This window comes from Bradyrhizobium sp. S3.3.6 (genome assembly GCF_040546905.1).
Lineage (GTDB): Bacteria > Pseudomonadota > Alphaproteobacteria > Rhizobiales > Xanthobacteraceae > Bradyrhizobium > Bradyrhizobium cytisi.
On the sequence record NZ_JBEPOT010000016.1, the window covers coordinates 113,581 to 204,802 of the forward strand.

Annotated in this window: 86 protein-coding genes and 1 pseudogene (1 of these 87 cut by a window edge); 56 read left to right on the top strand and 31 right to left on the bottom strand. The window is 64.1% G+C overall.

Translation table 11 applies throughout. The features are described 5' to 3' along the window. From pqqE to pqqA, 5 genes are all read right to left on the bottom strand, one after another. Positions 1–535, bottom strand: the 5' portion of a protein-coding gene (gene pqqE / locus ABID59_RS33355; RefSeq protein ID WP_354086175.1) for a pyrroloquinoline quinone biosynthesis protein PqqE. It extends 659 nt beyond the left edge of the window; the window shows 535 of its 1,194 coding nt (coding positions 1–535); the start codon lies at positions 533–535; its stop codon lies off the left edge, out of view. Next, positions 532–843, bottom strand: coding sequence for a pyrroloquinoline quinone biosynthesis peptide chaperone PqqD (gene pqqD / locus ABID59_RS33360; RefSeq protein ID WP_148754730.1), 312 nt, complete (start codon positions 841–843; stop codon positions 532–534). Before pqqD ends, pqqE begins: the two co-directional genes overlap by 4 nt. Positions 844–855: 12 nt before the next feature. Next, a complete protein-coding gene (gene pqqC / locus ABID59_RS33365) occupies positions 856–1,647 on the bottom strand; it encodes a pyrroloquinoline-quinone synthase PqqC (RefSeq protein ID WP_354086176.1) in 792 nt (263 codons plus the stop codon). Next, on the bottom strand, positions 1,644–2,573 hold the full coding sequence (gene pqqB, locus ABID59_RS33370; protein WP_354086177.1) for a pyrroloquinoline quinone biosynthesis protein PqqB: 930 nt from the start codon (positions 2,571–2,573) through the stop codon (positions 1,644–1,646). Before pqqB ends, pqqC begins: the two co-directional genes overlap by 4 nt. A 119-nt stretch (positions 2,574–2,692) precedes the next feature. After that, positions 2,693–2,773, bottom strand: coding sequence for a pyrroloquinoline quinone precursor peptide PqqA (gene pqqA / locus ABID59_RS33375; protein ID WP_007595659.1), 81 nt, complete (start codon positions 2,771–2,773; stop codon positions 2,693–2,695). A 263-nt stretch (positions 2,774–3,036) separates the two neighbouring features. Here pqqA and ABID59_RS33380 point away from each other — a divergent pair, with 263 nt between their 5' ends. From ABID59_RS33380 to ABID59_RS33400, 5 genes are all read left to right on the top strand, one after another. Beyond that, positions 3,037–3,294, top strand: a complete 258-nt coding sequence (locus ABID59_RS33380) for a DUF6894 family protein (RefSeq protein ID WP_187435261.1) — start codon at positions 3,037–3,039, stop codon at positions 3,292–3,294. Positions 3,295–3,518: 224 nt separating this feature from the next. Continuing rightward, a complete protein-coding gene (locus ABID59_RS33385) occupies positions 3,519–4,919 on the top strand; it encodes an amidase family protein (RefSeq protein WP_354086178.1) in 1,401 nt (466 codons plus the stop codon). A 2-nt stretch (positions 4,920–4,921) separates the two neighbouring features. After that, the gene (locus tag ABID59_RS33390) at positions 4,922–5,398 is read left to right on the top strand and encodes a glutathione peroxidase (RefSeq protein ID WP_148754637.1); all 477 of its coding nucleotides are present in this window, start codon (positions 4,922–4,924) and stop codon (positions 5,396–5,398) included. Beyond that, on the top strand, positions 5,395–5,652 hold the full coding sequence (locus tag ABID59_RS33395) for a DUF3297 family protein (RefSeq protein WP_014492823.1): 258 nt from the start codon (positions 5,395–5,397) through the stop codon (positions 5,650–5,652). Before ABID59_RS33390 ends, ABID59_RS33395 begins: the two co-directional genes overlap by 4 nt. A gap of 557 nt (positions 5,653–6,209) precedes the next feature. Further along, complete coding sequence (locus tag ABID59_RS33400) at positions 6,210–6,497, top strand: GIY-YIG nuclease family protein (RefSeq protein WP_354086179.1); 288 nt, start codon at positions 6,210–6,212, stop codon at positions 6,495–6,497. Between the two features lie 393 nt (positions 6,498–6,890). Here the strand turns inward: ABID59_RS33400 and ABID59_RS33405 are convergent, their stop codons facing one another. Together ABID59_RS33405 and ABID59_RS33410 are read right to left on the bottom strand one after the other, a co-directional pair. Continuing rightward, complete coding sequence (locus ABID59_RS33405) at positions 6,891–8,240, bottom strand: malonyl-CoA decarboxylase (RefSeq protein WP_354086180.1); 1,350 nt, start codon at positions 8,238–8,240, stop codon at positions 6,891–6,893. A gap of 276 nt (positions 8,241–8,516) precedes the next feature. Further along, positions 8,517–9,317 (bottom strand): AraC family transcriptional regulator, encoded by an 801-nt coding sequence (locus ABID59_RS33410; protein WP_354086181.1) that lies wholly within the window; start codon positions 9,315–9,317, stop codon positions 8,517–8,519. Between the two features lie 59 nt (positions 9,318–9,376). Between ABID59_RS33410 and ABID59_RS33415 the strand changes: the two genes are divergently transcribed. Both ABID59_RS33415 and ABID59_RS33420 read left to right on the top strand, forming a co-directional pair. Next, a complete protein-coding gene (locus ABID59_RS33415) occupies positions 9,377–10,549 on the top strand; it encodes an MFS transporter (RefSeq protein ID WP_354086182.1) in 1,173 nt (390 codons plus the stop codon). 509 nt (positions 10,550–11,058) lie between these two features. Continuing rightward, positions 11,059–13,317, top strand: coding sequence for a cation:proton antiporter domain-containing protein (locus ABID59_RS33420; RefSeq protein WP_354086183.1), 2,259 nt, complete (start codon positions 11,059–11,061; stop codon positions 13,315–13,317). Here the strand turns inward: ABID59_RS33420 and ABID59_RS33425 are convergent. Further along, positions 13,314–16,472, bottom strand: a complete 3,159-nt coding sequence (locus tag ABID59_RS33425) for an efflux RND transporter permease subunit (RefSeq protein WP_354086184.1) — start codon at positions 16,470–16,472, stop codon at positions 13,314–13,316. The two genes, ABID59_RS33420 and ABID59_RS33425, sit on opposite strands and share 4 nt — an antisense overlap. 10 nt (positions 16,473–16,482) lie before the next feature. Further along, a complete protein-coding gene (locus ABID59_RS33430) occupies positions 16,483–17,676 on the bottom strand; it encodes an efflux RND transporter periplasmic adaptor subunit (protein WP_187435246.1) in 1,194 nt (397 codons plus the stop codon). A gap of 244 nt (positions 17,677–17,920) precedes the next feature. Here ABID59_RS33430 and ABID59_RS33435 point away from each other — a divergent pair, with 244 nt between their 5' ends. The 4 genes from ABID59_RS33435 to ABID59_RS33450 all read left to right on the top strand — a co-directional run bounded on the left by ABID59_RS33435 (position 17,921) and on the right by ABID59_RS33450 (position 23,363). Continuing rightward, positions 17,921–18,712 (top strand): ABC transporter substrate-binding protein, encoded by a 792-nt coding sequence (locus tag ABID59_RS33435; RefSeq protein WP_354086185.1) that lies wholly within the window; start codon positions 17,921–17,923, stop codon positions 18,710–18,712. Between the two features lie 40 nt (positions 18,713–18,752). Further along, entirely contained in the window at positions 18,753–20,012 is a 1,260-nt protein-coding gene (locus tag ABID59_RS33440) for an alpha/beta hydrolase family protein (protein ID WP_354086186.1), read from the top strand. A 328-nt stretch (positions 20,013–20,340) separates the two neighbouring features. Further along, on the top strand, positions 20,341–21,990 hold the full coding sequence (locus ABID59_RS33445) for an alkaline phosphatase family protein (protein ID WP_502916844.1): 1,650 nt from the start codon (positions 20,341–20,343) through the stop codon (positions 21,988–21,990). 17 nt (positions 21,991–22,007) lie between these two features. Then, positions 22,008–23,363: a cytochrome-c peroxidase gene (locus tag ABID59_RS33450; protein ID WP_354086188.1), complete on the top strand. Its 1,356-nt coding sequence runs from the start codon at positions 22,008–22,010 to the stop codon at positions 23,361–23,363. A 16-nt stretch (positions 23,364–23,379) separates the two neighbouring features. On the opposite strand, the gene ABID59_RS33455 is transcribed toward ABID59_RS33450, so the two are convergent. From ABID59_RS33455 to ABID59_RS33470, 4 genes are all read right to left on the bottom strand, one after another. Further along, positions 23,380–24,453, bottom strand: coding sequence for a hypothetical protein (locus ABID59_RS33455; RefSeq protein ID WP_354086189.1), 1,074 nt, complete (start codon positions 24,451–24,453; stop codon positions 23,380–23,382). Positions 24,454–24,537: 84 nt separating this feature from the next. Beyond that, a complete protein-coding gene (locus ABID59_RS33460; RefSeq protein WP_354086190.1) occupies positions 24,538–24,987 on the bottom strand; it encodes a cupin domain-containing protein in 450 nt (149 codons plus the stop codon). 69 nt (positions 24,988–25,056) lie between these two features. After that, positions 25,057–26,898, bottom strand: a complete 1,842-nt coding sequence (locus ABID59_RS33465) for an ATP-binding protein (protein ID WP_354086191.1) — start codon at positions 26,896–26,898, stop codon at positions 25,057–25,059. A 139-nt stretch (positions 26,899–27,037) separates the two neighbouring features. Beyond that, positions 27,038–27,673 (bottom strand): cupin domain-containing protein, encoded by a 636-nt coding sequence (locus ABID59_RS33470; protein WP_354086192.1) that lies wholly within the window; start codon positions 27,671–27,673, stop codon positions 27,038–27,040. Between the two features lie 204 nt (positions 27,674–27,877). Here ABID59_RS33470 and ABID59_RS33475 point away from each other — a divergent pair, with 204 nt between their 5' ends. The 8 genes from ABID59_RS33475 (at position 27,878) to ABID59_RS33510 (ending at position 40,256) form a co-directional block, all read left to right on the top strand. Beyond that, complete coding sequence (locus ABID59_RS33475) at positions 27,878–29,569, top strand: peptide ABC transporter substrate-binding protein (protein WP_354086193.1); 1,692 nt, start codon at positions 27,878–27,880, stop codon at positions 29,567–29,569. A 27-nt stretch (positions 29,570–29,596) separates the two neighbouring features. Continuing rightward, on the top strand, positions 29,597–30,547 hold the full coding sequence (locus ABID59_RS33480) for an ABC transporter permease (RefSeq protein ID WP_148754619.1): 951 nt from the start codon (positions 29,597–29,599) through the stop codon (positions 30,545–30,547). A 3-nt stretch (positions 30,548–30,550) separates the two neighbouring features. Next, on the top strand, positions 30,551–31,426 hold the full coding sequence (locus ABID59_RS33485) for an ABC transporter permease (RefSeq protein ID WP_354086194.1): 876 nt from the start codon (positions 30,551–30,553) through the stop codon (positions 31,424–31,426). Positions 31,427–31,469: 43 nt separating this feature from the next. After that, positions 31,470–32,798, top strand: coding sequence for an NAD(P)/FAD-dependent oxidoreductase (locus tag ABID59_RS33490; RefSeq protein ID WP_354086195.1), 1,329 nt, complete (start codon positions 31,470–31,472; stop codon positions 32,796–32,798). Between the two features lie 7 nt (positions 32,799–32,805). Further along, positions 32,806–33,732, top strand: coding sequence for a 2-hydroxyacid dehydrogenase (locus ABID59_RS33495; protein WP_354086196.1), 927 nt, complete (start codon positions 32,806–32,808; stop codon positions 33,730–33,732). Between the two features lie 9 nt (positions 33,733–33,741). Continuing rightward, a complete protein-coding gene (locus ABID59_RS33500; RefSeq protein ID WP_354086197.1) occupies positions 33,742–35,610 on the top strand; it encodes an ABC transporter ATP-binding protein in 1,869 nt (622 codons plus the stop codon). Between the two features lie 503 nt (positions 35,611–36,113). Continuing rightward, positions 36,114–36,629: a hypothetical protein gene (locus ABID59_RS33505; protein WP_148754614.1), complete on the top strand. Its 516-nt coding sequence runs from the start codon at positions 36,114–36,116 to the stop codon at positions 36,627–36,629. 258 nt (positions 36,630–36,887) lie between these two features. Beyond that, positions 36,888–40,256, top strand: coding sequence for an adenylate/guanylate cyclase domain-containing protein (locus ABID59_RS33510; RefSeq protein WP_354086231.1), 3,369 nt, complete (start codon positions 36,888–36,890; stop codon positions 40,254–40,256). Positions 40,257–40,384: 128 nt separating this feature from the next. On the opposite strand, the gene ABID59_RS33515 is transcribed toward ABID59_RS33510, so the two are convergent. Then, positions 40,385–41,608 (bottom strand): polyhydroxyalkanoate depolymerase, encoded by a 1,224-nt coding sequence (locus tag ABID59_RS33515; RefSeq protein WP_354086198.1) that lies wholly within the window; start codon positions 41,606–41,608, stop codon positions 40,385–40,387. Positions 41,609–41,786: 178 nt separating this feature from the next. Between ABID59_RS33515 and ABID59_RS33520 the strand changes: the two genes are divergently transcribed. Next, complete coding sequence (locus ABID59_RS33520) at positions 41,787–42,443, top strand: glutathione S-transferase family protein (protein WP_354086199.1); 657 nt, start codon at positions 41,787–41,789, stop codon at positions 42,441–42,443. Positions 42,444–42,724: 281 nt separating this feature from the next. On the opposite strand, the gene ABID59_RS33525 is transcribed toward ABID59_RS33520, so the two are convergent. Then, positions 42,725–42,949 carry a hypothetical protein gene (locus tag ABID59_RS33525; protein ID WP_148754610.1) on the bottom strand — a complete coding sequence of 75 codons (225 nt, stop codon included), beginning with the start codon at positions 42,947–42,949 and terminating at the stop codon, positions 42,725–42,727. Between the two features lie 182 nt (positions 42,950–43,131). On the opposite strand from ABID59_RS33525, the gene ABID59_RS33530 reads away from it, so the two are divergent. The 9 genes from ABID59_RS33530 (at position 43,132) to ABID59_RS33570 (ending at position 51,432) form a co-directional block, all read left to right on the top strand. Then, entirely contained in the window at positions 43,132–43,479 is a 348-nt protein-coding gene (locus ABID59_RS33530) for a hypothetical protein (RefSeq protein WP_148754609.1), read from the top strand. A 220-nt stretch (positions 43,480–43,699) separates the two neighbouring features. Continuing rightward, on the top strand, positions 43,700–44,533 hold the full coding sequence (locus ABID59_RS33535) for a GyrI-like domain-containing protein (protein ID WP_354086200.1): 834 nt from the start codon (positions 43,700–43,702) through the stop codon (positions 44,531–44,533). Between the two features lie 137 nt (positions 44,534–44,670). Continuing rightward, a complete protein-coding gene (locus ABID59_RS33540; RefSeq protein WP_354086201.1) occupies positions 44,671–45,597 on the top strand; it encodes an SMP-30/gluconolactonase/LRE family protein in 927 nt (308 codons plus the stop codon). Positions 45,598–45,706: 109 nt separating this feature from the next. After that, positions 45,707–46,300, top strand: coding sequence for a GNAT family N-acetyltransferase (locus tag ABID59_RS33545; RefSeq protein WP_148754607.1), 594 nt, complete (start codon positions 45,707–45,709; stop codon positions 46,298–46,300). A 14-nt stretch (positions 46,301–46,314) separates the two neighbouring features. Next, positions 46,315–47,961 (top strand): GMC family oxidoreductase, encoded by a 1,647-nt coding sequence (locus ABID59_RS33550; protein WP_354086202.1) that lies wholly within the window; start codon positions 46,315–46,317, stop codon positions 47,959–47,961. Between the two features lie 747 nt (positions 47,962–48,708). Continuing rightward, the gene (locus tag ABID59_RS33555) at positions 48,709–49,263 is read left to right on the top strand and encodes a TetR/AcrR family transcriptional regulator (protein ID WP_354086203.1); all 555 of its coding nucleotides are present in this window, start codon (positions 48,709–48,711) and stop codon (positions 49,261–49,263) included. A 67-nt stretch (positions 49,264–49,330) separates the two neighbouring features. Further along, positions 49,331–50,524, top strand: coding sequence for an MFS transporter (locus tag ABID59_RS33560; RefSeq protein WP_354086204.1), 1,194 nt, complete (start codon positions 49,331–49,333; stop codon positions 50,522–50,524). 139 nt (positions 50,525–50,663) lie between these two features. Continuing rightward, positions 50,664–51,083 (top strand): DUF4118 domain-containing protein, encoded by a 420-nt coding sequence (locus ABID59_RS33565; protein WP_148754603.1) that lies wholly within the window; start codon positions 50,664–50,666, stop codon positions 51,081–51,083. Between the two features lie 139 nt (positions 51,084–51,222). Next, the gene (locus ABID59_RS33570) at positions 51,223–51,432 is read left to right on the top strand and encodes a hypothetical protein (RefSeq protein ID WP_354086205.1); all 210 of its coding nucleotides are present in this window, start codon (positions 51,223–51,225) and stop codon (positions 51,430–51,432) included. Between the two features lie 104 nt (positions 51,433–51,536). Here ABID59_RS33570 and ABID59_RS33575 read toward each other — a convergent pair whose 3' ends face one another. After that, positions 51,537–52,514 (bottom strand): LysR family transcriptional regulator, encoded by a 978-nt coding sequence (locus ABID59_RS33575; RefSeq protein ID WP_354035152.1) that lies wholly within the window; start codon positions 52,512–52,514, stop codon positions 51,537–51,539. A gap of 116 nt (positions 52,515–52,630) precedes the next feature. Here ABID59_RS33575 and ABID59_RS33580 point away from each other — a divergent pair, with 116 nt between their 5' ends. The 11 genes from ABID59_RS33580 to ABID59_RS33630 all read left to right on the top strand — a co-directional run bounded on the left by ABID59_RS33580 (position 52,631) and on the right by ABID59_RS33630 (position 64,419). Next, a complete protein-coding gene (locus tag ABID59_RS33580) occupies positions 52,631–53,668 on the top strand; it encodes a class 1 fructose-bisphosphatase (RefSeq protein WP_354086206.1) in 1,038 nt (345 codons plus the stop codon). Positions 53,669–53,681: 13 nt separating this feature from the next. After that, positions 53,682–54,557, top strand: coding sequence for a phosphoribulokinase (locus tag ABID59_RS33585; protein ID WP_354086207.1), 876 nt, complete (start codon positions 53,682–53,684; stop codon positions 54,555–54,557). Between the two features lie 16 nt (positions 54,558–54,573). Continuing rightward, positions 54,574–56,595 carry a transketolase gene (gene tkt, locus ABID59_RS33590; RefSeq protein ID WP_354086208.1) on the top strand — a complete coding sequence of 674 codons (2,022 nt, stop codon included), beginning with the start codon at positions 54,574–54,576 and terminating at the stop codon, positions 56,593–56,595. Positions 56,596–56,609: 14 nt separating this feature from the next. Beyond that, complete coding sequence (fba, locus tag ABID59_RS33595) at positions 56,610–57,695, top strand: class II fructose-bisphosphate aldolase (protein WP_354086209.1); 1,086 nt, start codon at positions 56,610–56,612, stop codon at positions 57,693–57,695. 29 nt (positions 57,696–57,724) lie between these two features. Beyond that, complete coding sequence (locus tag ABID59_RS33600) at positions 57,725–59,185, top strand: form I ribulose bisphosphate carboxylase large subunit (protein WP_148754596.1); 1,461 nt, start codon at positions 57,725–57,727, stop codon at positions 59,183–59,185. 11 nt (positions 59,186–59,196) lie between these two features. After that, positions 59,197–59,604, top strand: coding sequence for a ribulose bisphosphate carboxylase small subunit (locus tag ABID59_RS33605; RefSeq protein WP_148754595.1), 408 nt, complete (start codon positions 59,197–59,199; stop codon positions 59,602–59,604). Positions 59,605–59,702: 98 nt separating this feature from the next. Next, complete coding sequence (gene cbbX, locus ABID59_RS33610) at positions 59,703–60,635, top strand: CbbX protein (RefSeq protein WP_354086210.1); 933 nt, start codon at positions 59,703–59,705, stop codon at positions 60,633–60,635. After that, on the top strand, positions 60,632–61,369 hold the full coding sequence (gene rpe, locus ABID59_RS33615; protein WP_354086211.1) for a ribulose-phosphate 3-epimerase: 738 nt from the start codon (positions 60,632–60,634) through the stop codon (positions 61,367–61,369). The genes cbbX and rpe overlap by 4 nt, the downstream gene beginning before the upstream one ends. A 451-nt stretch (positions 61,370–61,820) precedes the next feature. Continuing rightward, positions 61,821–62,033 carry a hypothetical protein gene (locus tag ABID59_RS33620; protein ID WP_354086212.1) on the top strand — a complete coding sequence of 71 codons (213 nt, stop codon included), beginning with the start codon at positions 61,821–61,823 and terminating at the stop codon, positions 62,031–62,033. A 195-nt stretch (positions 62,034–62,228) separates the two neighbouring features. After that, positions 62,229–63,770, top strand: coding sequence for a Do family serine endopeptidase (locus ABID59_RS33625; protein ID WP_354086213.1), 1,542 nt, complete (start codon positions 62,229–62,231; stop codon positions 63,768–63,770). A gap of 286 nt (positions 63,771–64,056) precedes the next feature. Continuing rightward, positions 64,057–64,419 carry a hypothetical protein gene (locus ABID59_RS33630; protein ID WP_354086214.1) on the top strand — a complete coding sequence of 121 codons (363 nt, stop codon included), beginning with the start codon at positions 64,057–64,059 and terminating at the stop codon, positions 64,417–64,419. Between the two features lie 12 nt (positions 64,420–64,431). Here ABID59_RS33630 and ABID59_RS33635 read toward each other — a convergent pair whose 3' ends face one another. Both ABID59_RS33635 and ABID59_RS33640 read right to left on the bottom strand, forming a co-directional pair. Continuing rightward, positions 64,432–64,701, bottom strand: a complete 270-nt coding sequence (locus ABID59_RS33635; RefSeq protein ID WP_354086215.1) for a DUF6496 domain-containing protein — start codon at positions 64,699–64,701, stop codon at positions 64,432–64,434. Between the two features lie 83 nt (positions 64,702–64,784). Next, positions 64,785–64,979, bottom strand: coding sequence for a DUF3072 domain-containing protein (locus tag ABID59_RS33640; protein WP_354086216.1), 195 nt, complete (start codon positions 64,977–64,979; stop codon positions 64,785–64,787). Between the two features lie 126 nt (positions 64,980–65,105). Between ABID59_RS33640 and ABID59_RS33645 the strand changes: the two genes are divergently transcribed. Continuing rightward, positions 65,106–65,255 (top strand): hypothetical protein, encoded by a 150-nt coding sequence (locus ABID59_RS33645; protein WP_354086233.1) that lies wholly within the window; start codon positions 65,106–65,108, stop codon positions 65,253–65,255. 110 nt (positions 65,256–65,365) lie between these two features. Here ABID59_RS33645 and ABID59_RS33650 read toward each other — a convergent pair whose 3' ends face one another. Both ABID59_RS33650 and ABID59_RS33655 read right to left on the bottom strand, forming a co-directional pair. After that, positions 65,366–65,596 (bottom strand): hypothetical protein, encoded by a 231-nt coding sequence (locus tag ABID59_RS33650; RefSeq protein WP_148754586.1) that lies wholly within the window; start codon positions 65,594–65,596, stop codon positions 65,366–65,368. 96 nt (positions 65,597–65,692) lie between these two features. Beyond that, positions 65,693–65,962, bottom strand: coding sequence for a hypothetical protein (locus ABID59_RS33655; protein ID WP_148754640.1), 270 nt, complete (start codon positions 65,960–65,962; stop codon positions 65,693–65,695). A gap of 58 nt (positions 65,963–66,020) precedes the next feature. On the opposite strand from ABID59_RS33655, the gene ABID59_RS33660 reads away from it, so the two are divergent. After that, a complete protein-coding gene (locus tag ABID59_RS33660; RefSeq protein WP_354035137.1) occupies positions 66,021–66,326 on the top strand; it encodes a hypothetical protein in 306 nt (101 codons plus the stop codon). On the opposite strand, the gene ABID59_RS33665 is transcribed toward ABID59_RS33660, so the two are convergent. Together ABID59_RS33665 and ABID59_RS33670 are read right to left on the bottom strand one after the other, a co-directional pair. Continuing rightward, entirely contained in the window at positions 66,323–67,816 is a 1,494-nt protein-coding gene (locus ABID59_RS33665) for a sensor histidine kinase (RefSeq protein ID WP_354035135.1), read from the bottom strand. The two genes, ABID59_RS33660 and ABID59_RS33665, sit on opposite strands and share 4 nt — an antisense overlap. Positions 67,817–67,829: 13 nt before the next feature. Further along, positions 67,830–74,126 carry a HAMP domain-containing protein gene (locus ABID59_RS33670; protein ID WP_354035134.1) on the bottom strand — a complete coding sequence of 2,099 codons (6,297 nt, stop codon included), beginning with the start codon at positions 74,124–74,126 and terminating at the stop codon, positions 67,830–67,832. A gap of 281 nt (positions 74,127–74,407) precedes the next feature. Here ABID59_RS33670 and ABID59_RS33675 point away from each other — a divergent pair, with 281 nt between their 5' ends. Continuing rightward, entirely contained in the window at positions 74,408–74,704 is a 297-nt protein-coding gene (locus tag ABID59_RS33675) for a hypothetical protein (RefSeq protein WP_354086217.1), read from the top strand. A 7-nt stretch (positions 74,705–74,711) separates the two neighbouring features. Here ABID59_RS33675 and ABID59_RS33680 read toward each other — a convergent pair whose 3' ends face one another. Next, the gene (locus ABID59_RS33680; protein ID WP_148754582.1) at positions 74,712–75,218 is read right to left on the bottom strand and encodes a DUF4142 domain-containing protein; all 507 of its coding nucleotides are present in this window, start codon (positions 75,216–75,218) and stop codon (positions 74,712–74,714) included. A 96-nt stretch (positions 75,219–75,314) separates the two neighbouring features. Between ABID59_RS33680 and ABID59_RS33685 the strand changes: the two genes are divergently transcribed. The 4 genes from ABID59_RS33685 to ABID59_RS33700 all read left to right on the top strand — a co-directional run bounded on the left by ABID59_RS33685 (position 75,315) and on the right by ABID59_RS33700 (position 76,559). Continuing rightward, positions 75,315–75,509, top strand: coding sequence for a hypothetical protein (locus tag ABID59_RS33685; RefSeq protein ID WP_148754581.1), 195 nt, complete (start codon positions 75,315–75,317; stop codon positions 75,507–75,509). Positions 75,510–75,642: 133 nt separating this feature from the next. Then, positions 75,643–75,774 (top strand): hypothetical protein, encoded by a 132-nt coding sequence (locus ABID59_RS33690; RefSeq protein ID WP_283812778.1) that lies wholly within the window; start codon positions 75,643–75,645, stop codon positions 75,772–75,774. An 85-nt stretch (positions 75,775–75,859) separates the two neighbouring features. Then, complete coding sequence (locus ABID59_RS33695; RefSeq protein WP_148754580.1) at positions 75,860–76,066, top strand: hypothetical protein; 207 nt, start codon at positions 75,860–75,862, stop codon at positions 76,064–76,066. Positions 76,067–76,409: 343 nt separating this feature from the next. Further along, positions 76,410–76,559, top strand: coding sequence for a hypothetical protein (locus tag ABID59_RS33700; protein WP_187435242.1), 150 nt, complete (start codon positions 76,410–76,412; stop codon positions 76,557–76,559). Between the two features lie 63 nt (positions 76,560–76,622). Here ABID59_RS33700 and ABID59_RS33705 read toward each other — a convergent pair whose 3' ends face one another. The 7 genes from ABID59_RS33705 to ABID59_RS33735 form a co-directional block, all read right to left on the bottom strand. Next, complete coding sequence (locus ABID59_RS33705; RefSeq protein ID WP_354086218.1) at positions 76,623–77,072, bottom strand: DUF3147 family protein; 450 nt, start codon at positions 77,070–77,072, stop codon at positions 76,623–76,625. Beyond that, positions 77,072–77,419, bottom strand: coding sequence for a DUF3147 family protein (locus tag ABID59_RS33710; protein WP_354086219.1), 348 nt, complete (start codon positions 77,417–77,419; stop codon positions 77,072–77,074). The genes ABID59_RS33705 and ABID59_RS33710 overlap by 1 nt, the downstream gene beginning before the upstream one ends. Then, entirely contained in the window at positions 77,416–78,000 is a 585-nt protein-coding gene (locus ABID59_RS33715) for a phosphatase PAP2 family protein (RefSeq protein ID WP_354086232.1), read from the bottom strand. The genes ABID59_RS33710 and ABID59_RS33715 overlap by 4 nt, the downstream gene beginning before the upstream one ends. A gap of 78 nt (positions 78,001–78,078) precedes the next feature. After that, positions 78,079–78,969: an SDR family oxidoreductase gene (locus tag ABID59_RS33720; protein WP_354086220.1), complete on the bottom strand. Its 891-nt coding sequence runs from the start codon at positions 78,967–78,969 to the stop codon at positions 78,079–78,081. 47 nt (positions 78,970–79,016) lie between these two features. Then, positions 79,017–79,568: a DUF4142 domain-containing protein gene (locus ABID59_RS33725; protein WP_354086221.1), complete on the bottom strand. Its 552-nt coding sequence runs from the start codon at positions 79,566–79,568 to the stop codon at positions 79,017–79,019. Positions 79,569–79,650: 82 nt separating this feature from the next. Then, complete coding sequence (locus ABID59_RS33730; RefSeq protein ID WP_128953211.1) at positions 79,651–79,878, bottom strand: hypothetical protein; 228 nt, start codon at positions 79,876–79,878, stop codon at positions 79,651–79,653. Positions 79,879–79,886: 8 nt separating this feature from the next. Next, entirely contained in the window at positions 79,887–81,674 is a 1,788-nt protein-coding gene (locus ABID59_RS33735; protein ID WP_354086222.1) for a thiamine pyrophosphate-requiring protein, read from the bottom strand. 139 nt (positions 81,675–81,813) lie between these two features. On the opposite strand from ABID59_RS33735, the gene ABID59_RS33740 reads away from it, so the two are divergent. From ABID59_RS33740 to ABID59_RS33755, 4 genes are all read left to right on the top strand, one after another. Continuing rightward, positions 81,814–82,188: a PRC-barrel domain-containing protein gene (locus tag ABID59_RS33740; protein WP_148754573.1), complete on the top strand. Its 375-nt coding sequence runs from the start codon at positions 81,814–81,816 to the stop codon at positions 82,186–82,188. A 30-nt stretch (positions 82,189–82,218) separates the two neighbouring features. Further along, positions 82,219–82,377: a hypothetical protein gene (locus ABID59_RS33745; RefSeq protein WP_187435241.1), complete on the top strand. Its 159-nt coding sequence runs from the start codon at positions 82,219–82,221 to the stop codon at positions 82,375–82,377. A gap of 213 nt (positions 82,378–82,590) precedes the next feature. Next, the gene (locus tag ABID59_RS33750) at positions 82,591–83,748 is read left to right on the top strand and encodes an HlyD family secretion protein (protein ID WP_148754572.1); all 1,158 of its coding nucleotides are present in this window, start codon (positions 82,591–82,593) and stop codon (positions 83,746–83,748) included. Next, positions 83,745–85,364 (top strand): DHA2 family efflux MFS transporter permease subunit, encoded by a 1,620-nt coding sequence (locus ABID59_RS33755; RefSeq protein ID WP_354086223.1) that lies wholly within the window; start codon positions 83,745–83,747, stop codon positions 85,362–85,364. The genes ABID59_RS33750 and ABID59_RS33755 overlap by 4 nt, the downstream gene beginning before the upstream one ends. Here ABID59_RS33755 and ABID59_RS33760 read toward each other — a convergent pair. Beyond that, positions 85,361–85,828: a winged helix-turn-helix transcriptional regulator gene (locus ABID59_RS33760; protein ID WP_354086224.1), complete on the bottom strand. Its 468-nt coding sequence runs from the start codon at positions 85,826–85,828 to the stop codon at positions 85,361–85,363. The genes ABID59_RS33755 and ABID59_RS33760 overlap by 4 nt on opposite strands. Before the next feature lie 164 nt (positions 85,829–85,992). On the opposite strand from ABID59_RS33760, the gene ABID59_RS33765 reads away from it, so the two are divergent. The 5 genes and pseudogenes from ABID59_RS33765 (at position 85,993) to ABID59_RS33785 (ending at position 91,090) form a co-directional block, all read left to right on the top strand. After that, positions 85,993–86,730 (top strand): SDR family oxidoreductase, encoded by a 738-nt coding sequence (locus tag ABID59_RS33765; RefSeq protein WP_354086225.1) that lies wholly within the window; start codon positions 85,993–85,995, stop codon positions 86,728–86,730. Positions 86,731–86,799: 69 nt separating this feature from the next. Continuing rightward, positions 86,800–87,802, top strand: a pseudogene (locus ABID59_RS33770) (NAD(P)H-dependent flavin oxidoreductase). 108 nt (positions 87,803–87,910) lie between these two features. Further along, positions 87,911–88,330 (top strand): hypothetical protein, encoded by a 420-nt coding sequence (locus ABID59_RS33775; RefSeq protein ID WP_148754567.1) that lies wholly within the window; start codon positions 87,911–87,913, stop codon positions 88,328–88,330. Between the two features lie 118 nt (positions 88,331–88,448). Further along, on the top strand, positions 88,449–90,008 hold the full coding sequence (locus ABID59_RS33780; protein ID WP_354086226.1) for an alkaline phosphatase D family protein: 1,560 nt from the start codon (positions 88,449–88,451) through the stop codon (positions 90,006–90,008). A gap of 263 nt (positions 90,009–90,271) precedes the next feature. Continuing rightward, positions 90,272–91,090, top strand: a complete 819-nt coding sequence (locus ABID59_RS33785; protein WP_354086227.1) for an aldo/keto reductase — start codon at positions 90,272–90,274, stop codon at positions 91,088–91,090. The last annotated feature ends 132 nt before the right edge of the window (positions 91,091–91,222 follow it).

The following is a 91,222-nucleotide window of genomic DNA, read 5'->3' on the forward strand; positions in this document are numbered from 1 at the left end:
CCGCGTTCACGGTGAGCGGCAAATCGAGCTCGCGCGTCCACTTTGCGACCTCGATCTTTTTATGATGTGCGCCCTTGTAGCCGGCGACGCGGTCGGAGAGGCCCTCTTCGACGCCCTGGAAAGAGATCTGCACGTGGCACAGCCCGGCGTCGGCAAGCGCGCTCAGCCGCTCGCGCGTCAGCAGCACGGCCGAGGTGATGAGGTTGGTATAGAGGCCGACGTCGCTGGCATGCTTGACCAGCTCGACCAGGTCTTTCCGCGCCGTCGGCTCGCCGCCGGAGAAATGCACCTGGAGCACGCCGATCTCGGCGAGCTCGCTCAGCACCTTCTTCCACTCATCCGTCGTCAGCTCCTTGCCGGAGCGGTCGAGCTCGACGGGGTTGGAGCAATAGGGGCATTGCAGCGGGCAGCGATGGGTGATCTCGAGCAGCACGGCGAGCGGAATGCCAAATGTCTCCGCAGTCGAGCGGCTCTTCTCTAGCACCGCGAGGCTGTCGCTGGCATCAGGCGGGATGGTTGGGAGCACATCGCTCATGGCGTCTTCTCCCGGGCTTCGGTCAGAAAGCCCTTGTCGGCGAGATCCTGCAGCATGACGATGACGTCGGCGAGGATCGCCTCGCGGGGTGCGGCGTATTTTTCCGCCAGCAGGTCGGATACGTCGCCGACACTGCGCTTGCCGTCGCAAAGCTGCAAGACCTCGACCGCGATCTCATCAGGCGCCAGCACGCGTTCCGGCGCCAGGATCACCCAGACTTTTCGCGTCTCGTCATACTTCAGCCTGGCATGCCGCGGCAGCACGGGGCGGCTTGCCTCGCTGACGCTGATGTTCCGCGGCCCGGCCATTGCTCTCGTCCCTCAACTCGCTTTTTTAGTTTCCTGGGGCACGAACGCGCCCGGCGGAATGTTGCCCTCGACATAGGCGTGCTGGAGCGCATCGAGCTGCACCCACAAGACGTTGGTCTTGAAGATCAGTGCGTTGCACACCTGCGCGCGCTGCTCCGGGGTCATCGCATGCGCCTTGACGTAGTCGAGCGCGAAGCCGGCATCGCGCGGCGCCTGTGCGAGGCGGCGCTTGAAATAGCTCATGATGTCAGGATTGACGAAGTCGTAATGCTCCAGCATGCCGGAGATGCGCTCCTCGTGCAGGTTCGGCGCGAACAATTCGGTCAGCGAGGACGCAATCGCCTCCAGCGGGCTCTTCTCGCGGCAGTAGTGGACGTAAGCCTCCACGGCGAAGCGCGTCGCTGGCAGGATGCCTTCGGTGGATTCCACGTAAGATGTGTCGAGCCCGAGGCCTTCGGTCAGCTTCAGCCAGCGCTCGATGCCGCCCTCGCTGCCGACATCGCCGTCATGGTCCTCGATGCGGTGGCGCCATTCCAGCCGCGTGGCGCGGTCGCGGAAGCGCGAGATCACCACCGCGTCCTTGATCGGGATCGTGCTCTGGTAATAGTAGCGGTTCAGCGCCCAGGCCTGCACCTGGCCCTTGTTCAGCTTGCCGCCATGCAAGAGCTTATGGAACGGATGCAGGCTGTGGTAGCGCGTAGCGCCAATGTGGCGCAGCGTCGCCTCCAGCTCCGCGGCGCTAGTGAGCCTGATGTCCTTGCCGACCGAGAGCGCAGTCATTCCAGTCATGGACGCGGCATTCACAGCACGATCTCCGTTCCGTCGGCGGGGATCTGCCATCCCGCTTGTTCAGCGGCCTTGCGCTCGGGAGAGGAGGGCAGCAGCGCCGGGTTCGAGTTGTTGATATGGAGAAACATCTTCCTGTCGATAGTGAGATCGGCCAGCCGGGCGATCGCGCCATCGTCACCGGACATCGCGACATGGCCCATGCTCTTGCCGGTCTTGTGGCCGAGCCCGGCTTTGATCATCTCGTCATCCTGCCAGACCGTGCCGTCGAAGAACACCAGCGCGGCGCCGTCGATCTCGGCCTTGAGCGCGTCGGTGATTTCGGCGCAGGCGGCGATGAAGTAGAAGCATTTTCCGGTCGACTTGTCGGTGATCTTCAGGCCCAGCGTATCGCCGTCGCCGCTCTCGCCGCCCGGATGCGCCTTGCCTTCGAGATACCAGGCCGATTTGCCCGGCACCGCGAAGGGCCGCACCTCTAACCCCGAGCGCGCACCATCGGTGAGACGCGGCTCGAACGGCTCACCGATACCGATCGGCTGCCGCCGCACGTTCTTTTCGTTGAGCACATTGAAGATGGTGTTGCTGTTCAGGATCGCCAGCACCTTCTCATGCGCATAGACCGTGAACGGCGAGCCCTCGCGCATCGAGAGCAGGCCCGCGACCGCATCCACTTCGCTGTTGGTCAGGATCACGCCTGCGATCGGCGTGTGGCGCAGCGCGCCTGCCTTGGGATGCAGCTGCGGCGTGGCATTCAATTGCTGGCGCAGATCAGGGGAGGCGTTGATCAGGAACCAGTGCTCGCCGTCGCCGCTGAAGGCAACCGAGGCCTGGGTCCGATAAAGCTCATGGCCGTGGTGACGCGCCGCCCGGCAGCCCTCGCAACCGCAATTCCATTGCGGGACTCCGCCGCCGGCCCCGGCGCCCAGGACGACGACGCGAAGCATGATCCGTCTCCTGGAAGCAACGTCGCCAGGTGGATCCTAGGCCAACACAGTTTCCATCGTCCGGAAACCGATCGTGACCGGCAAGACCCACCTGCGCAGAACGCCTACTCACCAACCGCTTACTTGCGGGTGGCGCTCACATACATGTTGATTTCCATGCCGCAGGGCACTTCAACGATCTTGGGGGCTTTCCAGGCCATTTTGGCGCTCCATTCTTGAGATTTCGGACGTATCCGCCCGGGGGCTAAGTTACTGCGGGCGCAAAAGTTCGCCAGTGAAATTTTCCCGAGAACGGCATGTTGCGCCGCGAAAAATGATGGTGGAACATCACTTCTGACGATGCTGCCTTGCGGCAGGCGCATTCGGTCGCGAACCCTGCCCTGATAAAGCAGTTGTGAGTGCAGTGCAGCTTTCAATCCGGTACAGGCGCCCCAAGTGGAATCGCCCCAAGTGGAATTCGGTGATGCCCAGATATTTCTTCAACACCCGTATCGGCGATGAGTTGATCGTGGATCCCGATGGCGAGGATCTGCGCAATCCCGATCGCGCCTGGGAGGTCGCCCGCCAGATGATCCTGGAGGTGCTGAAATCCGAGGGGACCCAGCCGGCGCTCATGGAGGCGGTGATCGAGGTCACCGACGTCGAAGGCGAGATCGTGCTGGAATTTCCCTTCACCGAGGCCCTGCTGGACATCCCGGACCAGTCCGCGACGCGGCATTAGGGCTTCCGTCATTGCGAGGACCGGACGCCGCAGCTCTTTCCGCCGTCATTGCGAGCGAAGCGAAGCAATCCAGAATCTCTCTGTGGAGGCGGTCTGGAATGCTTCGTCGCAAGGGCTCCTCGCAATGACGGAGAATGAGGCAAACCCGTCCTCCCTCCCCGCGAAATCCGCATGGCTTTGCCGCGTTCCCGGCGCTAAAAGACGCCGGTTAAACGGAGCACGTCATGCAAGATCTCTGGCGCCTGTCGGCCGCCGACCTCGCCACCCTCGTCAAATCTAAAAAGGTGTCCGCCCGGGAGGCGGCCAAGGCCGGGCTCGCCCGCCTCGACGCCGTCAACCCCCAGCTCAACGCCGTGATCGACCACCGGCCCGAGGACGTGCTTAAGCAGGCCGACGCCGTCGATGCCGCCATTGCCCGGGGCGAGGACCCCGGTGTGCTGGCCGGCGTGCCCGTTACCATCAAGGCCAATGTCGACCAGGAAGGCTTTGCCACCACCAACGGCCTCAAGCTCCAGCGCGACCTGATCGCGCGCGAGGACAATCCGGTGGTCGCCAATTTCCGCAAAGCTGGCGCCATTCTCCTGGGGCGCACCAATTGCCCGGCCTTCTCCTACCGTTGGTTCACCACCAACCTGGTCCATGGCGACACCAAGAACCCCCGTGACGCCTCGCTGACACCGGGCGGCTCCTCCGGCGGCGCCGGCTCGGCGGTCGCGGCGGGTATCGGCCATATCGCCCACGGCACCGACATCGCCGGCTCGATCCGCTATCCCGCCTATGCCTGCGGCGTGCACGGCCTGCGCCCGACCTTGGGCCGTATCCCCGCCTTCAACCCGGCGCTGCCGGAGCGGCCGATCGGGCCGCAGATCATGGCGGTGTCGGGCCCGCTGGCACGCACCGTGAATGACCTCCGCATTTCGCTCGCGGCGATGTCGGCCCGCGATGCGCGCGATCCCTGGTATGTGCCGGCGCCGCTCGATGGCCCGGCCGTGCCGAAGCGCGCCGCGCTCTGCCTCAATCCGGACGGTCTTGCGACCACGCCTGAGGTGAAGGCGGCCGTGACCGACGCCGGCAAGCGCCTCGAGCGGGCGGGGTGGACCGTCGATGTGATCGAGAACACCCCGCCGATGCGCGAAGCCGTCGCATGGCAGCGCAAGCTCTGGCTTGGCGATGGCTACGAGGCGCAGCTGGAAATGGCCGAGCGCGAGGGCGATCCCGGCGCGCTGGCGTGCCTGCGCGGCATCCGCGCCAAGGTCACGCCGATGGATCAGGCCAACTACGCCCAGGCGCTGACCCGCCGCGCCACGCTGACCCGCGACTGGATGCTGTTCTTCGAGAAATACGCCGTCGTGCTGACGCCGGTCTCCGGCGAGCTGCCATTCGCCGATCATCTCGACCGCAAGGACGCCGCCTCCTTCGAGCGCGTCTGGGAAGCGCAGCTGCCGCAGATCGCGATCCCGTTCATGGGACTGCCGGGCCTCGTGGTCTCGACCGGCCTCGTCGGCAAGTCCCCGGTCGGCGTGCACATCGTCTCCGGCCGCTATCGCGAGGATCTGTGCCTGCTCGCCGGCGAAGCGATTGAGGCGGGCGGCGTGCCGCCATCGCCGATCGACCCCGTGGGTTAGCGATGGCTGCGATCTACGAGTTCAAGGCCAATTCGCTTGCCGGCGAGGAGGTCGCGCTGCGACAGTTCGAGGGCCAGGTGCTCTTGATCGTCAACACCGCGAGCAAATGCGGCTTCACGCCGCAATATCGCGGACTCGAGGATCTGCATCGCGATCTCGCGCCGCGCGGCTTCTCGGTGCTGGGCTTTCCCTGCAACCAGTTCGGCGCGCAGGAGCCGGGGCAGGCCGCCGAGATCCAGGCGTTCTGCTCGACCAATTACGACGTCACGTTTCCGCTGTTCGAGAAGATCGACGTCAACGGCGCCCACGCGCATCCCTTGTATGAGTATCTGAAACACCAGCAATCCGGCCTGCTGGGCGCCTCCATCAAATGGAATTTCACCAAATTCCTGGTGGACCGTGCCGGCCACGTGATCGCGCGCTATGCGCCGACCGCGCGGCCGGAAGGATTGCGGCAGAAGATCGAGACCCTGTTATGAGCGAGACAATCATGAGCGACGAATTTCCGGACCGCCTGTCGGTCGACCCCAACAGCCCCTATTACAACGCCGACATCCTGTCGCGCGACGTCGGCATCCGCTTCAAGGGCGTCGAGAAGACCAATGTCGAGGAGTACTGCATCAGCGAAGGCTGGGTCCGCGTCACCGCGGGCAATGCCAAGGACCGCTACGGCAATCCGCTGACCATCAAGGTGCATGGTCCGGTCGAGCCGTATTTCCGGGACAAGAAGTAAGCGCGACGCGCTCTCTCCTCGTCAGCGCACTCTCTTTCCTCGTCATTGCGAGGGACGCATTCTCCCTCCTCGTCATTGCGAGGAGCCCTTGCGACGAAGCCATCCAGAGTCTTTCCGCGAGTAGCAGACTGAAAGGCGCTGGCGGAGTAGCCTCCGCTGGCGCAACCAACTCCGTCATTGCGAGCGCAGCGAAGCAATCCAGAATCTCTCCGCGTAGGCAGTCTGGATTGCTTCGTCGCAAGAGCTCCTCGCAATGACGGTGGAGAGGGCGGTGTCGGTTACCGGCGGCCCCCGTCTGCGATGCACGGTGGTACGGAATTGCGCGAGGTGCTGCCACACACTCCGTCATTGCGAGCGCAGCGAAGCAATCCAGAATCTTTCCGCGAAGGCAGTCTGGATTGCTTCGTCGCATCAGTGCAAATTGCTTCGCAATCTTGTCGCGGGCTCCTCGCAATGACGGTGTGGCGACGTCACGTTTTTTTGCTCCTGTCTCAAGCGTCGCTCGCAATTTCCTTCAGGTTGTGTTATCGTAAAGGCTCTCCTGGCCGAGCACAATCATGAAGCAGCCCTGCGTGTACATGTTCGCCAATCGTCGTAACGGGACGATCTACACGGGCGTCACGTCCAATCCGCCGCGCCGCGCGTTCGAGCATCGCGAGGGCCTCGTGAAGGGCTTCTCGTCGCAGTACGGCTGCAAGCTCCCCGTCTGGTTCGAGCTGCACGCGACCATGACCGACGCGATTACGCGCGAGAAACAGATCAAGGGCGGCAGCCGGGCGAAGAAACTTGCGCTGATCGAGAGTGTCAATCCGGACTGGACGGATCTGTACGAGACGCTGATTTGAGCGTCTTAGGACGGTGAGACCGAGACGCAAGCTATCTCCTCATCCTCCGTCATTGCGAGCGCAGCGAAGCAATCCAGAGTCTCTCCGCAGAGGCGGTCTGGATTGCTTCGTCGCAAGAGCTCCTCGCAATGACGGCGGAGGGAGCTGGGTCGTCTGCTGGTGCCTTCGTCTGCGATGCGCGGTGGTGCCGAATTGCGAGGTGTCGCCACATTCTCCGTCATTGCGAGCGAAGCGAAGCAATCCAGAATCTTTCCCCGGAGGCAGTCTGGATTGCTTCGTCGCAAGAGCTCCTCGCAATGACGGTGGACGGAGCGGTGCAGCCGTAAAGTTTCATTCAGCGCGCGTCGGCTCCTCAAGCCGATCCCAACTCGCAATGAGACGCGAGCGTCTCCGCTACGACAGCCGCATATCCAGCAGCCGCCGCCCCTCACCCTTGAGCAGCTTCTTCACCGCGCCGGACGCCACGACTTCGCCGTCGTTGGCATACGCTTCGTGGTTCTTCTCGATGTCGTCGAGGCGGTAGAGGTAGTTCACCATCACGCCGGCGGATTCGCGCACGCCCTTCGGCGAGAGGTCGCCGAGCCAGTTGATGCGCTCGAGGCGCGCGCCGTTGCCGAGATGGAAGCGGGCGACGGAATCGATCAGCTTCCCCTTCGGCGTGCGCGCCTTCAGGAAGTAATGGGCGGCGAGCGGCTCGATCAAGGCACGCAGTTGCGCAGCCGTCTCGGGGTTCTCGAACCATTTGGGATCGTCGAGGCGCTTCAGGATCTCGCGATCCTCGTCCGACAGCGGCAAATCCTTGTCCTGCTTCAGCCACGGCATGAAGCCCGGCACCGGCGACAGCGTCACGAAGGTGTCGAGCTTCGGCGTCTCGCGGCGCAGCTCCTCGACCACCTGCTTGATCAGGAAGCTGCCGAAGGAAATGCCGCCAAGACCGCGCTGGGTGTTGGAGATCGAGTAGAACACGGCGGTGCGCGCCTTCTCGATCGGAAGGTGCTGCCGGTCGACGGCCAGCAGCGGCGCGATCGCACCGGGAATGGTCTCGGTCAGTGCGACCTCGACGAAGATCAATGGCTCGTCGACCATCGCGGGATGGAAGAAGGCGTAGCAGCGGCGATCGACCGGGTCGATGCGGCGGCGCAGATCGTCCCAGTCGGAGATCTCGTGGACGGCTTCATAGCGAATGATCTTTTCGAGGATGTTGGCCGGGGTCGACCAGTCAATCCGGCGCAGCACGAGAAACCCCCTGTTGAACCACGAGGAGAGAAGATGCGAGACGTCGCGGTCGAGCGCGGCGAGATCGGTATGTCCGTTCATCATGCCGAGCAGGTCGGCGCGCATGGCGACGAGATCGCCGGTGCCGCCCGGCGCGCGGTTGAGACGGCGGATCAGCTCCTGCCGCCGCGGTTCGGAGGCGAAATGCAACGCGCTTGCGTCCTCGTCTGCCGGCTTGGCGCGCCATTTCTCGATTGCCTGTGCCAGCCGTTCCCGGTCCGGGCCGAAGTCGCGCACCAGCGCCTCGAAGAAGGCGCGGCGTCCTGCCGCATCCAACTCCTGGTAGATGTCGAGCACTTCACGCGCCATGGCGGTGCCGGAGGCTTCACCCCGGCCCGACAGCAGCGCGTCGCAGAGCTCGATCAGCCCGTCGGCGTCCTGTTTGGTGTCGGCAGAATCGCGGCGCAACAGCGTGCGGCCGCGCTCGGAGATGGTGGCGAGCAGGTCGGAGAAGAAGGCGTTAGCCATCTGGGCCTTTCGAAACCGGGTTTGTGCGGTGCGGAAGCTTACACGGGATTTAGGCGGAAGCCGATCACAATCAAGCAGGCGAATTTGCCAACTTTAGCTGGGCCGTGCGTTTCGAGAAGGCTGTCATGCCCGACGAGGGCGGAGGCATCAGGCGGCATTTAGGCAGCGAGGGGGCGGCCTCACACGCCGTCATTGCGAGCGCAGCGAAGCAATCCAGACTGCCGCCGCGGAAGGATTCTGGATTGCTTCGCTGCGCTCGCAATGACGAGGTTGGGGCTAACTCTTCCCCGCAAACTCCGTCGGCGTACGCCCGGTCACCTGACGGAACGCGGCCGAGAACGCCGGCACGCTGGCATAACCAAGTTGCGTCGCGAGCTGCTTCACCGAGACACTCGCATCCATCGACAGCCGCTGGATTGCCGCCGCAATCCTCGCGCGCTGGCACCAGCTCTTGAAGCTCAGTTGCGTCTCGCTCGAGAACAGCCGCGACAGCGTGCGCGCGGAGGTTCCGACCTCGCGCGCCAGGGTGTCGATGTCGTGCAAGCCGGTTGGATCGTCGAGCACGATCATCGCGGCGCGCCGACAGCGCGGCTCGTGCGGCAGCGGCACGAAGGTTGCGGAATCCTCGGCCTGGTGCAATTCCAGCATCACCAGACGCACCAGCAGCTCGGTGCGCTCCTCGGTGTTGCGCGCGTCGAACAGCGCGAGGATCGCCTGATTGAGCAGCGGCGACACCCGCACCACGAATTCCCTGGTCAATCCGTCGTAGCGCTTCTCGCGCTTCAGCCAGGCGAGGTCGAAATACAGCGTACGCATCTCGATGTCGGCGAGCACGTCGATGGCGTGCTCGAGCCCGGCCGGCACCCAGACCGCGCGATCCGGCGGCACCAGCCAGCGTCCCCCGGGTGTCGTCACCTGCATGGTGCCGCGTGCCGCATAGACCAGCTGCGCCTCGCGGTGCATGTGCGGGTCGAGCCGCAAGCCCTTGGGATAATCGCGCGCGACCAGGTGCACGCCCGCGGTGGAGCGGTGGTTGCCCCGAACCTCCCTGAGGATTGGCGTTTCGACGACACTCATTGGCAGCATCCCGTCATGGCTCCGACATATAACTCATTTCGGAGCAGGAGAGGATTCGCATGAACAGCCCCAGCCGGGTCATCAGTTTCGTCAATGCCGGCCATTTCATCGACCATTATGCGATGCTGATCTTTGCCGCCGCCGTGATCATCATGGGGCCGGCGCTCGGCATGGCCTATTCGGAACTGTTGCCCTACGCGACCCCCGGCTTCATCGCCTTCGGCGCCGGCTCGCTGCTCACCGGCTGGCTAGGGGACCGCTGGAGCCGCCGCCACATGATGCTGATCTTCTTCATCGGAATCGGCCTTGCCATGATCTCGGTCGGCTTCGTGCAGACGCCTGTGCAACTCGGCGCCGCGCTGTTTGCGATCGGCGTGTTCGCCTCGATCTATCATCCCGTCGGCACCGCGATGATCGTGTCCTATGCCGACAGGCTCGGCCGCGAGATGGGGATCAACGGCGTCTGGGGCAATCTCGGCGTCGCCTCGTCCGCGCTGGTGACAGGCGTGATCGGCCAGTATCTCGGCTGGCGCTTTGCCTTCATCGTGCCCGGCATCGTCACCATCCTGATCGGCATCGCCTTTGCGATGCTGGTCGTGCATGAGGATCGCAAGGGCTCGAAGCAGGCGGCCGCGCAGGCGCGTGTCGCCAAGCAGGACATGTGGCGCGTGGTGCTGTCGCTGCTCATCGTGGTGATTGCAATCTCCACCACCTTCAATGCCGTCACGGTGGCGCTGCCAAAGCTGTTCGCGGAGCGGCTCGCCGATCTCACCAAGAGCCCGGCGCTGCTCGGGGTCATCGCGGCCTGCGTCTATGTGTTCGGCGCGATGACGCAGTACACGATCGGCCGGCTGCTCGACCGCTACTCGCTGAAGACGGTGGCGCTGCCGCTGTCCTTCATGCTGGCGCCGTTCCTGTATCTTGCCGCGAGCCTGTCCAACCTGCCGCTGATCCTGGTGTCGATCGGCATCGTCATGGGCGCCTTCGGGCAGGTCACGGTGAACGACGCCATGGTCGGCAAATACACCAGCGAGGAATGGCGCTCGCGCGCCTACGCCGTGCGCTATTTCATCGGCTTCACCGCGGCGGGTGCCTCGGTCGGCCTGGTTGCCTGGCTGTACGAGCAGGGCGGCTTCGTCACCATGCTGCACGCGTTTGCCGCCCTCTGCCTGCTTGCGATTGCAGCGGCGATCATCCTCCCGCGCGAGATCCGGACGCCGGCTGCGGCGTGAGGTCTCGTGTCCCGGACAAGCTGCAACGCGTGAGCGTTGCGGCGCAGAGCCGGGACCCAGGGGCTACGATTTCCCGTGTCGCATGGGCCCCGGCTCTGCAGCGCACCGCCGAAGTGGCGCTGCGCTGCGTCCGGGGCACGAGCGGGGCGTGAGGCCGGGACTCTTTCCACTCGTCATTGCGAGCGCAGCGAAGCAATCCAGAATCTTTCCGCGGAGGGACTCTGGATTGCTTCGCTGCGCTCGCAATGACGGGGAGGCGGGGTCGCACCGCGTCGTGCACACCACCCATGATGCCATCATGCCGGTGTTTTGCCCGACGGAGCAAGCGATTTCGGCAAGGCCGAAATTTCTCGGGCCTTTTCAACCTCATATCTACTGTGCATGGGGTTGTTTTCGACTTTCGCCTCTAGCTGACCGTGAATGCCGCGGGAACCCGCTCCACCTCCTGCGGGTTCTATCCCCGTGGCTCCGGCACCTTGCCGGGGCGGGTGAAGGGGGAAGACACCTGCATGCAGTGGAGCCTGCTCCGACCGGTCGGCCTTGTCCCCGCGGCGCTTGTCCTCACCACCATTTCGGCCAGCGCCGAGGGCGGCAAATCGGCCGGTCCGTCCGAATTCCTGCTGGTGGCGCAGATCGTGCTGCTGATCGCGGTGGGGCGCGGCCTCGGCGAGATCATGCAGCGGATCGGCCAGCCCTCGGTGATCGGCGAATTGCTCGCCGGCATTCTGCTCGGGCCGTCGCTGTTCGGCTGGATCTGGCCCGAAGCGCAGCACGCGATCTTCCCTGCGACGTCCGAACAGAAGGCGATGATCGACGGCATCGCCCAGTTCGGCATTTTGCTGCTGCTCCTGCTCACCGGCATAGAGACCGACCTCAAGCTGGTCAGGAAGGTCGGCAAGGCCGCGATCGCGATCTCGATCGCCGGCATCCTCGTGCCCTTCGCCTGCGGCTTTGCGCTCGGTGAGTTCCTGCCCGATGCGCTGTTGCCCAAACCGGAGCAGCGCCTGGTGGCCGCGCTGTTCATGGGCACGGCGCTGTCGATCTCCTCGGTGAAGATCGTCGCGGTGGTCGTGCGCGAGATGAATTTCATGCGCCGCAATGTCGGCCAGATCATCGTCGCGACCGCCGTAATCGACGACACCATCGGCTGGATCATTATCGCCGTCATCTTCAGCCTGGCCTCGCAAGGCACGCTGGATATCGCCTCGGTGGCGAAGGCCGTGCTGGGCACGCTCACCTTCCTCGCCATCAGCTTCACCGTCGGCCGGCGGCTGGTGTTTCAGCTTATCCGCTGGGCCAACGACAACCTCGTCAGCGCCGCGGCGGTCGTCACCGTGATCCTGCTGTTGATGGGCGCGATGGCGCTGATCACCCATGCGATCGGCGTTCACACCGTGCTCGGCGCCTTCGTCGCCGGCATCCTGGTCGGGGAGTCGCCGATCCTGACGCGGCAGATCGACGAGCGCCTGCGCGGGCTGATCTCGAGCTTCTTCATGCCGGTGTTCTTTGGTCTCGCCGGCCTGAGCGCCGACCTCTCGGTGCTGCGCGATCCGAACCTTTTGATGCTCACAGCCCTCCTCGTCGTGATCGCCAGCGTCGGCAAGTTCGGCGGCGCCTTTGTCGGCGGCACATTGGGCGGCCTGCGCACGCGGGAATCGCTGGCGCTCGCGAGCGGCATGAACGCGCGCGGCTCGACCGAAGTGATCATTGCAACCATCGGCCTGTCCATCGGCGTGCTCAGCCAGAACCTGTTCACGATGATCGTGACCATGGCAATCGTGACCACGATGGCGATGCCCCCGATGCTGCGCGCGGCGCTCGCGAAGCTGCCGATGAACCGGGAGGAGCAGGAGCGCCTGGAGCGCGAGGAATTCGAGAAGCGCGGCTTTGTCGCCAACCTCGAACGTCCGCTGCTGGCGGTCGACGAGAGCGTCAACGCCACCTTCGCGTCGCACATCATGGGCCTGATGGCCGGCATGCGCGGCCTGCCCATCACAGTGCTGCATATCGGCACGCACGCCAGGGAGCAGGAGAAGGTCCGCGATGAGGAGGAGAGCCACGAGGCCGTGGTGAGGAAGGCAGCCGTCTCCGCCAATGGTGAAGGCGACGCCGGCAGGGTCGATGTCGTCACCCGTGCCAGGCGCGCAGAGCTCGGCGAGACCATCGCCGATGAGGCGCGCAAGGGTTTTGATCTCCTGATCGTCGGGGTCGACAAGGTCACTGCGGCCAACGATCGGTTCGATCGGAAGATCGAGGACATCGCCGCAAGGTTCGACGGACCGCTCGCGATCGTGGCCGCCAGGGGCAAGCACCTCAAGCAGCCGATACCGGATGCGCTCAACATCCTCGTTCCCGTCTCCGGCAGCGGCGTCGCCAAGCGCGGCGCGGAGGTCGCGGTCGCGCTGACGCAGGCCGGATCGGGCTCGCTGCGCGTGATCTATGTCGCGACGACGCGGGACAAGGGCGCGCAGCGCGGTGCCTCCCGCGGCCTGAGCCAGGAGGCCGGCATCCTCAAGGACGCCGGCGATCTCGCTGCCCGCTACGACGTCGACATCACCACCACGCTGCGTGTGAACCGGGCGCCGGAAGCTGCGATCCTGCGCGAGATCGACACCACCGATGTCGATCTCGTCGTCATGGGCGTCGACCGCATCCAGGCCGATCACCTCTCCTTTGGCGGCGTTGCGGACGCCGTGCTCAGGCAGTCGAAGGTCTCGGTGCTGCTGGTCTCGAGCGGCGAGGCGCGGCAGGCACCAAGCGAGGCCTAGGACTTCGCCTCCGCGACCGGCTGCGCCTTCGGCGCCTTCTTCGACGCGCGCCAGTTCTCGAACCGCTGCACCACCACGAAGAACGCCGGCACAAACAGCACCGCGAGGCAGGTCGAGGCCAGCATGCCCGAGAACACCGTGATGCCGATCGACTTGCGGGCGCTGGCACCGGCGCCGGTCGCGATCACCAGCGGCACCACGCCGAGGATGAAGGCGAACGACGTCATCAGGATCGGGCGGAAACGGGCGCGCGCCGCCTCGATAGCACTTTCCAGCACCGGCTTGCCGTCGCGCCCGTGCAGCTCGAGCCCGACCTCGACGATCAGGATCGCGTTCTTGGCCGACAGCGCGATCAAGAGGATCAGGCCGATCTGGCAATAGAGGTTGTTATCGATCTTCAAGCCGTTGAGGACCAGCATGGGCCCGATCAGCGACAGCGGCACGGCGAGGATCACCGAGATCGGCGCGTACCAGCTCTCGTACTGGCCGGCGAGCACGAGATAGACCAGCAGCATGGCGAGGCCGAACACCCAGTAGATCTGGTTCGAGACCGCCTTCTCCTGATACGACATCGCAGTCCATTCGAATCCGGTGCCCGGCGGCAGCGTCTTGTCGCCGATCTCCTCCATCAGCTTCAGCGACTGGCCGGACGAATAGCCCTGTGCCGGTAGGCCGACGATGGTCGAGGACGGATAGAGATTGTAGAGGCTGATCAGCGACGGGCCGGTGACCGGCGTGATCGTGGCGACGGTGCCGATCGGGATCATGTCGCCATTCTGGTTGCGCACCTGCATGTTGGCGATGTCGCGCTCGGTGACGCGGAACGCCGGATCGGCCTGGGTGTAGACCTGGAACACGCGGCCGAACTTGTTGAACTGGTTGACGTAGGACGAGCCGAGATAGGTCGACAGCGCCGAGAACACGGCGTCCGTGGTCACGTGCAGCGTCTGGGTCTTGACGCGGTCGATCTCGACGTTGAATTGCGGCACCGCCGAACGAAACGAGGACGAGACGCGCTGCAGCGCGCTCTGGCTCTGGGCGTTCGAGACCATCGCGCCGGTGATGGCCTGCAGCTTGGCGAAATCGCTGTTGCCGTCGCGCAGCTCGACCTGCATCGAGAAGCCGGCGGCGTTGCCGATGCCTTGAATGGGCGGCGGCGGCAGCACTAGCGTGCGCGCCTCCATGATGGTCGCGACCTTGTCGTTCAGGCCGTAGACCAGCGAGCGCAAATCCTCGCCGGGGCCTTTGCGCGCGTCCCAGTCCTTCAGGATGATGTAGGCGACGCCGGCATTGGCAAGGCTCGCGCTGTTGTCGAGCGCGGAGATGCCGGCAATCGTGATGACCTGCTGAACGCCGGGCGTGTCCTTGATCATATCGGCGGCCCTGTCGAGCACCTTCTGGGTTCGCTCCAGCGAGGCGCCGTCGGGCAGCTGAACCGCGGCGATCAGATAGCCCTGGTCCTCAATCGGGAGGAAGCCGGTCGGCACCCGCGACAGGCCGTAGCCGCCGATCCCGATCAGGACCAGTGCGATGGCAACCGAAATCGTACTGTTCCTGCACAGCACGCCAATCAGCCGGATGTAGCCGCGCTCGACGCGGTTATAGACGGCGTTGAAGCCACGGTAGAAGAAGTTGCGCTGCTCCGGCGGCACCGTCGGCCGCAGCCAGAGTGCGCACTGGGTCGGCTTCAGCGTCGCTGCGTTGATGGCGGACAAGAGCGCGGTCGCCGCGATCACCAGCGCGAATTGCGAGTAGATGCGGCCCGTCAGGCCGGCGAGGAACGACGCCGGCAAGAACACCGAGATCAGCACCAGCGTGATGCCGACGATCGGCGCGAACAGCTGGTCCATCGCCTTGATCGCGGCGTCGTGGCCGTTCATGCCCTGCTCGATATTGTGGGCGGCACCTTCCACCACGACGATGGCGTCGTCGACCACGATGCCGATCGCGAGCACGATTGCAAACAGCGTCGACATGTTGATGGTGAAGCCGAGCGCCGCCATCGCGGCGAAGGCGCCGATGATGGTGACAGGCACGGTCGTTGCCGGCACCAGCATCGCGCGCCAGTCTTGCAAAAATACCAGGATCACGACCAGCACCAGCAGGCCGGCCTCGATCAGCGTCATGTAGACCTCGTGCACCGAGGCCTGCACGAACTTGGTGGTGTCGAACGGCGTGTCGTATTTCATGCCTTCTGGGAAGCGCCTGGCGAGCTCCGTCATTTTCTTCTCGACGGCCTGCTCGACCTCGAGCGCGTTGGCGCCGGGCGACTGGAATACGCCGATGCCGACGGCGGGCTGCTTGTTGAGCGAGAAGATCTGGCTATAGGTCTGCGCACCCAGCTCGACCCAGCCGACGTCGCGCACACGCGTGACGTCGCCGCTGGTGCCGGTCTTGACGATGATGTTCTCGAACTGCGTGGTGTCGTCGAGCCTTCCGTTGACGTTGAGCGTGTACTGGAACGCTTGCCCCGGCGGCGTCGGCGGCGCGCCGACCTGGCCGGCCGAGACCTGCTGGCTCTGCTGCTGGATCGCCTGGATCACGTCCTGCGGCACCAATCCGCGCGCTTGCAGCTTGTTTGGATCGAGCCAGATCCGCATCGAATACTGGCCGGCGCCGAACACCGTGACGTTGCCGACGCCGGGCAGTCGCGAGAGCTCGTCGCGTAGGTTGATCGTCGCGTAGTTGCTCAAGTAAAGGCTGTCGAACCGGGAGTCAGGCGAGGTCAGCGTCACGAACAGCAGGATCGAGGTCGATCTCTTCTGGACGGTGACGCCCTGGTTCTGCACGGACGACGGCAGCTGCGACAACGCACTGGAGACGCGGTTCTGCACCAGCACCTGCGCGAAGTTGAGGTCGGTGCCGATCTTGAACGTCACCGTCAGCGTATAGGTGCCGTCGGAGCCGCTGTAGGACTGCATGTAGAGCATGTCCTCGACGCCGTTGACCTGCTGCTCGATCGGCAGCGCGACGGTGTCGATCACGGTCTTGGCGCTGGCGCCGGGATAGCGCGTCGTCACCTGCACCGTCGGCGGCACCACATCAGGATATTGCGCGATCGCGAGGTTGAACAGCGCGACGCCGCCGATCAGGATCATCAGGAGCGCAATGACGTTGGAGAGGACAGGCCGCTCGATGAAGAATTTTGAGATCATGACCGGCGCCTCATTTGTTCGAGGCCTGTGGCTGCTCGATCTTGGTCATCTGCGGGTCGATCTTCTGGCCCGGGATCACGCGCAGCAGCCCTGCGATCACGACGCGGTCGTCCGGCTTTAGGCCGCTCTCGATCACGCGCAGGCCGTTGTCGACGGCGCCGATCTGCACTTTGCGCTGCTCGACCACATTGTCCTTGTTGGCGACCAGGAGATAGCGCCCGCCCTGGTCGCTGCCGAGCGCGGTGTCGGGGACGAGGAGGGCGTTCTTGTCCTGGTCGAACGGCACGCGGACGCGGACGAAATAGCCGGGCAGCAGCACCCGCTTGTCGTTGGGCACGAGCCCGCGCACGGCAAGCGTGCCGGTTGATGAATTGATGGTCGGCGCGACGTAGTCGAGGTGGCCTTCATGCGGATAGCCGGTCTCGGTCTGGAGGCCGACTTCGATCGGGAATTGCTTGAGGTCGGCGGCGGTCAGTCCGCGGCGCTGAGCCTCTGCCCGGATCCGCAGCACGTCCTGCTCGTTGACGGTGAAATTCACCCAGATCGGGTCCATCGCGACGATGGTGGCGAGCTGGGTCGGGGAGGAGACGCCGACGAGCTCGCCGATCGAGACCATATGCGCGCTGACGATGCCGTCGAACGGCGCGCTCACCTTGGTGTAGCCGTAGTTGACCTCGGCGAGCCTCGTATTGACCTGGGCCTGCTGGAGGCTGGCCTGGGCGTTGTCGCGGGTCGATGTCGAGGTGTCGAGTGTCGCCTGCGAGACCGCCTGGCGCTGCACCAGATCGGCCTGCCGCTTGAAGTCGGCTTCGGCCTGCTTGAGCGTGGCCTGCGCGCCGGTCTCGGCAGCTTGCGCCTGTTCGAGCTTGAGCTTGTAGGTCTCGGGCTCGATCGTGAACAGCTGGGTGCCTTGCTTGACGAAGGTGCCGTCCGTGTAGTCGATCGATTGCAGGAAGCCCTGGACGCGCGCCACGAGATCGACGCTCTTGACCGGCGCGGTGTTGCCGGTGGCCTCGACATAGCGCGTCACCGACCGTTGTACGGGTGTGGCGACGTCCACCTTGGGCGGCGGCGGCGCGACGAAGGCGTTCTTGTCCTCGCAGCCGGCGAGCGCAATCACGACCGCCGTGGCGGCCAGGGCCCGCCCGACATGCCTCCATGCGCCACGAGATTGTGCGGAATGGACGGGATACGCTGAGGTCATTCGGTGGCCCCCGATGGCTAGCTGTCGGTGCGGCAGGCTAGCAACAAATGACCGGCCGTGAAACACCATAGCCATGGCAGGCGCAGCCCTTGCACTGCAAACAGCGGCGTGTCTTCGACATTTTGGTCGTGACAAATCGCTTTTCACCGGGCGCACGATCGACCAGAATTGTGTCAAAGGCAGCGCGATCGGCGCGAGGCTGGCGGAAGGAAGCGGACAAGAAGAAACGTGAGGAGAACATGACATGTCTACGCCATTCTGGTCAGCCTGCGCCGGCCTCGTCCTCGCAGCGGCGGTCGCCATGCCCGCACTAGCTGATGGCCTGAAGGACGAGATCGCACCGACCGGCAAGCTGCGGGTCGCGATCGCGATCAGCCCGGCGGGCGGGGCGTTCTGGTCGACCAAGACCGAAGCCGGCTACGCCGGCGTCCCCGTCGATCTCGGCAAGGACATGGCGGCGCAAATCGGCATCCCCGTCGAGTATGTCGTGTACCAGAATTCCGGACAGATCACCGACGCGGCCGGCAAGGGCAGCTGGGACGTCAGCTGGTTGCCGAAAGATCCCGAACGCGAGACCAGGATGATGTTCGGCCCGATCTACGAGGTCGCGGACGCCACCTATATCGTCAAGGCGGGTTCGACCGTCACCAATTTCGCCACGCTCGACCAACCCGGCATCAAGGTCGCGGCAGTCAACGCCACGACCACGATGCGCGGCGCCGTTGCGCATCTGAAGAATGCGAAGGTCACGGGCTATCAGACCTACGATGAGATCTTTGGCCTCCTGAAGAGCGGCGAGATCGACGCCTTCGCGCTGTCGCGCGACCAGCTCAACAAGATGGCGCAGAAGATTCCGGGCACGAAGGTGCTGGACGAGACGTTCAAGAAGACGGTGACCGCCGTTGCGGTCCCGCTCGGCCATGGCCAGTCGCTGGCGTTCGTCACCAGGTTCATGACCGAGGCCGTGACCAACGGCACCTTGCGCAAGGCTTATGATAATAACGGGCTGAAGGACACGCCGATCCGCACCGAATAGGTTTATCCTTCCGGCCACATTGGATTTCGACTGGGGGCACATGCTTGGACGTTGGATCGCAGCCGCGATGGTGTCGCTGGTCTCGATGATGCAGAGCGCTCAGGCCCAACCGCTGACGGTCGATCCCGAGACCATCGTCCCGCTGCCGCCCGGGTTCGACATGGAGCCGCCGGCCTCCGACGTGCCGCCCGAGATCGCGCGCTTCCAGGGCGCATGGATCGGGACCTGGAGCGACGACAGGCACATCCTCGTGGTCGAGCGCGTCAGGGCTGACGGACATGCAGACCTCGTCTTCGCCCGGTCGGACTCGGCCTTCAACGGCATGAATCGCGAATGGTGGCGGGACCAGGCGACGGTCGTGGACGGCGTGCTGACCATGACGGGGTTTCGCATCTTCCGTTATGCCTTTGATGGCCCCGACCGATTGTACATGACGGCCACGCTCAAGAATGGCGTCGTCACCTCCGGAGCGCTGGTCCGCGCCGATCCTGCGCGTCTTGCTGCGGGCGATCGGCCGAACGACTGGCCGTGGCCCGGCGCGCGCGTCCGGATTCCGCATCTTGCGGTTCGCACGCCTGATGGCACGCGGCCGATCACGCTCGAGGGCACTTTCTACCCGCCGTCGGGGCCGGAGCCGGCACCGCTCGCGATCGTCACCCATGGATCCGACGTCGGTCGGAATCAGCTGAGATCCTGGTCGTTCTCGACCGAAGCGCATTGGCTGCGCGACAACGGATTTGCAGTGCTGGTGCTGATGCGCCGCGGACGCGGCAGCTCCGAGGGCATCAACGGTGAAGAGACTTTCGGCCGCGATCACGACGGCAGCCTGATCGACGTCTCGGCCGGTGTCGCTGAAGCCGTCGAGGATATCGAGTCCGCGATCGCCTATGGCCGGACGCTGCCCGGCGTCAAGCCGGGCAAGGTGCTGCTCGCCGGCCAGTCGCGTGGTGGCTTCCTCGCCATGCACTATGCCGGCCTCAAGCCCGGCGAGGTCTTGGGCGTGGTGAATTTCAGCGGCGGCTGGTACCCGTATGGACCGGTGACCACGCCGTACTACGCCAATGCGGGCCGCGGCGCAGCCGCCAAGGTCCCGCAGCTCTGGCTCTATGCCGACAACGACCGCCTCTACAAGGAGGATCTTATTCGCGAATATCACGAGGCGTTCGCAGCCGCCGGCGGCAGCGCGCGCTTTGAGATTCTACACGGCGTCCCCGGCGATGGCCATCTGCTGCGGCTTTATCCCGAACGCTGGCGAGCGATCGCCGACAAATTCCTGGCTTCGCTCGATCGCGAGCATTAGTCGCCGCGGACAGCCGCGGCAATCTTGCCATGCAGGATTCGTTCTTGTTCCGCAAAGCCAAATGCAGGGCTGCGATTTTTTATCTCCACGCGTGGAATAATTGCCGATGGCGCATTCCGGCAGAAGACCCGCCTTTGTCGCCAGCAGGAGCACGTAAAAATCTCTTTCTGATTGGCTGCGCGAAGTGTCTCACGCGTCAAACTGACACAGCTCTGTCAAATGTGAACGCTAGGGTCGCGGCGTCATTCCTTCGGGGCAAACAGAGATGAAATCCAAATTTTTGACGACGGCTGCGATTTTCGCGGCCGCGACTGCACTTGCGTGCGCCATGCCGGTTCTCGCAGACGATTTCGGCCGGGACCGGGATCATGACCACGATCGTGATCATGATCGTCATCCGCATGAGATCCATACGGAAACGCCGATCAAGCATCTCGTCATCATCTTCAACGAGAACCGCTCGTTCGACCATTATTTCGCGACCTATCCGAACGCGGCCAATCCCTCGGGCTCGATCCCCTTCGTGCCGAAGCCGCATACGCCCCGGGTCAACAACCTCGCCAACGCCAGTTTGCTGGTGAACAACCCGAACAACAATCCGGCCAACGGCACCGGCGCAACGGACCCGTTCCGCCTTGACCGCACCCAGGCCAACACGCGTTCGCAGAACCACGCTTATACGCCCGAGCAGCAGGCCGTCGACAACGGCAAGGAAGACCTGTTCCCGAAATTCACCGGTCGCGGCACCGCCGGCGGCGCCGGCGCGTTCGGCACCAATGGTCAGGTGATGGGCTATTTCGACGGCAACACCGTCACCGGATTCTGGAACTACGCCCAGCATTTCGCCATGACCGACAACAACTGGACCGACACGTTCGGTCCGTCGACGCCGGGCATGCTGGAAGTGGTCGGCGGCCAGACCAACGGCGTGCAGCCGGTCATCGGCACCACGGCGTCGATCGCGGACGGGCAGGGCGGCCTGACGCTGACCGGCGACACCGATCCAGGCAACGATGCCTGCTCCAGCAAGACCAGCACCATGCTGATGGGCGGCAAGAACATCGGCGACCTGCTCACCGCCGAGCGTATCAGCTGGGGCAGCTTCATGGGTGGCTTCGATCTGACCCTCAAGAACGCCAACGGCACCACCGGTTGCGCCCGCAGCACGTTCTCGACCAACGTCAACGGCACCATCGTCGACTACATCCCGCACCACGCCTTCTTCCAGTATCACGCGTCGACGGCGAACCCGACCCACGCGCGGCCGAGCTCGGTGCACGCGATCGGCCATACCCATGACTTCAACGGCAAGGTCGATCCGGCCAACCACAATTACGACCTCGAAGACCTCTATGCGGCGATCAAGGCCGGCAATTTCCCGGCCGTGTCCTACGTCAAGATGCCGGCCTTTCAGGACGGTCACGCCGGCAACTCCGACCCGCTCGACGAGCAGGCCGGCAATGTCGAGCTGATCAACTTCCTCCAGAAGCAGCCGGAGTGGCGCGAGACCGCCGTCATCATCACCTATGACGACTCCGACGGCTGGTACGATCACCAATACGTTGCACCGAAGAACGCCTCGTATGACGCGACCGCCGATCAGGTCAACGGTCCCGGCCTGTGCGGCCTCGGCCCGACCAAGCAGCCGGCGCCGAACGGTCTCAGCGGCAAGCCGGTCAACGGCCGCTGTGGTCCGGGCACCCGCGTGCCCCTGATCGTGGTCTCGCCTTACGCCAAGACCAACTATGTCAGCCACACCTATACGACCCAGGCTTCGGTGGTTCGCTTCATCGAGGACAACTGGCTGCATGGCCAGCGCCTCGGCGGCGGCTCGTTCGACGCCACCACCGGATCGATCATGGACCTGTTCGATTTCGACCATGATCATAGCCATGACTTCCGCACCGACGCGCTGTTCCTCGATCCGACCACCGGCACGGTGATGGTCAGCCCGCCGGACGAGCACCACCACCACTAGTCCAACGGGACGTCATAATGAACAGCCGCACTTTGTGGCTCCTCGGCGCCGGCCTGCTCGCCCTGGCCGGCGCCGTCTTTGCAGCCGAGACGCAAGGACTCGCGCAAGGACTTGCAGAGGCGAATACGGCGGGCACCAACCCGAACCCGGTTCGCCTCATGCGTCCGTCCGTTGCCCCGTTGTCCGCGATGGCGCAGCTCGGCAAGGAGATTTTCTACGACGCCTCGCTGTCGTCGTCCGGCTCGCTGTCTTGCGCATCCTGTCACAGCCCGGATCACGCCTACGGCCCGCCCAACGATGGGCCGGTGATGCTCGGCGGCGCCAGTCTGTCGCGTCAAGGCGCACGCGCGGTGCCGTCGCTGACCTATCTCGATCGCCAGCCGAATTTCAGCATCGGCCCTGACAAGGGCGACGACGACAACATCATCGACCTCGCGCAGATGGCTGCGCTCGGCCAGCAGGCCGCGCGCACGACCAAGACCGCGGGCGGCACCGGTGCCTCGGCCAACATCGTGCCGCAGGGCGGCCTGTTCTGGGACGGTCGTGCCGACACGCTTCAGGACCAGGCGCTGTTTCCGCTGCTCGACGCCAACGAGATGGACGGCGGCAGCGCAGAGATCGTGGCCGACAAGCTGCGCCGCGCACCTTATGTCAACCGCTTCGTCGAGCTGTTCGGCGCCGGCGTGCTGAGAAACCAGCGGCTGCTGATCGCGGAGGCGATGTTTGCGGTTGCGCGCTACCAGGTCGAAGAGCCGAGCTTCCATCCCTACACCAGCAAGTACGATTACTGGCTCGAGGGTAAGGCGCGGTTGTCGGAGAGCGAATTGCACGGCCTGCAATTGTTCAACGATCCCGACAAGGCGAACTGCGCCGGTTGCCACACCTCGGCGCCGACCCGCGACGGCTTGCCGCCGATGTTTACCGATCATCAATATGAAGCGCTCGGCGCGCCACGGAATGCCGCGCTCGCGGGCAACAAGGATTCCGGCTATTTCGATCTCGGCGTGTGCGGTCCGCATCGGACCGATATTCCCGAGCAGACCCAGTATTGCGGCATGTTCCTGACGCCGACGCTGCGCAACACCGCGACGCGTCGCGCCTTCTTCCACAACGGCGGCTTCAGAACCCTCGAGCAGGTGCTCGACTTCTACAATTTCCGCGACACCAATCCGGAAAAGGTGTTTCCGCGCGCAGCCGACGGCACGGTGCGGAAATACGACGACCTGCCTGAAAAATATCACGCCAATGTCGACGTCACCGATCCCCCGTTCGATCGTCACTCCGGCGACAAGCCGGCGATGACCGATCAGGACGAGGCTGACATCATCGCCTTCCTGAAGACGCTGACGGACGGCTACAAGGCGGAGAACTAGGGCGCGTCCAACAGGGCTAGTGCGGTTTGATCTCCGCGTATTTCACCATCGCCTTCTCGAACTTCCGCTTGAACAGCCACATCGCGCCGAGAATCTCACGGAAGCTGGCCGAGCTTCGCGCCCGGTCGGCCTTGCCGAAGGCGAAGATGCTGTTGTTGCGCAGGTGCTTCATGATGGTGGGATCGGATACCCGGTAGTTCAGCAGGTCGCCCGACTTGAGCGCCGAGCGTGTCGGTGTCGGGATGATCTGGATCAGCTCGAACAGCTTCATCTGGTCGATCGGATCGGGAAGCGTCTTCACGATCGCCGGGATCTCGGCGAACAGCTCGGCATGCGCGTTCATCAGGCCGTCGCGCACATTGGTCCAGTGATTGAAACGGCGATCGGTGCCGCGGGATCGTGCCTCTTCCTTGTCGTCACGCGCGTTCAGCGCGGGATCGGTCGCCGCGATCGCACCCTTGATCGCCTCCCATTTGCGCTGGCCGTTGCGGTCCTCGGACGGGCCGGTCTGCAGGCTGCCCATATAGGTGTTCGAGCGCGCATTCCGGACGTTCTGCTTGCCGTTGGTCTCGGCAAAGAACAGCCCGAGGCTGATGCGGCCCGCCGCGTCGGCATGAACAGGCGCAAGCCCCTTGGCGCGCGCAATCGCTGCGGCGAGATCGACGACATCCTTGAACGGCGTCGCCGAATTCTGCGCGCTCGGCGGCGGCGCCTCCATGATCTCGAACAGATCGGCATATTCGTCGACCAGCGGCTCGATTGCGGCATCGAAATAGGCCGGGGGAATTTCGAACTTGTTCGGTTTGCCGATCCGCGACGGTACGGCGTCGGTGAGATCCTTGTACGCGCTGATCACCGCGACGCGCGCAAGATAAAGCGCCTGGCCGGGCAGGTTGGGCAGCGGCTGCTTCGCCTCGATCTGGCGGCGACGCTCGCTAAGGATCGATTTGAAATCGCCGAGTGCGCGATCGTAGGCGGCTTGCGCGTCCGATTGTGTTGGCGGGAGCGATTGCGCCTGGCTCGCGGTGAGCGTCGCCAGGATCAGCCCGAGCCCCGCGATGGCTGCGATGGCATGACGTCGTGCACGCATGGCTGGTTCCCCCAACGATTCGTCGGTCAAGGGATCGTAAGCATCAGATGTGAGGGCTGGCGAGATGAAATCCGGTCCGCCCGCCTAGTCGTTGGCCTCGGGCGGCAGGAAGTCGACCTCGTGCTGGGCCGAGATACGCACGACCTCGGCGGGGTCAGTCAGATTGTGGAGCTGGTTGAACAGCGCCTCCAGCTTTTGCATCGGCGAGACCCAGAACAGCGCGCGGGCCGGCTTGTCGGATTTGTTGAAATAGCCGTGCGGAATGCCGCGCGGCAGGCGCACGAGGTCGCCGGCATGGGCCTTCACCCATTTGCCGTCGAGCTTGAGGTCGAGCGTGCCTTCCTGCACCAGGATGAACTCGTCCTGAGTCGGATGGATGTGCACCGGCACGAACTGGCCGGGCTCGCTGTTGGTCTCGAACGCGAAGGTGGACTCAGTGACGGCCTTGGGGAAATAGACCTGGCCCAGGATGTTCCAGGTCTTGCCGCCAAAACCCGTGCCGTTCGCGGTGATGCCTTTTTCAAGTGACGCCATGGCTCGCCTCCATTGGGAATTCCGGCCGTATCGGAGTGTTGCCCAGGTGCGGAGCGGAGTCCATCCGCCCTAGCCGTCGCGGTCGGACGCATTTTTCCGCAAGAACCCTTCGACCTCGGCCTGCACCGAATAGGGCGTCGGGATCGGGTCGCCTGCCGCATCGACGGCGGTGTCGAGCGAGCGGCGCAGCATGCGTGCGAGCTCGGCCTTGCGGTAGGGTTTTGTCAGAAGTGGCGCACCCCTGGTGGCGTGTCCCGGCCCATGCGGGGCGTCGTGGGCATAGCCCGACGTGAACAGCACCCGTAAGGAGGGCCGCGCGGCCACCATCTCGTCGGCGAGCTCCCGTCCGTTCAAGGCGCCGGCCATCACGATATCGGTGAAGAGCAGATCGAAGGGCGTGCCCTGGGCCGCGATGGCGAGCGCGTCGCTCGCGTTGGCGGCGGGGATGACCTTGTAGCCGAGGCTTTCGAGCTGGACCGTGACGTAGTGACGGACATCGCGGTCGTCCTCGACGCAAAGGATGGTTTCCGTCCCGCCCACGATCTTGCGCGCGTCATAGCCGGTCGGGCGAAGCACGCTGGTCTCGGCCTTCGGCAGGTAGATCGTGAATGTCGTGCCGCTACCTTCGGCGGATTCGACCTTGATGCCGCCGCCCGACTGCTTGACGAAGCCGAACACCATGCTGAGCCCGAGGCCCGTGCCCTTGCCGACCTCCTTGGTCGAGAAGAACGGATCGAAGATGCGTTCGAGGATCGCCCGCGGAATGCCCGTGCCGGTGTCGGCAATCTGGATCTCGACATAGTCGCCGGCATAGCCAGCGCCGACCGCGACGGACTCGCGCACGCCGAAGACCACATTGCGCGTCGTCAGCGTCAGCCTGCCGCCCTCAGGCATTGCGTCGCGGGCGTTGATCGCGAGGTTGAGCAACGCCGAGGAGAGCTGCCCGCGGTCGGCGAAGGCGAGCCAGATGGTGCCGTCGAGCCTCCTCACGATCTCGATCTTCTTATCGAAGGTCGCCAGCATCAGCTTTGCGAGCTCTTCGAGCAGGTCGTTGACGTCGATATCGGCCGGCTGCAGCGCCTGCTTGCGCGCAAAGGACAGCAGGCTCGAGGTCAGTGCCGCGCCGCGATCGGCGGCCTCGCTGATCAGCTTGGTGATGGTGGCGAGCGGCGTGTTATCCTTCACGGCCTCGGCGAGGATCTCGATCGTGCCCGTGATCACCGTGAGCATGTTGTTGAATTCATGCGCGATGCCGCCGGTGAGCTGGCCGACCGCTTCCATCTTCTGCGCCTGGATCAGCTGCTCCTCGGCGGCGCGCTTCTGGGTGACGTCCTTGACGAAATTGTTGATGACGGTGCGCCCGCCGAGCTGGAGCGTGGTGCTCGACGCCTCGATCAAGATCTCGTCGCCTTCCCGGTGCAGCAGGGTCGCCTCAAACCGGATGCCGATCGGCGCATTCGAGAGCTCGGGCAGAAGGCGCATCATGCGTTGCCTGAAACCGTCGCGGAGCGGCTCGGCGATGAGAAGGCTGACGACGTCAGCGCCGAGCGCCTCCTTGCGCGTCCATCCGGTCAGCGCTTCCGCCTGAACGCTCCACTCCAGGATGATCCCGTTCGCGTCGGTCTGGACGAAAGCATCCAGCGCGGTCTTGATAACGGCCTGGGTCATCTGGGCACTCGACTGCGCCTGCTCGGCCAGTTGCGCGGCGGTGCGCTTGTCTTGAGCCGCCTCGATCATGCGCGTGCAGAGCCGCGCGATCAGCACCGCGACGGCGCCGCTTGCGAGCAGGGCAATGATCTGGGCAATACCGAACCAGGGTTGTCCGGTCACGGCAGACGAGACGAGGAGAGCCGCGGCGGTCACGACGACCTGCGCGGCCATCGCGAGTGTCAGAAGCCCCCTGAGTTTCATGCTTTCGCACCAACGACGTCAGTCGCGAACCCCCAAAGTCCGCTTTGTCAAATGAGTCCGGCTCCATGTGAGCTACAGACTCCCTGCGGCGGCGTCGAGGGCAATTTCCGGCGGTATCGGGGCGAGGCGTTCCTTTGGGTCAACCTGCGGGCGAATCGGTCTGGCGCAGCGTTGTGACCCAGATCGCGCGCGCGGCCTGCTGGGTTGGGTTGTCGAACATGTGCGGCACGATGCTCGGAAAACGAAAACTGTCGCCGGCTTCCAGCACATGGGCCTCGTTGTCGAGCCACAGGCGCAGGCTGCCAGAGAGGATGTACCCGGCCTTCTCGCCGGTGTGCTGCAGGAAGTCGGTGCCTGACGAGGCGCCGGGATTGAGCGTGAGCTCGTAGAGCTCGAGCTGGCCCGTGCCTTCCGGCGTCAGCGCTTCCTTGACGACGCCGCTGGCGGTGAGCCGCAGCAGGCGCCGGTTGTTCTTGCGCACGATGTAGCGCTGCACGTCGGCGGCGGGATCGCTGGTCTCGAAGAAATAGGAGATGGGCACGTCGAGCGCGATGCTGAGCAGGCGCAGCGTGCGGATCGACGGCATCGCGCGTGCCCGTTCGAGCTGGCTGATCATGCCGTTGGAGAGGCCGGTCTTGGTGGCGACGTCCTGGATCGAGAGGCCGGCGCGCTGGCGCAGCAGCCGCACGGTCTCGCCGAGCCGCTGGTCGACCGCATCGTCGGTTTCGGTCGTCGGCGCGTCCTTCGGACCGTTCGTGTTGCCGCGACCATCCATGTCGCTCTCCCGTGCATGACCTCACCGCCGGAATTGGCCGGCGGTGTGAAAAGGTCGCGCATCCTAGCAATCCGATTGACAGCTGTATTTAGTCATGATGAACTTTTGATCGAAAAATTTAGAAGCACTAAAGCCCACTCCTGTCCCTTTGCCGGGGTCTGGGGGCGCGGGAGACGGTGCCGGGTGCGACAACGGAGAGTGGTCATGGCAGACGACACCGGCAAGTTCGGCGTTGGGGCACTGCATCTCGGCATTCCGAATCGCCGTCAGTTCTTCCAGCTCGGCGCGGGCGCGGCGGCGGGATGGAGCCTTGCCGGTAACGCCTTCGCCCAGACCGAGCGCTCGGGCAATCCGCCGGACAAGCCGCGCGGGCAGGTGATTGCGGCGCTGTCGCAGGAGCCGACCGTCTTCCATCCGCTGATGCCCAGCATCGAGGTCGACCAGGGCGTCTGGTGGCAGGTGTTCTCGCCGCTCTGGTTCATCGATCCCGATGGCAAGTTCATTCCCGACCTCGCGCGCGAAGTCCCGACCATCGAGAATGGCGGCCTGTCGGCCGACGGCCTGACCTGGAAGATCAAGCTGCGCAGCGACGTGAAGTGGCACGACGGCACGCCGTTCACGGCGGACGACGTGAAATTCTCGCTCGAGCTGAACAACAATCCCGACTTTCGTGCGCGCAGCCGCGTCGGCCATAGCCTCGTGAAGGATATCAAGATCGTCGCGCCCGACGAGATCCATTGGCGGATGGAGGCTGCCTATTCGCCCTACATGTCGATTCTGGGGGCGCTGACCTTCATCGTGCCCAAGCACATCCTGGAGAAGGTATCCGATCCGAATGCCTCGCCGTTCCACAACGCGCCGGTCGGGACCGGACCGTTCCGCTGGGGCGAGCGCGTGCCCGGCGACCATATTCAGTTGAATGCCTACACCGGCTATCACGGCAAAGGACCTTACGTCGAACGCGTGGTCTTCAAATATATCCCTGATCTCACCGTCCTCTACACCCAGTTCCGCACCGGTCAGGTCGACTACACCGGCCTGCAAGGCATCTTGCCGAACTTCGTGCAGGAGGCAAAGACGCTGAAGGGCCGCAAGATCTTCGTCTCCGCGACGTCCTCGGTCGAGCACATCGCGCCCAATCTGGAGTTCGGGCCGCTCGCCGACCGCACGGTGCGCGAAGCGCTGTATCTTGCGATCAACAAGCAGGCGATCATCGATGCGCTGAATTACGGCCTGCCGACGCCGACCGAAAGCTTCGTGCCGCAGCAGGCCTGGTCGTTCCAGCAGGGACTGCCGCAGCACAAATATGATCCGACGAAAGCGAATGCGCTGCTCGATGCGGCCGGCTGGATGCGCGGCTCCGGAGGCGTGCGCGAAAAAGGTGGCGTGAAGCTCGAATTCACCAATTCGACCACGTCAGGCAATGCCGTTCGCGAGCAGACCCAGCAACTCCTGATCCAGGACTGGCGCGCGATCGGCGCGACGATGCGCGTCAACAACATGCCGGCGGCCGTGATCTGGGGTGATTTCTGGCAGCAGTCGAAATTCAACTCGGTGATCGTGGGGGTGAACTTCATGCTGGGCAGCGACCCCGACGTGACGCCGCGCTTCGGCTCCGGCGCCATTCTCGCCAAGGGCGGCCGCGGCTACAACACCTATCAATACCAGAGCGCGGAAGCCGACCGGCTGCTTGCCGAAGGCGCCAGGCAGTTCGATCTCGCCCAGCGCAAGATCACCTATGGCGATCTGCAAAAGCTCGTCCGCAACGACCTCGCCATCCTGCCGCTGTTCCAGGGCTTCATCGCCGAAGGCGTGAAGGAAGGGCTGCAAGGGTTCCGCCCCAACATCAACATGTCGATCAACTGCTGGAACATCCGCGAGTGGTACTGGGCCTGATGCATTCGATCCGCGGGATCGCCTGAGATGGCCCGTTACGTCGCCAATCGCCTGGCGCAGGCGATGATGCTGCTGGTGATCGTCTCGGCGATCGGCTTTGCGATTCTGCATCTTGCGCCTGGCGGCCCGCTGTCGCAGTTTGCCGTCTCCGGGCAGATGACGCAGGAGGATCTCGCCCGCGTCACCAGGCAGCTCGGGCTCGATCGTCCGCTGCCGATCCAGTATCTCGACTGGTTCGGCCGCATGCTCAAGGGTGATTGGGGCAGGTCGTATCGCGACGGCGAGACGGTGCTGTCGGTGATCTCCTCGCATCTCGGCGCCACGCTGGAGTTGATGACGACGGCGACCATCATCGCGGTGCTGCTCGGCTGCTGGATCGGCATATCAGGCGCGCTCCGGCGATATTCGCTGTTCGATTCGCTTGCCACCGTCGGCGCCATGATCGCTCTGTCGATCCCGACCTTCTGGTTCGGCCTCATCACCATCTACGTTTTTTCGGTGACGCTGGGCTGGCTGCCGGCCGGAAACCGCGAGACCGTTGGCGACGGCTCCTTCTTCGACCTGCTGCATCATCTGATCGCGCCGGCCTTGGTGCTGGCGCTGGTCGAGACCGCGATGTGGGGCCGCTTCATGCGCTCCTCCATGCTGGAGGTCATCAACCAGGACTACATCCGCACTGCGCGCGCCAAGGGCATGCCGGAATGGCGGATCCTCACCGTGCATGCCTTGCGCAACGCGCTGCTGCCGATGATCACGGTGGCCGGTCTTCAATTTCCGACGCTGCTCGGCGGCGCGCTGGTCGCCGAGACCGTTTTCACCTGGCCCGGCATGGGCCGGCTGTTCCTCGATTCCATCGGCTATCGCGACTATCCCGTGGTGATGGGCATTCTGATGTTTTCGGCAATCATGGTGCTGATCGGCTCGCTGCTGGCCGACATCTTCTATGCCGTCGTCGATCCGCGCATCAGGGTGGGCTAGGCGATGACGATCGCGACCCTTTCCACGGACCAGCCCGCGCCCGGCCAGGCGGCGTGGCGGAGATTCCGCCGACATCGGCTCGCGCTCGCCGGAGCTGTGATCATTCTGGTTCTCGTGCTCGGTTCGGCATTCGGTCCTTATCTGCTGCCTTTCGACGACACTTATATCGACATCATGAAGCGGTTCGCGCCGCCGTTCTCGGGCGCGCACATCCTCGGCACCGACGAGCTCGGCCGCGACGTGCTGGCGCGGCTGATGATGGGCGGTCGGGTGTCGCTTTCGATCGGCATCGTCGCGATGGTGATGGCGATGGCGGTCGGCATCGTCGTCGGCGCCTTCGCCGGCTTCTATGGCGGCGTGGTCGGCGCGGTGCTGATGCGGCTCGTCGATGCCGTGCTGTGCTTCCCGACGATCTTCCTGCTGCTTGCACTCGCCGCGCTCACCGAGCCCGGCCCCGTCACCACCACCGTGCTGATTGCTGCTACCGCATGGATGAGCGTTGCCCGCATCGTCGAGGCGCAGGTCCGTTCACTGCGGGAGCGCGAATTCGCGGTCGCAGCTCTCGCGTTCGGTTCGTCGAACCTGCGGATCATGTTCCGCGAGCTCGTGCCCAACGCGATTGCGCCGATCGTGGTTGCGGCAACGCTGAACGTTGCCCAGGCGATCCTGCTCGAATCCTATGTCAGCTATCTCGGCTATGGCATCCAGCCGCCGGCCGCGAGCTGGGGCAATATGCTCAACAACGCGCAGATCTATCTCACCAGCGCGCCCTGGCTTGCGATTGCGCCGGGCCTCGCGATCACGCTGGCGGTGACGAGCTTCAACTTCCTTGGCGATGGCCTGCGCGATGCGCTCGATCCGCGGATGAACATACCATGACGAGCCGACCTGCTTCGATCGAACTGAATTCCAGGAGTGTCCGATGTCCCCGCCGCTCAACCGTATAAATAGCGACGAACGCCTGCCCGCGCAGGTGGACGTCGTCGTCATTGGCGGCGGCGTCATCGGCGTCTCGGCGGCCTATCATCTGGCGAAGAAGGGGCTTTCCGTTGCGGTGGTCGAGAAAGGGCATGTCGGCGGCGAGCAGTCGAGCCGCAATTGGGGCTGGTGTCGTCAGCAGGGCCGCGCCCGTGAGGAGATTCCGCTCGCACGCGAAGCGTTGCTTCTGTGGGAAGACATGCAGAACGACGCCGGCGTCGATGCCGGCTTCCGCCGCACCGGCGTGCTGTTCCTGACCAAGAGCAAGGACGAGCTTGCGAGCTGGGAGCGCTGGGCGGCGGTCGCGCGCGAGATGCAGGTTCACTCGACCGTGCTGACGCCGGCCGAGGTCGCCGAGCGCATGCCGGGCAATACCGACAAATGGGTCGGCGGCCTGCACACGCCGAGCGACGGCCGCGCCGAGCCGTCGATGGCCGTGCCGGCGCTGGCGACGGCGGCGCGAAAACATGGCGTCACCATTCACCAGGGCTGCGCTGCGCGCGGGCTGGAGACACAAGGAGGAAGGGTCAGCGCCGTCGTCACCGAGAAGGGCACCATCCGCACGCAAGCCGTGCTGCTGTCGGGCGGCGCATGGTCGTCGCTGTTCTGCCGTCGTCATGGCATCGAGCTGCCGATCGGCCTCGTCAACGCCACCGCATGCCGGACCACGCCAGCGCCGGAGATCACCTCGGGCGCGCTCGGTACCGATCTCTATTGCATCCGCCGACGTCTCGATGGCGGCTTCACGCTGGCGCTGCGCAACCGCGGCACGGTGGAGCTGTCGCCCGACCTGTTCCGCTACGCCCGCACGTTCTGGCCGACCTATCTGCATCGCAAGAACGGACTGAAGCTCTCGTTCGGCAAGTCGTTCTTCGACCAGGTCATGCGCGGCACCAGCTGGAGCCTTGACAAGCCGTCGCCGTTCGAGACCGAGCGCGTGCGCGATCCCGAGCCCGACATGTCGCTGGTCAATGCCGCGCTGGCGTCGTTGATCAAGGCGAATCCGGAATTGAAGGACATCGAGATCGCGGAGGCCTGGGGCGGGACCATCGACTGCACACCCGACACGATCCCCGTGATCTCGCCGGTCGATGCGCTGCCCGGCTTCTTCCTCGCGACCGGCTTCTCCGGTCATGGTTTCGGCATCGGCCCTGCGGCCGGCAAGCTTGCCGCCGACATCGTGACCGGCGCGACGCCGCTGGTCGATCCCGCCGCCTACAGCCACAAGCGCATGATCGACGGCCGGCGGCTCGCGCCGGTCAGCCCGTTCTGAGGGCGGCATGACGGTTCTCTACAAGGCCAACATGGTACGCGGTGCAGAGTGGGCGACGTTCTTCGCCGAGCGCGCGCCTGACATGCCGTTCCGGCTGTGGCCCGACATCGGTGATCCCGCAACGGTGCGCTATCTCGTGGCTTGGCAGCCGCCGGACGATATCGCGGCGGCGTTCCCCAATCTCGAGCTGGTGTTCTCGGTCGGCGCCGGCGTCGATCAGTTCGACATCACAAAACTTCCGCCGCATGTTCCGCTGGTCCGCATGATGGAGCCCGGTATCACCGAGCGCATGGTCGAATATGCCTGCATGTCGGTGCTCGCGCTGCATCGCGATCTCGTGCAGTTCATCGGCCAGCAGCGCGATCAGGTCTGGCGCGAGCTCTCCGTGACGCACACGAGCGAACGGCGTGTCGGTGTGATGGGACTTGGTCTGCTCGGCCAAGCCGTGCTCGAGCGGCTCAAATCGTTCGATTTTCCGCTGGTCGGCTGGAACCGTTCGCCACGCAGCATCGCGGGCGTCACCTGTTATGCGGGTGCGGACGCCCTGCCGGATTTCCTGGGGCAGACCGACATTCTCGTCTGCCTGCTGCCGCTGACATCGGAAACGCACGGAATCCTCAACGCAAAATTGTTCGCGCGTCTGCCCCGCGGCGCGCGGCTGCTCAATGTCGGGCGCGGCGGGCATCTGGTCGAGGCCGACCTGATCGCGGCACTGGATGGCGGCGTGCTGTCAGCCGCCGTGCTCGACGTTGCCGAACCTGAGCCGCTGCCCGCGGGCCATCCGTTCTGGAGCCATCCGCGCATTCTTTTGACCCCGCACATCGCCAGCACGACGAAGCCGGAAACGGCCGTCGACTACGTGCTCGACACTATCGCGCGCCACCGCCGCGGCGAGCCCCTGCCGGGGCGTGTCGACCGTGATCGCGGCTATTAGGGTCCTTGCATGAGCATCGGCGCAAACGCACCTGACCAAGTCGTTGCCGAAGCTCCGGCGCCCGTGCTGTCGGTTGCGGGCCTCACCACGTCGTTCATGCGCGAGCGGCAATGGATCCCGGTCGTTCGCAACGTCTCCTTCGAGATCGCGCCCCGCGAAACCGTCGCGATCGTCGGCGAGTCCGGTTCGGGCAAGAGTGTCACCGCGCTCTCGATCATGCGGCTCATTCCCAAGGAGAGCGGTCAGAGCGAGGGCAGTATCATGCTTTCCGGCCGCGATCTGCTGACGCTACCCGAAGCGAGCATGAAGGACATCCGCGGCAACGATGTCGCGTTGATCTTCCAGGAGCCGATGACGAGCCTCAATCCGGTGCTCACCATCGGCTTCCAGATCGCGGAAGCGTTGACCCAGCATCGCGGCCTGTCGCGCGCGGCTGCGGAAGCCGAGACCATCCGCCTGCTCGACCGCGTCCGTATCCCCGGGGCAAAATCGCGCTTCCACGAGCATCCGCATCGTTTCTCCGGCGGCATGCGCCAGCGCGTGATGATCGCGATGGCGCTGGCCTGCAAGCCGAAACTCCTGATCGCGGACGAGCCGACAACCGCGCTCGACGTCACCATCCAGGCCCAGATCCTGCAACTGTTGAAGGAGCTTCAACAGGAGGAGGGAATGTCGATCCTCTTCATCACCCACGACATGGGCGTGGTCGCGGAGATCGCGGATCGCACCGTGGTGATGTATGGCGGGCAGGCGGTGGAGACCGACGCGACGTCGCGCATCTTCGCTGCACCCTCGCATCCCTATACGCGCGCGCTGCTCGCGGCCGTGCCGCGGCTCGGCTCGATGGACGGCCGGACGCGGCCGATGCGCTTTCCGATCGTCGACAAGGTCACGGGCACCTCGGACGAGCCGGCGGAGACGCCCGACACGGTGTCGAGCGCCGAGCGTCCGCTGTTAGAGGTGTCAAATCTCACCACGCGCTTTTCGATCCGCTCGGGCCTGTTCGGCAAGGTCTCGGGCCGTGTGCACGCGGTCGAGAACATCTCCTTCACCTTGCGCGGCGGCGAGACGCTGGCGCTGGTCGGCGAATCCGGCTGCGGCAAGTCGACCACGGGACGCTCGATCCTCAAGCTGACCGAGCCCGACGCCGGCACGGTCCTGATCGACGGCCAGAACGTGCTCGCCATGAACGGCCGCACCTTGCGCGATTTCCGCAAGCACATGCAGATCGTGTTCCAGGATCCGTTCGCGAGCCTCAATCCGCGGATGTCGGTGGGAACGGCGATTGCTGCGCCGCTGCTGGCCAATGGTCTCGCGACAGCGTCGCAGGCGCGCGACAAGGTCGCCGACCTCCTCGAGCGCGTCGGTCTCACCGCCGACATGGCCGCGCGTTTTCCGCACGAATTCTCCGGTGGCCAGCGCCAGCGCATCTGCATCGCGCGCGCACTCGCGCTCGGGCCAAAACTGATCGTCGCGGACGAGGCGGTCTCCGCGCTCGACGTCTCGGTCAAGGCGCAGGTCGTCAATCTGATGCTCGACCTGCAGGCCAGCATGGGGCTGGCCTATCTCTTCATTTCCCACGACATCGCGGTGGTCGAGCGGATGAGCCATCGGGTCGCGGTGATGTATCTCGGCGAGATCGTCGAGATCGGCCCGCGTGCTGCTCTGTTCGGCAACCCGCAGCATCCCTACACCAGGAAGCTGATGGCGGCCGTTCCCGTGCCAGATCCGTCACGCCGCGGCACCAGGCGCGACGTCGCCAATGACGAGATCAGAAGTCCGGTGCGCGCGGCCGACTACCAGCCGCCGGCCCGGCAATATCGTGAAGTCTCGCCGGGCCACGTCGTCCAGGCCTGGGGCGAGGAGTGGTCGGCCTGACGCGCGCAGGGTGCGGTGCGCTTTCGGTGACGCGGCCGAACCCATGAGTTGACGTGCGCGAAACAGGCAAGCGTGGATAGGTCTGACGTCGGCGAAACGCGGGACAGCTTGTGAACTAACCGCGCCTTTCAGCTTCCGCTCCTGCGCTCCCGAGTATCGCGACAATGCAGACCTGTCCTCCGGAAATTGTGACCAGATCGAACGACAAGGAACTGCGGTATGTGAACTGCCTCATATTCCATCACTCTCTTTTCGAGCTATCACGCCCGCAAGAAATTGCCGCACCCGGACCCAACTGACAGACACGGGTGAGATGCAATGCCTGCGAAGCCGCGTGCTCGCAGCTTTGGATTGGCCCTCGTCTTGCTCACGAGCAAGTCAGCCCCATCACTCAGCACAGATTTTTCAGAAATTGGAATCAAGGGAATCGCAAAACGCGTCCACGAGGCTGCCCTCTATTCAGGGGCGGCCGGTAGGTCGCTTATTACCTGAGGAGTTCCCCAATGAAGATAAGCAACGCAGTTTCCAGCGCATTATCCGTAACAGGATACGTCGGCAATCTTCGGATTGCTCGTTCTGACCTGATCAAAGCGGCCCATCTTCTTGAAAGAATTGGGCTCGCAGCCATCGGGGCATCTTGTGGCCTCTATGTGGGTGCGACCTTGTTGCGTCAGAGAGGTGGACTGTTTGAAAGCGGCTGGATCGTGCTGCTAATGATGCTCTACGGAGCTCTTAGCTGTTATGTCGGAATTGATTTGTCTGGCAGCGTCGCGCGGAAGTCGATTTCGAGCATCTCGGAAGAGTGGAATGGTTCCGAGGTGGCAGAGATCATGAGCGCCGCAGGAACGTTCGGCGCTGCGATGGCAGCAACTCTCTCCGTCAGCATCCTTGTCCTTGATCAAAACCTGCCCAATGGCCTGATAGGCTTTGTTGCCGGCTCTTGGGTGGTTGGCTCTTCGCTTCAAGTTGCGGCGGGCACGATGGCTCGTACCCGCGGAGTCCCCATGGACAAGGAATGATGATGTGCTCACGGAAGACATCTGTTTGGACGCTAGTGTTTGGCTTCGGCTTCAGTCTGAAAGCGAGTAGCTGGCGATCTTTCGCAACCTCAGTAGTCAAACGTTTGCGTGCCGGCGATTTTAGTGGTGCAACCGTTCGCATCGAGCACTATCCATGGAAGTGGTATCGGCACTGAGCAGCCTAATTTGTCGCACGACAAACAAGGCGTGCCATCGTGGTCACGTTGGGATATCGTCCCCGCGCCGTGGTCCAAAATTCTGCGAAACCGCCAACCACACGATCGGTGGGAGCCAATGCAGATTGCGGAGTGGCTCGAGAACCTTGGACTTGGACAATACGCGGAGCGTTTTGCCCAAAATGGGATCGACGTGGACGTCCTTCCCGAACTGATGAGCGAGGACTTCGATAAGCTCGGAGTCCTGCTCGGCCATCGCCGTAAAATGCTGCGTGCTATTGCTGACCTCGATCCGGCCGCGTTGATCGCATCGCCGGCTCCTCCTCCTCAGGACGCCGAGCGGCGCCACCTCACCGTTATGTTTTGCGATCTGGTCGGCTCGACTGCACTCTCGGCGCGTCTCGATCCCGAGGATATGTGGGAGGTGATCCGGGCCTACCGCGCCGCCTGTGCGAGCGTCATTGCTGCCTATGACGGCAAGATAGTCAGGTTCGTCGGTGACGGAATACTCGTCTATTTCGGCTATCCCCGCGCCCACGAGGATGATGCGGAGCGCGCAGTGCGAGCGGGCCTGGACGCCATCTCAGCGATTAGTCGGCTCAAAACAGGCGCCGACGAGCGGGTTGAACTGCGGATCGCAATCGCGACCGGGCTTGTGGTGGTCGGCGACCTCATCAGCGGCGATGCGTCAGAAGAGCACGCAACGGTCGGCGATACACCAAACCTCGCTGCCCGGCTCCAGAGCCTGGCGGAACCGGGGGCGGTCGTCGTTGCGTCGTCGACGCGACGGCTGCTTGGCGACCTCTTCACTTTTCGCAATCTCGGCCGCCGCGAGGTCAAGGGGATATCCGAACCCATCGCGGTCTGGGCGGTCGAGGGGGCGGGCGCATCGGAGAGCCGGTTCGAGGCGGTCCGTGCGGCCCGCTCGATCGGCTTTGTCGGCCGCAAGGAGGAGATTGAATTCACGCTCTCGCGCCAGCGGCTCGCATGGCAGGGGCAAGGCCAGATGGTGTTGATTTCTGGCGAAGCGGGCATCGGCAAGTCGCGCATTGTCGCAACGCTGTCCGAAAGTCCCGCCTTGGGGGCGCACCGCCGGGTGCGGTATCAGTGTTCGCCCTACCACACCAACAGCGCGCTTCATCCCTTTGTCGCGCAGATCGAGCGTGCCGCCGGCATCTGCTCGCACGATACGCCCAGGCAAAAGCTCGACAAGCTTGAGACAATGCTGGCGCTTGGAACACAGCAGGTCGCCCCAGCTACACCCCTCATTGCGGCTCTCCTTTCGATTCCAACCAGCGACCATTGTCCACCGCTCGGTTTGAGTCCAGCGCAGCAGCGACGACAGACATTTGCCGTCCTTCTCGATCAGCTTGAGGGGCTGGCGCGAGAGCAACCCCTGCTGGTTGTCTGCGAGGATATGCATTGGGCCGATGCCACGACGCTTGAACTGTTCGATCTCGGGGTCGACCGGATCAGGGGACTCCCGATACTCGTGCTCATGACGGCCCGGCCGGAGTTCGAGCCTTCCTGGTCGGGCCTTGCCAACGTCAGCTTGGTGCGGCTCGACCGGCTCGATCGGCGGGACACGCGCGCGCTGGTCGAGGAGGTGACCGTTGGTCGCCATCTGCCACGCGAAATGATGAAGCAGATCATCGACAGGACGGATGGCATCCCGCTATTCGTCGAGGAACTGACAAAGATGGTGCTGGAGTCCGGACTGCTCGTCGAAGATGCCGGGCGCTATCGCCTCGGTCGTCCGCTCCCGCCGCTCGCTATTCCGGCGACGCTGCAGGATTCTCTGATGGCGCGGCTCGACCGGCTGGCTCCAGTCAAGGAGGTGGCGCAGATAGGCGCCGCTATCGGTCGCGAGTTCTCATACCCGCTGCTGAGATATGTGGCGGGACGCGATGATTTGACGCTCAGCGCTGCGCTAGAGCAACTCGGAGAGGCCGGACTGCTGGTGCGTCGCGGGGCTCCTCCCGAAGCAGACTATAGTTTCAAGCACGCTCTCGTTCAGGAAGCGGCTTACGAGAGCCTGCTTAAGAGCAAACGGCAGGTGCTTCACGCGCGTATCGGCGATGTCCTGCGTGAGAAGTTTCCGATCGTCGCCGAGACTGAACCTGAAATTATAGCACACCACTTCACGGAAGCCGGGCTGAGCGAAACCGCCATCGAGTGGTGGCGCAAGGCGGGCCAGCAGGCGTTGAAACGTTCGGCCTATTCCGAAGCGATTGCACATTTTGGCAAGGCGATTGCCACCGCCGATGAATTGCCCGATGAGCCTGGCCGGTTGATGAGCAGGCTGCATCTTCAAATCGCATATGGCCGCGCATTACGAGGCAGTCTCGGGCACAGCGCCCCGGAAACGGTGGCCGCATGGACGCGCGCCCGACGGATCGCAGCCGACATCAACGATCCGGTTGAACTTGCGCCAGTCCATTCGGGCCTCTTCAATGCCTGCCTGACACACGGCGAGTTCGCTCCGATGCGGGAGTTGGCGGATTCCATCATGAGCGCCGCTGACCGACGACCGCACTCGCCAGTGGCCGCCGTCGTCGCGCATTGGACGGGTGGAGTCACCTGCTGGTTCGGGGGTGACTACTTGAACGCGAGAGCGCATCTTGAGCAGGCACTCGATATCTATGGTGCCGAGCCGGATCCCGCGACGTTCAGGGCCTCGGCGCTGGATCTCCCGTTCGTGATCATGAGGTTTCTTGCCCTGGTGCTTTGGCCGCTTGGCGAAATCGCTCGCGCACGCCGCCTCGCCGCTGAAGGGGTGAGCGCTTCGGGCGAAAAGCGGGCGCTTTCCCAGGCCAATGCGCTTGTCCATCGAGCCGTGTTCGACGGACTATGCGGGGGCATGTTGCAGCAAACAGAGACGATTCTGGCGCTCGGTCTCGCTCGCGACCATACGATGCCGCTGTATGTGGCCGCCGGCACCTACCTGCATGGCCTGGCCAAGTGGCGCGCCGGCGATCGAACGGCCGGACTGACGGACATGCGTCGCGGCTGGGCCTTGCTGCACGAGAATGACTGCTATCTCTGTGAACCGTTTTGGGGGATGCATGTCGCGATGGCGAACGCGGAGTCCGGCCAACTCGAAAACGGGCTGGAAATCTTGAGCGAATTGATCACATCCGCAGGGCAATCCGGCCAGCATTGGCTTGATGCCGAGCTGCATCGTGTCCAGGGGGAGCTCTTGTTGCGTCACGACTCTGCGGCCGATTCCATGGCTGAAAATGCCCTCAATCGCGCGCTGGAGATCGCTCGACACCAACAGGCGAGGACTTTTGAGCTGCGCAGCGCCCTTGGACTTGCGCGCCTGCACAAGAAGAATGGCCGGGTGGGCGCAGTGTCCGTGGCGCTGGCTCCCGTGCTCGCTGGATTCGATGCGGAGCGAGATCTTCCAGAAGTTATTGAAGCGAGGGAACTGCTCGAGAGGGAGCCTTAGCTACGTGCCGTTTCTCCAGCTGGCCGTGGCAAGAGAGGCATCTCGATCGTTCCGCCCGCATCTTCGAAGCTCGACGCCCAATTGCCTATTGGGTTCGCAGCGCGACGCGAGGGCGAGGGAATGCAGCCTCACGAATTCACGTGCACGAAGTCCCGCAGCAGTGGATAGATCTCGTTATTCCAGCGCTTGCCGGAGAACACGCCGTAATGGCCGACGCCGGCCTGCATGTGATGGACACGGCGATAGGCGCGGACGCCGGTGCAGAGGTCCTGCGCTGCGAGCGTCTGGCCGATCGAGCAGATGTCGTCCTTCTCGCCCTCGACCGTCATCAGCCCCATCCGGCCGACGGCCCTGGTGTCCACGGGACGGCCGCGATGCATCAGCTTGCCCAGCGGCAGCAGATGCTCCTGGAATACGTCGCGCACCGTCTCGATGTAGAACTCGGCCGGCAGGTCCATCACCGCAAAGTATTCGTCATAGAAGGTCTTGATGCTCGCCGCCTTCTCCTTCTCGCCCTTGGCGATGTGGTTGGCGAGATCCACGTGCTGCTTGATGTGGCGCTCGAGGTTCATCGAGACGAAGGCGGTGAGCTGCACGAAGCCGGGGTAGACTTTGCGAAGCGCGCCTTGGCACTGCACCGGCACGTAGTTGATCAGGTTCTGCTCGAACCATTCGATCGGCTTGCTCTTGGCGAAGTCGTTGACCTTGGTCGGCTGGATGCGCGTGTCGATCGGCCCCGCCATCAGCGTCAGCGTCGCAGGCCGCGACGGATGATTGCCCTCGCACATGATCGCGGCGGCCGCGAGTGCCGACACCGACGGCTGGCAGATCGCGACCATATGCGGGCGCGGGCCCAATTGTCCGAGGAAGTCGATCAGATGCTCGGTGTAGTCGTCGAGCCCGAAGCGGCCTTCGCTGCGCGGAATGTCGCGCGGATTGTGCCAGTCGGTGATGTAGACGTCGTGGTCCTGCAGCAGCGTCTTCACCGTGCCGCGCAGCAGCGTGGCGAAATGGCCGGACATCGGCGCCACCAGCAGCATGCGCGGCTGTTCGCCCACGCCTTCTTTCTTGAAATGCAGAAGCGAGCCGAACGGGGTGGCGTAGGCGATTTCCTCGGTTACGGCGACCTCGCGGTTGCCGACCATGACGCTGTCGATGCCATAGGCTGGGCGGTGATAGGTCAGGGTCGAGCGCGAGATCAGCTCCAGCGCCGCCGACAGCCGGCCGACGACCTGGTCGGATAGACCCTGCGGCACCAGATTGAGATATTTGAGCGCGGACGAGGCGCCCGCCCGCCACGGCGCCGTCAGGTCCATCTGGTTCTGAAAAGCCTGATAATACATCGACATCATACTGAAGCGCCCACCTGTCCGATGGTGCCATGCAATATCGGAGCCAGAAGCGCGTTGGGCCGCCCTTAAAACTGGCACGTCGCTTGCTGCTCATTTCGCAGGAAGCACAGGTGACGGGCGCGCCCAGGCTGGGCGGCGTGCAAGTCACTGCAAGTCAAAGGCGTGAGGGAAAGGCCCTATGGCGAAGGCGACACTGACCATCAGCAGCAAGAACTACTCATCCTGGTCGCTGCGTGGCTGGCTGCTGACGAAGTTTTCCGGGCTCGATTTCGAGGAGATCGTCACCGCGCCGGACGATGCATCGGCGCGCGCCGAAATCCTGCTGCTGTCGTCCTCGATCCTGGTGCCCTGCCTGCGCCACGACGGCGCCACCGTCTGGGATACGCTGGCGATTGCCGAATATCTCAACGAGGCGATGCCGGACGCCGGACTGTTGCCCGCCGATCGCGTCCAGCGCGCGCATTGCCGCTCGATCTGCGGAGAAATCCATTCCGGCTTCACCACGCTGCGCGCCTCGCTTCCGGTCAATCTGAAAGGGCATTTTCCCGGCTTCAAGATCTGGTCGCGCGCGCAGGCCGACATCGACCGGGTCTGGTTCATCTGGCGAGACTGCCTGGCGAAATCCGGCGGCCCATTCCTGTTCGGCGAGACCCGCACCGTGGCGGATGCGATGTACGCCCCCGTGGTGACGCGCTTCGTCACCTATGACGTCAAGCTCGAGCCGCGGCTCAAGGCCTATGCCGACACCATCATGGCGATGCCCGAGATGAAGGAATGGATCGCGGCCGCGAAGGAAGAGCCGGCCGAGATCGAGGAGCTCGAGGTCGAATATTAGGCAGACGCTGCACCGCTCTGCCTGTTTCCGGGGCGGCGACGGACTGCGCCCCAGCCGCCCCCTATGTCCTTGTCAATATTAACTTTTGGCGCCGGCAATTGGCGAGGGGCAGCGGTCACGTCGCGCAGATATTGTGCGCCATAGCGGGGCCTTGTCGACATCTAGCCGTGAACAGCCGCGTACAGCGCCAAACGGCTGATTCGGACGTGATTCGTTCGGGCCGCGTTCCGTTCGTTAAGGCTGAGCGCGGCCCCGTTGCATTTTGAGACAGACGAGTGCTGTCAGGCCACGCCGGAATGCTTTAAGCGCGGCACGCGCCAGCCGATGACGGTGGCTTCCACCGGGACGCCGGCCGCGTCGTTCTGCCAGCGGCCCTCGACATAGCGGCAGGCGAACGGCAGTTGATACGTTCCGCTGTGGTCCTCGCACAGCACTTCGACCGGCAGGCCAGCTGGCGGCTCGCCGGCACCGTCGAATTCCGCCAGACGTCTATCGCGCGTTGCCATTCCAAAAATCTCCCCTAATCAAAGCCGCGGAAAGAGCGCCCACTTCTTACGCGCGCGGTTCACTGCTCCCCGTCCGAGGGAACAACCAAGCTCAACGCGAGAATGCGGTACGAGTGTGGTAGCTTCGGGGAGGCGCGCTCAATCGGCGCACATTGCCGTGATTAATTTGATGAGGAACCGGAATGCCGCGCACGCTCGCCGCCGTTTGTTTCGCCATGTTAGCGCTCGTCGCGCATGCGCCGGCGCACGCGCAGGACGTCCCTGGCATCGAGATCTGCACGGTCGAGAAGACCATGGAGCGGCGCACGAGCTGTCTCCAGAGCAATGTCGATTTTCTCCAGAAGACCATCACCAGGCTCAATCTCGATCACCAGCAAAAAGTCGATGCCGCCAACCGTCAGATCGACGCGCTAAAGGTGACGCTCATAGGCCTCCAGAAGACCATCGGCGATCTCCAGGCGGCCCAAGTGAAGCAGGCCGACGATCTGAAGAAGAAGCAGGACGCGCCGCCGCCGAAGGATGCGAAGTAGGTGGTGTCGTGTCCCGGACGCGGCGCGGCATGAAATGACGCGACGCAGAGCCGGGACCCAGGGACCACGAGATCGCGGCAATATGGGCCCCGGCTTAGCAGCGCACCACGCCGCGAAGCGCGGCGCGTTGCACTGCATCCGGAGCACGCGAGCAATCCTGATCAAGCGGAGCGCAATAAGCACGCGCATCATCGCCACGCTTCGAACGAGAGTCGTAACCATGAACCCAGCCCAGCGCGCGCTCTGGTACATCGAGAGCCATCTGGCCGAGCCGATGACGCTCGACGAGATTGCTGCGATCGGGGGCGTGTCGCGGTTCCACATGGTGCGTGCGTTTGCCGCAGCAGTCGGCCTGCCGGTGATGCGCTACGTGCGCGCACGGCGGCTGAGTGAGGCGGCGCGCAACCTTGCCAAGGGCGCGCCGAATATTCTGTCGCTGGCGCTGGAGGCGGATTACGGCTCGCACGAAGCATTCACCCGCGCGTTCCGCGACCAGTTCGGCACCACGCCCGAAGCGGTACGGGCGACGACATGCGTCAACCATCTCACACTTCAGGAGCCGATCCTCATGGAGTCCACCATGCTCGACAATCTCAAAGCCCCGCGTTTCGAAACTGCAAAGGCCTTCCTCGTCGCCGGCCTCGCCGAGCGCATCACCTGCGACAACGGCGCCATCATTCCTGGGCTGTGGCAGCGTTTCCATCAGGAGGTCGCCGGCATTCCCGCGCGCGTCGGGAGCGTCGCCTACGGCGTGTGCTGCAACGGCGACGATGCCGGCAATTTCGATTACATCGCCGGCGTCGAGGTTGCCGACTTCTCCGATCTGCCGCGCGGGCTCGGCCGCATCCGCATCCCCGAGCAGCGCTATGCGGTGTTCACCCACACCGACCACGTCGCCTCGATCCGCCGCACCGTCAACACGATCTGGAATCAGTGGCTGCCGGCCTCGGGCCTGAAGGCCGCGGACGCGCCGAACTTCGAGCGGTACGATGAGAAGTTCGATCCCGTGACCGGCAACGGCGGCTTCGAGATTTGGGTGCCCGTAAGAGAGTAGTGCTGCAACGCTGGCATACCATCCCGCTTGCTTGGCAAGGGGGACCTACTTTGTCATAACCGCTGGCAAAACTTGCCAGCGGGGCCCGTGCCGGACATCCCGAGCAAGCCATAACAAGCAGCCGGGAGGGTCCCCCAATGTCCAACGTCCGTGTTCTCGCCACCGACCTCGAATTTCCAGAAGGGCCGGTCGTGATGCCTGATGGTTCGGTGGTGCTGGTGGAAATCCGCGGCCAGCGCCTGACCCGCGTTTATCCCGACGGCCGTAAGGAGATCGTGGCCAAGGTGCCGGGCGGTCCGAACGGTGCGGCCCTCGGCCCCGACGGCAAGATCTACATCTGCAACAATGGCGGCTTCTCCTGGATCCCGACCCGCAACATGATCATGCCGGGACCGCAGCCGGACGATTATCTCGGCGGCTCGATCCAGCGCGTCGATCTGCAATCCGGCAAGGTCGAGGCCGTCGTGACCAAATGCGGCGAGCACGATCTGCGCGGGCCGAACGATCTCGTGTTCGACAAGCATGGCGGCCTGTGGTTCTCCGACCTCGGCAAGCGTCGCGCCCGCGAGATGGATGTCGGCGGCATGTACTATCTCAAGCCCGGCATGAGGGAGATCGTCGAGGTCGTGCACGGCGTGCTGCCGGCCAATGGCATTGGTCTCTCGCCGGACGAAAACACTGTCTACATCGCGGAGACGCCCACGGGCCGGCTCTGGGCCTATGAGCTCTCCGCGCCCGGCACGCTGAAGCCGCGCGAGGTGATCTACCGTGGCGAACGGGGCAACCCGATTTGCGGCCTCGGCGGCTACCAGATGTTCGACTCGCTCGCGGTGGAGGCCAACGGCAATGTCTGCGTCGCTACGCTTGTCTCCGGCTGCATCTCGGTGATCGCGCCGGATGGCACCCTGGTCGAGCAGGTCCCGACCGGCGACCGCGTCACCACCAACATCGCCTTCGGCGGCCCCGGGCTCAAGACCGCCTACATCACGCTATCAGGGAAAGGCGAGCTGGTCGCCATGGATTGGCCGCGCGGCGGTTTGCCGTTGAATTTTTTGAATAAGTGAGCCAAGCCGTCATTGCGAGGAGCGAAGCGACGAAGCAATCCAGGCTGCCTCCGCCGTAACATTCTGGATTGCTTCGCTTCGCTCGCAATGACGTAAGGAGACAACCTCAATGCCCTGGCCTGATCCCATCACCCTGCGTGGACAGCACGCCCGTCTCGAGCCGCTGTCGAAGGAGCATCGCGAGGGGCTGGTGGAGGCCGTGAAGGACGGCGAGCTCCACACGATCTGGTACACCGCGATCCCGACACCGGAGAACGTGGCCAAGGAGATCGACCGCCGCCTCGGCCTCCAGGCCGCGGGCTCGATGCTGCCGTTCACCGTGTTCGACGCCGCCGGCAAGATTGTCGGCCAGACCACCTACATGAACATCGATGCTACCAACCGCCGCGTCGAGATCGGCTCGACCTGGTATGGCAAGAGCGCGCAGCGCGGCCCGCTCAACACGCAGTGCAAGCTGCTGCTGCTGACTCATGCCTTCGAGACCCTGAACTGCATCGCGGTCGAATTCCGCACGCATTTCTTCAACCACCAGAGCCGCCGCGCCATCGAGCGCCTCGGCGCCAAGCAGGACGGCATTCTGCGCAGCCACCAGGTCGCGCCAAACGGCACGCTGCGCGACACCGTCGTGTATAGCATTACCGCGGCCGAATGGCCGACGGTGCGCACGCATTTGAATTATCAACTCAACGACAAGCCGCGCTGAGCGGCCGAGGCACTATGGATAGATTTGATTACGTGATTATCGGCGCGGGCTCCGCCGGCTGCGTCCTCACCAGCCGGCTCAGCGAAGATCCCGCCACCAGCGTCTGCGTGCTGGAGGCGGGCCCCAGCGACTGGCATCCGTACATCCATCTGCCGGCGGGTTTCATCAAGACCTTCCACATGAAGAGCATCAACTGGGCCTACCAGCAGGAGGTCGGGCCCTACACCGGCGGGCGCAGCATCTACGCGCCGCGCGGCAAGACGCTCGGCGGCTCGTCCTCGATCAACGGCCATATCTACAATCGCGGCCAGCGCATGGATTTCGACACCTGGGCGCAGATGGGTAATCGCGGCTGGGGCTATGCCGACGTGCTGCCCTATTTCCGGCGGCTCGAGAAGCGGGTCGGCGAGGGCGAGGACATCTATCGCGGGCGCGACGGCAAGCTCACGGTCACCACGATGGAGTGGCGCGATCCGCTCTGCGAAGCCTTCATGGAAGGAGCGGTCTCGCTCGGCATCCCCCGCAACCCCGATTACAACGGCGCGAAGCAGGAAGGCGTCTCCTACTGCCAGCGCACCATCGACAGGGGCCTGCGCGTCTCCGGCTCGACCGCGTTCCTCAAGCCCGCGATGAAGCGGCCGAACGTGCATGTGCACACGCATGCGCACGCCACCGAGATCATCTTTGAAGGCAAGCGTGCCGTCGGCGTGCGCTACATGAAGGGCGGCCATGGCGGCACGCCGGTCGAGGTGCGCGCCAACAAGGAAGTGATCCTCTCCGGCGGCACTTACAATTCGCCGCAGCTGCTGCAGCTCTCCGGCGTCGGCTCGCCGGAGCTGCTCGGCGCTCACGGCATCCAGGTGCGCCACGCGCTGCCGGTCGGCGAAGGCTTGCAGGACCATTACGCCCCGCGCACGGTGGCGCGCGTCAAGGACATCAGGACCATCAACGAGCTTCGTCGTGGCTTCTCGCTGTGGATCGAGGCGCTGAAATGGGCGACCGCGCGCCGCGGCCTGCTCTCGCTGTCGCCGACCATGGTCTATTGCTTCTGGCACTCCGGCGAGAGCGCCGACTCGTCCGACTTGCAGCTCACCTTCACGCCGGCGAGCTACAAGGAAGGCGTGCAGGGCCAGCTCGAGGACGAGCCCGGCATGACGGTGGCCTCCTGGCAGCAGCGTCCCGAGAGCCGCGGCTATGTCCGCATCCGCTCGAGCGATCCGTTTGCGCCGCCGATCATCCAGACCAACTATCTCGACGCCGAGCTGGACCGCCGTGTCATCGTCGGCGGCATGAAGCTCGCGCGGCGCCTGCTGAAATCCGCGCCGCTGTCGCCCTATTACGCCTACGAGGATTTCCCCGGCCCGAACATCAACACCGACGACGAGTTCCTGGCCGCCGCCACCGAACGCGGCACCACCACCTTCCACCCCGGCTGCACCTGCCGCATGGGCCCGGCGGATTCGACCTGGGCGGTGGTCGACGACCAGCTTCGCGTCCACGGCCTCGAAGGCTTGCGCGTGATCGATGCCTCCGTGATGCCGCGCATGATCTCGGCGAACCTGAATGCGTCCACGATGATGATCGCGGATCGTGCCTCGGACCTGATCCGCGGCAAAGTGCCGATGGAAGCCGCCCGCGTGCCGGATGCAGCGGTGGCGTGAGCTGCGTAGGGTGGGTTTAGCCTCGCGGTTGCGCGAAGCGGAGTCCGCGCGGCGTAACCCACCACTTCTCTCGATGCGGAAACCAAAGAGGTGGGTTACGCTGACGCCAACCCCCTACGAACTGAAGGCGTCGTGGTCATTGACGCTGTGCAATTTCCTATTGCGCTACATGCGCACAGCGGACCGTGGGTGCGAGGTCAGCACCCGGCCTTCCCTGCGCCCTCTTTCATGAGGGTGTAACGGAGAGAGCATAGCTCGGGCGGAATATGCCGCGAGGATGCGAGCGTGTGTCTGCGATTCAAAGTGCGAACCGGAGGAGCGAAACAGTTGCCTCATACTCCGTCATTGCGAGCGCAGCGAAGCAATCCAGACTGTAACCGCGGAAAGACTCTGGATTGCTTCGCTGCGCTCGCAATGACGAATGGAGAGAGCGGCGAGCTCAAATCTCTCACCGTCACCGTGAGGTGGCCGCTTTTTCAGCGGCCCTCGAAGGGCGACGGCCCGGCTGTGTCATCTCGGCCGTTCATCCTTCGAGGCTTGTTCAGCGGCGCATGCGCCGCCGAATGCGCGCCTCAGGATGACGGGACTGGCTGCGTCAGCATCGCAAGCCTGCCCGTCCCCATCCTCCCAATCACAACCAGGTGTCTTGATTAGGAAACGATTATTCCCTATTATCCCGCAATGCAAAAATCCGCACGTCAGTCTCAACACTTTCCCCAGCCACCGGGCCGTCCCCGGGAGTTTGACATGGAGACGGCCCTCGACGGCGCGATCCGGGTGTTTTGCGAGCGCGGCTATCATGCCACCTCGATCGGAGAGCTGACCGCGGCGATGCGGCTTGCCACGGGCAGCGTCTACAAGGCGTTTCGCGACAAGCATGCCGTGTTCCTCGCCGCCTTCGAACGTTACGCCACGGTGCGCGGGGAGCAGACCCGCGCGGCGGCGGCGCGGGGCGCGAACGGCCGCGAAAAATTGCGCAACGTGCTGCTGTCCTATGTCGAGCACTCCCAGGGCAGCGAGGGGCGCCGCGGCTGCATCGTGGTCGGCAGTGCGGTCGAGCTGTCGGCGGTCGATCCAGTGATGCGCGCGCGCGTCATGGCGCAGCTCAAGACCAACGAGAACTTCATCGCCGGCCTCATTCGCGAGGGGCAGGCCGACGGCTCGATTCCGGACCATGTCGGGGCCGCCGACACCGCGCGGCTGATGATCTGCATGACGCAGGGCCTGCGCGTCGTCGGCAAGGCGCGGCTGCCGCTCGACGGCGAGCGCCTGGCCGGCGTCGCGATGAAGCTGCTTGCCTGAACATTTGTCAAATTAGGGAATGATCGTTTCCTATATCTGGAGACTTTGACGTGCCGGAGAGTTTGGAATGACGATGAATGCCACGATCGACGCCGCACCCGAGCCGGATGCCGTGTCGCAACGACTGACCTTCGTGCTTGCCGCGGCCTGTGGCATGGTCGCCGCCAACATCTACTATGCCCAGCCGCTGATCGCCCCGATCAGCGCCGCGCTCGGCCTGTCGCATGCCGCCGCCGGCCTGATCGTGACCATGACGCAGATCGGTTACGGCACCGGCTTGCTCTTCATCGTGCCGCTCGGCGATCTCGTCGAGAACCGCATGCTGATCTGCACCGTCATCACGCTCGGTGCGGCGGCACTGCTCGCGGCCGCGTTTGCGACCCATGCGCTGCCGTTCCTGATTGCCGCGCTGTTCATCGGCCTCGGCTCGGTGGCGGTGCAGGTCATCATTCCCTATGCCGCCCATCTCGCGCCGGAGGCCATTCGCGGCCGCGTCGTCGGCAACGTCTCGACCGGATTGATGCTCGGAATCATGCTGGCGCGGCCGGTGTCGAGCTTCGTCACGGCGGCGCTGTCGTGGCATGCGGTGTTCTTCGGCTCGGCAGCGTTGATGATCGTGCTCGCGATCGTGCTGCGTCTCACGCTGCCGAAACGCAGGCCGGTGGCCCGGATGCATTACGGCGCGCTGCTGCTGTCGATGCCGCATCTGGTGCGCGCGACGCCGCTCTTGCGGCGCCGTGCGCTCTACCAGGCCGGCCTGTTCGGCGCCTTCACCCTGTTCTGGACGGTGGTGCCGCTCCAGCTCGCGAGCCAGTTCGCCTTCACGCAGAGCGGCATCGCCCTGTTCGCGCTCGCCGGCGTGTCCGGCGTGTTCGCGGCGCCGATCGCAGGACGGCTGGCCGATCGCGGCCATACCCGCATCGCCACGATCGCCGCGATGCTGTTTGTCGCCCTGGGCTTCCTGGTGACGCATGTCGGCGCGGCCGGGTCCGTCCTCAATCTCGCCTGCCTCGTCGTTGCCGCGATTGCGATCGATTTCGGCGTGCAGGGCAATGTCATAGTGGGCTTCCGGGCCATCTTCGTGCTTGGGCACGAGAACCGCAGCCGTCTCAACGGGCTCTATATGGCGACGTTCTTCGCGGCCGGTGCGGCCGGGTCTGCGCTCGGCACCTGGGCGTTCGCGCAAGGCGGCTGGACGCTGGCCTCGGCCATTGGCCTTGCGCTGCCGGTCGCGAGCCTGATCTACGCGGCAACCGAATAGAGGTACGATTGTGTGCCGTGGCCGTTTACCAAGGGTTGGGTCGGCGGCCCGGCGGGTGCAATTTCCGTCTCGCGGATTCCCTTGAGCTGTAGTACTTTGGTCGCAAGCGGCCTGGTTAAGCGGCGGCAGGGGAGGCCCTATGAGGCGTGCGGGACTGTATGGCGTACCGCGAGTACGGCCATGGTCGTGGCAGGCGTTTGTGCTCGGTTTTGTCGTTGTCGCGGTGTCGGCTGCGCTTCAAGCCGTCTGCGTTGTGCTCGGCGCAAAGCTCTACTTCGCGGCGTTCCTGCCCAGCCTGTTCGTGCTCGGCATTGTCGCGGGCGCACCGGCAGCGGTGTTCGCCGCACTGCTCACTGTTCCGCTGGTGTGGTGGGCGTTCATCCCGCCCTTCTTCGAGTTCACGCCGCTGTCCAGTGCGAGCGCGGATTCCATCAACTTGTTCTTCTTGCTGGCCGTGCTCCTGATCGGCCTCGCCGATCTCTGCCGCGCGAGCATGACGATCATCAGCCGCGGCGGACTCAAATCCTCCGGCGAGAGCGCGGCAACGAATTCGCAATAATCAGGTGCTGTACGGAGCGTGCGCGTTGCGCGCGGGCAACAGTCCGGCAACCATCCGTGCAGCTGGATCGCGCCGCTAACTTTTCGAAAAAGATTTGGCCGCAATTTCCTCCGTGGGAATACGAGGGAGTTTTTTCGACATGAACGGCCAAGTCAACGGACACGCCATTTTCGAGAACGTGCGCCGCTACCGCGGCATCGCATCGCTCTATCGCCAGACCGCGGCGTTTCGGCCGGGCCAGCGCTGGTCGCTGCTGGAGCAGGCCAGCGAGTGGGAAGCCCGCGCGCTGTCGGAGCTGGAGGCCTATTTCGCCGCGCGCGCCGATTACGCCACGCCGCTCGCTGCCTGATTGTTAACCATCCGACGCGAACGTCAGCGAAGCGCCTCCTCCAGATCATCGTCATTCTGGTGGCGACGGTCGCAATGAAGCTGATGGGGTAAGCGCCGGCGGCGCTATCGCTCGCCGAAATTGGGCACCTCGGGCAGATAGTTCGCGCCTTCCGATCCCAAAAAATCGAACATCGCCTGCGCCGGCGGCAACAGCACCTTGTCGCTGCGGCGGATCACGTACCATTGCCGGACAATCGGCAGGCCCGCGACGTCGAGCACGATCAGTCGGCCTTCGGCGAGCTCATGCGCCACCGTATGCGCCGAGATGAAGGCGATGCCGAGTCCGGCGATCACCGCCTGCTTGATGGTCTCGTTGCTGCTCATCTCCATGCCGATGATCGGTTCGAGATCGGACTTCTGGAACATTCCCTCCATCAGCGTGCGTGTGCCCGATCCCGGCTCGCGGGTGAGGAAGGTCTCGTGCACGAGATCGGTCAGGCTGAGGCCCGAATCCTTCTCCAGCCAATGCCCCTTGCGCGCGACGATGATGTGCGGATTGCGCCCGAGTTGGCGTACGTCGACGCTGACGTCGGCCGGTGGCCGACCCATCACCGCGAAATCGAGCTCGTAGCCGTGGATGGCCTCGCGGATCTCCTCGCGGTTGCCGATAGTCAGCTTGATCTCGATCTTCGGTGAGCGCTTGGAGAATGCCGCGATTGCGTGCGGCACGAAATATTTCGCGGTCGAGACCGCGCCGAGATGCACCGTGCCGGCGGTTCTTCCGGCGAGCAGGTCGAGCGCGCCCTGACAGTCCGTGATCGCGGCCTCGACGCGCTCGGCGAGCGCCAGGACCTCGCGGCCTGCCTCCGTCAGCAGCATGCCGTCGCCGGTCCGCTGCACCAGCGGCAGGCCGGCGAGGTCCTGAAGCTGTCTCAGCTGCTGGGTTACGGCCGGCTGGGTCAGCCCGAGTTGGGTCGAGGCCGCGGTGACGCTGCCCTTGGCTGAAAGCGCCGCAAGCGAGCGCAACTGCCGGATCGTCAGATGCCGGAGCTGGGCCGCTGCATGGCCGGGACCACTATAAGAAAATTCTTTGGCGCTCATTATAATTAGAAATTTTCCTTATTAAGCTGCCCCTGTCAATCTCCTTATGCCGGGACCGACCGCACCGACCTCCGCCGGGGAGGGAACTGGATGCGGCGCCCAGAAGGGATGGACGCATGACCGGGCAACTCAGGCTGGACGACCACCTTCAACGGTATTCCGAGACGGCACCGCACGCGCTGGCAGTGGCGGCCGCAGCCGATGCCATCGCGGCGGCCGCGATCGAGATCGCCGACCTCATCAGCACCGGCGATCTCGCGGACGCCTCGGGCCTGACCACGGCCCGCAACAGCGACGGCGATCTCCAGCGCGATCTCGACATCCAGGCGGATGCGATCCTGCGCCGCTGCCTCGGCAAGGTGCCGGTCGCGGCGCTGGCATCGGAGGAGATGCGCGAGCCGCAGGTCGGAGACCGCGAAGCAAAGATCTGCGTCGCAATCGATCCGCTCGACGGCTCCTCCAACATCGATCTCAACATGACCGTCGGCACGATCTTCTCGATTCTGCCCGCGCCGGACGACCTATCGCTCGCTTTCCATCAGCGCGGCTCGGCGCAGCTCGCCGCGGGCTTCGTGACCTACGGCCCGCAGACTTCGCTGGTGCTGACGCTCGGCGACGGTGTCGACATATTCACCCTCGACCGCAAGGCCGGCTGTTTCCGGCTCGCGCGCAGCAGCGTGCAGATCTCCGAGGCGTGCGACGAGTTCGCGATCAATGCGTCCAACCGCCGGCATTGGGACCCGCCGATGCGTGCCTTCATCGACGAATGCCTCGCCGGTGTCGACGGACCCGCCAACCATAATTTCAATATGCGCTGGATCGGCTCGCTGGTCGCGGAGGCCTATCGCATCCTCACCCGCGGCGGCATCTTCCTCTATCCCTCTGACGCGCGTCCCGGCTATGGCGACGGCCGCCTGCGTTTGACCTACGAAGCCCATCCGATGGCGATGATTATCGAGCAGGCCGGCGGCTCCGCTTCGACCGGGCGCGAGCGCGTCCTCGACCTCGCGGCGGACAGCCTGCACCAGCGCGTGCCGCTGGTCATGGGGTCGAGTAACGAGGTGCGGCGCGTCGCCGAGCTTCACTGCGATCCGCTGCTCGTTGCCAGCGTCTCGGCGCCGCTGTTCGCGCGGCGCGGCTTCTTCCGGTTGTGATGGGAGGCAACGAATGTCCAGGAAGCATCCGATCATCTCCATCACCGGCTCGTCTGGCGCAGGAACGACCTCGGTCAAGAAGACCTTTGAGCAGATCTTCTTCCGCGAGAAGGTCAACGCCGTCTACATCGAAGGCGACGCCTTCCATCGCTACGACCGCACCGAGATGCGCACGCAGATGGCCACGGAGGCCGAGCGCGGCAACAAGCATTTCAGCCATTTCAGCCCGGAGACCAATCTGTTCGAGGAGCTGGAGCGCGCGTTCCGCGACTATGGCGAGACCGGCACCGCGGTGACGCGGCACTACGTGCACGACGCCGAGGAATCCGCGCTGCACGGCGTCGCGCCCGGCACTTTCACCGAATGGGCGCGGTTGCCCGAGAACTCGGACCTGCTGTTCTACGAGGGCCTGCACGGCGCCGTGGTTACCGACAAGGTCAATGTCGCGCGCTATGCCGACCTCAAGATCGGCGTCGTGCCCGTGATCAATCTCGAGTGGATCCAGAAGCTGCACCGTGACCGCAGCGCGCGCGGCTATTCGACCGAGGCCGTCACCGACACGATTCTGCGGCGGATGCCGGATTACATCCACTACATCTGTCCGCAATTCACCGACACCGACATCAACTTCCAGCGCGTGCCGACGGTGGACACGTCCAATCCGTTCATCGCGCGCTGGATCCCGACGCCTGATGAATCGATGGTCGTGATCCGCTTCAAGAATCCGCGCGGCATCGACTTTCCCTATCTGCTCTCGATGCTGCCGCACAGCTTTATGTCGCGCGCGAACTCCATCGTGTGTCCGGGGGCGAAGTTGGATCTGGCGATGCAGCTGATCCTGACGCCGCTGATCATGCAGCTCATCGAGCGCAAGCGAAACATGAAGTAAACCAGGGGAGGATCCGATGAACATCTCCGTCCACGCCGACGCCGACCTCACCGCGGTCGCGCACTCCGATCTCGCCAATGCCGTCCGCTTCCTCGCGGTCGACGCCATCGAGACCTCGCAGTCGGGCCATCCCGGCCTGCCGATGGGCATGGCCGATGTTGCGACCGTGCTGTTCTCGCGCTTCCTGAAGTTCGACTCGGCCCATCCCAATTGGCCGGACCGTGACCGCTTCGTGCTCTCGGCCGGGCACGGCTCGATGCTGCTCTATGCGCTGCTGCATCTGACCGGTGGCGATGTTAGCCTCGACGACATCAAGGCGTTCCGGCAATGGGGCTCGAAGACGCCGGGCCATCCCGAATATGGTCACACCCCGGGCGTCGAGACTACGACCGGGCCGCTGGGGCAGGGCATTGCGACGGCCGTGGGTATGGCACTCGCCGAGCGTATGGCCAATGCGCGGCATGGCGACGGCCTCGTCGATCACTTCACCTATGTGATATCAGGCGATGGGTGCCTGATGGAAGGGATCAGCCAGGAGGCGATCTCGCTTGCAGGTCACCTCCAGCTTGGCCGCCTGATCGTGCTGTTCGACGACAACGGCATCTCGATCGACGGACCGACCTCGCTTGCGACCTCGGACGACCAGCTGGCGCGCTTCGCTGCATCCGGCTGGTCGGTCCGCCGCGTCGATGGGCACGATCCCGAGGCTGTTGCTCACGCGATCGCAGAGGAACGTGAGAGCGCAAAGCCGTCGCTGATAGCCTGCCGCACCATCATCGGTTATGGCGCGCCGGAGCGACAAGGTACTGAGAAGGCGCATGGTGCGCCGCTTGGCACCGAGCAGACCGCGGCGGCGCGGCGGACGCTTGGCTGGGACTATCAGCCGTTCGTGGTGCCGATCCTGATCCTGAAGGCGTGGCGGATGATTGGGCAGCGTGGGCAAGTGGATCGCCTCGCTTGGCTCGATCGTTACGAACGCGCGACGCCCGAGCAGCGCGACCTGTTCATCGAGGGCAAGTCGGTTGCCCTGCCGATCGCCTATGCCCAGGCCTCGGCGAAATTGCGCGAGCGCTTTGCCACCGAGCGTCCAAAGCTTGCGACGCGACAAGCCTCGCAACAGGTGCTCGACGGCATCGCGGGAACGATTCCCGGACTTGTCGGCGGCTCTGCGGACCTGACACATTCGAACCTGACGCATGCCAAGGCGCAGGCGCCTGTCCGACGTGACGCGTTCGCCGGCGATTACATCCACTATGGCATTCGCGAGCACGGCATGGCGGCTGCCATGAACGGACTCGCGGTGCATGGCGGCTTCATTCCCTATGGCGGCACGTTTCTCGCCTTCTCCGACTACAGCCGGCCGGCGATCCGCCTTGCGGCCCTGATGCGGCTGCGTGTCATCCATGTGATGACGCACGACTCCATCGGCCTCGGCGAGGATGGTCCGACGCATCAGCCGGTCGAGCATCTCGCCGCTCTCCGCGTCATTCCGAACCTGCTCGTGTTCCGTCCCGCCGATGCGGTGGAGACGCTGGAAGCCTGGGACTGCGCGCTCGAATCGGAGGATCGTCCGTCCGTGCTGTGCCTGTCGCGCCAGGCGCTGCCGACCTTCCGCAGCGATGTGCGCGGCAGGAACCGGGTCGCACGCGGCGCCTATGTGATTGTCTCGCCCGATGGCGGACGCGACGTGACGCTGATGGCGACCGGCTCGGAAGTCTCGATCGCGCTGGAAGCGGCTCGCCTGCTCGCGACCGAGCATGTCCGCGCCGCCGTCGTGTCGGCGCCATGCTTCGCCCTGTTCGAGGAGCAGCCGGACGACTATCGCGCCGCGGTTCTCGGCACGGCGCCGCGTGTCGGCATCGAGGCGGCCGTCGCCGGCGATTGGCATCGCTGGATCGGCGCTGAGGGCGAGTTCGTCGGCATGCGCGGCTTCGGTGCCTCGGCACCGGCTCCGGTGCTCTACCGCGAATTCGGCATCACGCCGCAAAGCGTCGCCGAAGCTGCCCGGCGGGCGATCGCCCGCGCTCGCAAGCAATAACAGGAGGACTCTTCGTGGCCCGTATCACCCTTCGCCAATTACTCGATCATGCCGCCAGCCACGGCTACGCGGTGCCGGCATTCAACATCAACAACATGGAGCAGGGCATCGCGATCATGCAGGCGGCGGCCGAGGTCGATGCGCCCGTCATCATCCAGGCCTCGCGCGGTGCCCGCAGCTATGCCGGTGATCTCATGCTTTCGCACATGATCGACGCGCTGGAGCGAACCTATCCGGACATTCCGCTCTGCATGCACCAGGACCACGGCAACGACGAGGCCACCTGTGCCAGCGCCATCGCACATGGCTTCACCTCGGTGATGATGGACGGTTCGCTCAAGGCGGACGCGAAGACGGCGGCCGACTACGACTACAACGTCGCGATCACCCGCCGCGTCGTCGATCTCGCGCACTGGGTCGGCGCCTCCGTCGAAGGCGAGCTCGGTGTGCTCGGCTCGCTCGAGCATGGTGGTGGTGAGCAGGAGGATGGCCACGGCGTCGAGGGCAAGGTCAGCCACGACCAACTGCTGACCGATCCCGACCAGGCCGTCGACTTCGTTCGCGCCACCAAGGTCGATGCGCTCGCCATTGCAATGGGTACTTCGCACGGCGCCTACAAGTTCAGCCGCAAGCCGGATGGCGACATTCTGGCGATGCGGGTGGTCGAGGAGATTCATCGCCGGCTGCCGAACACGCACCTCGTGATGCACGGTTCCTCGTCGGTGCCGCAGCCGCTCCAGGACATGTTCAACCAGTTCGGCGGCGAGATGCCGCAGACCTGGGGCGTGCCGGTCGAGGAGATTGTCCGGGGCATCAAGAGCGGCGTCCGCAAGGTCAATATCGACACGGATTGCCGGCTCGCCATGACCGCCGTGTTCCGCAAGGTCGCCACACAGAATCGCAACGAGTTCGATCCGCGCAAATTCTTGAAGCCCGCGATGGATGCGATGCGCGAGCTTTGCCGCGATCGTTTTGAGCAGTTCGGCACCGCGGGGCATGCCAGCAAGATCAAGGTCGTTCCCTTGAGCGAGATGGCGCGGCGCTACCGTACCGGCGAGCTCGACCCCAGTGCCGGCGCCCGCGAGCCAGTCGCAGCCTAATCATGCAGAGAGAAGAGCAGGAGAGAGCCATGAATGCACACGCAGGAACCGTCCGCGGCAAAGAGCGCTATCGCTCGGGCACGATGGAATACGCGCGCATGGGCTATTGGGAGCCCGACTATGTGCCAAAGGACACCGATGTCATCGCGCTGTTCCGCGTCACGCCGCAAGACGGCGTCGACCCGATCGAGGCCTCGGCGGCCGTTGCCGGTGAATCCTCCACCGCGACCTGGACGGTGGTGTGGACCGACCGCCTGACCGCTGCCGAGAAGTATCGCGCAAAGTGCTATCGCGTCGATCCGGTGCCCGGCACCCCTGGCTCGTATTTCGCCTACATCGCCTATGACCTCGACCTGTTCGAGCCGGGTTCGATCGCCAACCTGTCGGCATCGATCATCGGCAACGTGTTCGGCTTCAAGCCGCTCAAGGCGCTACGCCTGGAGGACATGCGCTTCCCGGTCGCCTATGTGAAGACATTCCAGGGACCGGCGACCGGCATCGTGGTCGAGCGCGAGCGGCTCGACAAGTTCGGCCGACCGCTGCTGGGCGCAACAATCAAACCCAAGCTCGGACTCTCCGGCCGCAACTACGGCCGCGTCGTCTACGAGGCGCTGAAAGGCGGGCTCGACTTCACCAAGGACGACGAGAACATCAACTCGCAGCCCTTCATGCACTGGCGCGACCGTTTCCTCTATTGCATGGAGGCGGTGAACCGCGCGCAGGCGGCCTCCGGCGAGGTCAAGGGCACGTATCTGAACATCACTGCCGGGACGATGGAGGACATGTACGAGCGCGCGGAGTTCGCGAAGGAGCTCGGGTCGTGCATCGTCATGATCGACCTCGTGATCGGCTACACCGCGATCCAGTCCATGGCGAAATGGGCGCGCCGCAACGACATGATCCTGCATCTGCACCGCGCCGGTCACTCGACCTATACGCGGCAGAAAAACCACGGCGTGTCGTTCCGCGTCATCGCCAAATGGATGCGGCTGGCCGGCGTCGACCACATCCATGCCGGCACCGTGGTCGGCAAGCTCGAAGGCGATCCCAACACCACGCGCGGCTATTACGACGTCTGCCGCGAGGATTTTAACCCGACCAGGCTCGAGCATGGCCTGTTCTTCGACCAGTCCTGGGCGAGCCTGAACAAGATGATGCCGGTGGCCTCCGGCGGCATCCATGCCGGCCAGATGCACCAGCTGCTCGATCTGCTCGGCGAGGACGTCGTGCTGCAATTCGGCGGCGGCACCATCGGCCATCCCATGGGCATTGCGGCGGGCGCGATCGCCAACCGCGTGGCGCTGGAGGCGATGATCCTCGCCCGCAACGAGGGCCGCGACTATGTCCATGAAGGTCCGGAGATCCTGGCCAGAGCCGCCGAGACGTGTACGCCGCTGAAGGCCGCACTCGAGGTCTGGAAGGACGTCACCTTCAACTATCAATCCACAGACACGCCGGACTTCGTGCCGACCGCGCTCGAAACGGCTTGAGGAGACGCAACATGAAACTCACCCAGGGCTGCTTCTCATTCCTGCCCGATCTTACCGACGATCAGATCACCAAGCAGGTGCAGTACTGCCTCGCCAATGGCTGGGCGGTGAACATCGAGTTCACCGACGACCCGCATCCCCGCAACACCTATTGGGAGATGTGGGGCCTGCCGATGTTCGATCTCCAGGACGCCGCCGGTGTGATGATGGAGCTCGCCGAGTGCCGCAGGGTCTATGGCGACCGTTACATCCGCATCAGTGGCTTTGACTCCAGCCATGGATGGGAGTCGGTGCGCATATCTTTCCTGGTCAACCGCCCGCCGCAGGAGGCTGAATTCGAGCTGGTGCGGCAGGAGGTTGGCGGCCGCGCGATCCGGTACAGCACCATACGCAAGCCGGCTGCCCACGCCTCGCAATAGCCACTCCCTTCCGCGCGGAGCACTCCCTGCTCCGTATCCTTGGCGGACCACTGCTTCGCCGCTCCCCTCGCGGCGAAGCTCTTTTCTTCGAGGTGCCCATGCTCGACGTTCCCCATGCAACGGCCGCCGAAGGCGGTGAGACCCATTTCGATCTCCGCAAGGAGGCCGAAGCGGCCGGGATCACCGACACGCTGCAACAGCTCGATCAGGAGCTGATCGGCCTCCGCCCGGTCAAGAACCGGGTGCGCCAGATCGCCTCGCTGCTGCTGATCGAGCGGATCCGCCAGCGTGCGGGCCTCGCATCGGCACCACCGACACTGCACATGTCGTTCACCGGCAATCCCGGTACCGGCAAGACCACAGTGGCGTTGCGCATGGCAAAGATCCTGCACGGGCTCGGCTTCGTGCGGCGCGGGCAGGTGATCTCGGTGACGCGAGACGATCTTGTCGGGCAATATATCGGCCACACCGCGCCGAAGACGAAGGAGATCCTGAAGAAGGCGATGGGCGGCGTGCTCTTCATCGACGAGGCCTACTACCTGCACCGGCCCGACAACGAACGCGACTACGGCCAGGAGGCGATCGAGATCCTGCTCCAGGTGATGGAGAACCAGCGCGAAGACCTCGTGGTGATCCTCGCCGGCTATGGCGAGCGCATGACGAGCTTCTTCGCCTCCAATCCCGGCTTCCGCTCGCGCATCGCCCATCACATCGAATTTCCGGATTATGCGGAAGCCGAGCTGCTGGTCATCGCCGAGCTGATGCTGAGGGAGCGCGGCTACCGCCTCTCGGTGGCTGCGCGCGAGGCCTTCGAGAAGTACATCGCGTTGCGCCGGACCCAGCCGTTCTTCTCCAATGCGCGCTCGATCCGCAACGCCGTCGATCGCATTCGTCTGCGGCAGGCCGATCGCCTGGTGTCGGATCTCGACCGCATGCTCGACGTTGCCGCTCTCGAGACAATCGATCCCATCGACGTCCTGGCGAGCCGTGTCTTCAGCGGCGGGGCAGATGCGCGGAATGCAAAGACATGACCAGGGAGATCATTATCGCCCCCTCGATCCTTGCGGCGGATTTCGCGCGCCTCGGCGAGGAGATCGCAGCGATCGATGCGGCCGGCGCCGACTGGATCCACTGCGACATCATGGACGGCCACTTCGTGCCGAATATCAGCTTTGGCGCAGATGTCATCAAGGCGATCCGTCCGGCGACGAAGAAGGTCTTTGACGTGCATCTGATGATCGCGCCTGTCGATCCCTATCTGGAGGCGTTCGCGAAGGCGGGGGCCGATGTCATCACCGTCCATGCCGAGGCGGGCCCGCATCTCGACCGTTCGCTCCAGGCGATCCGCGCACTCGGCAAGAAGGCAGGCGTCAGCCTGTGTCCGGCGACGCCCGAGAGCGCGATCGAATATGTGCTCGATCGTCTAGATCTTGTGCTGGTGATGACAGTCAACCCCGGGTTCGGCGGCCAGTCCTTCCTCGAATCCCAGCTCGAGAAGATCAGGCGCATTCGAAGCATGATCGGCGAGCGGCCGATCCGTCTCGAGGTCGATGGTGGCGTCACACGGGACAATGCCGCTGCGGTTGCCGAGGCCGGCGCGGATACGCTCGTGGCGGGTTCCGCGGTTTTCCGCGGCAAGAGCAGTGCCGACTATGCCGCTAACATCGCCGCCATTCGCGTTGCCGCGGAAGCCGCCCGGGTTCCGAAACTGCAGGAACATTCCGCGCTGCCGATGCGTGCAGGAGAAGGCGGGCGCATCCGGTAGATTACGGAGGCGTTGCGCGCGACCGCGACGTGTTCCCTGGGTCTTACGGAGGCTCGCCGCGGAAGCTGCTCGCCAATGCCGCCTCCGCGCTGTGTCGCGCCGGTGGTCGCGGAAGGGGTGGAGACGGAGGCGCAGCGTGCCTTCCCGGAACACGAGGGCTGCGGGGAGATGCAGGGCTATCTCATCGGGAGGGCTATCTCATCGGGCGGCCCGAACCGATCGAACAGTATTGCGATCTGATCGGCATCAACGTCGAACGCCGCCGCTACGCCTTGAACCCATCGCAGCTTCCAGGCTCGGTTCGCCCGATAGGAACCAATGGGCGTCTGCAGGTTTTCTGAAAATTAACCCAGGTTAAGCGGGCCGTGGGCGCAAGAAATGTTTTGCATAACCGCCATCGGCCTGACGCAAATCAGGGTAATAAGCCTGTGTGAATGCGAGGGAGGGTCTCATGGAGAACGTACGTCGCTACCGCGCGCTGGCGTCCCTCTGTCGCCAGCAGGCGGCCTATCGGCCGCTCCAGAACTGGCAGCTGCTCGGCCAGGCCGAACATTTCGAATATCTTGCCGAGATCGCGCTGAAGGCGCATTTCGACGCGTGCAATGCGCAACGCGAAGACGACGCCGTCGCAGCTGCGGCATGGGAGCGCCCCGCCGCGGCTTAGAGCGCTCTAACTGCAATTCCTCAACGGGCTGCTCGCCGGGCTTTCATTGCGCAGCGCGACGTCCGTTTCGAGAATCTGGCTTGCGGCCGCCGGCCGCACTTTCTTTGCCAAGATTTAATCGCGTGGACGGGACGCCGTAAGGTGACGATGTCCATGTTGGGTGCAAGGCGACTTACCCAACATGGACATTTCAACATGATCGATCGCGTCAATTCCGACACCACCAAGAGCCGTACAATTCTGAAGCCGCGCCGGCTTGCGCTGCTTGGCACCGTGGCCGCGCTTGGCGTGGCCGTGCTGGCTGCGTCTCCCGCTTCGACGCCGTTCGGCGTGAACTCCCTGATTGCGCCTGCGCAGGCAGCTGAAAGCGCCGCGACGCCGCCGGGCTTCGGCGACCTCGTCAGCAAGGTCAAGCCCGCCGTCATCTCGGTGCGCGTGAAGATCGACCAGGACAACGACAAGAGCGCGATGCTGCAACAGAACCGGATGGATTCGGATGAGGATTCTCCGTTCGACCAGTTCTCGCGGCAGTTCGGCTTTCCGGGCGGCATGAACGGCATGCCGCGCCAACGTCACCAGGTGGTCACGGGCGAGGGCTCAGGCTTCTTCATCTCGGCCGACGGCTATGCCGTGACCAACAACCACGTCGTCGACCATGCACAGTCGGTGCAGGTGACGACGGACGACGGCACGATCTACACCGCGAAAGTGGTCGGCACCGATCCGAAGACCGATCTCGCGCTGATCAAGGTCGAGGGCAAAAAGGATTTTCCGTTCGTGAAATTCTCCGACCAGAAGCCGCGGATCGGCGACTGGGTGGTTGCTGTTGGCAATCCCTTCGGCCTCGGCGGCACCGTGACGGCCGGCATCGTCTCGGCCAGCGGCCGCGACATCGGCAACGGTCCCTATGACGACTTCATCCAGATCGATGCACCCATCAACAAGGGCAACTCGGGCGGTCCGGCCTTCGACATGAACGGCAACGTGATCGGCGTGAACACCGCGATCTTCTCGCCCTCGGGCGGCTCGGTCGGCATCGGCTTCGATATTCCGTCCTCGACTGCAAAGCTCGTGGTCGCGCAGTTGAAGGACAAGGGTGCTGTCACCCGCGGCTGGCTCGGTGTGCAGGTGCAGCCGGTGACCGCGGAGATCGCCGATAGCCTCGGCCTGAAGGCGGCGCGCGGCGCAATCGTCGATAACCCGCAGGATGGCAGCCCGGCGGCGAAGGCCGGCATCGAGGCGGGCGATGTCATCACCGCTGTCAACGGCACCGCGATCAAGGACTCCCGCGATCTCGCCCGCACCATCGCCACGCTGGCGCCGGGCACGTCCGTGAAGCTCGATGTCGTCCACAAGGGCGACACCAAGACGGTGACGCTGGCGCTCGGCGAACTGCCTACCGAGCGGCAGGCCCAAGGAAGCGGCAACACTGACGACGGCAAGACGCAGCAGGCCCCCGGTACGCCGCGCCTCGGCCTCAGCCTGGCGCCCGCCGGCGACGTCCAGGGCGCAGGTCAGAAGGGCGTCGTGGTCACGGAGGTCGACCCGCAGGGACCGGCGGCACAGCGCGGCATCCAGACCGGCGACGTCATCCTCAATGTCGGCGGCAAGGCAGTCGCCAATGTCGGCGACGTCCGCTCGGAGCTGGCGCAGGCCAAATCGTCCGGCAAGAACAGCGTGCTGCTGCAGGTGAAGAATGCGGAGGCGACCCGGTTCATCGCGGTGCCGCTCGCCTGATCTGATCACGCCTCTTGGCCTCAACGGCAAATTCAAAAGGCGGCCTGCGGGCCGCCTTTTTCGTGCGCGCCTTCCGAGATACCCACAGGCCGCCGATAACATTCTCGTTAACGGCAGCAATGATGACGGGTTCGTCCGAAAAAGCCGCGTTCACTCGTCAGACTTTGAGATCGCGTGTTGTGCTTTGGCGGCAATGACGGCGCCGAGGCAAATTGCAGGAGTGGAACTTCGGACCTCCGGCCGCTTTGTGGAACCGGCCGGTGGTTCGCATTTGATCGGTGCCGACATGGATCGATTGAAGCTCTCGCTGAAGCTTGCGCTGCTCGCGGCGCCTCTATTGCTGTCGTCCGGAAGTGCCATGGGGCGCGATGATGGCCGCTTCACCGATTCGCCGCTAAAACCCTGGTTCGACAGCCTGCGCAGCCATCTCGGTCCGTGCTGTTCGGACGCGGACGGCGTTGCCGTGGCCGATCCTGACTGGGACTCGCACAATGGGCACTATCGTGTCCGTCTTGATGGGCAATGGGTCGAGGTCCCCGACGAAGCCGTGATCACCGAGCCGAACCGCGCCGGTCGCACCATGGTCTGGCCCGTCAAGACGGCGTTCGGCGTTTCGATCCGCTGCTTCATGCCCGGCACCATGATCTGACGCCGATCGGCGTCATCGCTTCGCGGATTTGCGCTTCGAGCTCTTCTTTGTCGTCTTTTTCTTTGTCGTCTTCTTGGACGTCTTCCGTTTCGAAGCCTTCTTCGGGACCTTCTTGCCCTTCTTGCGCGCTTCCGAGAGGCCAATCGCAATCGCCTGCTTGCGGCTCTTTACGCGTCCGCCGCGACCGCTCTTCGCAGTCCCCTTCTTGTAACGCCGCGTCTGGCGCTCGACATCACTGCTGGCGCTGCGTGAGTAGCGGCGCTTCTTTGCCTTGCGTGCCATCAACTCTCTCCCTTGGCCTCCCCTTGGCCTCGGAAGAGAACAGGAGTGCTGACCCAACGTTCCAAAGGCGCCGGCCGCGAGCCTTAGAAGGAGTTCGCGAGCTCGATCTCCGCTTCCAGCACCTGGATGCGGTGCGCCGCCTCGGTAGAGGACAGACTGCGATCGTATTGCGCGGGCTGGTAGGCCTCTTCACTCAGCCGCTTCAGTCGCAGCCCCTGCGCCCGGGTCATCTGCTCCATGAGGAAAACCTTGGCGTCGTATTTGCCCAGAACCTGCATGTCCACTCTCCATTCTGAGTTCATGGCTTGACTATATGTTCTTATTTTGTTCTAACAAGCCTCTAACAAGTCATGGACAACAGAATTAATGAAATTCGACGTAGAATCAGTGCCTTGAGGCTGGAGATGGCCGATGTCGAGGCGGCCGTACGCGATCTCGTCAATCGCGATCGCGACTGCACCGAACGGGCCCAGGCACAGATGGATCTGCGCCGGAAAATCAATCGGTTGATCGGCGAATGGAAGGCCGCTGGCGGTGGCAAGGTGTTGATTTGAGGCGGGCCGGCCGGGATGCTGTGACCCGCGCACCGACCATGTGGCCCTGAGAGGATGTTCGATCATCCAAGAACAGGCCCCGCTCTCGCGAAGCCTGTTCTCTGGCGAGCTTACTTGGTGTTGCCCGGGGCGCTCTTGTTGTTCGTCATGGTGCCGCCCTGGTCAGAGCCGCCCTGACCGGAGGTGTCGCTGCCCTTGGACTTCGTGTTGGCGCCTGTCGTTTGCGAGGACGAGGTCGATGATTCATGCTTGGCCTTGTGTGACTTGGCCTGTGCGGCGAAGGGCGCGGCGGCGAGGCCGGTTGCCAACATCACGGCGAGAGCGAGCTTGGTCGTGTTCATGCGTGGGAACTCCCTGAGTTGAATTGACGCAGGCACCCAACCGCTATTTGCCGCGGGAGTTCCGAACAATACGTCGCATTGCGCCTCACGCGCGCTTCAAGATTCCTTGTCCTCGTTGAGGATGAGCACGACGCCCGTCAGGGCGGCACCGATGGCAAACGTCGTCACCATCGTGCCGACAAAGACCAAGGCTGCCGCACGGCCGCCGTGGTTCAGCAATTCTGCGACCGCAGGATTGACCAGAATGAGCGCGAGCGTGAAGGCCAGACCGAGTGCAGCGCCCATCATCGCATGCGTCATTAATTTGATGACGCCGGTGGGAGAGATCAGGCTTGGCGACCTATTTGGCGACTTTTTTGCGCGCATGGAACTGCCGATCGATCTGTCATGCAAACGCGTGCCGCAATCGCGGGTTCCAATGCGCATGAAGGAATTGTCATCTGCCGCTTCATCCGACGTTCATGCCGACTTTGCGAAGATGAACGCCATCAACACGGGAACATTCGATATGGGCAAGGTGGTCTTTCTCTATCGCTCGCTGGCCTACCGTAACGCGGCGGCCGACATGTTGCGCAAAGCACGCAAGCTGCCGCGCGGTGCGGAGCGCAGCGCCGCCCGCCGCTACGCGACGGCGTTGCGCGATCTCGCGCGAACGGAAGCCTGGCTCGAAGGGCGTGTCGCCGATGAACCGCAGCCGATGTTACGGCTGAAGGTCGCTGCGTCGCGCTAACCCGACGCGCGCTGAAGTTCGGGAGAGGTGCTGGGCTCGAACTTGTCCTGCACCGCCGATGTTGCCGCGCTCTTGCGCGTCAATGGCACATCAAGGCGGCACAACAAGCCCTCTGGACGCCAGTCGAACTGCGCCTGTCCGCCGAGCTGGGATTCGACACTGGCCAGCAGGCTTCTTGTGCCAAAGCCACGCGACTTCGGCGTCCTGACCAACGGCCCTCCGGTCTCGTCCCACGTCAAGGTGAGGAGATCGTTCTCGGCCTGCCAGCCGATCGCGAGCCGCCCCGACCGGGTCGAGAGCGCGCCATACTTGGCCGAATTGGTGAAGAGCTCGTGCAGCGCCAGCGCCAGTGTCTGGGCGGTCGCCGGCAGCAACTGCACCTCGGGACCCCCGAGCTTGATCTGTCCGCCGAGCGAATAGGGCGCAAGCTCTTCCTCGATGAGCTTGGAGAGCTCGGCGCCCTGCCAGCTCGACAGCGACAGGATGGTGTGCACGCGCGCGAGCGCATTGATGCGCCCCTCGACGGCATTGACGTAAGCCTTGACCTCGTCGGCGCGGGTGAGGCGCACGATCGACTGTGCCAGAGCCAGCGCATTCTTGGCGCGGTGATCGACTTCGCGCGCCAGCAGGTTCTGCCGTTCCTCGGCGCGCTTGCGTTCGGTGATATCGACCGTGACGCCGCTCACCCGCACGACTCGACCGCCCGGATCCATAGTCGCGGCGGCCGTGCCGACGCACCAGCGCACATCACCATCGGGCCGGCAGACGCGGAACTCTCCTTCATAGGCGTGCGCGCCGGTATCGAACGCGGCAATCGCCTGGCCGAACTGGTCCACGTCATCCGGGTGCAGCAGCGCCTGGATGTTGGCCGAGGTGACGTTGAACGTCTCCGGTGTCACGCCAAAGATGCGGTACTGGCCTTCGTCCCACATCCAGTCGCCGTTGACCCAGTCCCAGTCCCAGGATCCCATCTTGCCGGCGGCGATTGCCATGCTGCGCCGCTCTTCGCTTTCGCGCAGTTTTGCGGTGGAGTTCTCGAGCTCGGCGGTGCGGGCACGGACACGATCCTCGAGATCCTGGTTCAGCCGTTCGAGCTCGCGCGTCTTGCGATAGAGCTCGGCAAACACCTTGACCTTGGCTCGCAGCACCTCCGGCACGACAGGAACTGGCACGTAGTCGACGGCCCCCATCTCGTAGCCGCGCAGCCGGTCGATGTCGCTGACCTGGATCGCCGAAATGAAGATCATCGCGGTCTTTTGGAAGCGCGGATGCTCGCGGATCATTGCCGCGAGCTCGAAGCCGTCGAGCTCGGGCATGCAGACATCGACCAGGATCACCGCGATCTCGGTCTTGAGCAGCACCTCCAGCGCCTCGCGGCCGGACGAGGCGATCACGAGGTTCTCGCCGAGTTCCTTTAGGATCACCTCGTAAGCGAGCAGCTTGGCCGGCTGGTCGTCGACGAGGAGGATATTGACCTTTTCGTGGTCCATTCTCGGATCCAACTCAGCGATGCAGCCACATGCGGATCGCAAGCAGCAATTGATCGGTGTTGACGGGTTTGGCGAGGTAGTCGGACGCGCCGGCTTCCAGGCATTTTTCGCGATCGCCCTTCATCGCCTTCGCCGTCAGCGCGATGATCGGCAGGCGCAGGAAGGCCGGATTCTCGCGGATCACGCCGATGGTCTGATAGCCATCCATCTGCGGCATCATGATGTCCATCAGCACGATGGCGATTTCCGGGTTCGATTCGACCAGCGTCACCGCCTCGCGGCCGGTGGTCGCTGTCAGCACCTTCATGCCGCGTCGTTCCAGTACGCTCGACAGCGCGAAGATGTTGCGCGCATCGTCGTCGACGAGCAGCGCGGTCTTGCCGATCAAATCCTCATCGGAACTGTTGAGCTTCTCCAGCATGCGCTGCTTCTCGACCGGCAGCTCCGTGATCACGCGATGCAGGAACAGGGCGGTTTCGTCGAGCAGGCGTTCGGGCGATTCCACGCCCTTGACCACGATGCTGCGCGCCATGGTGTGAAGTTCCGCGTCCTCTTCCGCGGAGAGCTCGCGGCCAGTGAACACCACCACGGGAACGTTCGACAGCGTGTCGTCGCGACGGATCTGCTCCAGCACCTCGAAGCCGCTCATGTCGGGCAGCCTGAGGTCGAGCACGACGCAATCGCAGGGCGCCCCGCGCAGTGTCGACAGAGCACCGGCGCCGGTGTCGGTGGTCACGATCTCGATGTCGTCGTGATGCAGCAGCTCCCGGATCGACAACTGCTCGGCCTCGTTGTCCTCGACGATCAGCAGCCGCTTGCGCCGCGGTCGCGCGTATTCCTTGATCTGCGTCAGCGCGGCGGCAACGCCTTCGGTCGTCGTCGGCTTGTTGACGAAAGAGAAGGCGCCGCGGGCCAGCGCATGCTGGCGGTCCTCGTCGAGCGTGATGATCTGCACGGGGATGTGGCGCGTCAGCGGGTTATGCTTGAGCTGGCTCAGCACCGTCCAGCCGAGCATGTCGGGCAGGAACACATCGAGCGAAACGGCGCGCGGCTGATACTGCTTTGCGAGTTCGAGCGCTTCGGCGCCGCGTGCGGCGACCAGGACCTTGAAATCCTTGTCGCGTGCGAGGTCGACCAGGATGCGGGCATAATGCGGATCGTCCTCGACGATCAAAAGGATGCTGTCACCAGGCTCGAGATTGAGGCGGTCGTCGGGCAGTTGCTCGATGACGCGTTGCTGTTCCGGTGCGGCGGCCTGGAGTGCCGGCGGCTGGTTGTATTGTTGCGGCGCTGGTGCTGCGCGCGGCGCCAGCGTCGGGCCGGAATATTTTAGCGGCAGATACAGCGTGAAGGTCGAGCCCTTGCCCGGGGCGCTGCGCAGGTGGATTTCGCCGCCGAGCAGGCTCGCGAGCTCGCGGCTGATGGCGAGGCCAAGGCCGGTGCCGCCGTATTTACGGCTGGTGCCGGCGTCCGCCTGCTGGAACGCCTCGAAGATCAGCTTCTGCTTCTCCAGGGGAATCCCGATACCGGTATCGGAGACCTCGAAGGCGATCACGGCCGGCGCGGAGTTCAGCACGGGATGATCCGTGCCCCAACCGCCGAGCGCGCCGGCGACCTTCAGCCGTACTTCGCCCTCGCCAGTGAACTTGAAGGCGTTGGAGAGCAGGTTCTTCAGCACCTGCTGCAGGCGCTTGGAGTCAGTGACGATGCTGCGCGCGAGGTTCGGATCGACGTCGATCTTGAACGACAGATTGCGGTTCTCCGCCTCATGCCGGAACGGCCGTCCGACCGTCTCGAGCAGGTTGGCGGTGAGGATTTCCTCGGCGTCAACCGTCACCGTGCCGGACTCGATCTTGGAGAGATCGAGAATGTCGCTGATGAGGTTCAGGAGGTCGGTGCCGGCGCCGTGGATGGTGCGGGCGAATTCGACCTGCTTGGCGGAGAGGTTGCCGTCCGGATTGTCGGTGAGCTGCTGTCCGAGGATCAGGATCGAGTTCAGCGGCGTGCGCAGCTCGTGGCTCATATTGGCCAGGAATTCGGACTTGTACTTCGAGGTCAGCGCGAGCTCGGTCGCCTTTTCCTCGAGCGCGCGGCGGGCCTGCTCGATCTCCTGGTTCTTGCGCTCGACCTCGACGTTGCGCTCGGCGAGCTGCTGCGCCTTCTGCTCGAGCTGGTCGTTGGTCTGCTGCAACTCGCGCTGCTGGGTCTGGAGCTCGCCGGCGAGCTGTTGTGACTGCTTCAGCAGGCCTTCGGTCTGCATCGTCGCTTCGATCGAATTGAGCACGATGCCGATGGAGTCGGTGAGCTGCTCCAGGAATGTCATCTGCGAGGTCGTGAACGAGGTGAGCGAGGCGAGCTCGATCACCGCCTTGACCTGCCCCTCGAACAGCACCGGCAGCACCACGAGGTTCTTCGGCGCGACGCGGAGCAGCGCCGAGTTGATCGGCACCACGTCGGCGGGAATGTCGGAGACCATGCGCGGGCGCCGGTCGAGCGCGCACTGGCCGATCAGGCCGTCGCCGAACGGAAGCACGCGCTGATAGGGATAGACACCGTCGCCGGCATAGGAGGCCAGCAGTAGGAGCTGCGGATTGTCCTCGTTCTCGACCTGGTAGATCACGCCGGTATGCGCGTTGACCAGCGGCGACAGCTCGGTCAGCAGCAACCGGCCGACGGTCGTGAGATCGCGCTGGCCCTGAAGCATGTTGGTGAACTTGGCGAGGTTGGTCTTCAGCCAGTCCTGTTCGGTGTTCACGTCCGTCGTCAGACGGAGATTCGTGATCATCGTGTTGATGTTGTCTTTCAGCTCGGCCACTTCGCCGCGGGCATCGACCTGAATCGACCGCGTCAAATCGCCCTTGGTCACGGCGGTCGCCACCTCGGCGATCGCGCGCACCTGCGAGGTGAGGTTGGCCGCCAGCAGGTTGACGTTGCCCGTGAGGTCCTTCCAGGTGCCGGCGGCACCGGGCACGTCGGCCTGACCGCCCAGGCGGCCTTCGACGCCGACCTCGCGCGCCACCGACGTCACCTGGTCGGCGAAGGTCGCGAGCGTCTCCGTCATGTTGTTGATGGTGTCGGCAAGTGCTGCGACTTCGCCCTTCGATTTCACGGTGAGGTTCTGCTTGAGGTCGCCGTTGGCGACCGCGGTCACCACCTTGACGATGCCGCGGACCTGCTCGGTCAGGTTCGCCGCCATGAAGTTGACGGTGTCGGTGAGATCCTTCCAGGTGCCGGCCACACCGGGCACCTGGGCCTGACCGCCGAGCTCGCCTTCGGTGCCGACCTCGCGCGCAACGCGGGTGACTTCGCCGGCAAACGCGTTGAGCTGGTCGACCATGGTGTTGATGGTGTTCTTGAGCTCGAGGATTTCGCCCTTCACGTCCACGGTGATCTTGCGCGAGAGGTCGCCGCGCGCCACGGCCGTTGTGACTTCGGCGATGTTGCGGACCTGCGTGGTGAGGTTCGCGGCGAGCAGGTTTACGTTGTCAGTGAGGTCCTTCCAGGTGCCGCCGACGCCGGGCACGACGGCCTGACCGCCGAGCCGGCCTTCGGTGCCGACCTCGCGCGCCACGCGCGTCACTTCCGCCGCGAAGGAGCGGAGCTGCTCGACCATCGTGTTCAGGGTATCCTTGAGCAGCAGGATTTCGCCGCGCACGTCCACGGTGATCTTCTTCGACAAATCGCCGCCGGCGATCGCGGTCGCGACCTCGGCGATGTTGCGGACCTGGGCCGTCAGGTTCGAGGCCATGAAGTTGACGTTGTCGGTGAGGTCCTTCCAGGTGCCGGCAACACCGGGCACTTCAGCCTGGCCGCCGAGCTTGCCTTCGGTGCCGACCTCGCGCGCCACGCGCGTCACTTCGCCTGCGAAACCGTTGAGCTGGTCCACCATGGTGTTGATGGTGTTTTTGAGCTCGAGGATTTCGCCCTTCACGTCCACTGTGATCTTGCGTGACAAGTCGCCGCGCGCCACTGCGGTGGTCACTTCGGCGATGTTGCGGACCTGGGCCGTGAGGTTGCCCGCCATCGAGTTCACAGAGTCCGTCAAGTCCTTCCAGGTGCCGGCGACGCCGGGCACGTTGGCCTGACCGCCGAGGCGTCCTTCGGTGCCGACTTCGCGCGCGACGCGCGTCACCTCGCCCGCGAAGCGGTTGAGCTGGTCGACCATCGTGTTCAGGGTGTCTTTGAGCTGAAGGATCTCGCCGCGGACGTCCACCGTAATCTTGCGTGACAGGTCGCCACCGGCGATGGCGGTTGCGACCTCGGCGATGTTGCGGACCTGGGCCGTGAGGTTACCCGCCATCGAGTTCACGTTGTCGGTGAGATCTTTCCAGGTGCCGGCGACGCCCGTCACCTGGGCCTGACCACCAAGCTTGCCCTCGGTGCCGACCTCGCGCGCCACGCGCGTGACTTCGCCGGCGAAGGCGTTGAGCTGGTCGACCATGGTGTTGAGCGTTTCCTTCAGCTGAAGGATTTCGCCCGAGACGTTCACCGTGATCTTCTTGGACAGGTCGCCCTTGGCCACCGCGGTCGCGACCTCGGCGATATTGCGGACCTGACCGGTCAGGTTCGAGGCCATCGAGTTGACGCTGTCCGTCAAATCCTTCCAGGTGCCGGCGACGCCGCGCACCTGGGCCTGGCCGCCGAGCTTGCCCTCGGTGCCGACCTCGCGCGCGACGCGGGTGACTTCGCCGGCGAACGCGTTGAGCTGGTCCACCATGGTGTTGATGGTGTCCTTCAGCTCCAGGATTTCGCCGCGGACGTCCACGGTAATTTTCTTTGACAAGTCGCCGCCGGCGACCGCCGTCGTCACCTCGGCGATGTTGCGAACCTGCGCGGTCAGGTTCGACGCCATCGAGTTGACGCTTTCCGTGAGGTCCTTCCAGGTGCCGGCGACGCCGAGCACGTTGGCCTGGCCGCCGAGCCGGCCTTCGGTACCGACCTCGCGCGCGACGCGCGTCACTTCGCCGGCGAAGGCATTGAGCTGGTCGACCATGGTGTTGAGCGTTTCCTTCAGCTGAAGGATCTCGCCCGAGACGTTCACCGTAATTTTCTTGGAGAGGTCGCCGCCTGCGATCGCAGTGGCGACGTCGGCGATGTTGCGGACCTGCGCGGTCAGGTTCGAGGCCATGAAGTTGACATTGTCGGTGAGGTCCTTCCAGGTGCCGGCCACGCCGGGCACCTGGGCCTGGCCGCCGAGCTTGCCTTCGGTGCCGACCTCGCGCGCGACGCGCGTCACTTCGGAGGCGAAGGAGTTCAGCTGGTCCACCATGGTGTTGATGGTGTCCTTCAGCTCCAGAATTTCGCCGCGCACGTCCACAGTGATCTTGCGGGACAAGTCACCGCGCGCCACGGCGGTGGTTACGTTGGCGATGTTGCGGACTTGCGCGGTGAGGTTGCCGCACATCGCGTTCACGGAGTCGGTCAAATCCTTCCAGGTGCCGGCGACGCCGGGCACGATGGCCTGGCCGCCGAGCTTGCCGTCGGTGCCGACCTCGCGGGCGACGCGCGTCACTTCGGAGGCGAAGGAGCGCAGCTGGTCCACCATCGTGTTGATGGCTTCCTTGAGCTGAAGGATCTCGCCGCGGACGTCGACGGTGATCTTCTTGGACAAGTCGCCGTTGGCCACCGCGATCGTCACCTCGGCGATGTTGCGAACCTGGTTGGTCAGGTTGTTCGCCATCGAGTTGACGCTCTCGGTCAGATCCTTCCAGACGCCGGTCACCTCCGGCACCTGGGCCTGGCCGCCGAGCTTGCCTTCGGTGCCGACCTCGCGCGCGACACGCGTCACTTCCGAGGTGAACACGCCGAGCTGCTTGATCATCGTGTTGACGATGGTCGCCGATTGCAGGAATTCGCCGCCCAGCGGGCGGCCCTCGACGTCGAGCTTGACGGTTTGCAGCAGGTCGCCCTGCGCCACGGCTGCGACCGCGCGGGTCACCTCGCGCGTCGGCCACAGCAGGTCGTCAATCAGCGTGTTGACGGAGCCTTCCATGTCGGCCCAGGAGCCGGAGGCGAGGCCGAATTTCACGCGCTGGCGGGTCTTGCCTTCGCGTCCCACCACCTGGCCGACCAGCTCGAGCTGCTGCGCCATGCGCTGGTTGGCGGCGATGATTTCGTTAAAGGTGTCGGCAATCTTGCCGTCGATGCCGAGGTAGTCGCCGCTCATCCGCACCGAAAAATCGCCGCTGCGCATGGCCTGGAGCGCAAGCAGCAATTCCGGCCGGGAATCCTGCTCCGACATACCGTTGGGTTTTGGTTTTGGGACGCGACGACCGGAGCGTGATGCCGTTCCGGGATCGAGGTCGCTCATGCTATTTCCCCCGCGGGCGTCGGCCGAATCTTAGGCGTGACGCAACTGTCAAAATAGAGCGTTAGCCAAATTCGAAATCAAGCGCCAAGGTTGCGACGCGAGGAATTGGAACCTGCCGTGCTCAGCCCGGCGAAACCAACGGCGAAGACTGTTGAGAGTTCCATCCGATTACCCAAAATTCTCACCCAAAGGGTGGGCGTTCCAAATTCCGGAGCCGCCCGCCATCGTTAGGAACGCCGGCACAAGCCCCCAAGTTAGCCCGCAGACCAGGGAGAGAGCATATGAAAGCCGGATTGGCCGTCTTCATCGCCGCATTATTAGCCGCCGGATCGGCGCTGGCGCAGGCCGGTGCGCCAAGCGGGCGCGGAGCCGTGACCGGCGATCCCGCCGCAAGCTCCGCCACCCCGCATACGGGCTCGCAGACCACGGGGGCCGCCCCCAAGTCAAACCCCAGCGGCAGCGGCACTTCGACCTCGGGCGGGAAAGATGCCAATGGAGATGCCGGCCGGGACAAGATGCCCGACAGCGACCGCACCGTCCGGCCGATGGGCCAGCAGCATCATCCGGAGGACAAGTAGGGCTGCTCTACCTGTCGGCCATGGTGCGTTCGGCGTCCTTCAACTGTGCGCGCAGCACCGGCAGGTGCTCGTGCGCGAAGGCGGCGAGCGCTGGATTGTCAGGCGTCCTCAGATAGCGCTCGAGCAGGGCGATCGTGGATTCGTATTCGGGAATCTGCGCGGCATAGAAACTCCGGACATAGGCCGGCCCATCCGTATCATCGGGCTTGGCGAGACTGATGCCGGCCGATTTTGTCACGCACGGCTCGGTGCCGATGGCGTCCTGAATCTCCTTGAGCGCCTTGTCGCGCTTGGCCGCCTCTTCGGCGCGCAAGGCGGCAAGGTTCTTCACCTCCGCATTGCCGTTCAGGTCGGTGCTCTCCAGCAGGCCCTGCTGGAAGCGGCTGAAGGCGTAGAGGCCGCTGATGACGTCCGTCGCGTCAGGCGCGCGATCACCGCGCACCTGCTCGCCGGTGCTGTCGGCAAGAGCTGCGGTGCCTATGAAGGCCAGGACGATCGCGACAAATATCCGCATGAGGATCCAATGACTTGTAACGTGCGAAGTTCCGGCGGAGGTTACGATCATGTAAGGGCGGTTGCAGGGCGCGGGTTCCATGCCCACGTCCTACCCATGAAACAGTCTGACATCTTCAGGGACAACGCCGAGAACTGCCTGCAATTGGCCGAGCGCTCGGAAGGGCAACCCGCTTATAATCGCTATTCGCGCATGGCGGATGCCTGGATGGCTTTGGCAAAAGAGCAGGACTGGCTCGATGGCGAAGTCCCGCCCGTTAAGGTCAGCATCCTGCAAAGTCAGAGTGCCTGACCGCTCTCGTTTCCGTGAGTCCCATCCGTGAGTCCCAGTGTGAGACCGCTCACGGATTGAGCGGCACCAATCAACCATCATCCGTGAACAGTCGATCGCGTTGATTTTTCCGATTCCAGAAGGAGGTTTTGCGATGGCTCCGCGTCTGGCACTTTTCTCACTCATTCTCGCCTTTGGCGTTTCGGTCGCGTTCGCGACGGCGACGACGGTCCGGCAGGTGCATCAGGAGAACGCATCCGTGGCGGTGCATGCGGCGCATAGCTAGCGTCGCACACCTTATCGCATGTTCGGAACATTCGACGCACCGGAGCGTAAGCGCTTCGAGGCATCGGAACACGCGAGAGGAAATCATGGCACATTCCGACCACGGCATCGTCAAGGACAAGCGCGCGGAGGATCAGCCGCGCGACAAGCAGCGCGCGCAAACTGCGCACAAGACGGGCCGGAGGGACTCGCCGTCGCGCGAGGCGACGCGCGATCCCAAGCTCAACGATAACAGCAAGACGCCGGGCTCCGGCATGACGCCGGACGATTCTGGCGCTGCGCCGAGCGGCTAATTAAGCGAGGAACGAATCCCCGCACGATGAGTCGACTGATTGCTTCCGGTTGTCATGCCCCCGGTGAGCCGGAAGTAATCTCCAAGGACGGCCCTGGCACCCACCGTGCCGGGGTCGTCGTGCTTGTGAGAGGCTGGAAATCAATCCTCGGCGTCGCCTTCCGGCTTCGTTGTGCTTGAATCGGAAATCATCAGCTGCAGACAGCTCTTCCGGCGAGAGCATGACCTGTTCCGCAGGAGTCCGAAAATGCGTCAATTGAGAATGATAGTCAAATAAAATCAATAGCTTGCGACTTGAAACGTTTTCCCTGCAGGCGCATTTTAAAGACGAAGGGAGACGCGCCATGACGGACAAGGTCAGGTTACCCCGCAAGCTTTCCGAGGAACCCGAAGCACCAAAGCCGGTGCGGCCGAGCCATCAGAAGGTCATTGAGCAAGTCGAGCGCTGGGCCAACAGCCCGGGCCTGCAACCCCCGAGGACCGACGACGCGTAGACCGTCGGGGAAGTAGGGTTTGTGATGCTACGGGAAGACGCCGCGGCTTCTCGCTGATCGCCCTCAGCGTTCAGCCGGCGTGGTTTGGGTGGTGATGCGAAGCTTCCGCCTCAACCACCACGCTGACACCGAGACAGCAGCCCATACCAGGATGGCGGCTGCGAATGCCCCGGTCACGTTAGCCGCAACCAGGGCGTAGAAGGTCGCGGCGAACGCCGCAAGACCGAGGCTCCCAAGGCCGGCACCCGCAGCATCGAGAGCTGCAGCCTGCTGCCCGCGTCTCCGCCCCGAGAGTCCCGCCTTCTCTTTGGCCCGGCGCTCGTGGCTTTCGATCAGCGTCGCGCTGGCGCAGAAGATGGCAGGAAGCGCGAGGAAGAGCCCGCCGACGGCGACGCCATACTGTGTGCTCACGACGCCTGCGAAAACCGTCGCCAGTCCGCCGAGCAGGAAGCGAACGCTGTACTCGTACCAGCGCGTTTGCTTCAGGGACGACGATGACAGTTTGACCAGCATCAGGCGGCGCCTCCGAAACCCGCGAGCAGGGCAAAGGCAACCGCAAGCCATACGACGGAAGCGACAATGGTGGCTGGTAGCGCCGCTAGTCGAAACCTCATCAGGAGATGGCAGACGGCGAGGCTGTAGCAAGCGAGAGCTGCCGCGCCATAGATCATGGTCCAGCTTTCCGCCGCAGCATATTGCGGGCCGTGTTGGACGACAGCGATGCCCAGCGTCGCCAGTGCCACCGATGGCGCGGCACCGAGCAGGCCGCCAAAGCTTTTGGGCCGCAACATATCGCCGAGGATCGCGAAGGCGGACACGATCATGCCGCCGGCGATGAAGCGGAGAACGTACTCGGTCATGATCGGGCCCGCCGATCCGGGGGCTTCCTGCTGCGATTCGTGAGCGTCCATGGCCTCATCATCCGCTCGATGACGATGCCCAGGGTGAAGCCTGCGACCACATCGCTGGCCCAATGCGCAAGCAAGGCGACGCGCGTTAGCGAAAGCCCCACGGCGATGAAGCGCACGAGACGTCGGCGGGCGGGCGGCAGCAGGCCGGCCGCGGATGCCAGCGCGCCCATATGCACGGCATGGCCGGACGGAAAGGCATCGCGCGCCCGTCCGGAGAACGGGATGCCGCGGCGATGGCCTCGTACCGTGAGCCGGTCCGGCCTGACCTGATCGAACGCGGATTTGAGGATGTGGGGCAGTATCGCCGTCACCAGCGACACCGCGAGGATGTGGTTGGCCGCATTGCGCTCTTCGGCAGAGCGATGCCTGGTGTAGAGCCAACCCGCAGCGGCGAGAGCGAGCAGCACATGTTCATCCGCGCCCCAGGTCAGCGCTTCGACAGCCTCCTCGATCTGCGGGTTGGTGCGACCTGCGATCTCATTCGCGATCGCGGTATCGATCCGTGTGGGTTTGACTGCTACGAGCGCCATCGATCCCCAGGTCGGCGAAAGGTTCTCCATGACAGTTTTGTAAAGCCGAACACCGACGATTGTTCCTGAGCCGAGGCGTTACGGCTGTCCCGATCCGCCCGCGGAGCCGTAGACCTGGCCGGTTGCATAACTCGCATCAGCAGCTGCGAGCTGCACGTAGATCGAGGCGAGTTCGGCGGGCTGACCGGGGCGGCCGAGTGGCGTCATGCCGCCAAACTTTTCGAGCTTCTCCATGGTGGCGCCGCCCGAAACCTGGAGCGGCGTCCAGATCGGCCCCGGCGCAACGCCGTTGACGCGAATGCCCCTAGAGGCGAGCTGCTTTGCCAATGACTTCACGTAATTCATGGTCGCCGCCTTGGTCTGCGCGTAATCGTAGAGATCCGGCGAGGGATCGTAAGCCTGCTCGGATGTAGTGGCGACGATGCAGGATCCGGGCTTGAGATGCGTCAGCGCCGCCTTGATGATCCAGAACGGCGCATAGATGTTGGTCTTCATGGTGGCATCAAAATCCTCTGGCGAGACGTCGAGGATGGAGGCGCGCGCCTGCTGTCGCGCCGCGTTGTTGACGATGATGTCGAGCCCGCCGAGGCCCTGCACGGCCTGCTCGACCAGCTTCCTGCAGAAGGCTTCCTCCTTGAGGTCGCCGGGGATTGCGAGGCCGGTGCGGCCTTCCTTCTTGATCAATGCGATCACCTCCTGCGCGTCGGGCTCCTCCGCAGGGAGATAGTTGATGGCGACGTCGGCGCCCTCGCGCGCGTACGCGATCGCGGCCGCGCGGCCCATGCCGGAATCGCCGTCGGTGATCAGCGCCTTGCGTCCGGCGAGCCGCCCGGAGCCCTTGTAGCTGGCCTCGCCATGGTCAGGTCGCGGCTCCATCCTGCCGGCGAGGCCGGGCCAGGGCTGCGACTGCTTCTTGAACGGCGGCTTCGGATAGCGGGTGAGGGGATCGATCAGGTCGTGCTCGGCCATATCAGTGCTTCCTTTCGCCCTCGAAGATGCCAGCGAAGCCGCAAGTCTTACTTCGACTGTCCGACGCTCGGCGCCCTGCCAAGCTCCTTGGCCATGTCGAGATGATGCCGGAGTGCTGGCAGCGTCTTGTTGGCCCAATCCTTCAGCGCGGCATTGTCGCCGCCCTTGGCATAGCGATCGAACAGCGAGGTCGCGTCCTCGTGGGCGCTGACCTGATAGGAATCATAGTCCGAGCTGAAGTCCTTGCCCGAGGCACTCTTGAGCTTGTCCAGCTTGCTCTGGTGCGAGCTGTCGAGTGCAGTCGGCAGTGTCGCCTGCACCTTGCCATCGCCGACGAGGGCCTTCAGCTCGCCGCTGGTCTTGGTGTGGTCGGTCACCATCTGCTGCGCGAAGCTCTTCTCCTGCGCGTTGCCCTTCTGCTCGGCGAGCTTGCTCGATTCGATCTCGAACATGTCGCTGACGGCGACCTCCTTGACGAAATCGGCGGTGGTCGGTGCGACGCCCAACGCCGAGTTGACGCCGGTCTTCTCACCTAACGACTGCGCGAGAGCAGGGCCTGCGAGCAGCACGCAGGCAAAGGCGATGACGGTACGTTTCATGGTCCGGTCCCTCTGATTGGCCACGCGGCCTTTGCCGCGCGGATCTTTGCGGCGACCAACACGGGCCCCGGGGCCGATGTTCCTAATCCGTCGGATGGCGGCCGGTGCGGGGATTGATCGGGTCGGTCGGCTTGCGCCGCAGCCGTTCCGGCAGGAACGGCTCGGATGGCGAGGCCGACGGCTCGGCGCGCACGTCGGCATGGCGCTGGGCCCGTTCATGCGGCGTCTGGTTGGTGTTGATCTGGCGCTTCACGTCGACGCCGTCGACGGGATCGTTGACGCCATGCTGAATGTCACGGAAGTCGCTCATGGTTCACCTCATTCCTTTCCGGGCAGGATCTTTTCCAGCACTTGCCGGGCCGCTCCCTTGATCACGCCGGTCTCGTCAGGATCGCCCTTCATCAAGGCGAGCGAGAAATTCTTCGCCTGCTGCAGGGTGATGTGCGGCGGCAGCGGCGGTACTTCGGGATCGGTCTTCACCTCCAGCACGACGGGCATCTCGCTTGCCAGCGCCTGTTCCCAGGCCGAGGCGAGCAGTTGCGGGCGGTCGACGAAGATGCCGGTGAGGCCGATCATCTCGGCGAAGCGCGAATAGGGCACGTCGGGGATGCGCTGCGAGGCCTCGAATTTGGGGTCGCCATTGATGATGCGCTGCTCCCAGGTCACCTGGTTGAGGTCTTCGTTGTTGAAGACGCAGACGACGAAGCGCGGATCGCGCCATGATCGCCAGTATTTCGCGGCGGTGATCAGCTCGGCCATGTTGTTCATCTGCATCGCGCCGTCGCCGACCAGCGCGATGACAGGCCGGTCCGGATCGGCATATTTCGCGGCGAGCGCGTAGGGCACCGCGGCGCCCATCGAGGCGAGGCCGCCGGAGAGCGAAGCCGTCATGCCGCGCCGGATCTTGAGATCGCGCGCAAACCAGTTGGCGCAGGAGCCGGAATCGCTGGTGATGATGGCGCGCTCTGGCAGGCGCGACGACAGCTCCCAGGCGACGAGCTGCGGATTGATCGGCGCGGCGGGCTGATGCGCACGGTCGTCCAGCGTCTTCCACCATCTGGCGACGTTGTCCTCGATGCCCTTCCGCCAGGCGCCGTCGCTCTTGGGCGCGAGCCGGGGCAGCAGGCTCCGCAAGGTCTCCGCGGCATCGCCGACGAGGCTGACTTCCATGGGGAAGCGGATCGACGTCATGCCGGCATCGATATCGATCTGCACGCCGCGCGCGGCGCCTTCCCTTGGAAGGAATTCTGCGTAGGGGAATGCAGAGCCGACCATCAGCAGCGTGTCGCATTCCATCATCATGTTGTAGCTGGGCTCGGTGCCGAGCAGGCCGATCGAGCCCGTCACCCACGGCAGGTCGTCCGGCAGCGCCGCCTTGCCGAGCAGCGCCTTGGCGCAGCCGGCGGACAGGCGGTCGGCGACCGCGATCACCTCGTCGGTGGCATGCAGCGCGCCGGCGCCGATCAGCATCGCGACCTTCTGGCCGGCGTTGAGAACCTCCGCGGCATGATCGAGTTCGGCTTCGCGAGGGATCACGCATGGGGCACTGTAGCCGACACCGGAATGCAGGGTGCCGTGGGCACGGGGCGGTCCTTCGTACGGCTCTTCCTGGAGGTCGTTGGGGAGTATGATCGCAGTCGGGGTCCGGCGTGCGAGCGCGATGCGCACCGCGCGATCGATCAGGTGCCGCACCTGGGCGGGTGAGGACGCTTGCGCGACATACGCGCCGGCGACGTCCTTGAACATCGAGACGAGGTCGAGTTCCTGCTGATAGCTTCCGCCGAGCGCGTTTCGCGCCTGCTGGCCGACGATCGCCAGCACCGGCTGGTGATCCAGCAGTGCATCGTAGAGCCCCGTGATCAGATGTGAGGCACCAGGTCCCGATGTCGCGATGCAGACGCCAAGCTCGCCGGAAAATTTCGCATAGGCGCTGGCCATGAACGCCGCCATCTCCTCGTGCCTGGCCTGCACGAAATCGATCTTGGCCTCGGCCCGGTTCATGGCGCCGAACACGCCGTTGATGCCGTCGCCGGGGTAACCGAAGATATGGCGGACGCCCCACTGATGCAGACGCTGGACGATGAAGTCGGAGACGGTCTGGGACATCGTGGACGGCTCCCGGTTTCCTGATCTGACATCAAGAACAGCGCGTTCCCGGCGATGTTCCTGTTGGCCGCAGGCGCCTTCTGGAACGATCACCCCTTCACGCAAGTTGATTCACACATTGGCTGAGTGGAGGATCCAAATGTTGAATCAAGGCGAACTGGATCGCGCCGAGATGGGCCGTCTGATCGGCAGCGACAAGGTCGAGGGAACGTCGGTTTACGGCGCGGATCGCAACCGGATCGGTTCGATCGAACGCGTGATGATCGACAAGATCAGCGGCAAGGTGTCCTATGCTGTGCTCGGCTTTGGTGGATTTCTGGGCCTCGGCAACGATCACTATCCCTTGCCCTGGCAGTCGCTGAAATACGACACCGAGCTCGGCGGCTATGTCACCGGAATCACTGCGAAGGCCCTTGAAGGGGCGCCGAAGTATGGCGCGCGCAGCGATTGGAACTGGAGCGATGACGCCGCGACGCGCAGCATCAACGCCTATTACGGTGTTCCCTTCGCCTAACCGGTTGGCGGAGAGACAGAGGGAGATCAGATGAGCCAGGAAAAGCCCACCGACGATCCCCGGCAGCAGAATGACTGGGGATCGCACGCCCAGACGGACAAGCCCTGGAAGGGTAATCCGGAGAAGGAGCAGAGGTCCGGCGAGAAAAGGCCGGACCTGGAGAAATGGCACGAGACCAAGACGCACTGAACAAGACGCACTGAACAAGACGCATTGAACAAATGCGCAGGCAAATTTGTGGGCGCGGTACAGATGGTGCCGCGCTTCTTTTTTGCGCAATGCATTCACGAATGAGAGCGGTGCTCCCGCAACCCGGAACCATGCCTTAAGGCTACGGTTAGGCTCCCGGTGTGCACGCATGGCAAAGCCGTTCGCTGCATAGTTTCGATCGAGGTGTTCGCAGTGGATGCTCAAACCCGGGAGCGCGGGCCGTCCGCGGAGCAACCGCAGAAGCTGGAAGCTCCAAAGAATTCGCCGGACCCCGAGCGCCAGACCAGGGATCAGTCCGGGAAGCCGGCCAAGACCCCGTCGCTGCGCGAGCGGCTCCGCGAGCACTGGCTGCTCGCGACCGTTGGCGCCGTCGTGCTGATCGCAGCGCTGGCCGGCGGTCTGCTCTATTGGCTCGAGGTCCGCCACTACGAATCTACCGACGACGCCTTTGTCGCCGCGCGCAGCTTTTCCGTGGCCTCGAAGGTCGGCGGCTACGTGACTGATATCCCGGTCACGGACAACCAGCATGTCAACGCCGGCGATCTCCTCGCCAAGATCGACGAGCGCGACTATCGCATCGCCGTCGATCAGGCAGCGGCGCAAGTAGAGGTCTCCAAGGCCAACATCGCCAATGTCGAGGCGCAGATCGATTCCCAGCAGGAGCAGATCAAGCAGGCCCAGGCCCAGCTCGAGCAGGCGCAGGCCCAGCTTCAGTTCTCGCAGGAGGAATTTGCGCGCGCCCAGAATCTGGTCGAGAAGGGCGCCGGCACCGTGCAGCGCCAGCAGCAGACCCGCTCCGATCTTCAGGCCCAGCAAGCCAACACCGAGCGCGCCAAGACCGCGGTGATAGCCGCGCAACTCGGGATCAAGACGCTGCAAGCCCAGCTCGAAGGTGCCAAGGCGCAGCTCGAGCAGTTCCAGGCTCAGCTCGATCAAGCGAAGCTAAACCTGCAATATACCAGTGTTGTCGCCGCGCAGTCCGGCCGCGTCGTCAAGCTCTCCGGCGCCAAGGGTACGTTCGTGACCGCAGGCCAGAGCCTGATGATGTTCGTGCCCGATGATGTCTGGATCGTCGCCAACTACAAGGAGACCCAGCTCGCCGACATGCGACCTGGCCAGCCGGTGGAGATCCGCATCGATGCCTATCCCGGGCGGAAGCTGACCGGCCATGTCGATTCCGTGCAGCCGGGCTCCGGCACCGCTTTCAGCCTGCTCCCGGCGGAGAATGCAACGGGCAATTACGTCAAGGTGGTGCAGCGCGTGCCGGTGAAAATCGTGGTCGACAATTGGCCGGCCGATCTGCCTGTTGGTCCCGGCATGTCGGTCGTGCCCTGGACCAGGGTGCGATGACGGACGCCACGCAAGACGGCGCATCTGCCGGCGGCTGGTCGCCGGAACGCTCGGCGGCCGGCGGCCATAATCCATATCTCATCGCTTTCGTGGTCTCGATCGCGACTTTCATGGAGGTGCTCGACACCACCATCGCCAATGTCGCGCTGCGCCACATCGCAGGCGGGCTCGCGGTCGGCATCGACGAGAGCACCTACGTCATCACCAGCTATCTGGTCGCCAATGCCATCGTGCTGTCGATCTCAGGCTGGCTGTCGACCGTGATGGGCCGCAAGCGCTTCTACATGATCTGCGTGGCGACCTTTTCGGTGGCCTCGCTGTTGTGCGGCCTCGCCTGGAGCTTGCAGGCGCTTGTGTTGTTCCGGATTCTGCAGGGGCTGGGCGGTGGTGGCATGGCGACCAGCGAGCAGGCGATCCTCGCTGATTCTTTTCCGCCGCAAAAACGCGGCCAGGCGTTTGCGATCTATGGCGTCGCAGTCGTGGTCGCCCCAGTGATTGGCCCGACGCTCGGCGGTTGGATTACTGATACCTACTCCTGGCACTGGGTGTTCCTGATCAACGTGCCGATGGGTCTGATCTCGCTGTTCCTGGTCGGCACGCTGGTCAAGGAGCCGTCGGGCGCGGAAGAGGAGAGGGCGGAGCTGCTGAGCAAAGGCCTGCGCGTCGACTACATCGGCTTCCTGCTGGTCGCGATCGGGCTCGGTGCACTCGAATTCGTGCTTGACGAAGGCCAGCGCAATGATTGGTTCGGATCGAACATGATCCTGTCCTTTGCACTGCTTGCCGCCTTCAGCCTGCTCGCATTGATCCCGTGGGAGTTGATGCGGGATGATCCGATCGTCGACATCCGCCTGCTCGGCAGGCGCCAGTTCGGGTCCTGTTTCCTGGTCATGCTTGGCACATTTGCGGTGCTGATCTCAACGACGCAGCTATTGCCGCAGCTCTTGCAGACGGAGCTTGGCTACACCGCCATGCTCGCGGGACTGGTGCTGTCGCCGAGCGGCGTCGTGACGATGATGTTGATGCCGGTGGCGGGACGACTGGTCACGATGGTGCAGCCGAAATATCTGATCATGTTCGGCGCTGCGACGGCCGCGCTTTCGATGTGGCATCTGACCGGGCTTACCGGAGACATCAGCTACGGCTACGCCGCGCTGGCGCGAATCTATCTCGCGGTCGCTCTTCCCTTCCTATTCCTTCCGGTGACGACGGCATCCTATGACGGCTTGCCACCCGAGAAGACCAACCAGGCCTCCGCCCTGATCAATGTCGCCCGCAACATCGGTGGCTCGATGGGCGTGGCGCTGGCGCAAACGCTCTTGGCGCAACGCCAGCAATTCCATCAGAGTCGCCTGATCGAGCACGCCGCGCCGTCCGATCTCGGCTATCAGCAAACCATCGACGCAATGACGCGCTTCTTCCAGGCCCAAGGCTCGAACGCAACGGACGCTGCCTCGCAAGCGATCGCCTGGATCGGCCAGACCCTCCAGCAGCAGATCGATCTTCTTGCTTATATCGACGTGTTCTGGACGCTTGCCATTATTGCGGCGTTGTTGATCCCGATTGCCGCGGTCATCCGACCGGTCGATTTGCGCTCGCCGGCGCGAGGGCACTAGGCAGCATCAGCTCCTCGCCGCCCCGGTCCCGCATGAACGTGCACCTGCTTCGCATGTAGCGCCTCGCCGCATTCCGAGCACACCATCACGGGATCGAACAGCTTGCCGCAACTCTTGTGCTCGTGCAGCAGCGGGCGGCCGCGCTCGTCACCCATGTGGGTGTCGCCCCAATGCACCATCGCCATGATGATCGGATAGAGATCGAGCCCCTTCTGCGTGAGGATGTATTCGTAGCGCTTGGGAGACTCGGAATAGGGGACGCGGCGCAGGATGCCGAAGCGGACCAGCTTCTTCAGTCGCTCCGACAGAAGATGACGCGTGATCTGGAGCGACGACTGGAATGCCTCGAAGCGGCGTACGCGCAAGAAGCATTCGCGCAGGATCAAGAGCGTCCAGCGGTCGCCGACCACGGCGACGGTGCGGGAGAGCGAGCAGGGCTCCTCGTCCAGCGTATCCCACTTCATGATCCCGTCTCCGGCCTTGGCGCCATAGGTCTGAAAAAAGAACTGACTTGAATGATCAGGGGTATTTCTAGAGAAACTTAGCATCCGACGTCAAAGTTTGACAGTTCTATTTTAGAACTATAGCCTCCCGGCCCAATCACATGCTGTCACCGGAGGAGGCGACCTTGCCCAAGCGAAACGCGACCGCGGCCGTGATCGGGGCCGGCGATTTCATCGGCTCCGAGATTGCCAAGAAATTCGCCGCCGAAGGCTTTTCGATCTATGCGGGCCGCCGCAACGGCGACAAGCTCGCGCCGCTGGTGAAGGACATCGAGGCCGCCGGCGGCGAGATCCACGCGCGCTCGCTGGATGCGCGCAAGGAGGAGGAGGTCATCTCCTTCCTCGACGATGCCGACAAGCATGCGCCGCTGGAGGTCTGCATCTTCAATGTCGGCGCCAACGTCAATTTTCCGATCCTCGACACCTCCGAGCGCGTGTTTCGCAAGGTCTGGGAGATGGCCTGCTATTCAGGCTTCCTCGCAGGGCGCGAGGCAGCGCGGCTGATGCTGCCGCGCGGCGGCGGCAAGATCTTCTTCACCGGTGCGACGGCGTCCTTGCGCGGCGGCAGCGGCTATGCGGCGTTTGCCAGTGCCAAGTTCGGACTGCGTGCGGTGGCGCAGGCGATGGCGCGAGAGCTCGGGCCGAAGAACATTCACGTCGCCCATCTCATCATCGATTCCGGTGTCGATACTGAATGGGTGCGGCAGCGCCGGCTCGAGGCGCTCGGGCCGAATGCGCTTGATAATCCCGATCTGCTGATGCCGCCGTCGGCGGTCGCCGATTCCTATTGGCAGCTCTATCAGCAGCCGAAGAGTGCCTGGACCTTCGAGATGGAGATCCGCCCGTTCGGAGAGAAATGGTGACCGCGGCGCAGAAGTGCGACTAGACTGTCCCCAAGCAGAGCTGAAGCAAAATTCCGGGAGGATATGTACGTGAGGACGGCGATCACCGAACTGTTCGGCATCGAGCACCCCATCATCCAGGGCGGCATGCATTTCGTCGGCTTTGCGGAGCTTGCCGCCGCCGTCTCCAATGCCGGCGGGCTCGGCATCATCACCGGCCTCACGCAGAAAACACCGGAGCTGCTCGCCAAGGAGATCGCGCGTTGCCGCGACATGACCGACAAGCCATTCGGCGTGAACCTCACCTTCCTGCCGGCCTTCTCGGCGCCGCCTTATCCGGAATACATCGCAGCCATCGTCGAGGGCGGCGTCAAGGCGGTGGAGGACCGCGGGCCGCAGCCCGGAGGCCTACATGCCGGCGCTGAAGGCGGCAGGCATCAAGGTGATCCACAAATGCACCTCGGTGCGCCACTCGCTGAAGGCTGAGCGGATCGGCTGCGACGCCGTCAGCGTCGACGGTTTTGAATGCGGCGGCCATCCCGGCGAGGACGACATTCCCAACATGATCCTGCTGCCGCGCGCGGCGGAGGAGTTGAAGATCCCGTTTGTGGCCTCGGGCGGCATGGCCGATGGACGCAGCCTCGTCGCGGCGCTGTCGTTGGGTGCTGCCGGCATGAACATGGGCACGCGTTTCATCGCGACCAAGGAAGCACCTGTCCATCAGAACGTGAAGAACGCGTTGGTCGCGGCGACCGAACTCGACACCCGCCTGATCATGCGGGCCCTGCGCAACACCGAGCGCGTGCTGAAGAATGCGAATGTCGACCGCCTGCTCGAGGTCGAGCGCGAGAAGGGCGCCAAGCTGACCATCGACGACATCCACGACCAGGTCGCGGGTGTCTATCCCAAGGTCATGCTGGACGGGCAGATGGATGCCGGCGCCTGGAGCTGTGGCATGGTCGCAGGCCTTATCCACGACATCCCCTCCTGCAAGGAACTCGTCGATCGCATCATGACCGAGGCGGAACAAATCATCCGCAGCCGGCTTATGGGGTTCCTGGACGGGACGAGTGCAACGCGAAAGGTCGCTTGACATCGCCTAACTTCTTAACCACGGCGGCAGTTGACCGCTGGAATTGCACGCGGCGCCTCCTAGATAGACGCAGATTACTCCTTTAATAATCAATTTCAGGAGGCGTCCGTGGTCCTGAAAAGCGTTCCTTTCGCTGTTGCCGTTGCCCTCGTGCTTGCATGGGGCAGCATCGCACGCGCTGACGACTACAAGCCTGATGAATACCTTGGCCTTGACCTCTCCAAGGCCGTGCTGTCACCGAAGCGGCTCGGACCCGAGACGCATTTTGCTCCAGTCGCGCTAGAGGCGAAGGGCGGCACCGAGGCGCAGGCTCGCGCCGAGCCGGTCGACGTGCCTAAGAAGGTTGCGGCGGAGCGCGTGCACGTCTCCGAGCCGAAGGTGGCGCACGCGAAGAGCGCGCAGCCGCGCGGGGCAGCCCGCACCAAGCTCGCGCATCGTCACGGCAATCCGCTGGACGCACAGGCGATGGACACGCGTATCCAGACCTGGCCGTGTCGTTCCGGTGGCATCTGTAACTGGAAGCGCTGACCAGTTCGAGAACGTCATCCCCGCGTCGTAAAATCGTAGGCGCAGAGTCAAGAAACCGTAAGGGTAGGAGTCAAGGAGCGCAGGCACCTTCCGTCGCGATTCGACGAAGGTTTCCTGAATGGCAACGCTCCGCGCTTCACGCGCATGGACCCGGCGACAGTTCCTGGTCCGCTCCAGCCTCGCCGTCGCCTCGCTCGCAAAGCCGAGCATCAGCCGTGCCGCCGATCGCCCGCAGATCGCGGGCGGCATCCAGTCCGGCGACGTCTCGGACGGCTCTGCCGTGATCTGGGCGCGCGCGGATCGGCCTGCTCGAATGCAGGTGGAATGCTCGACGGTCGAGAGCTTCAAGACCATCATCGCGTCCGCTTCGCGCGACGCTCTGCCCGACGCAGACTTCACCGCAAAACTGCAGCTCGACGATCTGCCGCCCGGGCAGGACGTCTTCTATCGCGTGCGCTTCGACGACATCGCGAGCGGCATTGCCGGCGAAAGCCGCGTTGGCCATTTCCGCACTGCGCCGGCCGAGGGGCAGTCGATCTCGTTCCTGTGGTCAGGCGATGTCGCGGGGCAGGGCTGGGGCATCGATATCGCGCGAGGCGGCTATCGAAGCTATCGCACCATGCTCGACAACCGCCCGGACTTCTTCATCCACTCCGGCGATCACATCTATGCCGACTGCACGATTTCGTCCGAGCAGAAGCTGCCGAATGGCGAGATCTGGCGCAACGTCGTGACCGAGGACAAAGCGCAAGTCGCGCACACGCTGGCGCAGTTCCGCGGCAACTACAAATACAACCATCTCGACGAGCATTTTCGCGCGTTCCATGCGCAAGTGCCGATGTTCGCGCAATGGGACGATCACGAGGTCACCAACGACTGGTCGCCCGCCGGCAGCTATGACGAAGCCGGCTACGAGGACGACGGCACGCCGCGCCTGGTCGCGCGTGCTCGCCGCGCCTTCTTCGACTTCATGCCGATCCGGGACATCGGCGCGCGCCAGGGCCGGGTCTATCGCAAGATCGCCTACGGCCCGCCGCTCGACGTCTTCATGATCGACATGCGCAGCTATCGCGACGAGACCTGGAACAAGGGCAACGATCATCGCGGCTGGATTCTTGGCGCCGAGCAGCTCGCCTGGCTGAAGCGGGAGCTCGCTGCCTCGCGCGCTACCTGGAAGGTGATCGCGGCAGATTTGCCGATCGGGCTGATCAGCCTCGATGCCGTCGCGCTCGGCGACGGCCCGCCCGACCGCCGCGAGCACGAAATCGCCGATCTGCTTGCGTTCATCAAGCGCGCCTGTATCCGCAACATCGTCTGGCTCACCGCCGACATGCACTACACGGCCGCGCACTACTACGATCCGAACAAGGCCCAGTTCAGCGATTTCGAGCCGTTCTGGGAGTTCGTCTCCGGCCCCCTGCATGCAGGCACTTGGGGCCCCGGCGAGCTCGACAATACGTTTGGCCCCGTAGCGATGTACCGGAACGGGTGCAGCGAAACCCAGGGCGAGAACCTCGCGCCCTGCTTCGGCCTGCAGTTCTTCGGCCGCGTCGACATTGACGGCACAAGCGGCGTGATGACGGTGACCTTGAAGGACGTCGACAACCGCGATCTCTGGTCGGTCGATCTCGTGCCGCAGCCGCAGGCGCGCCCGGCTATGGTGGCGCAGCATTCGTAAAGGGACGGGTCATTCTCACCGTCGTCATGGCCGGGCTTGACCCGGCCATCCACGCCTTCCCCTTGTGGTGTCAAGAACGTGGATGCCCGGGACAAGCCCGGGCATGACGGTGAGGAAGCACCTAACCCGATCTTGATTGGCTGCCGCCCGCCTGCCGCGCTACAGTGGGCCACTCCCGCCATCTCTTTTCCATCATCGAAGAGACTGCTCACGCGGCATCGCCGCGCGCATCCGGCGGGCTGAAATGCTCAGGAGCCTGTTCAATGGACAATCTGAAAACACAGGGCATCAGCATGCCCAAGCTCGGCCTCGGCACCTTCCGCATGCAGGGCGACGCCTGCCGCGCTGCGGTCGAGAGCGCGCTGTCGATCGGCTATCGCCACATCGACACCGCCGAGATGTATGCCAACGAGGAAGCCATCGGCGCCGCGCTGGCTGCGGCCTCCGTGCCGCGCGGCGAGCTGCACATCACGACAAAAGTCTGGCACGAGAACCTGGCGCCGGACGCGATCCGCCGCGCCTTCGATGACAGCCTGAAGAAACTGAGGCTCGACCACGTCGATCTCTATCTGGTGCACTGGCCGTCGAAGTCGGCGAACTGGGGCGCGGTGTTCGAGACCTTGATGAAGCTGAAGGAGAAGGGGCGCACGCGAGCGATCGGTGTCGCCAATTTCACCACGGCGCTGCTCAAGGTCGCGGTCGAGGACGTCAAGGCGCCGATCGCCTGCAATCAGATCGAATATCACGCGATGCTGGATCAATCGAAGTTGCTGGCCTATCTCAACTCCAGGTCGATACCGCTTGTCGCCTATTGCCCGCTCGCGCAGGGGCGCGTTGCATCCGATCCGGTGCTCGCCGAGATCGGCGCGAAACACAACGCAAGCGCGGCGCAAGTGGCGCTGAAATGGCTGCTCGACCAGGATGGTGTCGCCGCGATCCCGAAGGCATCGCGCCGCGAGAGCCAGCAGGCCAATCTGGACGCGCTGAAGATCAAGCTGGATGACGCCGACCGCAACAAGATCGCAGCGCTGCCGAAGGACAGGCGTTGCGTCAATCCGGGCTTCGCACCTGCTTGGGATTAAATGTCGACGCACGTGCAACGTTACCCTCTCCCCCTGTGGGCTATGGGATTCCCGGATTTTGTTCTTGGTTAGCAAGAGCATATCCCTCGAGCGTAGCAGCGAGACGGTTCCAGCCGTCTCGCATGGTCTTTG

Coding starts and splice junctions, on each gene's coding strand:
- pqqD (WP_148754730.1), bottom strand. CDS start 843: ATGGCCGGGCCGCGGAACATCAGCGTCAGCGAGGCAAGCCGCCCCGTG.
- pqqB (WP_354086177.1), bottom strand. CDS start 2,573: ATGCTTCGCGTCGTCGTCCTGGGCGCCGGGGCCGGCGGCGGAGTCCCG.
- pqqA (WP_007595659.1), bottom strand. CDS start 2,773: ATGGCCTGGAAAGCCCCCAAGATCGTTGAAGTGCCCTGCGGCATGGAA.
- ABID59_RS33380 (WP_187435261.1), top strand. CDS start 3,037: ATGCCCAGATATTTCTTCAACACCCGTATCGGCGATGAGTTGATCGTG.
- ABID59_RS33385 (WP_354086178.1), top strand. CDS start 3,519: ATGCAAGATCTCTGGCGCCTGTCGGCCGCCGACCTCGCCACCCTCGTC.
- ABID59_RS33390 (WP_148754637.1), top strand. CDS start 4,922: ATGGCTGCGATCTACGAGTTCAAGGCCAATTCGCTTGCCGGCGAGGAG.
- ABID59_RS33395 (WP_014492823.1), top strand. CDS start 5,395: ATGAGCGAGACAATCATGAGCGACGAATTTCCGGACCGCCTGTCGGTC.
- ABID59_RS33400 (WP_354086179.1), top strand. CDS start 6,210: ATGAAGCAGCCCTGCGTGTACATGTTCGCCAATCGTCGTAACGGGACG.
- ABID59_RS33405 (WP_354086180.1), bottom strand. CDS start 8,240: ATGGCTAACGCCTTCTTCTCCGACCTGCTCGCCACCATCTCCGAGCGC.
- ABID59_RS33410 (WP_354086181.1), bottom strand. CDS start 9,317: ATGAGTGTCGTCGAAACGCCAATCCTCAGGGAGGTTCGGGGCAACCAC.
- ABID59_RS33415 (WP_354086182.1), top strand. CDS start 9,377: ATGAACAGCCCCAGCCGGGTCATCAGTTTCGTCAATGCCGGCCATTTC.
- ABID59_RS33420 (WP_354086183.1), top strand. CDS start 11,059: ATGCAGTGGAGCCTGCTCCGACCGGTCGGCCTTGTCCCCGCGGCGCTT.
- ABID59_RS33425 (WP_354086184.1), bottom strand. CDS start 16,472: ATGATCTCAAAATTCTTCATCGAGCGGCCTGTCCTCTCCAACGTCATT.
- ABID59_RS33430 (WP_187435246.1), bottom strand. CDS start 17,676: ATGACCTCAGCGTATCCCGTCCATTCCGCACAATCTCGTGGCGCATGG.
- ABID59_RS33435 (WP_354086185.1), top strand. CDS start 17,921: ATGTCTACGCCATTCTGGTCAGCCTGCGCCGGCCTCGTCCTCGCAGCG.
- ABID59_RS33440 (WP_354086186.1), top strand. CDS start 18,753: ATGCTTGGACGTTGGATCGCAGCCGCGATGGTGTCGCTGGTCTCGATG.
- ABID59_RS33445 (WP_502916844.1), top strand. CDS start 20,341: ATGCCGGTTCTCGCAGACGATTTCGGCCGGGACCGGGATCATGACCAC.
- ABID59_RS33450 (WP_354086188.1), top strand. CDS start 22,008: ATGAACAGCCGCACTTTGTGGCTCCTCGGCGCCGGCCTGCTCGCCCTG.
- ABID59_RS33455 (WP_354086189.1), bottom strand. CDS start 24,453: ATGCGTGCACGACGTCATGCCATCGCAGCCATCGCGGGGCTCGGGCTG.
- ABID59_RS33460 (WP_354086190.1), bottom strand. CDS start 24,987: ATGGCGTCACTTGAAAAAGGCATCACCGCGAACGGCACGGGTTTTGGC.
- ABID59_RS33465 (WP_354086191.1), bottom strand. CDS start 26,898: ATGAAACTCAGGGGGCTTCTGACACTCGCGATGGCCGCGCAGGTCGTC.
- ABID59_RS33470 (WP_354086192.1), bottom strand. CDS start 27,673: ATGGATGGTCGCGGCAACACGAACGGTCCGAAGGACGCGCCGACGACC.
- ABID59_RS33475 (WP_354086193.1), top strand. CDS start 27,878: ATGGCAGACGACACCGGCAAGTTCGGCGTTGGGGCACTGCATCTCGGC.
- ABID59_RS33480 (WP_148754619.1), top strand. CDS start 29,597: ATGGCCCGTTACGTCGCCAATCGCCTGGCGCAGGCGATGATGCTGCTG.
- ABID59_RS33485 (WP_354086194.1), top strand. CDS start 30,551: ATGACGATCGCGACCCTTTCCACGGACCAGCCCGCGCCCGGCCAGGCG.
- ABID59_RS33490 (WP_354086195.1), top strand. CDS start 31,470: ATGTCCCCGCCGCTCAACCGTATAAATAGCGACGAACGCCTGCCCGCG.
- ABID59_RS33495 (WP_354086196.1), top strand. CDS start 32,806: ATGACGGTTCTCTACAAGGCCAACATGGTACGCGGTGCAGAGTGGGCG.
- ABID59_RS33500 (WP_354086197.1), top strand. CDS start 33,742: ATGAGCATCGGCGCAAACGCACCTGACCAAGTCGTTGCCGAAGCTCCG.
- ABID59_RS33505 (WP_148754614.1), top strand. CDS start 36,114: ATGAAGATAAGCAACGCAGTTTCCAGCGCATTATCCGTAACAGGATAC.
- ABID59_RS33515 (WP_354086198.1), bottom strand. CDS start 41,608: ATGATGTCGATGTATTATCAGGCTTTTCAGAACCAGATGGACCTGACG.
- ABID59_RS33520 (WP_354086199.1), top strand. CDS start 41,787: ATGGCGAAGGCGACACTGACCATCAGCAGCAAGAACTACTCATCCTGG.
- ABID59_RS33525 (WP_148754610.1), bottom strand. CDS start 42,949: ATGGCAACGCGCGATAGACGTCTGGCGGAATTCGACGGTGCCGGCGAG.
- ABID59_RS33530 (WP_148754609.1), top strand. CDS start 43,132: ATGCCGCGCACGCTCGCCGCCGTTTGTTTCGCCATGTTAGCGCTCGTC.
- ABID59_RS33535 (WP_354086200.1), top strand. CDS start 43,700: ATGAACCCAGCCCAGCGCGCGCTCTGGTACATCGAGAGCCATCTGGCC.
- ABID59_RS33540 (WP_354086201.1), top strand. CDS start 44,671: ATGTCCAACGTCCGTGTTCTCGCCACCGACCTCGAATTTCCAGAAGGG.
- ABID59_RS33545 (WP_148754607.1), top strand. CDS start 45,707: ATGCCCTGGCCTGATCCCATCACCCTGCGTGGACAGCACGCCCGTCTC.
- ABID59_RS33550 (WP_354086202.1), top strand. CDS start 46,315: ATGGATAGATTTGATTACGTGATTATCGGCGCGGGCTCCGCCGGCTGC.
- ABID59_RS33555 (WP_354086203.1), top strand. CDS start 48,709: ATGGAGACGGCCCTCGACGGCGCGATCCGGGTGTTTTGCGAGCGCGGC.
- ABID59_RS33560 (WP_354086204.1), top strand. CDS start 49,331: ATGACGATGAATGCCACGATCGACGCCGCACCCGAGCCGGATGCCGTG.
- ABID59_RS33565 (WP_148754603.1), top strand. CDS start 50,664: ATGAGGCGTGCGGGACTGTATGGCGTACCGCGAGTACGGCCATGGTCG.
- ABID59_RS33570 (WP_354086205.1), top strand. CDS start 51,223: ATGAACGGCCAAGTCAACGGACACGCCATTTTCGAGAACGTGCGCCGC.
- ABID59_RS33575 (WP_354035152.1), bottom strand. CDS start 52,514: ATGAGCGCCAAAGAATTTTCTTATAGTGGTCCCGGCCATGCAGCGGCC.
- ABID59_RS33580 (WP_354086206.1), top strand. CDS start 52,631: ATGACCGGGCAACTCAGGCTGGACGACCACCTTCAACGGTATTCCGAG.
- ABID59_RS33585 (WP_354086207.1), top strand. CDS start 53,682: ATGTCCAGGAAGCATCCGATCATCTCCATCACCGGCTCGTCTGGCGCA.
- tkt (WP_354086208.1), top strand. CDS start 54,574: ATGAACATCTCCGTCCACGCCGACGCCGACCTCACCGCGGTCGCGCAC.
- ABID59_RS33600 (WP_148754596.1), top strand. CDS start 57,725: ATGAATGCACACGCAGGAACCGTCCGCGGCAAAGAGCGCTATCGCTCG.
- ABID59_RS33605 (WP_148754595.1), top strand. CDS start 59,197: ATGAAACTCACCCAGGGCTGCTTCTCATTCCTGCCCGATCTTACCGAC.
- cbbX (WP_354086210.1), top strand. CDS start 59,703: ATGCTCGACGTTCCCCATGCAACGGCCGCCGAAGGCGGTGAGACCCAT.
- rpe (WP_354086211.1), top strand. CDS start 60,632: ATGACCAGGGAGATCATTATCGCCCCCTCGATCCTTGCGGCGGATTTC.
- ABID59_RS33620 (WP_354086212.1), top strand. CDS start 61,821: ATGGAGAACGTACGTCGCTACCGCGCGCTGGCGTCCCTCTGTCGCCAG.
- ABID59_RS33625 (WP_354086213.1), top strand. CDS start 62,229: ATGATCGATCGCGTCAATTCCGACACCACCAAGAGCCGTACAATTCTG.
- ABID59_RS33630 (WP_354086214.1), top strand. CDS start 64,057: ATGGATCGATTGAAGCTCTCGCTGAAGCTTGCGCTGCTCGCGGCGCCT.
- ABID59_RS33635 (WP_354086215.1), bottom strand. CDS start 64,701: ATGGCACGCAAGGCAAAGAAGCGCCGCTACTCACGCAGCGCCAGCAGT.
- ABID59_RS33640 (WP_354086216.1), bottom strand. CDS start 64,979: ATGCAGGTTCTGGGCAAATACGACGCCAAGGTTTTCCTCATGGAGCAG.
- ABID59_RS33645 (WP_354086233.1), top strand. CDS start 65,106: ATGGCCGATGTCGAGGCGGCCGTACGCGATCTCGTCAATCGCGATCGC.
- ABID59_RS33650 (WP_148754586.1), bottom strand. CDS start 65,596: ATGAACACGACCAAGCTCGCTCTCGCCGTGATGTTGGCAACCGGCCTC.
- ABID59_RS33655 (WP_148754640.1), bottom strand. CDS start 65,962: ATGCGCGCAAAAAAGTCGCCAAATAGGTCGCCAAGCCTGATCTCTCCC.
- ABID59_RS33660 (WP_354035137.1), top strand. CDS start 66,021: ATGAAGGAATTGTCATCTGCCGCTTCATCCGACGTTCATGCCGACTTT.
- ABID59_RS33665 (WP_354035135.1), bottom strand. CDS start 67,816: ATGGACCACGAAAAGGTCAATATCCTCCTCGTCGACGACCAGCCGGCC.
- ABID59_RS33670 (WP_354035134.1), bottom strand. CDS start 74,126: ATGAGCGACCTCGATCCCGGAACGGCATCACGCTCCGGTCGTCGCGTC.
- ABID59_RS33675 (WP_354086217.1), top strand. CDS start 74,408: ATGAAAGCCGGATTGGCCGTCTTCATCGCCGCATTATTAGCCGCCGGA.
- ABID59_RS33680 (WP_148754582.1), bottom strand. CDS start 75,218: ATGCGGATATTTGTCGCGATCGTCCTGGCCTTCATAGGCACCGCAGCT.
- ABID59_RS33685 (WP_148754581.1), top strand. CDS start 75,315: ATGAAACAGTCTGACATCTTCAGGGACAACGCCGAGAACTGCCTGCAA.
- ABID59_RS33690 (WP_283812778.1), top strand. CDS start 75,643: ATGGCTCCGCGTCTGGCACTTTTCTCACTCATTCTCGCCTTTGGCGTT.
- ABID59_RS33695 (WP_148754580.1), top strand. CDS start 75,860: ATGGCACATTCCGACCACGGCATCGTCAAGGACAAGCGCGCGGAGGAT.
- ABID59_RS33700 (WP_187435242.1), top strand. CDS start 76,410: ATGACGGACAAGGTCAGGTTACCCCGCAAGCTTTCCGAGGAACCCGAA.
- ABID59_RS33705 (WP_354086218.1), bottom strand. CDS start 77,072: ATGCTGGTCAAACTGTCATCGTCGTCCCTGAAGCAAACGCGCTGGTAC.
- ABID59_RS33710 (WP_354086219.1), bottom strand. CDS start 77,419: ATGACCGAGTACGTTCTCCGCTTCATCGCCGGCGGCATGATCGTGTCC.
- ABID59_RS33715 (WP_354086232.1), bottom strand. CDS start 78,000: ATGGCGCTCGTAGCAGTCAAACCCACACGGATCGATACCGCGATCGCG.
- ABID59_RS33720 (WP_354086220.1), bottom strand. CDS start 78,969: ATGGCCGAGCACGACCTGATCGATCCCCTCACCCGCTATCCGAAGCCG.
- ABID59_RS33725 (WP_354086221.1), bottom strand. CDS start 79,568: ATGAAACGTACCGTCATCGCCTTTGCCTGCGTGCTGCTCGCAGGCCCT.
- ABID59_RS33730 (WP_128953211.1), bottom strand. CDS start 79,878: ATGAGCGACTTCCGTGACATTCAGCATGGCGTCAACGATCCCGTCGAC.
- ABID59_RS33735 (WP_354086222.1), bottom strand. CDS start 81,674: ATGTCCCAGACCGTCTCCGACTTCATCGTCCAGCGTCTGCATCAGTGG.
- ABID59_RS33740 (WP_148754573.1), top strand. CDS start 81,814: ATGTTGAATCAAGGCGAACTGGATCGCGCCGAGATGGGCCGTCTGATC.
- ABID59_RS33745 (WP_187435241.1), top strand. CDS start 82,219: ATGAGCCAGGAAAAGCCCACCGACGATCCCCGGCAGCAGAATGACTGG.
- ABID59_RS33755 (WP_354086223.1), top strand. CDS start 83,745: ATGACGGACGCCACGCAAGACGGCGCATCTGCCGGCGGCTGGTCGCCG.
- ABID59_RS33760 (WP_354086224.1), bottom strand. CDS start 85,828: ATGAAGTGGGATACGCTGGACGAGGAGCCCTGCTCGCTCTCCCGCACC.
- ABID59_RS33780 (WP_354086226.1), top strand. CDS start 88,449: ATGGCAACGCTCCGCGCTTCACGCGCATGGACCCGGCGACAGTTCCTG.
- ABID59_RS33785 (WP_354086227.1), top strand. CDS start 90,272: ATGGACAATCTGAAAACACAGGGCATCAGCATGCCCAAGCTCGGCCTC.